The 96,708-nt window shown below is 75.6% G+C and carries 92 protein-coding genes, 1 rRNA gene and 2 riboswitches; of the genes, 45 read left to right on the forward strand and 48 right to left on the reverse strand.

The features are described 5' to 3' along the window. From ACI789_RS19565 to ACI789_RS19605, 9 genes are all read left to right on the forward strand, one after another. Window positions 1-284: HNH endonuclease signature motif containing protein (locus ACI789_RS19565; protein WP_457011028.1), on the forward strand; the 284-nt coding region annotated here is incomplete at its 5' end. A 501-nt stretch (window positions 285-785) separates the two neighbouring features. Next, complete coding sequence (locus tag ACI789_RS19570; RefSeq protein WP_457011029.1) at window positions 786-2,432, forward strand: acyl-CoA dehydrogenase family protein; 1,647 nt, start codon at window positions 786-788, stop codon at window positions 2,430-2,432. Window positions 2,433-2,598: 166 nt separating this feature from the next. Beyond that, window positions 2,599-4,650, forward strand: coding sequence for a putative bifunctional diguanylate cyclase/phosphodiesterase (locus tag ACI789_RS19575; RefSeq protein ID WP_457011030.1), 2,052 nt, complete (start codon window positions 2,599-2,601; stop codon window positions 4,648-4,650). Between the two features lie 127 nt (window positions 4,651-4,777). Continuing rightward, entirely contained in the window at window positions 4,778-5,479 is a 702-nt protein-coding gene (locus ACI789_RS19580; RefSeq protein ID WP_456917929.1) for an NYN domain-containing protein, read from the forward strand. A 3-nt stretch (window positions 5,480-5,482) separates the two neighbouring features. Further along, window positions 5,483-6,979 carry a phospholipase D-like domain-containing protein gene (locus ACI789_RS19585; RefSeq protein ID WP_457011031.1) on the forward strand — a complete coding sequence of 499 codons (1,497 nt, stop codon included), beginning with the start codon at window positions 5,483-5,485 and terminating at the stop codon, window positions 6,977-6,979. A gap of 71 nt (window positions 6,980-7,050) precedes the next feature. Then, a complete protein-coding gene (locus ACI789_RS19590) occupies window positions 7,051-7,287 on the forward strand; it encodes a hypothetical protein (protein ID WP_456917927.1) in 237 nt (78 codons plus the stop codon). Window positions 7,288-7,551: 264 nt separating this feature from the next. Further along, complete coding sequence (locus ACI789_RS19595; RefSeq protein WP_457011032.1) at window positions 7,552-8,193, forward strand: flagellar brake protein; 642 nt, start codon at window positions 7,552-7,554, stop codon at window positions 8,191-8,193. Between the two features lie 30 nt (window positions 8,194-8,223). Continuing rightward, window positions 8,224-9,921: an ABC transporter gene (locus tag ACI789_RS19600; protein ID WP_457011033.1), complete on the forward strand. Its 1,698-nt coding sequence runs from the start codon at window positions 8,224-8,226 to the stop codon at window positions 9,919-9,921. Beyond that, the gene (locus ACI789_RS19605; RefSeq protein ID WP_457011034.1) at window positions 9,918-11,504 is read left to right on the forward strand and encodes a GTPase; all 1,587 of its coding nucleotides are present in this window, start codon (window positions 9,918-9,920) and stop codon (window positions 11,502-11,504) included. Before ACI789_RS19600 ends, ACI789_RS19605 begins: the two co-directional genes overlap by 4 nt. A 171-nt stretch (window positions 11,505-11,675) precedes the next feature. Here ACI789_RS19605 and ACI789_RS19610 read toward each other — a convergent pair whose 3' ends face one another. Further along, window positions 11,676-12,173, reverse strand: coding sequence for an ATP-binding protein (locus ACI789_RS19610; RefSeq protein ID WP_457011035.1), 498 nt, complete (start codon window positions 12,171-12,173; stop codon window positions 11,676-11,678). Window positions 12,174-12,323: 150 nt separating this feature from the next. Here ACI789_RS19610 and ACI789_RS19615 point away from each other — a divergent pair, with 150 nt between their 5' ends. Continuing rightward, a complete protein-coding gene (locus ACI789_RS19615; RefSeq protein ID WP_457011036.1) occupies window positions 12,324-13,052 on the forward strand; it encodes an ANTAR domain-containing protein in 729 nt (242 codons plus the stop codon). On the opposite strand, the gene ACI789_RS19620 is transcribed toward ACI789_RS19615, so the two are convergent. Further along, entirely contained in the window at window positions 13,015-13,968 is a 954-nt protein-coding gene (locus ACI789_RS19620; RefSeq protein WP_457011037.1) for a nucleoside hydrolase, read from the reverse strand. The genes ACI789_RS19615 and ACI789_RS19620 overlap by 38 nt on opposite strands. Before the next feature lie 12 nt (window positions 13,969-13,980). Then, window positions 13,981-15,324 (reverse strand): APC family permease, encoded by a 1,344-nt coding sequence (locus tag ACI789_RS19625; protein WP_457011038.1) that lies wholly within the window; start codon window positions 15,322-15,324, stop codon window positions 13,981-13,983. A gap of 325 nt (window positions 15,325-15,649) precedes the next feature. Between ACI789_RS19625 and ACI789_RS19630 the strand changes: the two genes are divergently transcribed. Together ACI789_RS19630 and ACI789_RS19635 are read left to right on the forward strand one after the other, a co-directional pair. Further along, window positions 15,650-16,375, forward strand: a complete 726-nt coding sequence (locus ACI789_RS19630) for a hypothetical protein (protein WP_457011039.1) — start codon at window positions 15,650-15,652, stop codon at window positions 16,373-16,375. 845 nt (window positions 16,376-17,220) lie between these two features. Next, a complete protein-coding gene (locus ACI789_RS19635; RefSeq protein ID WP_457011040.1) occupies window positions 17,221-19,281 on the forward strand; it encodes a SpoIIE family protein phosphatase in 2,061 nt (686 codons plus the stop codon). A gap of 150 nt (window positions 19,282-19,431) precedes the next feature. Here the strand turns inward: ACI789_RS19635 and ACI789_RS19640 are convergent, their stop codons facing one another. Next, window positions 19,432-19,857: an ATP-binding protein gene (locus ACI789_RS19640; protein ID WP_457011041.1), complete on the reverse strand. Its 426-nt coding sequence runs from the start codon at window positions 19,855-19,857 to the stop codon at window positions 19,432-19,434. Window positions 19,858-19,976: 119 nt separating this feature from the next. Next, window positions 19,977-20,510 carry a DUF1697 domain-containing protein gene (locus ACI789_RS19645; RefSeq protein ID WP_457011042.1) on the reverse strand — a complete coding sequence of 178 codons (534 nt, stop codon included), beginning with the start codon at window positions 20,508-20,510 and terminating at the stop codon, window positions 19,977-19,979. A gap of 117 nt (window positions 20,511-20,627) precedes the next feature. Here ACI789_RS19645 and ACI789_RS19650 point away from each other — a divergent pair, with 117 nt between their 5' ends. Then, complete coding sequence (locus ACI789_RS19650) at window positions 20,628-21,962, forward strand: uracil-xanthine permease family protein (protein WP_457011043.1); 1,335 nt, start codon at window positions 20,628-20,630, stop codon at window positions 21,960-21,962. A gap of 12 nt (window positions 21,963-21,974) precedes the next feature. On the opposite strand, the gene ACI789_RS19655 is transcribed toward ACI789_RS19650, so the two are convergent. The 6 genes from ACI789_RS19655 to ACI789_RS19680 form a co-directional block, all read right to left on the reverse strand. After that, entirely contained in the window at window positions 21,975-22,742 is a 768-nt protein-coding gene (locus tag ACI789_RS19655) for an energy-coupling factor transporter transmembrane component T family protein (RefSeq protein ID WP_457011044.1), read from the reverse strand. Then, window positions 22,739-24,130 carry an ABC transporter ATP-binding protein gene (locus ACI789_RS19660; RefSeq protein ID WP_457011045.1) on the reverse strand — a complete coding sequence of 464 codons (1,392 nt, stop codon included), beginning with the start codon at window positions 24,128-24,130 and terminating at the stop codon, window positions 22,739-22,741. The genes ACI789_RS19655 and ACI789_RS19660 overlap by 4 nt, the downstream gene beginning before the upstream one ends. Before the next feature lie 32 nt (window positions 24,131-24,162). Then, window positions 24,163-24,777, reverse strand: coding sequence for an ECF transporter S component (locus ACI789_RS19665; RefSeq protein ID WP_456917912.1), 615 nt, complete (start codon window positions 24,775-24,777; stop codon window positions 24,163-24,165). Next, window positions 24,775-24,878: riboswitch (TPP riboswitch) on the reverse strand. Its footprint overlaps the gene before it by 3 nt. A gap of 143 nt (window positions 24,879-25,021) precedes the next feature. Continuing rightward, a complete protein-coding gene (locus tag ACI789_RS19670; protein WP_457011046.1) occupies window positions 25,022-26,314 on the reverse strand; it encodes an Nramp family divalent metal transporter in 1,293 nt (430 codons plus the stop codon). 107 nt (window positions 26,315-26,421) lie between these two features. Continuing rightward, window positions 26,422-27,126: a Mut7-C RNAse domain-containing protein gene (locus tag ACI789_RS19675; protein ID WP_457011047.1), complete on the reverse strand. Its 705-nt coding sequence runs from the start codon at window positions 27,124-27,126 to the stop codon at window positions 26,422-26,424. 101 nt (window positions 27,127-27,227) lie between these two features. Then, a complete protein-coding gene (locus ACI789_RS19680; protein WP_457011048.1) occupies window positions 27,228-28,685 on the reverse strand; it encodes an aminotransferase class I/II-fold pyridoxal phosphate-dependent enzyme in 1,458 nt (485 codons plus the stop codon). 93 nt (window positions 28,686-28,778) lie between these two features. Here ACI789_RS19680 and ACI789_RS19685 point away from each other — a divergent pair, with 93 nt between their 5' ends. Further along, window positions 28,779-29,291, forward strand: coding sequence for a VOC family protein (locus ACI789_RS19685; protein WP_457011049.1), 513 nt, complete (start codon window positions 28,779-28,781; stop codon window positions 29,289-29,291). A gap of 78 nt (window positions 29,292-29,369) precedes the next feature. Next, window positions 29,370-29,915, forward strand: a complete 546-nt coding sequence (locus ACI789_RS19690) for a GNAT family N-acetyltransferase (protein WP_457011050.1) — start codon at window positions 29,370-29,372, stop codon at window positions 29,913-29,915. Here ACI789_RS19690 and ACI789_RS19695 read toward each other — a convergent pair whose 3' ends face one another. Continuing rightward, the gene (locus tag ACI789_RS19695; protein WP_457011051.1) at window positions 29,916-30,380 is read right to left on the reverse strand and encodes a rhodanese-like domain-containing protein; all 465 of its coding nucleotides are present in this window, start codon (window positions 30,378-30,380) and stop codon (window positions 29,916-29,918) included. It lies immediately after the preceding gene. Between the two features lie 114 nt (window positions 30,381-30,494). Here ACI789_RS19695 and ACI789_RS19700 point away from each other — a divergent pair, with 114 nt between their 5' ends. Both ACI789_RS19700 and ACI789_RS19705 read left to right on the forward strand, forming a co-directional pair. Then, the gene (locus ACI789_RS19700) at window positions 30,495-31,151 is read left to right on the forward strand and encodes a GntR family transcriptional regulator (RefSeq protein ID WP_457011052.1); all 657 of its coding nucleotides are present in this window, start codon (window positions 30,495-30,497) and stop codon (window positions 31,149-31,151) included. Continuing rightward, window positions 31,138-32,157 carry a 1-aminocyclopropane-1-carboxylate deaminase gene (locus tag ACI789_RS19705; protein ID WP_457011053.1) on the forward strand — a complete coding sequence of 340 codons (1,020 nt, stop codon included), beginning with the start codon at window positions 31,138-31,140 and terminating at the stop codon, window positions 32,155-32,157. Before ACI789_RS19700 ends, ACI789_RS19705 begins: the two co-directional genes overlap by 14 nt. 47 nt (window positions 32,158-32,204) lie before the next feature. On the opposite strand, the gene ACI789_RS19710 is transcribed toward ACI789_RS19705, so the two are convergent. From ACI789_RS19710 to ACI789_RS19720, 3 genes are read right to left on the reverse strand one after another with little or no spacing between them, the layout of a single operon-like run. Beyond that, a complete protein-coding gene (locus ACI789_RS19710) occupies window positions 32,205-32,885 on the reverse strand; it encodes an alpha/beta fold hydrolase (protein WP_457011054.1) in 681 nt (226 codons plus the stop codon). Then, window positions 32,882-33,085, reverse strand: a complete 204-nt coding sequence (locus ACI789_RS19715) for a hypothetical protein (RefSeq protein ID WP_457011055.1) — start codon at window positions 33,083-33,085, stop codon at window positions 32,882-32,884. The genes ACI789_RS19710 and ACI789_RS19715 overlap by 4 nt, the downstream gene beginning before the upstream one ends. Before the next feature lie 28 nt (window positions 33,086-33,113). Then, window positions 33,114-34,136, reverse strand: coding sequence for an NADP-dependent oxidoreductase (locus ACI789_RS19720; RefSeq protein ID WP_457011056.1), 1,023 nt, complete (start codon window positions 34,134-34,136; stop codon window positions 33,114-33,116). Between the two features lie 194 nt (window positions 34,137-34,330). On the opposite strand from ACI789_RS19720, the gene ACI789_RS19725 reads away from it, so the two are divergent. The 3 genes from ACI789_RS19725 to ACI789_RS19735 all read left to right on the forward strand — a co-directional run bounded on the left by ACI789_RS19725 (window position 34,331) and on the right by ACI789_RS19735 (window position 38,314). After that, window positions 34,331-35,455, forward strand: a complete 1,125-nt coding sequence (locus tag ACI789_RS19725; RefSeq protein ID WP_457011057.1) for a class I SAM-dependent methyltransferase — start codon at window positions 34,331-34,333, stop codon at window positions 35,453-35,455. A gap of 55 nt (window positions 35,456-35,510) precedes the next feature. After that, window positions 35,511-36,602, forward strand: coding sequence for a class I SAM-dependent methyltransferase (locus tag ACI789_RS19730; protein ID WP_457011058.1), 1,092 nt, complete (start codon window positions 35,511-35,513; stop codon window positions 36,600-36,602). Between the two features lie 128 nt (window positions 36,603-36,730). After that, complete coding sequence (locus ACI789_RS19735) at window positions 36,731-38,314, forward strand: methyl-accepting chemotaxis protein (protein WP_457011059.1); 1,584 nt, start codon at window positions 36,731-36,733, stop codon at window positions 38,312-38,314. A 33-nt stretch (window positions 38,315-38,347) separates the two neighbouring features. Here ACI789_RS19735 and ACI789_RS19740 read toward each other — a convergent pair whose 3' ends face one another. Beyond that, window positions 38,348-38,839 (reverse strand): phosphoribosyltransferase, encoded by a 492-nt coding sequence (locus ACI789_RS19740; RefSeq protein WP_456917897.1) that lies wholly within the window; start codon window positions 38,837-38,839, stop codon window positions 38,348-38,350. 66 nt (window positions 38,840-38,905) lie between these two features. Between ACI789_RS19740 and ACI789_RS19745 the strand changes: the two genes are divergently transcribed. Next, complete coding sequence (locus tag ACI789_RS19745; protein WP_457011060.1) at window positions 38,906-39,400, forward strand: hypothetical protein; 495 nt, start codon at window positions 38,906-38,908, stop codon at window positions 39,398-39,400. Here the strand turns inward: ACI789_RS19745 and ACI789_RS19750 are convergent. From ACI789_RS19750 to uraD, 4 genes are read right to left on the reverse strand one after another with little or no spacing between them, the layout of a single operon-like run. Then, window positions 39,391-39,993 carry a DUF6461 domain-containing protein gene (locus ACI789_RS19750; protein ID WP_457011061.1) on the reverse strand — a complete coding sequence of 201 codons (603 nt, stop codon included), beginning with the start codon at window positions 39,991-39,993 and terminating at the stop codon, window positions 39,391-39,393. The genes ACI789_RS19745 and ACI789_RS19750 overlap by 10 nt on opposite strands. Continuing rightward, a complete protein-coding gene (gene pucL / locus ACI789_RS19755) occupies window positions 39,993-40,883 on the reverse strand; it encodes a factor-independent urate hydroxylase (protein ID WP_457011062.1) in 891 nt (296 codons plus the stop codon). Before pucL ends, ACI789_RS19750 begins: the two co-directional genes overlap by 1 nt. A gap of 46 nt (window positions 40,884-40,929) precedes the next feature. Next, on the reverse strand, window positions 40,930-41,247 hold the full coding sequence (gene uraH, locus ACI789_RS19760; protein ID WP_457011063.1) for a hydroxyisourate hydrolase: 318 nt from the start codon (window positions 41,245-41,247) through the stop codon (window positions 40,930-40,932). Continuing rightward, window positions 41,244-41,825 (reverse strand): 2-oxo-4-hydroxy-4-carboxy-5-ureidoimidazoline decarboxylase, encoded by a 582-nt coding sequence (gene uraD, locus ACI789_RS19765; RefSeq protein ID WP_457011064.1) that lies wholly within the window; start codon window positions 41,823-41,825, stop codon window positions 41,244-41,246. Before uraD ends, uraH begins: the two co-directional genes overlap by 4 nt. 71 nt (window positions 41,826-41,896) lie before the next feature. Here uraD and ACI789_RS19770 point away from each other — a divergent pair, with 71 nt between their 5' ends. The 5 genes from ACI789_RS19770 (at window position 41,897) to ACI789_RS19790 (ending at window position 50,788) form a co-directional block, all read left to right on the forward strand. Next, a complete protein-coding gene (locus tag ACI789_RS19770) occupies window positions 41,897-43,120 on the forward strand; it encodes a DUF6986 family protein (protein WP_457011065.1) in 1,224 nt (407 codons plus the stop codon). A 44-nt stretch (window positions 43,121-43,164) separates the two neighbouring features. Then, window positions 43,165-48,270: a SpoIIE family protein phosphatase gene (locus ACI789_RS19775; protein ID WP_457011066.1), complete on the forward strand. Its 5,106-nt coding sequence runs from the start codon at window positions 43,165-43,167 to the stop codon at window positions 48,268-48,270. A 131-nt stretch (window positions 48,271-48,401) separates the two neighbouring features. Next, the gene (locus ACI789_RS19780) at window positions 48,402-49,361 is read left to right on the forward strand and encodes an anti-sigma factor RsbA family regulatory protein (RefSeq protein WP_457011067.1); all 960 of its coding nucleotides are present in this window, start codon (window positions 48,402-48,404) and stop codon (window positions 49,359-49,361) included. A gap of 46 nt (window positions 49,362-49,407) precedes the next feature. Continuing rightward, window positions 49,408-50,253 carry an SDR family oxidoreductase gene (locus ACI789_RS19785; protein WP_457011068.1) on the forward strand — a complete coding sequence of 282 codons (846 nt, stop codon included), beginning with the start codon at window positions 49,408-49,410 and terminating at the stop codon, window positions 50,251-50,253. A gap of 7 nt (window positions 50,254-50,260) precedes the next feature. After that, window positions 50,261-50,788, forward strand: coding sequence for a MarR family winged helix-turn-helix transcriptional regulator (locus tag ACI789_RS19790; protein WP_457011069.1), 528 nt, complete (start codon window positions 50,261-50,263; stop codon window positions 50,786-50,788). A gap of 84 nt (window positions 50,789-50,872) precedes the next feature. Here the strand turns inward: ACI789_RS19790 and ACI789_RS19795 are convergent, their stop codons facing one another. The 3 genes from ACI789_RS19795 to ACI789_RS19805 form a co-directional block, all read right to left on the reverse strand. After that, complete coding sequence (locus ACI789_RS19795; RefSeq protein ID WP_457011070.1) at window positions 50,873-51,883, reverse strand: ATP-dependent DNA ligase; 1,011 nt, start codon at window positions 51,881-51,883, stop codon at window positions 50,873-50,875. A gap of 149 nt (window positions 51,884-52,032) precedes the next feature. Further along, entirely contained in the window at window positions 52,033-52,176 is a 144-nt protein-coding gene (locus tag ACI789_RS19800) for a hypothetical protein (protein WP_457011071.1), read from the reverse strand. Further along, window positions 52,176-53,645: a SulP family inorganic anion transporter gene (locus tag ACI789_RS19805; protein WP_457011072.1), complete on the reverse strand. Its 1,470-nt coding sequence runs from the start codon at window positions 53,643-53,645 to the stop codon at window positions 52,176-52,178. Before ACI789_RS19805 ends, ACI789_RS19800 begins: the two co-directional genes overlap by 1 nt. 183 nt (window positions 53,646-53,828) lie before the next feature. On the opposite strand from ACI789_RS19805, the gene ACI789_RS19810 reads away from it, so the two are divergent. The 3 genes from ACI789_RS19810 to ACI789_RS19820 all read left to right on the forward strand — a co-directional run bounded on the left by ACI789_RS19810 (window position 53,829) and on the right by ACI789_RS19820 (window position 55,233). After that, window positions 53,829-54,401, forward strand: coding sequence for an NADPH-dependent FMN reductase (locus ACI789_RS19810; protein ID WP_457011073.1), 573 nt, complete (start codon window positions 53,829-53,831; stop codon window positions 54,399-54,401). A gap of 156 nt (window positions 54,402-54,557) precedes the next feature. After that, window positions 54,558-55,034 (forward strand): DnaJ family domain-containing protein, encoded by a 477-nt coding sequence (locus ACI789_RS19815; RefSeq protein WP_457011074.1) that lies wholly within the window; start codon window positions 54,558-54,560, stop codon window positions 55,032-55,034. A 7-nt stretch (window positions 55,035-55,041) separates the two neighbouring features. Continuing rightward, window positions 55,042-55,233 carry a hypothetical protein gene (locus tag ACI789_RS19820; protein ID WP_457011075.1) on the forward strand — a complete coding sequence of 64 codons (192 nt, stop codon included), beginning with the start codon at window positions 55,042-55,044 and terminating at the stop codon, window positions 55,231-55,233. A gap of 55 nt (window positions 55,234-55,288) precedes the next feature. On the opposite strand, the gene ACI789_RS19825 is transcribed toward ACI789_RS19820, so the two are convergent. Both ACI789_RS19825 and ACI789_RS19830 read right to left on the reverse strand, forming a co-directional pair. Beyond that, window positions 55,289-55,657, reverse strand: a complete 369-nt coding sequence (locus ACI789_RS19825) for a nuclear transport factor 2 family protein (protein ID WP_457011076.1) — start codon at window positions 55,655-55,657, stop codon at window positions 55,289-55,291. A 19-nt stretch (window positions 55,658-55,676) separates the two neighbouring features. Next, the gene (locus ACI789_RS19830) at window positions 55,677-56,066 is read right to left on the reverse strand and encodes a hypothetical protein (protein ID WP_457011077.1); all 390 of its coding nucleotides are present in this window, start codon (window positions 56,064-56,066) and stop codon (window positions 55,677-55,679) included. A gap of 87 nt (window positions 56,067-56,153) precedes the next feature. Between ACI789_RS19830 and ACI789_RS19835 the strand changes: the two genes are divergently transcribed. Next, complete coding sequence (locus tag ACI789_RS19835; protein ID WP_457011078.1) at window positions 56,154-56,936, forward strand: helix-turn-helix domain-containing protein; 783 nt, start codon at window positions 56,154-56,156, stop codon at window positions 56,934-56,936. A gap of 86 nt (window positions 56,937-57,022) precedes the next feature. Here the strand turns inward: ACI789_RS19835 and ACI789_RS19840 are convergent, their stop codons facing one another. The 7 genes from ACI789_RS19840 to ACI789_RS19870 form a co-directional block, all read right to left on the reverse strand. Next, window positions 57,023-58,894 (reverse strand): hydantoinase B/oxoprolinase family protein, encoded by a 1,872-nt coding sequence (locus tag ACI789_RS19840; protein WP_457011079.1) that lies wholly within the window; start codon window positions 58,892-58,894, stop codon window positions 57,023-57,025. Next, complete coding sequence (locus tag ACI789_RS19845) at window positions 58,891-60,969, reverse strand: hydantoinase/oxoprolinase family protein (RefSeq protein ID WP_457011080.1); 2,079 nt, start codon at window positions 60,967-60,969, stop codon at window positions 58,891-58,893. Before ACI789_RS19845 ends, ACI789_RS19840 begins: the two co-directional genes overlap by 4 nt. Before the next feature lie 123 nt (window positions 60,970-61,092). Next, the gene (locus ACI789_RS19850; RefSeq protein WP_457011081.1) at window positions 61,093-61,287 is read right to left on the reverse strand and encodes a hypothetical protein; all 195 of its coding nucleotides are present in this window, start codon (window positions 61,285-61,287) and stop codon (window positions 61,093-61,095) included. Window positions 61,288-61,434: 147 nt separating this feature from the next. Continuing rightward, window positions 61,435-62,535, reverse strand: coding sequence for a winged helix DNA-binding domain-containing protein (locus ACI789_RS19855; RefSeq protein ID WP_457011082.1), 1,101 nt, complete (start codon window positions 62,533-62,535; stop codon window positions 61,435-61,437). Window positions 62,536-62,568: 33 nt separating this feature from the next. After that, window positions 62,569-63,009: a DUF1707 SHOCT-like domain-containing protein gene (locus ACI789_RS19860; protein ID WP_457011083.1), complete on the reverse strand. Its 441-nt coding sequence runs from the start codon at window positions 63,007-63,009 to the stop codon at window positions 62,569-62,571. Window positions 63,010-63,066: 57 nt separating this feature from the next. Then, a complete protein-coding gene (locus tag ACI789_RS19865; protein WP_457011084.1) occupies window positions 63,067-64,272 on the reverse strand; it encodes a globin domain-containing protein in 1,206 nt (401 codons plus the stop codon). Between the two features lie 98 nt (window positions 64,273-64,370). Beyond that, entirely contained in the window at window positions 64,371-64,790 is a 420-nt protein-coding gene (locus ACI789_RS19870; protein WP_457011085.1) for a MarR family winged helix-turn-helix transcriptional regulator, read from the reverse strand. A 59-nt stretch (window positions 64,791-64,849) separates the two neighbouring features. Between ACI789_RS19870 and ACI789_RS19875 the strand changes: the two genes are divergently transcribed. The 3 genes from ACI789_RS19875 to ACI789_RS19885 all read left to right on the forward strand — a co-directional run bounded on the left by ACI789_RS19875 (window position 64,850) and on the right by ACI789_RS19885 (window position 68,479). Continuing rightward, window positions 64,850-66,700, forward strand: coding sequence for an ABC transporter ATP-binding protein (locus ACI789_RS19875; RefSeq protein WP_457011086.1), 1,851 nt, complete (start codon window positions 64,850-64,852; stop codon window positions 66,698-66,700). Window positions 66,701-66,796: 96 nt separating this feature from the next. After that, on the forward strand, window positions 66,797-67,423 hold the full coding sequence (locus ACI789_RS19880; RefSeq protein WP_457011087.1) for a dihydrofolate reductase family protein: 627 nt from the start codon (window positions 66,797-66,799) through the stop codon (window positions 67,421-67,423). A 66-nt stretch (window positions 67,424-67,489) separates the two neighbouring features. Next, the gene (locus ACI789_RS19885; protein ID WP_457011088.1) at window positions 67,490-68,479 is read left to right on the forward strand and encodes an LLM class flavin-dependent oxidoreductase; all 990 of its coding nucleotides are present in this window, start codon (window positions 67,490-67,492) and stop codon (window positions 68,477-68,479) included. A gap of 169 nt (window positions 68,480-68,648) precedes the next feature. On the opposite strand, the gene ACI789_RS19890 is transcribed toward ACI789_RS19885, so the two are convergent. Continuing rightward, on the reverse strand, window positions 68,649-69,089 hold the full coding sequence (locus ACI789_RS19890; RefSeq protein ID WP_457011089.1) for an aggregation-promoting factor C-terminal-like domain-containing protein: 441 nt from the start codon (window positions 69,087-69,089) through the stop codon (window positions 68,649-68,651). Between the two features lie 248 nt (window positions 69,090-69,337). Further along, a riboswitch (cyclic di-AMP (ydaO/yuaA leader) is annotated at window positions 69,338-69,496 on the reverse strand. Between the two features lie 139 nt (window positions 69,497-69,635). Between ACI789_RS19890 and ACI789_RS19895 the strand changes: the two genes are divergently transcribed. Both ACI789_RS19895 and ACI789_RS19900 read left to right on the forward strand, forming a co-directional pair. Then, on the forward strand, window positions 69,636-70,772 hold the full coding sequence (locus tag ACI789_RS19895; protein ID WP_457011090.1) for an alkene reductase: 1,137 nt from the start codon (window positions 69,636-69,638) through the stop codon (window positions 70,770-70,772). An 84-nt stretch (window positions 70,773-70,856) separates the two neighbouring features. Further along, window positions 70,857-71,423, forward strand: coding sequence for a hypothetical protein (locus ACI789_RS19900; RefSeq protein ID WP_457011091.1), 567 nt, complete (start codon window positions 70,857-70,859; stop codon window positions 71,421-71,423). 113 nt (window positions 71,424-71,536) lie between these two features. Here ACI789_RS19900 and ACI789_RS19905 read toward each other — a convergent pair whose 3' ends face one another. From ACI789_RS19905 to ACI789_RS19925, 5 genes are all read right to left on the reverse strand, one after another. After that, window positions 71,537-72,199: an SRPBCC family protein gene (locus ACI789_RS19905; protein ID WP_457011092.1), complete on the reverse strand. Its 663-nt coding sequence runs from the start codon at window positions 72,197-72,199 to the stop codon at window positions 71,537-71,539. Further along, the gene (gene cutA / locus ACI789_RS19910; protein ID WP_457011093.1) at window positions 72,196-74,616 is read right to left on the reverse strand and encodes an aerobic carbon-monoxide dehydrogenase large subunit; all 2,421 of its coding nucleotides are present in this window, start codon (window positions 74,614-74,616) and stop codon (window positions 72,196-72,198) included. The genes ACI789_RS19905 and cutA overlap by 4 nt, the downstream gene beginning before the upstream one ends. 76 nt (window positions 74,617-74,692) lie before the next feature. Then, window positions 74,693-75,211 (reverse strand): (2Fe-2S)-binding protein, encoded by a 519-nt coding sequence (locus tag ACI789_RS19915; RefSeq protein WP_457011094.1) that lies wholly within the window; start codon window positions 75,209-75,211, stop codon window positions 74,693-74,695. Between the two features lie 76 nt (window positions 75,212-75,287). Further along, the gene (locus ACI789_RS19920; protein WP_457011095.1) at window positions 75,288-76,166 is read right to left on the reverse strand and encodes an FAD binding domain-containing protein; all 879 of its coding nucleotides are present in this window, start codon (window positions 76,164-76,166) and stop codon (window positions 75,288-75,290) included. A 334-nt stretch (window positions 76,167-76,500) separates the two neighbouring features. Further along, window positions 76,501-77,976, reverse strand: a complete 1,476-nt coding sequence (locus tag ACI789_RS19925; protein ID WP_457011096.1) for a uracil-xanthine permease family protein — start codon at window positions 77,974-77,976, stop codon at window positions 76,501-76,503. A gap of 163 nt (window positions 77,977-78,139) precedes the next feature. On the opposite strand from ACI789_RS19925, the gene ACI789_RS19930 reads away from it, so the two are divergent. Both ACI789_RS19930 and ACI789_RS19935 read left to right on the forward strand, forming a co-directional pair. Continuing rightward, window positions 78,140-79,639 carry an FdrA family protein gene (locus tag ACI789_RS19930; protein ID WP_457011097.1) on the forward strand — a complete coding sequence of 500 codons (1,500 nt, stop codon included), beginning with the start codon at window positions 78,140-78,142 and terminating at the stop codon, window positions 79,637-79,639. After that, the gene (locus ACI789_RS19935; protein WP_457011098.1) at window positions 79,636-81,045 is read left to right on the forward strand and encodes a DUF1116 domain-containing protein; all 1,410 of its coding nucleotides are present in this window, start codon (window positions 79,636-79,638) and stop codon (window positions 81,043-81,045) included. Before ACI789_RS19930 ends, ACI789_RS19935 begins: the two co-directional genes overlap by 4 nt. 81 nt (window positions 81,046-81,126) lie before the next feature. On the opposite strand, the gene ACI789_RS19940 is transcribed toward ACI789_RS19935, so the two are convergent. After that, window positions 81,127-81,846, reverse strand: coding sequence for a DUF998 domain-containing protein (locus ACI789_RS19940; protein WP_457011099.1), 720 nt, complete (start codon window positions 81,844-81,846; stop codon window positions 81,127-81,129). Window positions 81,847-81,926: 80 nt separating this feature from the next. Here ACI789_RS19940 and ACI789_RS19945 point away from each other — a divergent pair, with 80 nt between their 5' ends. Then, on the forward strand, window positions 81,927-82,589 hold the full coding sequence (locus tag ACI789_RS19945) for a TetR/AcrR family transcriptional regulator (RefSeq protein WP_457011100.1): 663 nt from the start codon (window positions 81,927-81,929) through the stop codon (window positions 82,587-82,589). Between the two features lie 21 nt (window positions 82,590-82,610). Here the strand turns inward: ACI789_RS19945 and ACI789_RS19950 are convergent, their stop codons facing one another. Next, complete coding sequence (locus tag ACI789_RS19950; RefSeq protein ID WP_457011101.1) at window positions 82,611-83,366, reverse strand: DUF2470 domain-containing protein; 756 nt, start codon at window positions 83,364-83,366, stop codon at window positions 82,611-82,613. 70 nt (window positions 83,367-83,436) lie between these two features. Here ACI789_RS19950 and rpsD point away from each other — a divergent pair, with 70 nt between their 5' ends. Continuing rightward, on the forward strand, window positions 83,437-84,039 hold the full coding sequence (gene rpsD / locus ACI789_RS19955) for a 30S ribosomal protein S4 (RefSeq protein ID WP_457011102.1): 603 nt from the start codon (window positions 83,437-83,439) through the stop codon (window positions 84,037-84,039). A 56-nt stretch (window positions 84,040-84,095) separates the two neighbouring features. Here rpsD and pcaD read toward each other — a convergent pair whose 3' ends face one another. Genes pcaD through catC form a run of 3 tightly spaced genes read right to left on the reverse strand, consistent with a single transcriptional unit; the run spans window position 84,096 to window position 85,641 of the window. Further along, entirely contained in the window at window positions 84,096-84,854 is a 759-nt protein-coding gene (pcaD, locus tag ACI789_RS19960; RefSeq protein WP_457011103.1) for a 3-oxoadipate enol-lactonase, read from the reverse strand. Next, the gene (locus ACI789_RS19965) at window positions 84,851-85,357 is read right to left on the reverse strand and encodes a nuclear transport factor 2 family protein (RefSeq protein ID WP_457011104.1); all 507 of its coding nucleotides are present in this window, start codon (window positions 85,355-85,357) and stop codon (window positions 84,851-84,853) included. Before ACI789_RS19965 ends, pcaD begins: the two co-directional genes overlap by 4 nt. Further along, window positions 85,354-85,641, reverse strand: coding sequence for a muconolactone Delta-isomerase (catC, locus tag ACI789_RS19970; protein WP_456917851.1), 288 nt, complete (start codon window positions 85,639-85,641; stop codon window positions 85,354-85,356). The genes ACI789_RS19965 and catC overlap by 4 nt, the downstream gene beginning before the upstream one ends. A gap of 216 nt (window positions 85,642-85,857) precedes the next feature. Here catC and ACI789_RS19975 point away from each other — a divergent pair, with 216 nt between their 5' ends. Beyond that, window positions 85,858-86,451, forward strand: a complete 594-nt coding sequence (locus ACI789_RS19975) for an RNA 2'-phosphotransferase (RefSeq protein ID WP_457011105.1) — start codon at window positions 85,858-85,860, stop codon at window positions 86,449-86,451. Here ACI789_RS19975 and ACI789_RS19980 read toward each other — a convergent pair. Further along, a complete protein-coding gene (locus ACI789_RS19980; protein ID WP_457011106.1) occupies window positions 86,427-87,527 on the reverse strand; it encodes a PP2C family protein-serine/threonine phosphatase in 1,101 nt (366 codons plus the stop codon). The genes ACI789_RS19975 and ACI789_RS19980 overlap by 25 nt on opposite strands. 131 nt (window positions 87,528-87,658) lie before the next feature. Here ACI789_RS19980 and ACI789_RS19985 point away from each other — a divergent pair, with 131 nt between their 5' ends. Continuing rightward, complete coding sequence (locus ACI789_RS19985; RefSeq protein WP_457011107.1) at window positions 87,659-88,450, forward strand: SDR family NAD(P)-dependent oxidoreductase; 792 nt, start codon at window positions 87,659-87,661, stop codon at window positions 88,448-88,450. Between the two features lie 36 nt (window positions 88,451-88,486). Here ACI789_RS19985 and ACI789_RS19990 read toward each other — a convergent pair whose 3' ends face one another. Continuing rightward, complete coding sequence (locus ACI789_RS19990) at window positions 88,487-89,299, reverse strand: mycofactocin-coupled SDR family oxidoreductase (RefSeq protein WP_457011108.1); 813 nt, start codon at window positions 89,297-89,299, stop codon at window positions 88,487-88,489. Between the two features lie 61 nt (window positions 89,300-89,360). Here ACI789_RS19990 and ACI789_RS19995 point away from each other — a divergent pair, with 61 nt between their 5' ends. Continuing rightward, on the forward strand, window positions 89,361-89,933 hold the full coding sequence (locus ACI789_RS19995) for a TetR family transcriptional regulator (RefSeq protein WP_457011109.1): 573 nt from the start codon (window positions 89,361-89,363) through the stop codon (window positions 89,931-89,933). Window positions 89,934-90,091: 158 nt separating this feature from the next. Here ACI789_RS19995 and bar read toward each other — a convergent pair whose 3' ends face one another. The 3 genes from bar to ACI789_RS20010 form a co-directional block, all read right to left on the reverse strand. Further along, on the reverse strand, window positions 90,092-91,195 hold the full coding sequence (gene bar / locus ACI789_RS20000) for a barbiturase (protein WP_457011110.1): 1,104 nt from the start codon (window positions 91,193-91,195) through the stop codon (window positions 90,092-90,094). Window positions 91,196-91,219: 24 nt separating this feature from the next. Next, window positions 91,220-92,191: a carbamate kinase gene (locus tag ACI789_RS20005; protein ID WP_457011111.1), complete on the reverse strand. Its 972-nt coding sequence runs from the start codon at window positions 92,189-92,191 to the stop codon at window positions 91,220-91,222. A 93-nt stretch (window positions 92,192-92,284) separates the two neighbouring features. Continuing rightward, window positions 92,285-93,103, reverse strand: coding sequence for a PHP domain-containing protein (locus ACI789_RS20010; RefSeq protein ID WP_457011112.1), 819 nt, complete (start codon window positions 93,101-93,103; stop codon window positions 92,285-92,287). Between the two features lie 81 nt (window positions 93,104-93,184). Between ACI789_RS20010 and ACI789_RS20015 the strand changes: the two genes are divergently transcribed. The 3 genes from ACI789_RS20015 to ACI789_RS20025 all read left to right on the forward strand — a co-directional run. After that, the gene (locus ACI789_RS20015) at window positions 93,185-95,407 is read left to right on the forward strand and encodes a DEAD/DEAH box helicase (RefSeq protein ID WP_457011113.1); all 2,223 of its coding nucleotides are present in this window, start codon (window positions 93,185-93,187) and stop codon (window positions 95,405-95,407) included. Between the two features lie 106 nt (window positions 95,408-95,513). Beyond that, window positions 95,514-96,137, forward strand: coding sequence for an alpha-ketoglutarate-dependent dioxygenase AlkB (locus tag ACI789_RS20020; protein ID WP_457011114.1), 624 nt, complete (start codon window positions 95,514-95,516; stop codon window positions 96,135-96,137). Between the two features lie 505 nt (window positions 96,138-96,642). Continuing rightward, a 16S ribosomal RNA gene (locus ACI789_RS20025) occupies window positions 96,643-96,708 on the forward strand; the annotation flags it as partial.

Consider the following 96,708-nt stretch of genomic DNA (forward strand, 5'->3'; position numbering starts at 1 on the left):
GCCTGGTCCCACCGCACATCCGCCGCGCCGCGGAGGTCCGCGACGGCGGCTGCGTGTTCGCCGGCTGCGGCGCTCCCACCTGGTGGTGCGACGTGCACCACGTGCTGGAGTGGATCAACGGCGGCCAGACCAGCCTCGAGAACTCCGCGCTGCTGTGCGAGCGGCACCACACCAAGGTCCACCACGGCTTCCGCGTCGAGCGACAACCCGACGGCCGATGGCGCACCTGGCGCCCCGACGGCACCCCGATCCACACCGGCCCGCTGCTCCCCGCCGCCGCCTGACCCCACCCGACCCGATCCGCTGTGGCGTCGGACGGGTCGGCGCGCGGCCGCACGGCGTGGCCACGCGGCGGGCCCGCTACTGCCCGCCGCCGCCTGACCCCTCCGACCCGCGTGGCGTCGGAAGGGTCGGCGTGCGGCCGCACGACGTGGCCCCCGAGCCGTGGACTGCAGGCGAACAGCGCCGGTCAGAGCTGGACGCCGGCCACCTCACTGCGCGGCGTCCAGCCCTTGGCCAGACGTTTTCCCCGCCGGGCGCATCGAGGTGCCCAGCGCGACGAACCACTCCTCGGACGAACAGCTCCGCACCCCGGTCCGCGACCGCGCGCATCGTCCGCACCCCGGTCCGCGACCGCGCGCATCGTCCGCTGGGACGCCAACCGAGGACCCCGCACCCGCGCTTCCTCCCCGGTGGCGGTCGCCGGCGCGGCCCGCGGGGACCGGCGGCCGAGCAGCCCCGTCGAGCGCGTTCCACGTGGAACCGCACGGTCGTACCGTGCCGCCATGGGCGCCACTCACGAGGTCACGAACCAGGTCCCGCCGCTGGCCGGGCACGACCCGATCGCCGGGGACGCCGCCCTCGCCGAGGCCTGCGTACGGCACGCCGACTCCGCGGCCCTGGACTCGCTCAAGGCGCTCGGCGCCCTCGCCGGCAGCGAGCAGGCGCAGGAGTGGGGGCGGCTGGCCAACGAGAACCCGCCCCGCCTGCGGACCCACGACCGCTACGGGCACCGGGTCGACGAGGTGGAGTTCCACCCCGCGTGGCACGACCTCATGCGCACCGCGGTCGAGCACGGGCTGGCCGGGGCGCCGTGGGCGCCCGTGTCGTCCGCCCACCCCACCACCCCGGCGGACCCCCACGCGCACGTGCGCCGAGCCGTCGGCTACCTCGGCTGGACCCAGGTCGAGATGGGCCACGCCTGCCCGGTGACCATGACCTACGCCGTCGTCCCCGCGCTGCGCGCCGCCCCCGACCTGGCCGCCCGCTACGAGCCCGGCCTCACCGCCACCGCCTACGAGTTCGGCCTCGCCGAGCCGACGGGCAAGCGCGGCCTGGTCGCCGGCATGGGCATGACCGAGAAGCAGGGCGGCTCCGACGTCCGCGCCAACACCACCCGCGCCGTCCCGGAAGCTGACGGCAGCTACGCCCTGACCGGCCACAAGTGGTTCACCAGCGCCCCGATGAGCGACCTCTTCCTCGTCCTCGCGCAGCTCCCCGAGGGTGTCTCCTGCTTCCTCGTCCCCCGGGTGCTGCCCGACGGCAGCCGCAACGTCTTCCGGCTGCAGCGGCTCAAGGACAAGCTCGGCGACCGCTCCAACGCCTCCAGCGAGGTCGAGTTCGAGGGGACGACGGGCTGGCTGGTGGGCGAGCCCGGCCGCGGGGTCCCCACGATCATCGAGATGGTCAACGCGACCCGGCTGGACTGCGTCCTCGGCTCCGCGGCCACCGTCCGCGCCGCGCTCACCCAGGCCGTCCACCACGCCCGGCACCGGCGGGCGTTCGGCGCGCTGCTCGCCGACCAGCCGCTCATGCAGAACGTCCTCGCCGACCTCGCGGTGGAGAGCGAGGCGGCCACCGCGCTGGCCGTCCGGCTGGCGGCGGCCGTCGACGCGGGGGAGTCGGCCTTCCTCCGCCTGGCCGGCGCCGCCGCCAAGTTCTGGGTCTGCAAGCGCACCCCCACCGCGGTCGCCGAGGCCATGGAGGTGCTGGGCGGCAACGGCTACGTCGAGGAGTCCGGGCTCCCGCGGCTCTACCGGCAGGCCCCGCTCAACTCCATCTGGGAGGGCTCGGGCAACGTCATCGCCCTCGACGTGCTGCGGGCCATGAGCCGCTCCTCGGACTCGCTGGCCGCCGTCCGCGCCGAGATCGACCTCGCCCGCGGAGCCGACCCGAGGCTGGACGCCGCGGTCGCCCGGCTGGCCGCCGAGCTCGCCGACCCCGACCAGCTGCCGATGCGCGCCCGCCGCGTCGCCGCCCTGCTCGCGTTGTGCCTGCAGGGGTCGCTGCTGCTGCGGTTCGCCCCGGACGCGGTCGCCGACGCGTTCTGCGCGACCCGCCTGGCCGGCGACTGGAGCCCGGCGCTGGGGTCCCTCCCGGCCGGGTCGGCCGTGCGCCGCATCATGGACCGGGCGACAGTGGAGGCTGCCTGAATTACACGCGTGCCGTTACCCTCGGTACTGCGTCGGACGCCGGATCCGTGGGGGGACGGGCCGTGGCGTCGTCCCACCGACGGGGGTCGACGAACGCTGCAGGGGGAGAGTGAGCTGGCTGGTGCACGGACACGTCCGGGGTGAGCACGTCGCCACAGCCGACCCCTTGTCCTCGGTTGCCGACGCCGTCTACCGCCTCGACCGCGACTGGCGGTTCACGTACGTCAACGCCGCCGCGGAGGACCTGTTCGGCGACGACGCCGACGAGATGGTCGGGCGGTACGCCTTCGAGCTCTTCCCCGAGGTCCGCGGCACCGTCATCGAGGACGAGTACCGGGCGGTGCTCGCCGACGGGCGACCCCGGACCTTCGAGTACTTCTACGTCCCCTTCGGCCGCTGGTTCGAGATCCGCGCCTTCGCCGACGCCGACGGGCTCACCGCGTTCCTGCGCGACATCGACGAGGAGCGCCGCAGCGAGCGGCGGACCGCGGCCGAGCTGCACCAGGTCTCCGCCGTGCTCGAGGCGCTGCCCCAGGCCACCGCGCTGATCGACCCGGACGGCCGGATCGCCTCGGTGAACCGCCGGTGGCACGCCGCGAGCGAGCTCGTCCGCGCCGCCGGGTTGCGGCCCGGCGCGGTCGGGGACGACTACCTGGAGGTCCTGGCGCAGAACCTGTCCCTCGCGGACCTGCGCACCATCTCCACCGGCATCGGGGAGCTCCTCACCGGCGGCCCGGGGACGGCCGACCGCGCGTTCGTCCACGACTACGCGCACGCCTTCGGCGCCGACCCCCAGTGGTTCCGGCTGCAGGCCGCGCGGGTCGAGCACTCCGGGCAGGTGGTCGTCACCCACACCGACATCACCGAGCGGGTCCGCGTCCAGGAGCAGCTGGCCTGGCAGGCCAGTCACGACGACCTGACCGGGCTGCCCAACCGCTCGCGGTTGCTGCAGCTGATCGGCGAGGCCCTCGCCGATCCCCGGGCCCGGGCGTCGCTGCTCTTCCTGGACCTCGACGGGTTCAAGACGGTCAACGACTCCCTGGGCCACGAGGTCGGCGACGAGCTGCTGCGCCAGGTGGGCGCGCGGCTGGCCGACCAGGTGCGGCCCACCGACGCCGTCGGCCGGCTCGGCGGCGACCAGTTCCTCGTCCTGGCCCGCGGGTGCGACACCTCCGAGGCCGCGGCGCTGGCGTTCCGGCTGCAGACGTCGTTCACCCGCCCCTTCGTCGCCAACGGCATCTCCGTCCCGCTGTCGGCCAGCATCGGCGTCGCCTCCGCGCAGCCCGGCGCCCAGCAGGCGCACCAGCTGCTCAGCGACGCCGACGCCGCGGCCTACGCGGCCAAGGGGTCCGGCCGCGACCGCATCCACCTGTTCTCCCCGGGGCTGCGCGAGGCCGCGCGCTGGCGGCTGGAGGTGGCCAACCGGCTGCGGGACGGCGCGGTCGACGAGTTCGTCGTCCACTACCAGCCGGTCGTGCGCGTCGACACCGGCGAGATCGACGGTGTGGAGGCGCTGCTGCGCTGGAACCACCCCGAGCGCGGGCTGCTCTCGCCCGACGCCTTCCTCTCCGTGGCCGAGGAGACCGGCCAGCTCATCCCGATCACCCGCTGGCTGCTGGGTGAGACCACCCGCCAGGCCGCGGAGTGGGCCGCCCAGGGCCTGCCGCTGCGCATGTCGGTCAACATCAGCGCCCGGCACTTCTCCGCCGAGACGCTGGTCCGCGACGTCCGGGTGGCCCTGCACGACTCCGGGCTGCCCCCGGAGCGGCTCGTGCTCGAGCTGACCGAGACCAGCGTCGCCGAGGACCCCACCCGCGCCGAGGACCAGCTGTCGGTGCTGCGCAACTTCGGCGTCCGCGTGGCGATCGACGACTTCGGGACCGGCTGGTCCTCCCTCGCCCAGCTCCTCGCGCTGCCCATCGGCACGCTGAAGATCGACCGCTCGCTGCTGACCGCGGCGGCGCGGCTGGCCGCCGGCGGCACCGGCGCGGTGCTGGCCGCGATCGTCTCGCTGGCCCGGACCCTGGGCATCCGGTCGGTCGCCGAGGGCGTGGAGACCGCCGAGCACCTGCAGATGGTCCGGGAGGCCGGGTGCGACCTGGCCCAGGGCTACCTGGTGGCCCGCCCCATGCCCGCCGGGGACGTCACCCGCTGGGCGTCCCGGGTCCGCGCCGCCGGCGGCGACTCCTGCGCCCTGGCCCTGCAGAGCCGACGGTGACGGCCGGCCGGTGAGCGCGTCCCGCCTCCGGCGGAGGGTGTCCCGTCGGGCCACCGCACCCGCCGGTCCGCCGCGCCCGGCCGGTCCGGCGTCCCCCGCGCCGGCGGCGACCCGGCAGACTGCCCCCGTGAGCGATCTCGACCTGGACCTGGCCGGCGAGCCGGACGCCGACACCGCCGACGGTGCGCCCGAGGGGCGGGCCCGCCCGGCGCTGGACCTGCTCATCTGGGACGCGCCCAACATCGACATGACCTTGTCGACGGTGATCGGGGCCCGCCCGACGGCCGCCTCCCGGCCGCGGTTCGACGCCATCGCCGCGTGGTTCGTCGACGGCGCGGGCGACCCCGGGGCGCCGGACGCCCCCGAGGTCGAGGCGTGCGTGTTCGCCAACATCCCGCCGGTCGTCGGCTCGCTGCAGCGGTGGGTGGAGGCGCTGCGCAGCTTCGGGTTCGCCGTCTTCGCCCGGCCCAAGACCCAGCCGGACGACGACATCGACCAGGACATGCTCGACCACATCGCCGTCCGGCAGCACAGCCACCGGCTGCGCCGGCTGGTCGTCTTCTCCGGGGACGGCCGCAACTTCGCCGAGCCGCTGGAGCAGCTGGCCCGCTCCGGCACGCAGGTCGTCGTCGTCGCGTTCAGCGAGGTCGCCGGCTACGCCATCGGGTCGGACCTGCTGGAGTTCATCGACATCGAGGACGTGCCCGGCGCCTTCGTCGAGCCGCTGGACCGCGTGCGGCTGGACGCCCTGCCGCCGGACGGCGCGTGGCTGCGGCCCACGCGGAGCCTGCGCGACTTCGTGTCCGGCTTCCTGCGCCGCAACGGCTGACGGGTGGCAGGCGGGGGATCCGGGCCGGTCGCCAGCGAGGACCTCCTGGTCCCGGGTGAGACCTGCTGGCGGGTGGAGCGGGCCGAGCAGCACGCGGTGTTCGTCGACGCCGCGGACTACTTCGCGGCGCTCAAGGGCGCGGTGCTGCGGGCCCGGCGGCGGGTGCTGTTCATCGGCTGGGACTTCGACCCGCGCATCCGGCTGGACCCGCGCGGCTCCGGACGGCGGCGCACGGGCGCCCGGCGCGCGGACAAGCTCGGCCGGGTGCTCGAGGACGCCGTCAAGGCCAACCCGCAGCTGGAGATCGGCGTCCTGCAGTGGGACTACGGGATGCTGCTGGCCCTCGGCCGCGGGCTGGCCCCGATCGTGCTGCTCAACCGGCGCACCCCGTCCCGCCTGACGATGACCGTCGACACCCACCACCCGGTCGGCGGCGCGCACCACCAGAAGATCGTGGTGATCGACGACTGCCTGGCCTTCGCCGGCGGCATCGACGTCACCGCCGACCGCTGGGACACCGCCGAGCACCTCGACCGGCACCCGCTGCGCCGTCGTCCCTCGACCCACCGGCCCACCGGCCCGTGGCACGACGTGACCAGCCTGGTGTCCGGCCCTGCCGCGCGGGCGCTCGGGGACCTGGCCCGCGAGCGCTGGGCGAGCGGCACCGGCCGTCCCCTCGAGCCGGTCCCCGACGTCGAGGCGTGCTGGCCGCCCGAGGTGGAGCCGCTGCTCACCGACGTCGACGTCGCCATCTCCCGCACCCGCCCCGAGCACGGCGGCGACGAGCTGGTGCACGAGGTGGAGCTGCTGTGGCTGGCCGCGATCGCCGGCGCCCGGCACAGCGTGTACATCGAGAGCCAGTACTTCGCCAACCGCCGGATCGCCGAGGCCATCGCCGAGCGCCTGCGCGAGGACGACGGTCCGGAGGTCGTCGTCGTCAACCCGGAGAGCGCCGACGGCTGGCTGGAGGAGAAGGCGATGGGCACCGCCCGCGCCAAGCTGCTGACCCTGGTGCGCGACGCCGACGTCCACGACCGGTTCCGGCTGTACGTGCCGGTCACGGCCGGACGGCGGCCGGTCTACGTGCACGCCAAGGTCACCGTGGTCGACGACCGGCTGCTGCGGATCGGCTCGTCCAACCTCAACAACCGCTCGATGGGCCTGGACACCGAGTGCGACCTGTCCATCGAGGCCCGCAGCGGGGACCCGCGGCGCGACGAGCTGGCCGCCACGATCACCGGCTTCCGGGACCGGCTGCTCGGCGAGCACCTCGGGGTCCGCCCGAAGGACGTCGCCGCGGCCGTCGCGGCCTGCGGCGGCTCGCTGGTGCGCGCCGTGGAGAGCCTGCGCCGGCCGGTCGGCCGCTCGCTGGTGCCCTTCCGGGCGCCCGACCTCGGCCCACTGGACCGGGTGCTCGCCGACACCGAGCTGCTGGACGCCGAGCGGACGCCGAACCGGTGGCGGCGCATCCGGCGCAGCTTCCGCCCCCGGGGGCGCTGACCAGGCGGCTGCACGGGTGTCCGCGGCCCCGTCCGGGGGAACTCCCGGAGCCCGGACGACGAGGAGGGGCCATGGCGGTCTGCGAGGTCTGCGGCAACGACTACGAGATGGCCTTCGAGGTGGTGGCCCAGGGAGCGCGGCACACCTTCGACAGCTTCGAGTGCGCGATCCACCGGATGGCGCCGGTGTGCGAGCACTGCGGGTGCAAGGTCATCGGCCACGGCGTCGTCGTGCAGGGGTCCTTCTACTGCTGCGCGCACTGCGCCCGGCACGTGCACGGCGACGCGGCCGTCAGCGACCACGCCTGAGAAAGGACCCCGTCCTCCTCACCGTGGAAGGACCCCGTCCTCCCCGCCCTTCGCCAGCTCAGGGCGGTGCCCGGGACGGGGCCGGCGGCGAGCCTCTGGACGGGGCCGGGCGCGGAGTCGGGCCGATGGGCATCGCCCAGCCGTCTCACCCGCCGGGGTGGGCTCCGCGGCACGGCACGGTTGCCCGCCGCAACGGCGGTTACCGTTCCAGTCGGCGCGACAACTGCAGGGCTGCGGTGTCGCGGAACGGAACGGAGATCGCGCATGGACGTCGTGGCGGGGGCCGTCCGCCCGGAGGTGGACGCGGAGGCCGAGGTGACCGTCGCCGGTCACCGGGTCTCCGTGAGCACCCGGGTCGAGGCCTCCGGCGACACGACGCTCGTCGTCCGGCCCTCGAGCAGCGAGTTCGTCGACCAGCAGGTGGTCCGCGTCGGCGACTCGGTGCGGGTCTTCTGGCGGGACGGCGCCAGCGGCTGGAGCGTGCCCGCGGACGTCGACACCGTCGCGCGCGGCGCCGTGCCCCGCTGGCACCTGACCGTCACCGGCCCCGCCGAACGGACCCAGCGGCGGGAGGCCGTCCGGGCGCGGGTCGCCCTGCCCGTCGTCCTCACCGTCAACGGCGTCGACCTCGAGGGCCAGTGCCTGGACCTCAGCGAGGCCGGCTCCCGCTGCGTCGCCGAGGCCTACGGCAACCCGCCGCTGCCGGGGGCCACGCTCGGCGTGACGCTCGACCTCGGCGACGGCGCGCTCGTGACCCGCGCCGAGGTCGCCCGCCAGCAGACCCGGGGCGCCCGGTGGCAGCTGTCCCTGCGCTTCCTCGACGTCCCCGAGCGGGAGCAGGACCGGCTGCGCCGCCGCGTCTTCCAGGCGCTGCGCGAGGAACGCGCGGGCCGCAGCGAGGACTGAGCACGGCGACGGCGGGGCAGTCCCCCTGACGTGACGCTCCCCGCCCGCCTGCCCGAGGCCCTGGTCGCCCTCCGGGACGCCGTCTCGACCGCTCCGCTCGGGCTGGCCACCCCCGGGAGCGAGGCCGCCCGCCGGACCGCCCGCGGCGTGGTCGAGCAGGTCGACGACTACCTGCTGCCGCGCCTGCGCGACCTCGACGCCCCGCTGCTCACCGTGGTGGGCGGCTCCACCGGCGCGGGCAAGTCCACCCTGGTCAACAGCCTGGTCGGCGCGCCGGTGACCACCGCCGGCGTGCTGCGGCCCACCACGCGCGCGCCGGTGCTGGTCTGCGCCCGCGCCGACCGGCCCTCCTTCGAGAGCGACCGCGTGCTCCCCGGCATGGCCCGGGTCACCGGCGGGGCCGGGGGTCCCGGGACGCTGCAGGTCGTCGCGCGGGACGACGTCCCGCCCGGGCTGGCCCTGCTCGACGCGCCGGACGTCGACTCGGTGGTGGAGTCCAACCGCGACCTGGCCGCCCAGCTGCTGGCCGCCGCCGACCTGTGGGTGTTCGTCACCACCGCCGCCCGCTACGCCGACGCCGTCCCCTGGGACCTGCTCCGGACCGCGCAGGAGCGCGGCACCGCGCTGGCGGTGGTGCTCGACCGGGTGCCGGTCGGCGCCGCGGGCGAGATCGCCCCCGACCTGGCGGGGATGCTCGACCGCGCGGGCCTGTCGGGCGCGCGGCTGTTCGTGGTGGAGGAGCGCCCGCTGGTCGACGGCCGGCTGCCCGAGGACCAGGTCGCCCCGCTGCGGGACTGGCTGCACGCGCTCGCCGCCGACCAGGAGCAGCGGGCCGCCGTCGTCCGGCAGACCCTCACCGGCGCGCTGGCCAGCCTCGAGGACCGGGTGGCCGGCATCGCCGCGGCCGTCGACGAGCAGGCCGGGGCCGCCGCGGCGCTGCGCGAGGCCGCCGCGGCCTCCTACGCCGCCGCGCGGGACGGCGTGGAGGAGGGCGTGCGCAGCGGCAGCCTGCTGCGCGGGGAGGTGCTCGCCCGCTGGCAGGAGTTCGTCGGCACCGGGGAGTGGATGCGCTCGCTGCAGAGCTCGATCGGCCGGCTGCGCGACCGGGTCACCGCCGCGCTCACCGGGCGCCCCACCCCGGCCGAGGACCTCACCGGCGCGCTGGAGTCCAGCGTGGAGACGCTGCTGCGGGCCGAGGCCGACCGCGCCGCCGAGCGGACGGTCACCGCGTGGCGGGCGCTGCCCGGCGGGCCGGCGCTCCTGGCCGCGAGCGACGACGACCTGGAGCGTGTCTCCGAGGACTTCCCCGAGGCCGCCGCCGCGCAGGTGCGGGACTGGCAGGGCTACGTGCTCGACCTGGTCCGCGAGGAGGGCGCCGACAAGCGGACCCGTGCCCGCGTCCTCTCCTGGGGCGTCAACGGCGCGGGGGCGGTCGTGATGGTCGCCGTCTTCGCGCAGACCGGCGGGCTGACCGGCGGCGAGGTGGCCGTCGCCGGCGGGACGACGGCCCTGGGGCAGCGGCTGCTGGAGGCGGTGTTCGGCGACGCCGCCGTGCGGTCGCTGGCCGCGCGGGCGCGGGAGGACCTGCAGGCCCGCGCCGACTCGCTGCTCGACTACGAGCAGGGTCGGTTCGACGACCTGCTGGACACCGCCGGTCCCGCGCCGGACGACGCCGCCCGGCTGCGGGCCGCCGCCTCCGCCCTCGGCGCCGCCCGGACCGGCCGGTGAGGCGCGGGACCCCGCCGCTGGCCGACCGGCTGGCGGCGCTGCGCGAGGCCGTCGAGGTGGCCGAGGGCCGGCTGGAGGTGCCGGACGTCGGCCGGGCGCGGGCCCTGCTGGCCAAGGCCGGCGCCCGCGAGGCGCTCGGCGACGCGACCGTCGTGGCCCTGGCCGGGGCGACGGGCAGCGGCAAGTCCACCCTGTTCAACGCGCTCTCCGGCGCGGAGGTGAGCACCCCGGGCATCCGCCGGCCGACGACGGGCGTCGCGCACGCCACCGTGTGGGGGTCCGACGGCCGTGCCGACGACTCCACCGACCGGCTGCTGGACTGGCTGGAGGTGCCCCGCCGGCACCGGCACGCGTCCGAGCCCGCGCTCGACGGCCTGGTGCTGCTCGACCTGCCCGACCACGACAGCATCCGGCTCGAGCACCGGCTGGAGGTCGACCGGCTGGTGCAGCTGGTCGACGTGCTGGTGTGGGTGCTCGACCCGGAGAAGTACGCCGACGCCGCCGTCCACGAGCGCTACCTCGTGCCGCTGGCCGGGCACGCCGGCGTGCTGCTCGTCGTGCTCAACCAGGTCGACCGGCTCGACCCCGAGGCCGCGCGGGCCTGCCTGGCCGACCTGCGCGCGCTGCTGGACCGGGAGGGGTTGGCGGCGACCCCGCTGCTGGCCGTCTCGGCGCGCACCGGCACCGGCGTCGGCGAGCTGCGGGCCGACCTGGCCCGGCGGGTGTCGGCCCGGCGCGCGGCCACCGACCGGCTCACCGCCGACGTCCGCGACGTGGCCGGGGCGCTGGCCGAGCAGTGCGGGCAGACCGGCCCCGGGGTCGGGCGCCGGGAGCGGGAGCAGCTGACCGACGCGCTGGCCGAGGCCGCCGGGGTGCCCACCGTCGCCGCCGCCGTCGAGCGGTCCGTGCGTCGCAGCGGGACGGCGGCCACCGGGTGGCCCGTCGTCCGGTGGACCCGCAAGCTGCGCTCCGACCCGCTGGAGCGGCTGCACCTCGGGGACGAGGGCAGCCGGACGTCGCTGCCGGCGGCCGGCGCCGTGCAGCAGGCCGGCGTGAGCCGGGCCGTGCGGGCGGCGCGCGAGGCCGCCGGCGAGGGGCTGCCGCAGGCCTGGCGGGACGACCTGCGGCGCACCGTCGAGGTCTCCGAGCAGTCGCTGGCCGACCGGCTCGACCGCGCCGTCGCCGGCACCGACCTGGGCCCGCAGCGCACGCCGCTGTGGCAGCGCGGGGTGGGCGGGCTGCAGTGGCTGCTCACCCTCGTGGCGCTGGCCGGGGCGCTGTGGCTGCTGGCCCTGGTCGTCCTGGGCCTGTTCCAGCTCGACGACGTCGTCCCGCTGCCCCGGGTGGAGGGGCTGCCCCTCCCGACGCTGCTGCTGGTGGGGGGTCTGCTCGCCGGGGCGCTGCTGGCACTGGTGGCGCGGCCGTTCGTGGGGATGCGGGCGCGGCGGCGGGCGCGGCGGGCCGAGCAGCGGCTGGAGGCCGCGGTCGACGTCGTGGCGCAGGAGGAGGTGCTGGCCCCCATGGCCGACGTGCGCGAGGACCACGACCGCTTCTGCGCCGCCGTCAGCCGCGCGAGCAGATAGGCGGGTGCAGGCCGGGACGATCCACGCCCGCTGGGGACGGCGCGGAGCCGGGGTGGACCGGTCGCGGGGCCCGGAGGGTCCCCGACCGGGACACGGGCAGCGGCTCAGCGCAGGCGGGGGACGGCACCTGGCCGCGGTGTCGGCCGGAGGCCGACGGTGTCATCGCAGCGCCTATTCGCGCGGGATCTCCGGCGCCCGGGGCTCGGGCACCCACTCCTGGGCGGCCTCCAGCGGCTCGCGGCCGTTGGGCAGGCGGGCCCACACGTGCTTGCGCCCGGGCCGCTTCTCCCAGCCGTACTCGGTGGACAGCTGGGCGACCAGGTGCAGCCCCATGCCGCCCAGCGCGGGGTCGCGGTCGACGGCGGGGACCGGCGGCCGGTCGGGGGCCTCGTCGCTGAGGTCGAGCAGCCAGCCGTCCGTCCCGGCGATCACCAGGGCGCGGACGGCGCCGCCCCCGTGCCGCAGGGCGTTGGAGGCCAGCTCCTCGAACACCAGCAGCAGGCCGTCGCGGGCGTCGTCGGTGGACGACGAGCACACCGAGGGGTGCGCGATGCGAGCCCGCAGGTCGGCCCGGACCCGCGACACGACGTGCATCGCGTCCAGCGCCCAGTGCCAGACGTCGCCGGGCACGGAGGGGACCGGAGCGTGCGGCCACGTCTCCTGCCCCATCGCGACCTCCTCGCCGGTGCTGAGCGGACGAGGGCGTCGGCGCCCAGCCCGGCTCCATCCTGACCGAAAGGGCCGAGTCCTGCAGCGGCGGGTGCAGGTGTGTACGGGAGGCGACTCCTCAAGGACGGGCGCGCACGGCACACTGGCGCCGTGGAGGAGTTGCTGCGCGACCTGAGCCGGGTGGCGCTGGCCGACCGGAGCCTCGCCGACGTCCTGGGCGAGATCACCGAAGTGGCCGCCCGGGCCATCCCGGGCGCGGAGTCGACCTCCATCACCCTCGTCCGCGGGGACACGGCGTTCACCGCCGCGCACCACGGCGAGATGGCGCTGGCCGCCGACGAGCTCCAGTACGAGCGCGGATACGGCCCGTGCATGGACGCCGGCCGCGGCGGCGTCGTGCTGCGGATCGACGACATGCGCACCGAGCAGCGCTGGCCGGACTACACGGTCCGCGTCGTCGACGTCGGCGTCCGCAGCTCGCTGTCGGTGCCGCTGCCCTACCAGGGCAGCGCCATCGGCGCGCTCAACGTCTACTCGTCGCAGCCGGCCGCGTTCGCCACGCCGGAGTCGGAGGAGGTCGGCACGTCGGTGGCCGAGGCCATCGCCGTCGCCGTGGCCAACGCCGACGCCCACGACCGGCTCGCCGACCACGCCCGCAACATGCGGCTGGCGATGGAGTCGCGGGCGGTGATCGAGCAGGCCAAGGGCGTGCTCATGGCCCAGCGCCGGGTCGACGCCGACGGGGCCTTCGAGATCCTCCGCGAGGCCTCACAGCGCTACAACCGCAAGCTGCGGGAGATCGCCGCGGGCGTCGTCGCCTCGACGCACGACGGCGACCAGGTCACCGGGCTCCGCGGCTCAGCGCCTCCAGCCGGCTGACCAGGAACTCCACCGCGGCCGGGCTGTCGACGGTCTCGGCCACCTCGACGGCGGTGGGGGAGGCCGACACGCGACGCCGGTCGACCAGCGTCTGACCGCGGCCGGCACCCAGGGTCGTGTCGACGACGACGTCCCGCCGGACCGTGCCCAGGGTGCCCGGCACGATCGCCTCGGTCAGCGCCAGCGCGTCGTGCACGACGACGCCGGTCGTCCCGTACTGGGTGCGGGCGTGGTCCACGTACTGCTGGAGGATCCCCGCCGCCGTCGCCCCGATCGGCCCCGCCGCGGCGAACCGGGCGATGCCGTCGTCGTCGAGGACCGTCGGCAGCGTGACGTCGAGCCCGACGAGCACGGTCGGCACCGCCGAGCCCAGCACCCGCTGGGCGGCCTCGGGGTCGGCCCAGACGTTGAACTCCGCCGCCGCGGTGACGTTGCCGCCGCGGCCGGCCGAGCCGCCCATGAGCACCAGCCGGCCGATCCGGTCGGCGGCCTCGGGATAGGTGGCCAGCAGCAGGGCGATGTTCGTCCACGGCCCGATCGCGGCCACCGTCACCGGCTGCTCCGCGGCGAGCAGCAGCTCGGCGAGGGCCACCACCGCCGGTCGCGGGTCGACCGCCGCCGGCGACGCCGGCAGCTCCACCCCGCCCAGCCCGGTGCCGCCGTGCACGTGCCCGGCCCGTTCCGGCTGCCGGTAGACCAGCGAGTCCCGGGCCCCGGCGGCGACCGGGACGTCGGCCCGGCCCGCCAGGTGCAGCACCCGCAGCGCGTTCTGCGTGGTCTGCGCCAGCTCCACGTTGCCGTGCACCGTGGTGACCAGGCGCAGGTCCACCTCGGGGCTGGCCAGGGCCAGCAGGATCGCCAGCGCGTCGTCGATGCCCGGGTCGGTGTCGATCACCAGCGGGGTGCGGTCGGCCACCGCGCCATCCTGTCAGCCGGCGACCGGGGACTCCCGGGGCTCGGTCCGGTCCCGTCGCCGGCGCGCGATCTGCGTCCCGGCGTGCAGCAGCACCCCCAGCGCCAGCAGCACCCCGGCGCGCACCCACGTCCCCGCCTCCTGCCGCGCCAGCAGGAGCAGGCAGGAGGCGATGCCCAGGACCGGCAGCACCGTCGGCGCCCGCCAGTGGTCGGCCGCCACCCGGTCGCGGCGCAGCACCAGCACCGCGGTGTTCGTGGAGAGGAACACCAGCAGGAGCAGGAGGACGACGGTGTTGGCCAGCGCGGCCAGCGAGCCGGTCGCGGTCACTACCATCGCCACCGCCGTCGTCACGGCGATCGCCACCCACGGGGTGCGGCGTCCCGGCAGCACCCGGCCCAGGGCCCGCGGCAGCAGCCCCTGCTCGGCCATGCCGAACGCCATCCGGCTGGCCATGATCATCGTCAGCAGCGCGCCGTTGGCGACCGCGATGAGGGCGACGACGCTGAACAGCTGGTCGGGGATGCCGGCGTCCGCGGCCCGGACGACGTCCAGCAGCGGGCCGCTGGAGCCGGCCAGCTCCTCCGGTGGCAGCACCACCGCGGCGGTGAGGCCGACGAGCACGTAGACCACGCCCGCGGTGACCAGCGCGCCGAACAGCGCCCGCGGGTACACCCGGCGTACGTCGCGCACCTCCTCGGCGACGTTGGCCGAGGTCTCGAAGCCGACGAAGGAGTAGTAGGCGAGCAGCGCCGCGCCGAGGACCGCCGAGCCCGCCGAGACCCCGGGCGGGAACTCCACGGTGCGGCCCAGGTCGCCGTCCCCCCGACCGAGGACCACGGCCCCGAGGACGACGACGAGCACCAGGCCGGAGGCCTCCACCAGCGTCATCGCCGTGTTGGCCCGCAGGGACTCCTCGATCCCCCGGGCGTTGAGCAGCGCCACCAGGAGCAGGAACACCAGGGCTGCCGGCGCGGCGGGCACGTCGAGGAACACGCCCAGGTAGTCGCCGGCGAAGGCCAGGGCCAGACCGGCCGCGCTGGTCACCCCGGCGGCGAGCATGCAGAAGCCGACGAGGAAGGCGACCACCGGACGCCGGAACGCCCGCTCGGCGAACACCGCCGACCCGCCCGCCCTCGGGTACTTGGTGACCAGCTCGGCGTACGAGGTGGCCGTCAGCAGGGCCAGCAGGAGCGCGAGCACCAGCGGCACCCAGATGGCGCCACCCACCTCCGCGGCCACCTCGCCCACGAGGGCGTAGACGCCCGCGCCGAGGACGTCCCCGAGGACGAAGAGGTAGAGGAGCCTGCCGCTGACGGCGCGGCGCAGCTTGGTCTCGGGTTCGGCCGGTCCGGTCACCGGTCGAGTCTCGGCACGCGGGACCGACCCGGCAAACCGGGACCGACCCGGCGGACGGGGCCCCGACACGCGGGCGCGCCGGGGTGTGTCCCGGGATGAGCGAGCCCCTGACCAGCGGCTTCCACGCTCAGGAGGGGACGGCTTGTCGACAAGGCAGCGGTGCGGGCGAGGGGTCACCGACCCGTCGGGGAGGCCGCTGCAACGGTTCGGTCACGCGCCCTCCAGGAGGTGTCGGGAACGGCCGTCCGCGCGGCCCGCCGTCCCTACCTTTCTCCTTGTCCGCGGCACCTTCCCCGGTCGCGGCGACTACCTGCAGGAGGACGTCATGGCGTTGGACCGGGCACCGGTGTCCCGCACGTCGCGCATGACCGACGACCTGACCCTGAGCGGCCTGCTGGACGTGCTGGAGCGCGCCGAGGACCTGCCCCTGCGCCGGCCGCGGCCGGTGCGGGCGGCGGCGCTGCGCCCGGGCGGCGTCCGGCGGCCGGTCCGCTCCCTCCCGGCCGCCCGGCCGGTGCCGGTGCCGCGCGCCCGCCCGGTCGCACCGGCGCCCCCGGCGGTGGCGCCCGCGCCGCCGGCGCCGTCGGCCAGGTCCGCTGCCCGCCCCGCGCCGGCCGAGGCGCCGCGGCCGACCCTGCGCGCGCGGCTGCGGGCGCTCGTCCGCCGCCTCGCCCTGTGGGGCGCCGGGCCCGACGGCGCCCACCTCGCGTGGGGACGCCCGGTGCCCCCGGCGCCCCGCCCCGACGGCCCGGTGGTGCTCACCGAGCTGCCGAGCACGCCCACGATCCAGCCCGCGGCGCCTTCCCCCGCCGCGGCGCTCCGTCCGGCCGGGACCCCCCGGCCGGCCCCGGCCCGGGCTCTCCGGCCGGTCGCCCCGCCCCGCGTCCCGGTGGTCCCCCCGCTCGCCCGGCAGGTGCCGGCACCGCGGCCCACCCCCTCCCCGGGATCCGCGCCGGCCGGGCACCGCCGAGGTGCTCCCCGGGCCTCCGCCCCGGCCCGGGCGCGCGGCGACCCGCGCCCTCCACCCGCCCGGGGATCGCCGTCCGGCTGATCCCAGCGCGACCACGGCCCTCGCCGCGGACGCCGTCCACCGCACCCCCGCCAGCCCGCCGGCTGCCGGTCACCGCCTTCCCCCTCCGGTGACCGCGACCGTCGCCACGGCACCGTCTCGCTCCTCTGGCCGACCTCGCACCGCCCAGGCCGTCCCTCTCCGACGGTGGCTCCCGCCGCCCCAGTCGTCCCGCACCACCGGTTCTCGCCTCGACCTCCCGCCGACTGCGCCCCGACGCAGCGCGCGGACCCTCCAGGGAGGCGCAGACCGCGGGTGCGGCCGGCTGCCGGCACCGGGCCGCCGTCCTCCGAGAGGGGCCAGGTCACCGCCGGCACCCGCGCCCCCGGGTCCGACCGGCACGACCTCGCCTGGCCGTCGCGGGTCCACGCCGCCGGGTCGCCCCCCGGCGCGGCCGGAGTCGACCCGCAGAGACCGTCCGGGCCACGGAGCCGCCGCGCTCGCAGGGACGCTGGACGCCCGCACGCAGGACGTGACCCTCGTGCCGGCGGACGTCGACCCGTCCGCCTCCCCGCCCGAACGGCGGGCGCCCCACCGGACCGGGGCGCCCGCCGTTCGGCATTTTCGCCCTCAGGCCGTAACCGCTGGGTGATCCGCTCGTTGCCCAGCGTGGAGGAACGCTCCAGACGACGCGGTCCCCCGCGACCGCTTAGGCCCCGCCCTCCCTGCCCCCGGGGGCGGGGCCCGTCCGGGATGTCGATCCCGCCACACCGGGTGGCCCCGGGGCTGGGGACGTGGGAGAAAGGAGCGTCGGCCGTCTGCCCGCAGGTGCCGCCACGTCGCGGCGCTGCCGCGTCCGTCCCCGCCGCCCGGCCCCTGGAATGCGAGTGAGTCGAGAGAAGAGCGTGGACCGGCCGCACCCGGAGGTCGGGTTCCCCGACCCCGAGCTGGCCCGTCTCCGCTTCGACCTCGCGATCGACGCGGCCGGGATCGGCAGCTTCGACTGGGACCTGGTCAGCGGCCGCCTGACCTGGGACGACCGGCTGCTGGCCATCTTCGGCTACGACCGCGCGTCCTTCGACGAGACCATCGACGCCTTCGCCGCGCGCGTCCACCCGGACGACCGCGACCGGACCATGGCGGCCCTGCAGGGCGCCATCGACGCGTGCGGCGAGTACGACGCCGAGTTCCGGGTCGTCCTGCCGTCGGGGGAGACCCGCTGGGTGCAGGGCCGGGGCCGCGCGCTCGCCGACGCCCACGGGGTCGCCGTCCGCCTGCTGGGCGCCGGCTACGACACCACCGACCACCGGCAGGCCGACGCCCGCGTCGCCCGGGTCCTCGAGTCGATGAACGCGGCCTTCTTCGCCCTCGACCGGGAGTGGCGGTTCTCCTACGTCAACGCCGAGGCCGAGCGCGTCCTCGGCCGCTCCCGCGGCGAGCTGATCGGCGGCGACATCTGGGAGCTCTACCCGCACGCCGTGGGCAGCGACTTCGAGGTGCACTACCGCGGGGCGGCGGCTGCCGAGGAGGAACGGGTCTTCGAGGCCTACTACCCCGCGCCGCTGGACGCCTGGTACGAGGTGCGCGCGTGGGGCGGCCCCGACGGGGTGTCGGTGTACTTCCTCGACGTCACCGAGCGCCGGGCGGCCGAGGAGCGTGCCCGCGCCGGTGCCGCCCGCCTCGCGCTGATCGCCGAGGTCAGCGAGGTGACCGCCGAGACGCTGACCGCCGGGAAGGGCGTGGAGGCCGCGCTGCAACGGCTGGCCGAGGCGGTCGTGCCGGTGCTGGGCGACTGGGCGCTGGTCAGCCTCACCGGCGAGGACGGGCGGATGCGGGACGTCGGCTCCTGGCACCGCGACCCCGCCGTCCGGCCCACGGTGGAGCGCTACGCGGGCCTCCGGCTGGCCGCCATCCGCCCCGACGCCCCGGTCATGCGCGCGCTGGCCTCGGGCCGGACGCTGACCGTCGAGGACGTCGGCGCCACCGTCGGCAGCACCCTGGACGGCGAGGCGGCCGACGTCTTCTGGGAGCTGGCGCCCCGCACGGCGCTGACCCTGCCGTTGTCGGCCCGCGGGCGGACGCTGGGCGCGCTGAGCATCTACCGGTCGGCGGACCGGCCGCTGGCCGACGCCGACGACGTCGCCGCCGCCCAGGAGGTCGCCTCCCGGATGGCGCTGGCGGTGGACAACGCCCGCCTGTACGCGCAGGAGCGCAACCTGGCCGAGGGGCTGCAGCGCAGCCTGCTCACCGAGCCGCCCGCGCCGGACTCGGCGGAGATCGTGGTGCGGTACCTGCCCGCGGTCGAGGTCGCCCAGGTGGGCGGGGACTGGTACGACGCCTTCCTGCAGCCGGGCGGCTCCGCGGTGCTGGTGATCGGTGACGTGGTCGGCCACGACACCGCCGCCGCGGCCGCCATGGGGCAGCTGCGCGGGATGCTGCGCGGCATCGCCCACCGGCCCGAGGTCGGGCCCGCCCAGGTGCTCACCGACCTCGACTCGGCGATCCAGGGCCTGGGCCTGCGCACGATGGCGACCGCCGCCGTCGCGCGGGTCGAGCAGACTCCTGAGCAGCGCGCCGCGGGGCTGACCACCCTGCGCTGGTCCAACGCCGGTCACCCGCCGCCGCTGCTGCTGCACGCCGACGGCCGGGTGGCGGAGCTGGCCGGCCACCGCCCGGAGCTCATGCTGGGGGTCGACCCGGGCACCCGGCGCAGCGAGCACACGGTGACCTTCCGCCGCGGGGCCACGGTGCTGCTCTACACCGACGGCCTGGTGGAGGGACGCGACCTGCCGCTGGACGACGGCATCGCCCGGCTGCGCGGCGCTCTCGCCGAGCTGGGCAGCCTGCCCCTCGAGCAGTTCTGCGACGCGGTGATCGAGCGGCTGCGCCCGGAGGGCCTGCAGGACGACATCGCCCTGGTCGCCATCCGCCTGCACCCCCAGCAGTAGCCCGCCGGGGACGGCACGTGGCCGCGGTGGTCGGGAGGAGTGGGGCCCGGAGGGTCCCCGACGAGCGGCCGGATGGGCTCAGCGTGGGCGGGGACGGCACGTGGCCGTGGTGGTCGGGAGGAGTGGTGCGGTCCGGAGGACCGCGATGTCTCAACCCAGGACGGCCCAGACGTGCTTGGCGCCGGCGGACACGTACCACCCGTGGTCGGCGGCCAGCTCGGCGATGAGGTAGAGACCCAGGCCGCCCTCGCTCGGGTCGCGGCCCACCGCGGGCGTCGGCGGGGTGGCCGGTGCGGCGTCGGAGACCTCGATCAGCCAGCCCGTCCCGGTCGTGCGGACCGCTGCCGCCACGTGCCCGCCGCCGTGCCGCAGCGCGTTGGACGCCATCTCGTCGAGGGCCAGCACCAGCCGGTCCCGCAGGTCGGCCGCGGCCGGGTCGGAGGCGGTGAGGTGCCGGCGCAGGGCGGCCCGCACCTGCGGCAGCTCGGCGACGTCGGTGAGTTCCCACTCGAGTCCGCCGCGGGCCGCCGGCGGTGTGGCCGACGGCCAGACCGGCCCGGCCGTCTCGCGTGTCACGCCGCTGGTTCCCCTCACGTGCTCGTCGCCCGCAGGCGCACCTCGCTGCGGCCCGCGGGCGAGCCGAACACCTGCGTATGGCTCCAGGAGAGCCCCGCTAAACCTCTCTGTCACACACGTCACACGGCGCCCAGCTCGGCCAGCTTCCGGACGGTGTTCCAGTTCCGGGAGGTCCCCGGCACGCCGAGGAGGGTGTCCCACCGCCACGACGCCAGTGGCGTGTCGGCGACCCCGTCGGGCAGCCAGAGGAACAGTTCGCGGCCGGCGACCCGGTACTCGCCGCGGTCGGCCGGGGGCAGCGCGGCCACCCGCTCGGGGTCCGGCGCCCGGGACAGGAAGGTGACCAGGTAGCGCGCCGGGTCGGTGGCGACGGCGCCGAGCGGGTCGGCGGCCACCACCGCGGCGACCTCCGTCCCGGTCCGGACCACGACGGGGGCCGCGAACCCGAACCGCTCCTGCACCGCGGCCTCGACGTCCGCGGCGAGCTCCTCGGCCGTCAGCGGGCTGTCGAGGACGACGTTGCCGCTGCGCAGGTGGGTGCGGACGGCGTCGTGCCCGCGTGCGGTCAGGGTCTCCCGCAGCTCGGGCATCCCCATCTGCCGCGCCCGACCCAGGTTGATGCCGCGCAGCAGCACCACGTAGCGCGTCGACACGGGCGGCACCGTAACGCGCCGACCTGCGGGTGCCGGGAACGCAATGGGGACGACACCGGTCCGGAACACGCTCCGGCGACCCTGCTGGCGGACCGCCGCCGAGCCCCAGGAGCCCCGATGGCCACGACCCAGCCGACGACCGCCCCGCCCTACGACCGCGCCGACCCCGACGCCCGACCGCCGTGGGGCGTCGCGGTGCCGCTGGGCCTGCAGCACGTCCTGGCCATGTTCACGTCCAACCTGACCCCGGCGATCCTGCTGGCCGGCGTCATCGGGGCGACCACGGGCGAGGCGGTGCTGCTGGTCCAGGCCGCCCTGCTGTGCGCCGGGCTGGCCACCCTGCTGCAGACGGTCGGCCTCGGTCCGGTGGGCAGCCGGCTGCCGCTGATGATGGGGTCGGGCTTCGCGTTCATCGCCGTCGCCGTCCCGCTGGCCGAGGAGTACGGGCTGTCCGCCGTCCTCGGCGGGGTGCTGGTGACCGCCGCCGTCCAGGTGGCGATCGCCCTGGGCATCCACCGGATCGCGTTCCTCTTCCCGCCCGTGGTGACCGGCACGATCATCCTGGTCATCGGCCTGGGGCTGCTGCCCAGCGGCGTCAACCTGGCCGCCGGCGGCGTCGGGTCCCCGGACTTCGGCTCGCCGGTCAACCTGGGCGTGGCCGCGCTCGTGCTCGTGCTGACCGTGCTGCTCAACCAGTTCGGCCGCGGCCTGCTGTGCACCGCCTCGGTGCTGGTCGCGGTCGTGGTCGGCTACCTGGTGGCGATCCCGCTGGGCCTGCTCGACCTCTCCGGCGTCGGCGACCGGCCGCTGGTCGCCGTCCCTGCCCCGTTCGAGTTCGGGCTGTCGTTCCCGGTCGTCGCGGTGCTCTCGATGGCGGTGGTCGGCGTGGTCAACATGGTCGACTCGGTGGGCACCGTGCACGCGGTCACCGAGGGCGGGGCGGGGCGTCCGGCCACCGCCCGCGAGCTGCGCGGCGGCATCCTGGCCGAGGGCGGCAGCGCCGTCCTCGGCGGGGCCTTCGGCGCGCTGCCGACGACGATGTTCAGCCAGAACATCGGGCTGGTGGCCCTCACCAGGCAGATGAGCCGGCACGTGGTGACCATCGGCGCGCTCGTCCTCGTGGGGCTGTCCCTGCTCCCGCAGGTCGCCGCGGTGCTGGCCGCGATCCCGCCGGCGGTGCTCGGCGGCGGCGTGCTGGTGCTGTTCGGCATGGTGTGCGCGATCGGCGTCCAGCTGCTCAGCAAGGACGGCCTGGACACCCGGGGGCTGCTCATCGTGGCGCTGTCGGTCGGCCTGGGCCGGGGGATCGCCTCCGCGCCGGACGCCGTGGACCGGGTGACCGGCGAGTGGGGGGCGCTGTTCGACTCGGGGATCGTCGTCGCGGCCGGGGTCGCCGTCGTCCTCAACCTGGTGCTGCCCGGCCGGCCGCGCCGTCCGCACCTGGGAGCCTGACCCGCGGCGACCTCAGCCGAGCAGCGGGTCCCAGGCGCCGCTGGCCACGCTCGCCGCCACGGCCGCCGCGCAGACCGCGACGGTCCCGGCGACGAACCAGCCGTCGCGGGGGCGCAGGACCGAGCCGCGGGCGTTGGTCCGGGGGACGCCGGAGTCGAACCCGCGGGCGTCCATCGCCGTCGCCAGCCGGGTGCCGCGCCGGATGGCGGCCACCAGCAGGGCGAAGGCGGTGCCGGCGAGCAGCCGGGCCGCGGCGACGGGGTTCGCCCCGGCGTCGACGCCCCGCGCCCGCCGGGCCAGCCGGATCGTCTCCCACTCGGCGGCCAGCAGCGGCACCAGGCGCAGCGCGGCCAGGGCGCCGTAGGCGAAGCGCGGCGGCACGCGCCAGTGCAGGGTGAGCGCGTCGGCCAGCCGGACCGGGTCGGTGGAGGCGACCAGCAGGACCCCGGGCAGCGCCAGGGCGACGACCCGCAGGCCCCAGGTGGCGCCGCTGAGCCAGGCATCCGCGCCGTCCAGCGCGCCGAAGGCCACGTTGACCCAGGCGACGCCGGCCGCGCTCAGCAGCAGCGGCCAGGTCCGGCGCGCGACCTCCCGCGGGGCGGTCAGCCCCGCGGCCGGCAGCAACGCCAGCTCGGCGGCGAGCACCACCGCCGGGGTGACCGGGTCGCCGCTGACCAGCAGCACGACGGTGAGGACGGCGATGGCGGCCAGCTGGGCGACCGGGTTCACCGCCGACAGCGGGACCGGGCGCACCGGCCCCAGGGCGAGCGGCGGGGTCACGGCACCGCCACCCGGGCGCCCAGGCTCAGCACGTCGTCGGCCAGCGCGGCGACCACGTGGACGTCGTGGGTGACCAGGCACAGGGCGCGGTCGCCGTCCTGCTGCTCGGCCAGCAGCGCGACCAGCTCCGACCAGGTGTCCCGGTCCTGGCCGAAGGTGGGCTCGTCGAGCACCAGGACCGGCGGCCGGGTGGCCAGCGCGGTGGCGACCGACAGCCGCCGCTGCTGCCCGCCGGAGAGGGTGAACGGGTTGGCCTCGGCCAGCGGCGCCAGGCCGAGCCGCTCGAGCAGCTCGTCGGCACGCCGGTGGGCCGCGCCCTCGCCCGCGCCGGCGCGCAGCGGACCCAGGGACAGCTCGTCGCGCACCCGTCCGGTGAGGAACTGGTGCTCGGGGTGCTGGAAGACGGTGCCGACCCGCTCCACCAGCTCGGCGGCCCGCCAGCGGGACGGCGGCCGGTCCGGGCGGCGCAGCCCCGCCGTGAGCGCCGGCCCGGCGGTGACCCGGCCGGTGGTCGGCGCCCGCAGGCCGGCCAGCAGCAGCGCCAGCGTGGACTTGCCGGTGCCGTTGGGGCCGGTGACCGCCAGGGTCCGCCCGGCCCGCAGGACGGCGTCGGTCGGCGGCAGGGCCGGGGCGGTCGAGCCGCGGTGGGTGAACCCGGCCGCGTCGGCGGCCAGCAGCACCGCCCCCGCGGGGGAGCTGCGCCGCACGGGCAGGCGCAGCGGAGCCGGTGCCCACCCGGGGCCGTGCTCGGCCACACCACCCCCCGGCAGCAGCTCCACCACGCGGTCGACCAGGGGCAGCCAGGCCGCGGCGTCGTGGTCGACGACGACGAGCGTGGCGCCGCGGTCGGCGACCGCCCGGGCCACCGCGCCGCGGACCAGCTCGGCGCCGGCCGGGTCCAGCTGCGCGGTGGGCTCGTCGAGCAGCAGCAGGCCGGGGCGCGGGGCGAGCGCGCCGGCCAGCACCAGCCGCTGCTTCTGCCCGCCGGACAGCGCGCCGGTGGACCGGTCCCGGCCCAGGTCGAAGCCGACCGCGGCGAGGGCGGCGTCCACGGCCGGCCCGATCGCCGCGGGCGGGGTGCCGACGTTCTCCAGCCCGAAGGCGACGTCGTCCCCGGCGCGGGTCATCACCAGCTGCGAGTCGGGGTCCTGGAAGACCATGCCGACGCGCTGCCGCCGGCGGTCGGGCGGCTCGCCGTCGACGGTCAGCACGCCGACGACGTCCCCGCTCTCCGGGTCCAGCAGGCCGCCCAGCGCCCGCAGCAGCGTGGACTTGCCCGAGCCGGAGGCCCCGGTGAGCAGCAGCCGCTCACCGGGGGCCACCGTCAGGTCGACGTCCCGGACCGCCCAGGCCCGCCGGGTGGCGTGCCGGAAGCCCCACCCGGCCACCCGGACGGCGGCCGGGGACCCCCCGGTCAGCGTCAGACCCGGGTGCGGCCGGAGGCGAACGCCGACAGCGCACCGCTGCCGGCCAGCGCGCGGGTCAGCGCCATGCTGCCCGCGCCCGCGACGACGACGGTGCCGGCCACGACGAGCGCCACGTACGTCGTCTTCCAGCCCGCGGTCCAGTCCGGGTAGTAGTAGAGGAGGTCCAGGACGGCGGCCATCGCGCCGGCCAGCGCCGCGGACAGCAGTGCCTGCGGCCACCCGAAGCGGCGGTACCGGAAGGCGGCGAAGCCGGCCTCCCCGGCCAGCCCCTGCAGCAGGCCGTAGACGATCGTCGTCGTCCCCCAGGCCGAGCCGAGCAGCGCCGAGACGATCGCGGCGACCAGCTCGGCGAACAGGCCCGCTCCGGGCTTGCGCACCACCAGCGGGGCGAGCACCGCGGGGACCAGCCAGACGCCGTACATGAACGCCTGCCCGGGCGGGAAGGCGGCGAAGGCCGTTCCGGTACCCGCCCACAGCAGGCCCCAGGCCCAGAAGACGACGCCGAAGGCGACGCCCAGGACGGCGGTGACGACGATGTCGACGGTGCGCCAGCGCGAGCGCCCCCCGGTGGGCGCAGCCGACGACGGACGGACGGCCTGGTCGGCCATGACTTTCCTCCAGACTCCCTGCGCCGGCATGACCCGGATCAGGTTCGAGGGTCTGCGGGAACCCGCACTCTCAGCGCCGAAGCGCTCCCCTGCTGTGTGTTCGGTTGTGCGACCAGCCTAGACCGTTCCGCCGCTGCCGCCGTCCGCCGGTGCCCGCTGCCGCTGCCCGGACACGATCATGGCGCCGTGACCACCGGAGGGGGCTCCGGAGTGGTCACCGCGCCATGATCGCGGGGGAGGTCCTTCAGCCGAGGACGAAGCCCAGCAGCAGGTGGGCGTTGAGGCCGATGATCAGCGCGGCGACGACCGCCCCGGCGATGGTGGTGACCGGCCGGTTGACCCAGTTGCCCATGACCGAGCGGCGGGCGGTCAGCCACAGCAGCGGCACCAGCGCGAAGGGGATGCCGAAGGAGAGCACCACCTGCGACCAGACCAGCGCGGTGGTCGGGTCGCCGCCGAGCAGCAGCACCGCCAGGGCCGGCGCCAGGGTGACCAGCCGGCGGGCGAGCACCGGGATGTGCCGGCGCAGGAAGCCGGCCATGACCACCTGCCCGGCGTGGGTGCCGACCGAGGAGGAGGCGAACCCGGAGGCGAGCAGCGCGACGGCGAAGGCCAGCGCGGCGCCGGTGCCCAGCTGGTCGCCCAGCCCGGCGTGCACGCTCTCCAGCGACTCGATGCCGTCGTCGGCGGTGAACAGCTGCGCGGCGATCACCAGCATCGCGGCGTTGACCAGCCCGGCCAGGCCCATCGCGACCAGGACGTCGACCCGCTGGGCCCGCAGCAGCCGGCGCCGGCCGGCCTCGCTGCGCCCGGCGGTGACCACGTCGCCGTACCGGCCCGGGGTCAGCGCGGAGTGCACGTAGATGACGTGCGGCATGACGGTCGCGCCCAGGATCCCGGTGGCCAGCAGCAGGCTCTCCGAGCCGGCGAACGAGGGCACGAGGCCGCCGGCGACCCCGCCGACGTCGACGCCGGAGCTGACCAGCGTGTAGCCGAAGCCCAGGCCGATCACCAGCAGCAGCCCGGCGATCACCCGCTCGAACGGCCGGTGCCCTCGGGACTGCGCGGCCAGCAGCACGAACGCGACCACGGCGGTGATCACCCCACCGATCGGCAGCGGCACGCCGAACAGCAGGTTCAGCGCCACCGCGCCGCCGACGATCTCGGCCAGGTCGGTGGCGATCGCGACCGCCTCGGCCTGCAGCCACAGCCCGCGGGTGACCGGCCGGGGCAGCTGCTCTCGGCAGAGGGTGGCCAGGTCCCGGCCGGTGGCCAGCCCGAGCTTGGCGGTCAGCGACTGGATGAGCATCGCCATGAGGTTGGCCGCCACGATGACCCACAGCAGCGTGTAGCCGAACGAGGCGCCGCCGGCGAAGTTGGTCGCGAAGTTGCCCGGGTCGACGTAGGCCACCGCCGCGACGAACGCCGGACCCAGCAGCGGCCACAGCCGCCGCCGTCCGGACCCGGAGGGTGCCGGTCTCGGCGCGCCGACCAGCGTGGTCGGCAGGACGGCGGCCTCGGTCTTCGACAGGTACACGGCGGCCTCGCAGGAGCGGCGCAGGTGGATGGGCGCTCCTTCCTGTGCCCGCCGCGGGTGACACGTGCGGGCCAGCCCGTGGCCCCCGGGGGCCGACCTGGCGGGCCCTACCGGCTCGCCGTCCGGACCAGCGCGTCGATCCGGCGGGCGTGCGCGCCGCGCCAGTAGACCCGGTCGCAGGCCGGGCAGCGGGAGAACTCCTCGTAGGTCCGCCTGGTACCGGCGGGCAGCCGGTCGGCGACGTCGGCCTTGGCCACCGGCAGCAGCCGGGCGCCGCAGGCGGTGCAGCGGGTCAGCGGCGCCAGCGGGGGAGCGAACCGGTCGAGGACGTCGGCGAGCTGGTCGTCGGGCCGGGCGCCGCGGACCAGCGCCCCCGACGGCAGGGCCCGGCGCATGAGCAGGCCGCGGTCCTGGGTGAGCAGGGCGCGCTCCTCGGCGGTCGCGCGGACCACGAGGTCGGCGTCGTCGGCGTCGTTGGACCACGCCGCGTCCAGGCCGAGCAGCCGCAGCCGGCGGGCCAGCGCCCCCAGCCCGACGTCGAGCAGGAAGCCGCCGGCCGGCACCGGCTGCGGCCGCGGGACCTCGGCGACCTCCACGGTGCTGCCCGGCCGCGTCCGGTCGGCGACGCCGGCGGGGGCGCCGTCGACCCGGAGGCCGCCGACCTCGGTCAGCGGCACCCCGGCCGCCTGGACGACGTGGCCGAGCGTGGCGTCGGGGTCGAACCGCATCCGCCGGACGCCGCGGTGCCGGTCCCGTCCCGGCAGGAGGAAGCGCAGCGGCGGCGGGACGAGGACGTCCACCGAGCCGGTCACCGCTGGCCTCCTGAGGGGCTATGAGACGTCCATGGCCTGATTCCGCGCCGCGGTCCGCTCCTCGCTCGCTGGCGCTCGCTGCGATGCTCCCGCGGCTGTCATCAGGCGACGACCCGGAAGGTCTCCATCGACGGGTCCGCGGCGTCGGGGATCAGCATCCCGGCCTGCACCCCGCTGGTCAGGTAGTCGACGGCGTCCTGGCTGATCCGCTCGCCGGGCGCCAGCACCGGGACGCCGGGCGGGTAGGGGCTGACCAGCTCGGCGGCCACCCGGCCCACCGCCTCGGCGGCCGGCACCTGCTCGACACGGGCGAAGAACGCATCGCGCGGCGTCATCGCCTGCTCCAGCTCGAGGCCCTGCGGCGAGGGGAGGTCCACCCGCGGCGGGCGCTCCATCGACGCGGCACCCTCCACGAGGGCACGCAGCGCGTCCAGCAGCGCCTTCTCCGTCTCGTCGTCGTCGGCGTGGGTGATGCGGGCGTTGACGCGGAGGGTGTCAGCCGCGCCGAGGTCCACGTGGCAGGCGGCGCGCAGCCAGTCCCCGGCCTGGAAGCCGGTGATGCCCAGGCCCCGGACGTCGACGGTGATCGCCAGCGGGTCGAGGTCGAAGGCGCCGCCGGTGCCGATGACCTCACGGCCCATGACCGCCAGGCCCGGCAGCGCGTCGATCTCCGCCCGGAGGCGCGCGGCGCGCTCGATCGCCCTGCCCAGCAGTTCCTCGCCCTGCTCGACCATGTGCCGTCGCCACCCGTCGAGGGTCAGGTACACCAGCGACGAGGAGCTCGTGGTGCCCAGCAGGTCCTCCCGCTGCTTGAGCACCTGCGGGTCCACGCGGGAGCCCTTGAGGTGGAACACCGAGCTCTGCTCGATCGCCCCGCCCATCTTGTGCACGCTGGTGACGACGACGTCCGCGCCGGCGTCCATCCCCCAGGCCGGCAGGTCGGGGTGGAAGGGCAGGTGGGCCCCCCAGGCCTCGTCGACGATCAGCGGGAGGTCGCGCTCGTGGCACACCTCGGCGACGCCGGCGATGTCGGCGCAGGTGCCCCAGTCGGTCGGGGTGATCAGCAGCATCCCCTTGACCTGCGGGTGCCGGTCGAGCGCGCGGCGGACGTCCTCGGGCTCCGGCGGATGGGCCAGGTGCCGCTCGGCGTCGAAGTGCGGGTGCACCCACACCGGGCGGATGCCGCTGATGATCAGCCCGGCCACCACCGACTTGTGCGCGTTGCGGCTGACCAGCAGTTCCTCGTCCGGGCCGGCGACCGAGATCATCGCGCTCTTCACCGACAGCGAGCTGCCGCAGGTGGAGAAGAAGGCCCTGTCGGCGTCCACGGCGTCGGCCATGAGGTCCTCGGCCTGGGTGGTGACCGCCTGCGACTCGCGCCGGTCGTCGAGGCCGTTGAGCGAGAGGACGTCGGAGGCGAACACGCCCTCCCCGACGACCTCGACCACCCGCGGGTCGGCACCGCGGCCCTGCTTGTGGCCGGGCGGGCCGAAGACGACGTCCCCCCGGCGGCGGAACTCCTGCAGGGCCTCGAGGACGGGGGCGCGCGAGTGGTCCATGCCCGGCACCTACCCGATCGGGCGCGACCGATACTTGAAGTCTCAAGCAGATGGGCGCACACTGGCGTCCTGCCGACCGTCAGGAGTCCGACCATGCCCGTCCAGCGCCTCAACCACGCCGTCCTCTACGTGCGCGACGTCGCCCGCAGCCACGCCTTCTACCGCGACGTGCTCGGATTCCGCGCGAAGATGGAGATCCCCGGTGCCGCGGTGTTCCTGCAGGCCGAGGGGTCGAGCAACGACCACGACCTCGGCCTGTTCCAGATCGGCGCGGGCGCCGGCGCCTCGGAGGCCGGCCGGCGCACGGTCGGCCTCTACCACCTGGCCTGGGAGGTCGACACCCTCGCCGAGCTCGCCCGCATCCGCGACGCGCTGCTGCAGGTCGGCGCGCTGGTCGGGATGAGCGACCACGTGACCACCAAGGCCCTCTACGCGCACGACCCGGACGGCCTGGAGTTCGAGGTGTCCTGGCTGCTGCCGGCCGAGTTCATCACCCCGGAGCTCACGGCGGGCGCGGCCATGACGTCGCCGCTGGACCTCGACCAGGAGATCGCCCGCTACGGCGCGCACACCCGTGGCGGCGTCGGGGTCTCCGTCCCCGCCTGAGGGAGGACCCCCTGCCCCCCACCACTCGCGAGCTCGCGGTGGGGCCCTGCAGGGGGCCATGGGGCACGATGCCCTCCCGTGATCCCCGATGAGCTGGCCGCCGGTGCGCTGCGCCTGCGGCCCTGGCGGACCGACGACGTCCCCGACGTCTTCGCCGCCCTGCAGGACCCCGCCAGCCGGATGTGGAGCGGGGCGGGCGTGGTCTCGCGGGAGGACGCCGCGCTGATCGTGCGGGTCCGGATGGACCCGGCGCTCGAGGACCGCGCCGCCTGGGCCGTCGTCGACGCCGCGGGCACGCTGCTGGCCTCGGTGTCCCTGCACTCCATCGACCGCGCGCAGGCCGACGCCGAGATCGGGTACTGGACGGTGCCCGCGGCCCGGGGGCGCGGCGTCGCCCCGGTCGCGGTCGACGCCGCCTGCCGCTGGGCCTTCGCGCGGCTGGACGTCGACCGGGTGGAGCTGTGCCACGCGGTGGAGAACACCGCCTCCGCGCGGGTGGCCGAGAAGGCGGGCTTCTCGTTCGAGGGCCGGCTGCGCCGCTCGTACCGCTACGGCGACGGGCTCAAGCACGACGAGCTGCTCTGGGCCCGGCTGTCCGACGACCCGGCGCCGGCGTTCGGCTGATCAGCAGCCGCAGCGGACGCCGGCGGGGGCCCTGAGCGGGTCGACGGCGGTGAGCGGGTCGACCGCGGGCCGGGCGGGGCCGGTCGCTGTCTCCACCGGCAGCCCCTCCCGCGCCCAGTACTCGAAGCCGCCGATCATCTCCCGCACCCGGTAGCCCAGCAGAGCCAGCGCCAGCGCGGCCCGGGTGGCGCCGTTGCAGCCCGGGCCCCAGCAGTAGGTGACCACCGGGGTCGAGGGGTCCAGCTCGGCCGCGGCGCGCCGGGCGACCTCCCGGCCCGGTAGGTGCACCGCCCCCGGGACGTGTCCCTGCTCCCAGGCCTCGCGGCTGCGGCTGTCGAGCAGCACGAACCCGGGCGCCCCGGACTCCATCGCGGCGTGCACGTCGCTCACATCGGTCTCGACGGCGAGGCGGCGGGCGAAGTGCGCGGCGGCCTCGGCGGGCGGCGTGCTCCAGTCGTCGATCACACCGTCGATCGTGAGGTGCACGGCGGCCGGCGACGACGCCCCCGGCTGCCAACGACCGCAGCGGTTGCGCCAGCTCACTTGACGCGGTGGCGCCTGACATCTGAGATGTCAGTTGTGTCCCTCGCTCCGATCGGCCGCGTGCTGCTGCGCGACGTCGCCCTGGTGCGCATCCGGCAGGCGATCGTCTCCGGCGAGCTGGCGCCCGGCGCGGTGGTGAAGGACGCCGAGCTGGCCGCCCGCCTCGGGCTCTCGGCCGCCCCGGTGCGCGCGGCGCTGGCCCGGCTGGCCGACGAGGGGTTGGTCGAGGCCAAGCCGCAGAGCCACACCCGGGTCACCCCGCTGCGGGTGCGCGACGTCCACGACGCCGGCGTCGTCGTCCGGGCGATGCACGAGCTCGCCGTCCGCGAGGCGGTGCCGCTGGTGACCCCGGACGACGTCGCCCGCATGCGCGCGGCCAACGAGCGATTCGCCGCCGCGGTCGCGACCGGGGACGTCGACGCCGCGCTGGCCGCCGACGACGAGCTGCACGCCGTCCTGGTCGAGCGATGCGGGAACGCCGCCGTGGCCGCGACGATCGACCGCTTCACCCCCGCCGTCCGCCGGCTGGAGCGGGCCCGCTTCGCCGCGGCGCACGGGCGGGAGTCCGTCGTCCTGCACGACCGCCTGATCACCGCCTGCGCGGAATCCGACGTCGACGCCGCCGTCGCCACCACCACCGAGATCTGGACGGCGCTGCTGTCCGAACTGGAGATGCCCGATGGCCCTGTCTGACTATCCCCGCTACCCGCTGCTGTTCGGCCCGTCGCCGGTGCACCGGCTCGACCGGCTCACCGAGCACCTCGGGGGTGCTGCCGTGTGGGCCAAGCGCGAGGACGTGAACTCCGGCATCGCGTTCGGCGGGAACAAGACCCGCAAGCTCGAGTACCTCGTCGCCGACGCGCTGGACCAGGGCTGCGACACGCTGGTGTCGATCGGCGGCGTGCAGAGCAACCACACCCGGCAGGTCGCCGCGGTGGCGGCGCGGGTGGGGCTCAAGTGCGTGCTGGTGCAGGAGAGCTGGGTCGACTGGCCCGACGCGGTCTACGACAAGGTCGGCAACATCCTGGTCAGCCGGCTGGCCGGGGCCGACGTGCGGCTGGTCAAGGCCGGGTTCGGCATCGGCTTCAAGGAGAGCTGGGAGGCCGCGCTCGCCGAGATCGAGGAGCGCGGCGGCAAGCCCTACGCGATCCCGGCCGGCGCCTCGGACCACCCGCTCGGCGGGCTCGGGTTCGCCGGGTGGGCGGAGGAGGTCGCCGCGCAGGAGGCCGAGCTCGGCGTCTTCTTCGACACCGTCGTGGTCTGCTCGGTCACCGGCTCGACCCAGGCGGGCATGGTGGCCGGCTTCGCCAAGCTGGAGGAGGAGGGCGCCCGGCCGCGGCGGGTGCTCGGCATCGACGCGTCGGCCAAGCCCGCCGAGACCCGCGAGCAGGTGCTGCGCATCGCCCAGCGCACGGGCTCGCGGATCGGCCTGCGGCGCGAGCTCACCCGCGACGACGTCGAGCTCGACGAGCGCTACCACGCCGGCGTCTACGGGATCCCCGACGAGACGACGATCCGCGCGATGGAGCTGGCCGCGCGCACCGAGGGCATGGTCACCGACCCGGTGTACGAGGGGAAGTCGATGGCCGCGACCATCGACCTGGTCGGCCGCGGCGAGATCGACCCGTCGTCCACCGTGCTCTACGCCCACCTCGGCGGGCAGCCCGCGCTCAACGGCTACAGCGCCCTCTTCTCCTGACGCACCGGAGGAGATCCGTGCGGGTCACCCGCACGGATCTCCTCCGCTCACAGGGGGACGGCGAGCTCCGTGTGCTCCAGGGCCGCGGCGAGGTCGGCCCGCCACGGGGCCAGCCCCGCCCCGCCCAGGACGACGTCCCGGACGAACGCGTGCCACACCGGCGCCCGCCGCACCATGCTGTGCCCGCCGGCGATCGTGAACCGGGCGATCCGGGCGCCGGCCTCCCGCGCGCGGACGGCGAAGTCGGCCGACAGCGCCGCCGGCACCCAGCGGTCGCCCCGCCCGTGCAGCACCGCCACGGTCTGCTCGCGCAGGTGCTCCACCGGCTCGCCGGGCGGGGTCCACGGGGCCAGCGCGCAGACCGCCCGCACCGACGGGTCCCCGCCGGCGCGCAGCACCGCGCGGCCGCCCATCGAGTGGCCGACCAGCACCACCGGGACCTCGCCGTGGCGGGCCCGCAGCTGGGCGAGGGTCCAGCGCACGTCGGCGTAGGCGTCGGCGGACACGCCGTTCCAGCCGGCGACCCGGTAGCGGACCAGGTACGTGCCGACGCCCTGCTCGGCCGTCGAGGCGCGGACGAACTGCTCGATGGCCCGCATGCGCAACAGCGACAGGGCCCGCTCGCGCGGCGGCTCGACGCTGGCCACCGTGCCGCCGTGGCAGAACACCGCCAGCGCCCGCAGCGGGCCGCTCGGCGGGACGTGCTCGAGCGCGGGGTCGACCGTCACCGGCGGCGGCGCCCGCCACGGAGCGTCGTCCGCGCCCGGTCGCCCAGGTCGCCGGCGCGGTGGAGCCCGCGGGTGAGCGGGGTGGAGCCGGTGCGCCGCTCCAGGGCACGGCCGGCGCGGCGCAGCAGGCCGGAGGTCAGCGGGACGACGACGGTGAGCACCAGCCACATGCGGAAACGGCGGGTCAGCAACAGCCACATGCCCCCAGACTGCCCCGGACCCGGCGGTTCAGTCGGGGTCGGGGGCCAGGCGGACGACCATCTTGCCGGTGTTGGCCCCGCGCAGGAGGTCGAGGAAGGCCGGCACGGCGTTCTCGATCCCCTCGTACACGGTCTCCCGGACCACGAGCTCCCCCGACCGCAGCCACCCCGACACCGTCTCGGTGAACTCCTCCCGCAGGTCGGCGTGGTCCCCGACCAGGAAGCCGCGCAGCGTCAGCCGCTTGCCGACCATCTGGCCCATGTTCCGCGGCCCGGGCGGCGGCTCGACGGCGTTGTAGCCGGAGATCGACCCGCACAGCGCGGCCCGCCCGTGCACCCGCAGCACGTTCAGCGCGGCCTCGAGGTGCGCGCCGCCGACGTTGTCGAAGACCACGTCGACGCCGTCGGGGGCGGCCTCGGCCAGCGAGAGCGCCAGCGGGCCGTCGTGGTGGTCGAACGCGGCGGTGAAGCCGAGGTCGCCGGTGAGCCAGGCGACCTTGGCCGGGCTGCCGGCACTGCCCACGACCCGACCGGCACCGCGCAGCCGGGCGAACTGCCCGACCAGGCTGCCCACGGCGCCCGCGGCGGCGGAGACGTAGAGGTCCTCGCCGGCGGTGAACCCGGCGATCCGGAACAACCCGGTGTACGCGGTGAGCCCGGGCATGCCGAGCACACCGAGGAACCAGGACGGCGGGACGTCGGTCAGCGAGGGCAGCCGGGTCACCGCGGCGGCGTCCAGGACGGCGACCTCCCGCCACGCCGCGTCGGTGAGCACCAGCGCGCCCTCGGGCAGGTCCGGGGCCCGCGAGGAGACCACCCGGCCCACGGCGCCGCCCTTCATCACCTCGCCGAGCTCCCACGGTGCGGCGTAGGAGGGGGCGTCCCGCATCCGGCCGCGCATGTACGGGTCGACCGACATCGCGACCAGGCGGACGGCGACCTGCCCCTCGGCCGGGTCGGGCACCGGGACCTCGACCAGCCGGAAGTCCTCCGGTGTCGGCTCCCCGTGCGGGCGGGCGGCCAGGTGCCACTCGCGCGTCGTCCCGGCCATGGCGGCTCCTCCCGGCGGGGTGCGGTCCCTCGACCTGGTGCACGGCCGATCCTGCCGCCGGGTCGCCGTCCCCGCCGTCCGGGCCCGGATGGCACACGACCGGGTGGCCGGGCACGCCTACGCTCGGCGATCTCGTACGGTTCCCGGGCCGTACACCGCCGAGACCGCCGATCTCGCCGGAGGGGGGAGAGTCCGTGTCGGTGACCGAGGAGCTGCTCGCGCAGCTGCGGCGGGAGCCGGACGTCGAGGCGCCGGACCTGGTCGCCGTCGACGCCACCGACCGGCTGCTGCTCGACGAGGCGGCCGGTGCGCTCGCGGCGGCCGGCCCGGGCGAGGTGGTCGTCGTCGACGACTCGTACGGCGCGCTGACCCTCGGCGCGGTGGGCGCCGGGGCCCGCGACGTCCGCGTGCACCAGGACCTGCTGGTCGGCGAGCTGGCCCTGGCCCGCAACGCCGAGCGCACCGGGCTGACCGGCACGTACCGCTCGCTCCCGCTCGCCCCCGGGCTGGTGGACGGCGCCCGCGTGGTGCTGGCCAAGGCGCCGAAGTCGCTCGACGCGCTGCGGGAGCTCACCGAGCTGGCGGCCGGCGCGGGCCCCGGGGTCACCCTCGTCGTCGGCGGCCGGGTCAAGCACATGACCCTGGCGATGAACGACGTCCTGCGGATCGGCTTCACCGAGGTCTCGGCCACGCTGGCCCGGCAGAAGTCGCGGGTGCTGGTCGCCCGGGGGCCGCGGCCGGGCGTCCCGACGTCCTTCCCGCACCGCCAGGTGCACGCCGACCTCGGCCTCACCGTCTGCGCGCACGGCGCCGCCTTCGCCGGCACGCGGGTCGACGTCGGCACCCGGGCCCTGCTCGCCGCCCTGCCGGGTGCCGTCCCCGACGCCGCCACCGCCCTCGACCTCGGCTGCGGCACCGGCGTGCTCGCCACGGCGCTCGCGCTGGCCCGGCCGGGGCTCGTCGTCGACGCCAGCGACCAGTCCGCGGCCGCGGTCGCCTCGGCCGTGGCGACGGCGGCGGCCAACGGGGTGGCCGACCGGGTGCGCGTGACCCGGGACGACGCGGCGTCCACCGTCCGCGACGGGAGCGTGGACCTGGTGGTCTGCAACCCGCCGTTCCACGTCGGCGCCGCCGTGGTGACCGGCGCCGCCGACCGGCTGTTCGCCGCGGCGCACCGGGTGCTGCGGCCCGGCGGGGAGCTGTGGTGCGTCTACAACAACCGGCTGCCGCACCGGGCGGCGCTGCGCCGGCTGGTGGGGCCGACCCGGGTCGCGGCGTCCGACCGCCGGTTCACCGTCACCGTCTCCACCCGACGCTGACGCGGGGCCAAGGGCTCTGGCCGGGGGTGTGCGCCACGGGCCACGGTGCGGGGGCATGACGACGACCGAGACACCGCCCGCGGGCACCGCCGCCGACCTCGCCGAACGCATCCTCGGCGGGGTGATCGCCACCCTCGAGCTCGCCGCCCTCCAGCTGGGCGTCGAGCTGGGCTGGTACCGGGCGCTGGCCGGCGCGCCGGCCACGGCGCCCGAGCTCGCCGACCGGACCGGCACCGACGCCCGCTACGCCCGCGAGTGGCTCGAGCAGCAGGCGGTGGCCGGCATCCTCACCGTCGACGACGTCCGGGCCGAGCCCGACGCGCGGCGCTACACCCTGCCGGCGGAGTACCGCGGCGTGCTGCTCGACGAGCTGGACCTCTCCTACATGCCGCCGTTCGCCCGCGTGGCCCTGGCCTTCGCGCGCAACGTGCCCCGGCTGCGCGAGGCCTACCGCACCGGGACGGGGCTGAGCTGGGCGGAGATGGGTCCCGACGCCCGGGAGGCCCAGGGCGATGCCAACCGCCCGTACTTCCTGGGGCCGATGGCCCGGGAGGACCTGCGCTCGCTGCCCGACGTCGACGCGGTGCTGCGGGCCGGCGGCCGGGTGGCCGACGTCGGCTGCGGCATGGGCTGGTCGGCCATCGGCATCGCGCGGGCCTACCCCGAGGCGCGGGTCGAGGGCTTCGACATCGACGAGCCCTCCGTCGCGCAGGCGCGGCGCCACGCCGAGCAGGCCGGGGTCGCCGACCGGGTGCGGTTCACCACCGTCGACGCGGGGTCGGGCGGCGGCGAGCCGGGCGCGTACGACCTGGTGACGGCGTTCGAGTGCGTGCACGACCTGCCCGACCCGGTCGCCGTCCTCGGCGCGATGCGGCGCATGGCCCGGCCCGACGGCGTCGTGCTGGTCGTCGACGAGAAGGTGGCCGAGCAGTTCACCGCGCCGGGGGACGACGTCGAGCGGCTGATGTACGGCTACAGCCTCACCTGTTGCCTGCCCGACGGCCGCTCGGCCCAGCCGTCGGTCGGGACCGGCACCGTCATGCGGCCGGCGACCCTGGAGCGCTACGCCCGGGAGGCCGGCTTCTCCGGCGTGGAGGTGCTACCGGTCGACAACGACTTCTTCCGCTTCTACCGGCTGCGAGTGTGAGGCAGGTCACGGTTCGGGCACGTCCATGAAGCCTGGAGCAGTTCCGCTGTAGTCACTCCACTCTCCGACCGAACCACCGTGGCAACGGCGCGCACCTCCGCGCCGATCCCGGTTCGCAGGAGTGCCCGATGGCGCGCAGTCTCTGGTCCGACCGTCCCCTCGGCGTCAAGCTCGCCGCCCTCGTCGCCGCCGGCGGCGTCGTCCTCGCCGTCTTCGCGGTCGTCGCGGTGCAGGCGCTGTCGGCGACCGGCGAGCGCGCCGACGAGCTGCTCGCCACCACGTCGGCCACCGGCGCGGCGCTGGAGGCGGACATGATGCACGACGCCGTCCGCGGCGACGTGCTCTCGTCGCTGCTCGCCGCGGGCGGCCCCGAGCACCGCGCGGCCGTCACCGACTTGGCCGACCACGCCGCCACCTTCCGCGAGGTCCTCGCGGCGGTGGCGGGCGCCGGGCTGGACCCGGTGGTCGCCGCGGCCGTCGAGGAGGTGACCCCCGCGGTCGAGGCCTACCTGGCCTCCGCCGACCGGATCGTCACGCTGTCCGGCACCGACCCGGTCGCGGCCCGGGCCGCGTACCCGCAGTTCGCCGAGGCGTTCGCCGTCCTGGAGCAGGACCTGCCCGCCGTGGGAGAGGCCGTCGGCGGGGAGGCGGCGGAGGCCGCCGCGGAGAGCGCCGACCAGCGGACGACGGCCATCGCCCTCTCCGTCGTGGTCGCCGTCGCCGGCGTCCTCGTGCTGGCCGCCCTGGGGTGGGTCGTGACCCGGTCGGTCGTCGGGCCGCTGCGCCGTGTCGAGGCCGTCGTCCTCGGCCTCGCGGACGGCGACCTGCGCGGCTCGGCGGGGGTGACCAGTCGCGACGAGGTGGGTCGGATGGCGGCCGCGCTGGAGGCCTCGATGGGGAACGTGCGCGCCGTCCTGGCCACGATCGGGGACACCTCGACGACGCTGGCCTCGGCGACCGAGGAGCTGTCCGCGACCGCGCAGGACATGACCCGCCTGGCCGACGAGTCCTCGGCGCAGAGCGGGGTGGTGGCCGAGGCGGCCGGGCAGGTGTCGGTCAACGTGCAGACCGTGGCCGCGGGCTCCGAGCAGATGGGCGCCTCGATCCGGGACATCGCGCGCAACGCCGGCGAGGTGGCCCGGGTGGCGGGGCAGGCGGTGCAGGTCGCCGACGCCACCACCGCGACGGTGAGCAAGCTGGGGGAGTCCTCGGCGGAGATCGCCGGGGTCGTGCAGGTGATCACCGCGATCGCTGAACAGACCAACCTGCTGGCCCTCAACGCGACCATCGAGGCCGCCCGGGCCGGGGAGGCCGGCAAGGGCTTCGCCGTCGTGGCCAACGAGGTCAAGGAGCTCGCCCAGGAGACGGCCAGGGCGACCCAGGACATCACCGCCCGGGTGGAGGCCATCCAGGGCGACACCTCCGGCGCCGTCCGCGCGATCGGGGAGATCTCCCGGATCATCGGCCTGATCAACGACTCGCAGGGCACCATCGCCGCCGCGGTCGAGGAGCAGACGGCGACCACCGCGGAGATGAACCGCAACGTCGCCGGGGCGGCGACCTCGGCCGGTCAGATCGCCGAGAACATCGCCTCGGTGGCCGGCGCCGCTGGGGCCACGACACGCGCGATGACCGACGCGCGGACCGCGATGGACGAGGTGGCCCGCATGGCCGCCGCGCTCAGCGCCTCGGTGGGCCGCTTCCGCTACTGAGAGGCCCGTCCTCCGCCCCTGCAGGGGCCGTGCTCAGCGGCCGGGAGAGCTGCTGCGGCGGCGGACCGGGGGGAGCGTCGACCAGGGGAAGTCGATCCACCGGTCGGTGCGGCGCCACACGTAGTCGCAGCGCACGATCGACTGCGGCTTCTCGTAGACGACCGCCGTCCGGACCTCGGCGACGTAGCCGGCGCAGAAGTCGCGGACCAGCTCCAGCGTCTTGCCGGTGTCGGCGACGTCGTCGGCCACCAGCACGTTCGCGCCGGTCAGGTCGACGACGTCCAACGTCGGCGGCAGCACGACCGGCAGCTCCAGCCGCTCGTCGACCCCGGTGTAGAACTCGACGTTCATCACGAACAGGTTCTTGACGTCGAGGGCGTAGCCCAGCGCGCCGCCGAGGAAGAGCCCGCCACGGGCGATGGAGAGGATCAGGTCGGGCTCGTAGCCGTCCGCGGCGACCTGCTCGGCCAGCTCGCGCGCCGCGGTGCCGAACGTCTCGTAGGTCAGCGTCTCGCGCTCGCTCACCGGCCGATGGTCGCAGTCCCGGTGTCGCCCCTGGGCAGCGGCCCGGGATACCGGCAGGCTGGGGACATGACGACGTCGCGCCGCCTGCCCCCCGCCGTCCGCAGGGTCCTGCCGTGGCTCCTGGGCTGGTGGGCGTTCCAGGCGGCGGTGGCCGTGACCGGCCGGCTGGTCGCCCGCCGCAAGGACGAGGGCGACGAGGGCACGGCCGGCATCCGGCGGGTCGTCGCGGTCGGCGGCGTGCAGCTGCGGCCCACCAACCCCGAGCTGTCCCGGGTGCGGCTCGACCTGGTGATGGGCGGCGGCGAGCTGGACCTCACCGGCGTGCCGCGGGTCCCGGGCGGCGTCGACCTCACCGTCCGCGCGCTCATGGGCGGCCTGGGCGTGCGGGTCCCGGCCGACTGGCGGGTGTGGTGGGCCTTCCGCGGCGTCGGCGGGATCGGCGTGGAGCAGGGCGCCGGCCTGACCCGCACCGACGACGAGCGCGGCGCCGACCTGCGCATCCACGCCCAGATGCTGTTCGGCGGCATCGGGGTCGAGGCGGCGGCGACGGCTCAGTCGTAGAGCGTCGCGCAGGGCAGCCGGCCGTCGAGCGCCTCGCGGGGGACGGTCAGGCCGAAGCGGCGCGCGACGAGCTCCGCGCACGCCGCCGCCGGTCGCGGCCCGCCCCCACCCAGCGGCCCGCCTGGGCGCAGCGCCCCGCCTCCGCCCAGCGACCCACCTGCGGACAGCAGCCCGACCTCGGTCAGCTCGGCGTCCAGCGCGTGCGGCTCCCGGCCCCAGCGGAACTCCGGGACGGCCGCGTCGAACCCGGTCACGTACACGCCGTCGCGCGCGTGCAGGCAGGAGCCGGTCGTCGGGGTGAAGCAGAGGACCACGGCCTCCCCGCCCTCCACGGTCAGCCGCTCGAGCAGCGGGGGGTCGGCGCCGCGCACCGTCGTGGACTCCACGGCGTAGACCCAACCCTGGGTCGTCCCGACCCGGACGGCCGGCAGGGCGGCGTCCCTCGCCTCGCGCAGCGTGCACCCGCCCCGGTCGACCTCGCCCGCGTCGAGCTCGCCCAGCAGGTCCTCGACCCCCGGACCGCGCACCGCCGTCAGCGTGAGCAGCCCGTGCTCGGCGACCCGGTCGGCGAACCAGTCGAAGCGGGAGCCCATCAGCAGAAGCCGGGCGTCCCCCACCAGGCCGCCTCGGCGGGCGGGACGTCGTCGCGCAGCACGGTGCCCTCGATGAGCCCGTACGGCCGGTCCGCGGCGGCGTAGACGACGTCGGGGTTGTCCGACCCGAAGGCGGAGAGGTCGCTGAGGAAGTGGTGCCTGTTCGGCATCGACATCCGCACCTCGGCCACGCACGGGTACCGCTCCAGCACCGCCTCGCCCATCGCGTAGAGCGTCTGCTGCAGGGCCAGGGAGTGGGTCGCGGCGAAGGTCTCCAGCAGCGCCGTCCGGACCCCCGCGAACACCTCGTCGAAGTCGATGTCGGCGCTCGTGTAGCGCCACCGGGCGGTCACCGCCGTGGCCAGGATCCGCTCCCGGGTCTCGGCCAGCGTCGTGTACCGGTCGCGCGGGAAGCCCCAGAACTCCGAGCCGGTGGTCTTGAGGACGACGAGGTCGCGCAGCCCGGCGAGCACGTGCACGTCGTCCCCGTCGGTCGTGACCACCGCCGTCCGCACCTCGCCGCCGTCCCGCCGAAAGGCGGAGTCGTGCGGCTGCCCGGCGACGGTGATCCGGTCCCAGCCGAACGAGTCGATGGCGACGCGGGCGCCGGTGATCCACGGGTACGCGCCGGTGAAGTGGCGGGCCAGCCGCAGCCCGAAGGACTCGACCGCGCCGACGCCGTCGCGGGCGAAGGCGAACACGGTGTTCTTCTGCGTGTCGGTCGGCAGCACGTGGGAGTTGTCGCCGGCGGTGTGCGCGGCGGCGAAGTCCCCGCGCAGGCTGGTGCTGACGTTGAGGTCGACGAGGGCGTGCCGGGGCCCGCTGCGGTCGACCGCGACCACCCGGACCTCCGCCTTGCCGTACTGGTTCGGGCCGAGCCGGATCGCCATGCGGCACTGTTGCACGTGGAACGTTGCGTGCGGATGACGCGCGTCTTCAGCTCCCGCGGTAGGTGGAGTAGGCGAACGGGGCCAGCAACAGCGGCACGTGGTGGGCGTCGGCGGGCTCGGCGACGGCGAAGGTGAGCACCACCTGCGGGTAGAAGGTGTCCCGCCCCTGCTCGGCGAACCACGGGCCGGTGGCGAACTCCAGCCGGTGGGTGCCCGGGCCGGTCGCGCCCTCCACCAGCCGGCAGCGGCCGTCGGCGTCGGTGACCCCCTCGGCGAGCAGTTCGGTCCCGGCGTACAGCCGGACGGCCATCCCCATCGCCGGACGTCCCAGCACCGAGTCGAGGACGTGCGTGCTCACGCTCATGACACCGGCTCCGCTCCGGGCTCGTTCCGCTCCTCGCTCGCTGGCGCTCGCTGCGATGCTCGCTCGCCCGTCGCCGTCGCGTTCGACACGAGCCCCCGCACCCGCAGCGCCGTGATCTGCGCGAGCTGCTCGGTGACCTCGGCGCGCTCGGCCTGCTCGTCGTTGCCCAGCCGGCGGCGGAGCTCGGCCAGCATCTCCCCGGGGCTGCGGCCGGCGGCGCGGACGAGGAACACGTGGCCGAAGCGCTCCTCGTACTCCCGGTTGCCGTCGACCAGGGCGGTCCGGGTGGCGTCGTCCGCCCCGGCCATCGAGCTCTGCTCGCGGCGGGAGGCCTCGGCGCCGGGGGAGGAGCCCTCCGGCCGGTCGCCGATCCGCGGGTGCACGGCGAGCGCGAGCTCGACCTCCTCCCACGGCAGTCCGCGGGCCACCTCCTCCGCGCGGGACACCAGCGTCTCGACGTCCGGGTACGGCCGGCCGGCGGCGACCTCGGCGGCGAAGCGCGGCGCGTCGTTGCAGGCCCGCAGCCGCTGGACGGCGCGGTCGGCGGGCTCGGCGTTGAAGTCGTCGAGGGCTCCCATGCGCCGAGGATGCCAGCTCACAGCCGTCGGTCCCCGGGGAGACCGGCGCGCCGACGTGGCAGGGTCGACGGGTGCTCCCCGAGGACGTCTACGCCGAGCTGGACCGCCGGTTGGGGCCGGTGGACGCCGCCCGCGCGGCGGGCTACCCCGGTGAACGGACCGGCCGACAGCCGGTGCACACCTGCTACGTGCCCGCCGACGCCGTCGTCCCCGGCCTGGCCGCCGCCTGGGGCACGGCCGCGCTGGCCGCGCTCGACGAGCACGGCCTGCCCGACCTGGGGCTCGACGGCGGCCTGCTCGAGCAGGTGCTGCCGCGGGTGCGCGCCAAGCTGGCCGCGCAGCCGGTCGAGGACCTGCGCGTGGACGCCGAGGACGGCTACCGCGGCGCGCCGGGTGCCGAGGACGGCGACGTGCGCCGGGCGGCCGAGGCGGTGGCGGCCGACGTGGTCGCGGGGACGGCCCCGCCGTCGATCGGCATCCGGGCCAGGTCGCTGGAGGAGCCCACCCGGCGCCGCGGCGTCCGCAGCCTGGACCTCTTCCTCGGCGGCCTCGCGGGGACGGCGCCGCGGTGCACCGTCACGCTGCCCAAGGTCACCGACGTCGAGCAGGTGCGCGCCTTCCTGCCGGTCCTCGACGCGCTGGAGGCCGCGCACGGCGTCCCCCTCGACCTGGAGCTGCAGATCGAGACGCCGCAGGCGGTGCTCGGCGCGGACGGGACGGCGACCGCCGCGCGGCTGGTGCACGCGGCCGGTCCCCGGCTGACCGGCCTGCACTACGGCACCTACGACTACAGCGCGGCCCTCGGCATCCCCGCGGCGCACCAGGCCTCGGACCACCCCGCCGCCGACTTCGCCAAGCAGGTGCTGCAGGTCGCCGTGGCCGGCACCGGGGCGCGCGCCGTCGACGGGTCGACCAACGTGCTGCCGGTGGGTCCGCGCGACCGGGTGCACGCCGCCTGGCGGCTGCACGCCGGGCTGGTGCGGCGCGCGCTGGAGCGCGGCTTCGCCCAGGGCTGGGACCTGCACCCCGCCCAGCTGGTGACCCGCTACGTGGCCACGTACGCCTCCTACCGGGCGGCGCTGCCCGCGGCCGCGGAGCGGCTGGCCGCCTACCGGGAGCGCGGAGACGGCGGCGTCCTCGACGAACCGGCCACCGCGCGGGCGCTGGCCGGCGTGCTGCTGCGGGGCCTGGACTGCGGCGCGGTGGACGACGCCGAGGTGCGCGCCGCCGCCGGGGTCGACCGCGCCGTCCTCGACGAGCTGGCCGGTCGGCCGCCCGCGACCCGCACGGTGTGAGCCATCCGGCCCCGCACGACCTACCATCCCTGCGTGATGCCGCGGTGAACGAGGGAGGCCTCGAGCGGTCGCTGTTCGCCGACGGCGGCGAGGTCGGCCGGGCGATGGCCCAGCGCGACTGGGCCGAGACCCCGCTCGGCCCACCCGAGAGCTGGCCCGCGGAGCTGCGCAACGTCGTCCGGATCCTGCTGACGTCCCGGTTCTCCATGTGGGCCGCCTGGGGCCCCGAACTGACGTTCTTCTACAACGACGCCTACATGCACGACACCCTGCAGGCCAAGCACCCCCTGGCGCTCGGCCGACCGGCCCGGGAGGTGTGGGCGGAGATCTGGGGGGACATCGGGCCCCGGATCGAGTCGGTGCTCCACACCGGCGTCGCGACCTGGGACGAGGACCTGCTGCTGTTCCTCGAGCGCAACGGCTACCCCGAGGAGAGCTACCACACGTTCTCCTACAGCCCGCTCGACGACGCCGACGGCCGCACGCAGGGGATGCTCTGCGTGGTCACCGAGACCACCGGGCGTGTCGTCGGCGAGCGTCGGATGGCCACCCTGCGCGACCTCGCCGCGGCGGTCGCGGCCACCCGCACGCAGGCCGGCGTCCTGGACGCCGTGCGCGAGCAGCTCGGGCGGAACCTCGCCGACCTGCCGTTCAGCCTCGCCTACGTGGCCGAGGCGGACGGGACCGCCCGGCTGGGCTGCGCGGCCGGGATCGCCCCCGGCTCCACCGCCGCGCCGCACGTCCTCCGGCCGGGAGACGGCGTCTGGCCGCTGGCGCGGGCGCTGGCCGGGGAGCACGTGCTGGTCGAGGAGCTCCCCGACCGCTTCCCCGGCCTGCCGACGGGGGACTGGCTGCGGCCCCCGCGGGAGGCGGTGCTGGTGCCGATCGGGGCGACCCCCGAGGGCGTCACCGGCTTCCTCGTCGCCGGCATCAACCCGCACCGCCGCTACGACGACCGCTACCGCGGCTTCCTCGAGCTGGTCGCCAACCAGATCGCGGCGGGCCTGCAGGCGGCCGGCAGCTACGAGGCCGAGCGCAGCCGCGCGGAGGCGCTGGCCGAGCTGGACCGGGCGAAGACCGACTTCTTCAGCAACGTGAGCCACGAGTTCCGCACCCCGCTGACCCTCATCGCCGGTCCCGTGGCCGAGCTGCGCCACTCCCCGGCGGCCGACGCCGACCCGCGGATCAGCCAGGAGCTGGAGGTCATCGAGCGGAACACGCTGCGGCTCCAGAAGCTGGTCAACACGCTGCTGGACTTCTCCCGCATCCAGGCCGGGCGCATCGACGCGCGGTTCGAGCCGGTCGACCTGGCCGCCACCACCAGCGAGCTGGCCAGCGTCTTCCGCTCGGCGGTCACCCGCGCCGGCCTGGACTTCACCGTCGACTGCACGCCGCTCGGGGAACCGGTGCACGTCGACCGGGACATGTGGGAGAAGGTCGTCCTCAACCTGCTCTCCAACGCGCTGAAGTTCACCTTCACCGGCGGGATCACCGTCCGCCTGCGCCCCGTGGACGGCGGCGCCGAGCTCACCGTCAGCGACACCGGGACGGGCATCCCCGCCGAGGAGCTGCCGCGCCTGTTCGAGCGCTTCTCCCGGGTGCGCAACGCCCGCGGCCGCTCCGGTGAGGGCAGCGGCATCGGCCTGGCGATGGCGCGCGAGCTGGTGGTCCTGCACGGCGGCACCATCGGCGTCGACAGCGCCCTCGGGCAGGGCACGACGTTCACCGTCACGCTCCCGTACGGCACCGAGCACCTGCCGTCCGACCGGCTGGCCGAGGGCGCGTCGGACGCCTCCGCCGTCTCGCCGGCGGCCACCCCGTACCTCACCGAGGCGTTGCGCTGGCTCCCCGGCGGGGACGACGGCGCGACGGCCCCCGTTCCGCTGCCGGGGGCCGGCGCCCGGGCCGGCCGCGTCCTGGTGGCCGACGACAACGCCGACATGCGGGAGTACGTCCGGCGGCTGCTGGCCCCCCGGTACGACGTCCGGGTGGTGGCCGACGGGCGCCTGGCGCTCGAGGCCGCCCTCGCCGACCCGCCGGACCTCGTCGTCAGCGACGTGATGATGCCGGGGCTGGACGGCGTGCAGCTGCTGGCCGCGCTGCGCGCCGACCCGCGGACGGCGCGGGTCCCGGTGGTGCTGCTGTCGGCCCGGGCCGGGGAGGAGGCGGCGGTCGAGGGCCTGGCCGCCGGGGCCGACGACTACCTGGTCAAGCCGTTCTCCGCGCAGGAGCTCATCGCCCGGGTCGGCGCGCACCTCGGCCTCGGCCGGGCCCGCCGGGCCGCGGAGGAGCGGTTCACCGCCATGGCCGACCTCGCGCCGGCGCTCATCTGGGTGTCCGACCCCGAGGGCCGCCGGGTGTTCGTCAACCGCGGCTGGCCGCAGTACACCGGCCGCTCGGCGCGGGAGGAGCTCGGCCGCGGCTGGGTCGACGGGCTGCACCCGGAGGACCGGGACCGCTACGCGGCGACGGTGGACGCAGCCGTGTCCCGGCGCGAGGGCTGGGAGGTCGAGTTCCGGCTGCGCCGCAGCGACGGGGCCTACCACTGGCTGCTGGAGCGGGCCGTCCCGATCGGCTCGGAGGAGACCTTCGCCGGGCACGTCGGCAGCTGCACCGACGTCAACGCCCGCATCCGCGAGACCGAGCGGCAGACGCTGCTGGCCGACGTCGGGGCCGCGCTGGACCAGGAGACGACCCTCGACGGGCAGCTGGGCGCGCTGGCCCGGCTGCTGGTGGACCGGCGGCTGGCCGACCTGTGCACGGTCCGGCTGGTCACCGAGGACGGCCGGCTCCGCTGGGCGGGCATCGCCGGCCTGGACGGGGACACCGAGACCGCGCTCGCCGGCCTGGACCCCGACGTCGGCGTGGGACCGGGCGTGGCGCGGACCGGCCGGTCGGTCGTGCACTCGGCGCTGTCCGGGGCCACCGACCTCGGCGCCGACCACCCCGCCGTCGCGCCACCGCTGGCCGTCGCCTCGGTGCTCGCCCTCCCGCTGACCGTGCGCGGGCGGGTGCTCGCCGTGCTCGTCCTGGGCCGCCGGGCGGACGCCCCCGCCTACACCGAGGACGACCGGACGCTGGCCGAGGAGATCGCCGCCCGGTCCGCGCTGGCCGTGGACAACGCGGTGCTCCTGACCGAGGAGCGCGCCGCCGCCCACCGGCTGGCCCTGCTGCACCGGGCCACCGCGGAGCTGTCGGCCGCCACCACCCCCGTCGAGGTGGCCGCCGCGGCCGCCGGTCACGTCCGCGCGCTCACCGGGCCGGACAGCCGGGTCGCCGTCTACGAGCTCGACCCGTCGCACCGCTCGCTGAGCGCGCTGACCATCAGCGGCGGGTCCGAGGAGGGGCAGCGGCTGTGGCAGAGCCTGCCGCTGTCGGCGCCGCTGGTCGCCACGACGGCGGTCAGCCAGCGCCGTCCGCTGTGGGTCGAGGACGTCGGCACCCTGTCGATCGGGGACCGGCACCTGCCCCCCGAGCTGGAGACGTCCCTCCGGGAGTACGGGCTGGCCGCCAACGTCGGCCTCCCGCTCGTCGTCGCCGGCCGGGTCGTCGGCGTCCTGGCCGTCGCCTGGCCGACGGTGCAGCGGTTCTCCGCCACCGACCGGGCGATGCTGCTGGCCGTCGCCGAGCAGTGCGCCCAGGCCCTCGACCGCGCCCGCCTGTACCGGTCCGAGCGGCGGATCGCCGAGACCCTGCAGCTGAGCCTGCTGCCGGCCCAGCTGCCGCGGCTGGAGCGGCTGGCGCTGGCGGCCCACTACCTCCCCGGCGCCGAGGGCAGCCAGGCCGGTGGTGACTGGTACGACGTGGTCGAGCTCGACGACGGCCGGGTTGCGATCGCCGTCGGGGACGTCGTCGGGCAGGGGCCGGCCGCCGCGGCGGTCATGGGCCAGCTGCGCAGCGCCCTGTCCGCGGCCCTGCTGCAGGGCTGCAGCCCGGCCGAGGCGCTGGAGCTGCTGGACCGCTTCGCCGCCCGGCTGCCCGGCGCGCTCGCCTCCACCGCGGCCTGTCTGGTCGTGGACCCCGCGGCCGGGTCGGTGTGCTGGGCCCGGGCGGGACACCCGCCGGCGCTGCTGGTGACCACCGGCGGTGCCCGGCTGCTCGACGGCGCCGGCGCGGGGACCGTCCTCGGCGCACCGGGGCGCCCCGACTACACCGAGGCGGCCACGGACGTCCCCGTGGGCGCCACCCTGCTGCTCTACACCGACGGGCTGGTGGAGCGCCGCGGCGAGGTGCTCGACGAGGGACTGGGCCGGGTCTGCGCCGCGGCCGCGCGGCACGGCGCCGCCGACCCGGCCCGGCTCACCGCCCGGCTGCTGACCGAGGTCCTCGCCGACACCGACCAGCCCGACGACGTCGCGGTGATCGCCGCCCGGCTGCTGCCCGGCCCGCTCGCCGAGACCCTGCCGGCCGACCCGGGCCGGCTGTCGGCCGTCCGCCGGCGGCTCACCGCCTGGACGACGGCGGCCGGACTGCCCGAGGAGACCGCCGAGGACCTCCAGCTGGCGCTCGGCGAGGCCCTGGCCAACGCGGTGGAGCACGCCTACGCCGGCGGCGGGCAGGGCGAGTGCTCCTACCGGGTGGCCCGGGACGCCGACGGGGGGGTGCGGGTGGAGGTCCAGGACTCCGGGGTCTGGCGACCGCCGCCGGAGGACCGGGGCTACCGCGGGCGCGGGCTGGAGCTGATCAGCGCGCTCGCCGCCGACGTCGAGGTCCGGCACGGCGAGGGGCCCGGCACGACCGTGCGCTTCCGGGTGCCGCCCCCGGCCGCGACGGCCGGCGCCGCGCGGGTGCCCGTCGCGATCGCGGAGGACGGCGGCGTGCCGGCGCGGCTGCTGACCTCCGACGGGCCGGAGGGGCTGCGGCTGGAGCTGGTGGGGGAGCTGGACCTCGCCAGCACGGGGCCGCTGCGCGAGGACGTGCTCGGCCGCCTGGCGCGGCTGCCGGTCGGCGCGCGGGCCACCCTCGACCTGCGCCGGACCACGTACGTGGCCAGCGCCGGCGTCGGGATGCTGCTGGAGGCCCTCGCCCGTGCGGGTGAAGCCGGGCTGGAGCTCCGCGTCCGGACGGAGCGGGGCACACCGCCGGCGCGCATACTCGCACTTGCCGGTCTGGACGAGCCCGGCGGGGGAGCCGCGCGTCCGTCGCCGTGACGACGCGCACAGCCCTCCCCGGTGACCTCCACCGGGTCGGGATGACCCAGAATGTCGCTTCGGCCGGCTGGAGCGACCCGGCCAGGAAGAGGACGAGCGCGGTGCACCACAGGGCAGACGAGCGTGCCGACGTGCGCGCGCGCCCCGTCCTGCCCGGTGCCCGGCCGCACGCCGCCGCCCTCGTCGGCTCGGACGACGAGCTGCTGGCCGCCGCGGTCCCGTTCGTGGAGGAGGGCCTGCGGGCCGGCGACCTCACCGTGCTCTCCTGCGGGCCGGAGACCGCCGCGCTGGTCGCGGGCGCGCTCGGCGAGCAGTTCCCCCGGGTGGAGACCGACGCCCGCATCGCACTGGTCGACACCCGGGCGCCCGACGCGCTCACCTCCACCCGGCGGCTGCTCGACCGCGCGGCGTCCGCTCCATCGGGCTGGCTGCGGGTGCTCGGCCAGATCGAGTTCGGCCGGGAGCCGACCACCTGGCACGAGGGCCAGCGCTACGAGGCCGCGGTCAACGCGCTGCTCGACGGCTGCCCCCTGACCGCGATGTGCCTCTACGACCGCCGGGAGCTGCCGCCGGAGGTGCTGGAGAGCGCCGCCCGGACGCACCCCGAGCTCGTGTCCGACGGCACGCGCACGGTCAGCGCCGACTATCGCTACCCCACCGAGTACCTGGCCGCGCTCCCCGTCCCCCGCGAGCCGGTGGAGGACACCCCGCCGGTGCTGGCCGTCGACGACGCGCCCACGCTGGCCGGGTTGCGGCACGCGATGGGCGCGGCCCTCGCCGCCCACGTGCCCGACCGGGAGCAGCGCGAGGACCTCCACCTGGCCACCAGCGAGATCGCGGCCAACGCGTTCCGGCACGGCCGCCGACCGGTGTCGGCCCGCATCTGGACCGACGGCAAGCGGGTGGTCTGCGCCATCACCGACTCCGGCACCGGCTTCGGCGACCCGCTCGCCGGCTTCCAGCCCGCGCACGGCGACGACCTCAGCCGCGGCGGCATGGGGCTGTGGCTGGCCCGCAAGCTCTGGGACTCCGTGGACCTGCTGCCCGGCCCCCAGGGCCTGACCGTGCGACTGAGCGCCCGCCTGCGCTGAGCCCCGGGTCCTTGACGCAGCGGTACCTCACTGCTGAGGTACCTGGGTGATCGTGGTGACGGCGGCGGGCGGGCAGACCGGCACCGCCGTCGTCCGGGCGCTGCGGGCGCGGGGGCTGCCGGTGCGGGCGGTCGTCTCCCGCCCGGGCCCGCGGCCGGAGCTCGCCGCGCTGGGCGCCGAGGTGGTGGTCGCGGAGCTGACCGAGCCGCGGCCGTGGGCCGACGTCCTGGCCGGCGCGGCCGCGCTGTACCTGATCTGGCCGAACTTCGACCCCCGCGAAGCCGAGGGCGCCGCCGCGCTGTTCGGGGCGGCCCGGCAGGCCGGCGTCCCGCGGGTCGTCTACCACTCCGTGCTGCGCCCGCAGGCCCGGGCGATGCCGCACCACGCCGCCAAGGACCGCGCCGAGGAGGCCCTGGACGCCACCGGCCTCGCCTGGCGGGTGCTGCAGCCCTGCGCCTACGCGCAGAACCTCGACGACGCGCTGGCCGAGGCGGCGCGCACCGGCCGGCTGCCCAGCCCGTGGGGCCTGCGCACCGGGCAGTCGCTGGTCGACCTGGCCGACGTGGCCGAGGCCGCCGCGGTGCTGCTCACCGAGGACGGCCTGGACGGCGGGACCTTCGAGGCGGCCGGGCCCGAGCCGCTGACCGCGCCGCGGCTGGCCGAGCTGGTGGCCGCGCACCTGGGTCGGGAGGTGACCGCCGAGGACGCCGTCCCGCCGGACGAGGTGCCGGCCGCCTACGCCGAACGCTGCCTGCGGCTGATGTTCGACCACTACCGGGCGCACGGCTTCGCCGGCAGCCCGCGGGTGCTCACCGCCCTGCTCGGCCGCCCGCCCCGCACCTACGCCGAGCGCCTCGCGTCCCTCCCCGTCCCCGGCGGCGCGGAAGGGTGACCGAGCGGTGACGGAGCGCACTAGCGTGGTCGGGATGGGGGACGCGGTCGACCTGATCCTGCAGCAGTGGGCCCGGGAGCGCCCCGACCTCGACTGCAGCCCGATGGGCGTCATCGGCCGGATCTCCCAGCTCCAGCGCGAGGTCTTCCTCGCCCAGCGGGCCACCTTCGCCCGGCACGGCCTCGACGCGCCGTCCTTCGACGTGCTGGCCGCGCTGCGCCGGGCGGGCGAGCCCTACCAGCTCACCCCGACCGCGCTGATGCGCACCGCGCTGGTGACCTCCGGCGCCATCACCCAGCGGCTGGACCGGCTGGAGGAGAAGGGGCTGATCACCCGCGAGCGCAGCGAGGCCGACGGGCGGGCCGTCGTCGTCACGCTGACCGCCGCCGGCCGCGCCGCCCTGGACGCCGCCCTGCCCGACCACCTGGAGACCGAGCGCCGGCTGCTCGCCGGGCTGTCCGACGACGACCGCGAGCAGCTGGCCGGCCTGCTGCGCCGGCTGCTGGTCGCCCTGGGCCGGGTGCCCCAGCTGTGACAGCGCGATCATGAGGTGCGGGAGGAACACGCCGGTTCTCGTGGGCGTGCCGCCTTCTGCACCCCATGATCGCAGGCCGGCAGGTCAGAGCCCGGGGACGTCGCCGGGTTCCAGGTCGGTGCGCACCCGCACGAACCGCAGCGGGTGGCGGAAGACGCCGGCCTGCAGCGCGGCGTCCGCGCTGACCTCCACGACGACGTCGGGCTGCACGCGGGTGAGCGGCACCGACAGCCGGCCGCCGCCGAAGCGGCCGGTGCCGATCCGGTCCGGCCACGGGTGCCCGGGCCCGGCGGGGCGGAGGACGGCGGCCAGCTCGGCGGCCTGCTCGCGGCCGAGCGGGCTGGTGCGGCCGACCACGACCAGCTCGCCGTCCCGGTAGCGGCCGGCCACGAGCTGGCTGGGCCGCTCCAGCGGACCGATGACCCCGCCGGCGACGACCTCGGTGGTCTCCCAGGACTTGACCTTCACCCACTCCCGCCGCCCCGGTGCGTAGCGGCTGCCCGCGCCCTTGGCGACCAGGCCCTCCACGCCGGCGGCCCGCCACTCGGTGGACCACTGCTCGGCCTCGGCCGGGTCGGTGGTGGCGGGGGAGAGCTGCATCGGCGGCGCCCAGCGGGCGGCCAGCTCCTCCAGCGCGGCCCGGCGCTCGCGCAGCCGGCGACCGCGCAGGTCCGCTCCGCCGAGCGCGAGCAGGTCGAAGGCGACGTAGGAGGCCGGGGCGGCGGCGACGATGGCGGCCATCCGGCCGGGTGCGGTCACCATCCGCCGCTGCAGCAGCCCGAAGTCCAGCCGGGACCCGTTCCAGACGACGACCTCGCCGTCCACCACCGTGCCGGCCGGCACCTGGGCGACCGCCGCGGCGGCGACGTCGGGGAACCGGGCGGTCAGGTCGCGGCCCTGCTTGGACCACAGCCGGGTGGTGCCTCCGGTGCGGACGACGACGAGGCGGTAGCCGTCCCACTTGGGCTCGTAGAGGACGCCGCCGGGCAGCGCGTCGGCCCGCGGGATCTCGCGGACGGGCTTGGCCAGCTCCACCGCGACCGGCCCGGCCAGCTCCGGCGGCACGTCGGGCAGACCGGGGACGGACAGCGGCACGTCGGCCAGCCTGGGGGCTGCGCGCCCCGCGCGCAGGGCGCTGAGCTGGCTGTTCACCCCTTCGTGGCAGGTCGCCACCCTGCGCGAGGGACCCGGCGGGACGCACGTTCCCGCCGGCCGGGTCAAGTCACGTTCGGGTGACGGGCGGGTCAGCTGCCCTCGGTGACGAGGCGGTCGGCGAGGGTGCCCGCGACGTCCTCGGCGACGGCGCGCTCCTCGTCGGAGCGGATCGTCCGCAGGCTCAGCCCGGTGCGCTCGGCCGGCTGGCCGATCCGCACCAGGCGGGCGGCCATCAGTGCGCCCCGGCGAGCCGGCCGGTGTGCCGCTCGTACCGGTCGGCCGAGTGCCCGGTCAGGCCGACGACCTCGACGGTCTTCCCGCGGGTCGCGTACTTGTGCGTGATCGCGTCCAGCGCGGCGACGGTGGAGGCGTCCCAGACGGAGGCCGCCGACAGGTCGATCACGACGTGGTCGGGGTCGCCGGCGTAGTCGAACTGCGTGTAGAGGTCGTTGCTGGAGGCGAAGAACAGCGCGCCGGTCACCGAGTACACGCGGGTGCCGCCGTCCGGGACGGGAACGCTGGTGACCTCGGCCAGGTGCGCGACCCGGCGCGCGAACAGGACGCAGGCGACCAGGACGCCCGCGCCGACGCCGACGGCGAGGTTGTGCGTGAGCAGCGTCCCGGCGACGGTCGTGAGCATCACCGCGGTCTCGCTCCGGGGCATCCGGTGGAGCGTCCGCAGGCTGTGCCAGTCGAAGGTGGCGATCGACACGAACACCATGACCGCGACCAGGGCGGCCATCGGGATGACGGCGACGACGTCCCCCAGGGCGACGACCAGGACCAGGAGGAAGGCGCCGGCGAGGAAGGTCGACAGCCGGGTGCGGGCGCCGGACCTCACGTTGATCATGGTCTGGCCGATCATGGCGCAGCCGCCCATGCCGCCGAAGAAGCCGGTCACGATGTTGGCCACGCCCTGGCCCCAGGACTCGCGGGTCTTGTCCGAGGAGGTGTCGGTGAGGTCGTCGACCAGCTTCGCCGTCATCAGGGACTCCATCAGCCCGACGAGGGCGATGCCCAGCGCGTACGGCGCGACGATCCGCAGCGTCTCCAGCGTGAACGGGACGTCGGGCAGCGCCAGGAACGGCAGGCTGTCGGGCAGCGCGCCCTGGTCGCCGACGGTCGGCAGGGTGAACCCGGCGACCACGGTGAGGCCGGTGAGCACGACGATCGAGACCAGCGGCGCCGGGACGACGGTGGTCAGCCGCGGCAGCAGGAAGATGATCGCCAGGCCCGCCGCCACCATCGGGTAGACCGGCCACGGCACGTCGACCAGGTGCGGCAGTTGCGCGGTGAAGATCAGGATCGCCAGTGCGTTGACGAAGCCGACCATCACGCTGCGCGGCACGAACCGCATCAGCCGGGCCACGCCGGCCGCCGCCAGCAGGACCTGGCAGGCGCCGCCGAGGACGACGGCGGCGAGCAGGTACTCGAGCCCGTGCTCGCGGGCGAGCGGGCCCACCACCAGGGCGACCGCGCCGGTGGCGGCGCTGATCATCGCCGGTCGGCCGCCGGTGAACGCGATGACGACGGCCATCGTGAACGAGGCGAACAGCCCCACCCGCGGGTCGACGCCGGCGAGGATCGAGAAGCTGATCGCCTCGGGGATGAGCGCCAGCGCGACGACCAGGCCGGCCAGCACCTCGGTGCGGGCCACGGTGGGGGACAGCCAGGCCGGGCGGCTCGGGCGGGAGGAGGGCACGGGAGGGCTCCGGTTCGACGGCAGCGGGTGGGGGCACCCGCGGGGCGTCGGCGCAGCCGGGGTGGATCGAGCACCGACCCTAACCTCACGTGAGGGTCGGATCGGTGAGGTCTCGGGCACAGCGGGGAATCGGACGGCCACCCTGCGGTTGAGAGCTCAACGAAGCGATCGAGAGGAGCTCCCGTGTCCCGTCCCGTCCTGCAGGTCGTCGCCGCCAGCACCCGCCCCGGCCGCCGCGGTCTCGCCGTCGCCCGCTGGGTGACCCGCCTGGCCGAGGCGCACGGCGGTTTCGACGTCGAGCTGGTCGACCTCGCCGAGGTGGGCCTGCCGGTCTTCGACGAGCCCAACCACCCGCGGCTGCAGCAGTACGTCCACCAGCACACCAAGGACTGGAGTGCGACGGTCTCCCGCGCCGACGCGTTCGTCTTCGTGACCCCGGAGTACAACCACTCCTTCCCCGGCGCCCTGAAGAACGCCCTGGACTTCCTCTCGGTCGAGTGGGCCGACAAGGCGGCCGGCCTGGTGACCTACGGCGGCGTCTCGGCGGGTCTGCGCGCGTCGTCCGCGCTCAAGCCGGTGCTGGCCGCCCTGCGCGTGCTGCCGGTGGTGGAGGCGGTGTCGGTGCCGTTCTTCGCCCAGTTCCTGGACGAGGACGACGAGTTCGTGCCCAACGCCGAACTGGAGGCCGGCGGCAAGGCGATGCTCGACGAGCTGCAGCGGGTCACCGCCGCGCTGCGCCCGCTCCGGGCCGCCTGACGGAACCCCTGCTCGCACCGTTGACGGGCGCTCGACGTCCGCCGCCTCCGACGATCATGGAGTTGCGGCGTCGGCACGCCGGGAACGAGCGGCGTGTCCTCTCCCGAGGTTCGTGATCGTCGAGCGGTGGACGCCCCGGGTGTCACCCTGGAGGGGATGACGGAGCGCAAGCCGCCCGGGATGTCGTTCGAGACCTGGGTCGACCAGCAGATCACGCAGGCGCAGGCCCGCGGGGCCTTCGACGGCCTCGGTGGAGCCGGCCGGCCGCTGCCCCGGCGGGAGCGGCCGCAGAGCAGCTACGAGTGGGCGCTGGAGTGGGCCCGGCGGCAGTCGACCGACCCGCGGGACCTCCTGCCACCGGGCATGGCGCTGCGGAGGGAGCGCGACGAGCTGCCGGATCGGGTGGCCGGGCTGCCCTCGGAGGCCGCCGTCCGGGCGGTGGGCGAGGACTTCAACGCCCGCGTCGAGGCCTTCTGGCGCCGTCCGCAGGAGAGCCGGTGGGCGCCGGTCCCCGGTCTCGCCGACGTCGAGGCGCTCGTCGCGCACTGGCGGGCCACCCGGCCGCCGCCCCCGCCGGCCGAGGTCCCGGCTCCGCCGCCGCGCCGTCGCCGGTGGTGGCGCCGGCGGCGATGATCGGCCGATGCGCTTCGTGCTCGAGGTGGACCTGGACGCCGGCGCCCTGGCCGGGGACGACCGCGCCGCGGAGCTCGGCCGGATCCTGCGCTACTGGGGCGGCAGCATGGAGCAGGTGCCCCTGGAGCCGGGCACCCGGCAGGACCTCTACGACAGCGGCTACGCCGCCGTCGGCTCCTGGCGGGTCGAGCCGGACTGACCGCACGCCGAGGCCGGTGGTCCCTCGGGGGGACCACCGGCCTCGGTCGCGTGGGTCAGGCGGCCGTGGGCACCCGGTCCAGGAAGCCCAGGACGGCGCGGATGCGACCGTCGCCGTCGGTCACCGCGACGTCGAAGCCCGCGATCGGCGCCTCCTCGCCCTCGGGGCCGAGGTGCCACGTGAAACGCACCTGCTCGTGGTGGGCGTCGACGGGGCCGGCGAGGCGGAACACGAAGCCGGGGAACTGCGTCTGGACGGCGGCGATGGTCGCCTCGATCGCGTCCCGCCCCGCGACGTCGGCGAGCGGGTCGGTGTAGCGGGCGTCCTCGGTGAACAGCTCCGCGACGGCGGCGCGGCGCGCGGCCGGGTCGGTCTGGTTCCAGGCCGCCAGGTAGCGGGCGGCGAGGTCGGGCGATGCGGTCATGGTCGTTCTCCTCTCGGTCTCAGCTGCGACGCAGGCCGGTGGCCTGCAGGACGGCGAAGGCGGCGACGACGAGCGCCTGCAGGACGAGCCAGGCGGCGCCGAGGGTCGTGGGGGAGCCCAGGCCGGCCAGCACGACGGCGACGCTGCCCGCGGCCCAGAGGGCGTTGGCGGCGACCACCGTGCGGACGGCGGGCGGGGTCGGGCGGGTGCCGACCAGCCACACGGCGGCGGCGAAGGCCAGCAGGAAGACGCCGGTGCCGCGCAGCCAGCCGGCGGGCAGGCCGAGCAGGTCGGCGAGGGCGGGCGCGGCCAGCAGGTACGCCGCGCCGTTGAGCCCGGTGACGGCGGCGTCGAGCCGCAGCGCCAGCCGGAGCAGAGCGGTGGGGGCGGGAGCGGTGGTCGTGGTCATGGCGACCACGGTGGCCGCGCTGCGGAGGCGGGTCGATTACCTCCGAGGTAAGCGACGCGGTCGCGGTCGGTCACTAGCGTCGCGGCCATGACCGCCGTGGGGACGCGACCGTCCGTGGGGGAGCTGCTGCGCGACTGGCGGCAGCGCCGCCGGCTGTCCCAGCTGGACCTCGCCAGCGACGCCGGCGTCTCCACCCGGCACCTGAGCTTCGTGGAGACCGGCCGGGCGCGGCCGAGCCGGGAGATGGTGCTGCACCTCGCCGAGCAGCTGGAGGTCCCGCTGCGCGAGCGCAACGAGCTGCTGCTGGCGGCCGGCTACGCCCCGGTCTACGGACGCCGCCGGCTGGAGGACCCGGACATGGCCGCCGTCCGGACGGCGCTGGACCTCGTGCTGGCCGCCTACGAGCCCTTCCCCGCCCTGGCCGTCGACCGCGGCTGGCACCTGGTCGCGGCCAACCGCAGCGTCGCGCTGCTCACGGCCGGGGCCGACCCGCAGCTGCTGGAGCCGCCGGTCAACGTGCTGCGGCTGGGGCTGCACCCGCGCGGGCTGGCACCGCGGATCCTCAACCTGCCGCAGTGGCGCACCCACCTGCTCGCCCGCCTGGCCCGGGAGGCGCACCTGACCGCCGACCCGGCCCTGGCCGCGCTGCACCGGGAGCTCGCCGCGCTGCCCGGCGGCTTCGACCGGCGCCCACCCGACGGGATCGCCGTCCCGCTGCGGGTGCGGTCCGGGGACGACGTCCTGAGCTTCCTGAGCACGGTGACCACGTTCGGCACCGCCGTCGACCTCACCGCCGCCGAGCTGTCGGTGGAGGCCTTCCTGCCCGCCGACGCGTCCACCGCGGAGCTCCTCCGCTCGCGGACCCCCTGACCGCGACGATCATGAAGTCGCGGGAGCGACGCCCCGTCGCAGGACGGCGTGTCGCTTCCCGCACTTCACGATCGCGCCGCAGGCTCCTACAGGACGTCGAACTCGTTGAACTCCGCGCCGCCGGAGAGCATCGCGTAGCCGGGGCCGCGGTCGAAGAACGGCTCCTCGCCGGTGCGGGCCGCGCGCATCTCCGCGCGCAGCGCCGACGTCGCCGCCTCGTCGGCGGTGCCGTCCTCGCGCACCACCACCCCGTAGTCGGTGCGGGCCCCGTCCACCGAGACCTTGCGCCAGGCGATGTCCCGCAGGACCTCGTCCACCGGCCGGTCCAGCGGGTCGCCCCAGCCGCCGCCGCCCGTCGTCCGGATGCGGACCACGGTGCCGGCCGTCAGCGGCTCGGCGTCGGCGAGCGCGTCGACGTCGTGCTCCTCCGGGCCGCCCGGGTCGACGGTGATCTGGAACGGCCGCCCGGCCTTGCCCCCCTTGACGCCCCAGCAGGACAGGATCGAGCGGTCGGCGATGGACATGAAGTGCGCGTCGCGCAGCACCCGGATGTGCTTCTCGTAGCCGCAGCCACCCCGGTACCGCCCCGGCCCGCCGGAGTCGATGGCCAGCCCCAGCCGCTCCACCCGCAGCGGGAAGCGGCCCTCGGTGAACTCGGTGGGCAGGTTCCGCGAGTCCGGGACGACGTGGATGGTGTCCTCCCCGTCGGCGTAGTACCGCCCGCCCGAGCCGCCGCCGAGCACCTCGCGCATGAGGTAGGGCTGCCCGTCGACGTCGGTGCCGTAGACGCCGGTGTAGCGGATCGTCTCCTGGTCGGCGGGCATCCGGCCGCCGGTGGCCTTGGCCAGCACCCCGGCGAGGACCCCGAGCAGCCGCAGGATGACGAAGGTCCGGGCGTTGGTCGGCGCCGGGAAGACCGGGGTGAGCAGCGTGCCCTTCTCCGGGAAGCGCATCTCGATCAGCGGGACGACGCCCTCGTTGACGTCGAGCTCGGCCATCCGCTCCGGCGTCTCGGCCAGGTTGCGCAGGATCGGCGCGAGCCACTTCTTGAGGAAGTTGCCGTCGGCGTAGTCGCCGCAGTGGTTGATCGGCCCCTTGGCCTGCGGGCCGGTGCCGGTGAAGTCGATGACCAGCGGGGTCTCCCTGGAGGAGTCCATGGTCAGCGTGATCCGCTGCCGGTGCAGCTGGGGCTCCTCGACGCCGTCGTGCTCGGCGTAGTCCTCCCAGACGTAGGTGCCGTCGGGGATCTGCGACAGGATCTCCCGCCGGTAGACCTCGGTGGAGTTGGCCAGGATCGCGTCGAAGGCCGCTTCCACCGCCTCGACCCCGTACCGGTCGAACAGCTCCCCGAGCCGCCGGGCGCCGGCGAGGCAGGCCGAGCACTCCGCGTCGAGGTCGGCGGCCAGCGAGTCGGGCATCCGGGAGTTGCGGGTCATGATCTTCAGCGCGCTCTCGTTGGGCACGCCGCGGTCCCACAGCTTGATCGGGGGGACCATCAGGCCCTCCTCGTACACGCTCGTCGCCGCCGACGGCATCGAGCCGGGCACCGCGCCGCCGATGTCGTCGTGGTGGCCGAACGCCTGGATGAAGGCGACCACCTTCTCCGCCCCGTCGACGTGCGCGAAGACCGGCACGGTGACGCACAGGTCGGGCAGGTGGCCGATCCCGCCCTCGGAGAGGTAGACGTCGTTGTGGAAGAAGACGTCCCCGACGTTCATCGTCTCGATCGGGTAGTCGCGCACCACCGGGTGCACCAGCGCCGAGTAGGAGCGGCCGGTGAGCTTGCGCAGCAACCGGTCGTGGATGCCGGCGCGGAAGTCGTGCGCGTCGCGGATCATCGGCGACCGGGAGGTGCGCCCGATGGAGGTCTCGACCTCCTTCTCGATCGCGGCCAGCGTGCCGGCGACGATCTCGACGAGGACCGGGTCGGCGGCGACCTTGCCGTCGGTGAGGCTCATCGCGCGGTCTCCTTCGTGAGCAGCAGGTTCCCGTGGGGATCGACGGTGGCGGCGAAGCCGGGGTGCACCGGCACGGTGGAGCCGAACTCCTCGATGATCGCCGGGCCGGGGACGACGTCCCCGGGGCCGAGGTCGGGCCGGTTGTACGTCGGGGTGTCGACCCAGTCGTCGAAGAACACCCGCCGGGTGCCCGTGACGGCCCGGTCCGGCCCGCCGTGCTTCGGGGCCAGCTCCACCACGTCGGGACGGCGGATCGGGCCGATCCCGCTCACCCGCAGGTTGACCCACTCCACGGCCTGGCGCGGGTCGTCGGCGAAGTCGTAGCCGTAGAGCTGGCGGTGCGCGGCGTGGAACTCCTGAGCCACCTGCTCGGCGGCCGCGGCGTCCAGCTCCCCGTCGGGGACCGGCACCCGGACCTCGAACGCCTGGCCCACGTAGCGCAGGTCGGCGGTGCGCTGCATCCGCTGCGAGTCGCGCGCGAAGCCCTCGCCGTCGAGGGCGACCCGGGCCTGGTCCTCCAGGTCGGCGAACACCCCGCGCACCCGGTCGAGGTCGAGGTCGGCGTGCCGGTGGATCGCCGTCTGGACGTGGTCGTTGCGGACGTCGACGGTGAGCAGGCCGAAGGCGCTCACGTTGCCCGGGTTCGGCGGCACGAGGGTGCGGGGCAGGCCCAGGATGTCCATCAGCCGGCAGGCCAGCAGCGAGCCGGAGCCGCCGAACGTGGTGAGCGTGAAGTCCCGGACGTCGAGGCCGCGGGCGACGGTGACCTGGCGCAGCGCGTTGGCCTGGTTCCACGCGGAGATCTCCAGGATGCCGGTGGCGGTGCGCTCGAGCTCCATGTCGAGCTCCGCGCCGAGGTCGGCCAGGCCCTTGCGCGCCGCGTCGACGCTCAGCGGGATCTCCCCGCCCAGCAGGTGCGGGGGGATGCGGCCGAGGACGACGTGCGCGTCGGTGACCGTGGGCTGGTCGCCGCCGGAGGGGTAGCACATCGGGCCGGGGTCGGCGCCGGCCGACTTGGGGCCGACCTTGAGCGTGCCCTCGGGGGACAGCCAGGCGATCGAGCCGCCGCCCGCGCCGACGGTGACGACGTCGATCATCGGGATCTTCGACGGGTAGTCGCCGACCGAGCCCTCGGTGGTGAGCGTCGGCTCGCCGTCGATGACCACGGTGACGTCGGTGGAGGTGCCGCCGCCGTCGCAGGTCAGCACCCGGTCGAAGCCGGCGGTGCCCGCGATGAGCGCGGCACCCAGCGCACCGGCCGCCGGGCCGGACAGCATCGTGGTGATCGGCTGGTGCACGACCTCCTGGGCCGACAGCACGCCGCCGTTGCTCTTCATCACGTAGAACGGCACGCCGGGCGCGATCTCGTCCAGCCGGGTGCGGATGTTGGTGACGTAGGCGCCGACCTTGGGCTTGACCGCGGCGTCGACAAGCGTGGTCACCGAGCGCTCGTACTCGCGGTACTCCCGCAGCACCTGGCTGGACAGCGAGACGACCGCCCCCGGGTGCTCCTCGCGGATCACCTCGAGCATGCGGCGCTCGTGCGCGTCGTTGGCGTAGGCGTGCAGGAAGCAGACGCCGATCGTGCCGATGCCGGCGTCGGCGAAGAAGCGGGCCGCGGCGCGGGCGTCGTCCTCGTCGAACGGGCGCACCTCCTCGCCGCGGTGGTCCAGCCGGCCCCGCACGGTGCGCACCAGGTCGGCCGGGACGATCCGCGGCGGCTTGACCCAGAAGTAGCTGTTGCCGTAGCCGTCGGGCACCGACTGGCGGGCGATCTCCAGCACCGACTCGTAGCCCTCGGTGGTGATGAACCCGATCCGGTCGAGCTTGCCCTCGAGCAGCTGGTTGGTCGCGACCGTCGTGCCGTGGCTCACCGCGGTGACCGCCTCGCCCGGCAGGCCCAGCAGGTCGAGCACCTTGCGGACGCCGGTGAGGAAGCCCTCGGCGGGGTCGGCCGGCGTGGACGGCGTCTTGGTGGTGGTGGTCTGCCCGGTCTCCTCGTCCACCGCGACGACGTCGGTGAACGTCCCCCCGGTGTCGATGCCGATGCGGACCCGGCGGGGTGGCGCGCTCATGGGCGATTACCTTAGCGCTGAGATACCGCCGGGCGGAAGGCGGCGCCCGGGATCCGCGCGGCGGCGCTCACCCGGGCACGGTGGCCGCCGCCTGGCGGATCTCCATCCCCCGGAGCCGGGTCCTCACCCGTGCTCGGGGTCGCCCCCGGTCTCGCGCTCGACCGAGCCGCCCCCGCGGCCCGCTTCCTCGACCCCGTCCTCGCGGGGGGCGACGGCGTGGGCCGGGCGCTCGACGTCGTCGGTGCCGGGGCGGACGTCCTCGTCGAAGTCCTGCAGCGCGTCGTCGGGCGCCAGGAAGGCGTCGTCGGGACCGGTCATGGCTGTTCCCTCCGTCGTACTCGGCGCCCTCCAGGGTCACCCCGGGGACGGCCGCCCGCTCCTCGACCGGCCCCGCGCGTTCTGTGCACGCATCGTGGTCCCGCGGCAGCCGTGACCACGATGCGTGCACAGAACGGGGCCTCGCCCTCAGGAGAACTCGACGTCCTCGAGCGTGACACCGCGGAAGGCGGCCAGCCGCTCGGCCTCGGCGGTGACCGCCTCCCGCAGCGCCGCCGTCGGCGACCGCCACGGCTCGACGGCGACGGTGAGCGAGGAGCCGGACTTCCGGGGCCGCCAGGTGCCCGCGACCTCCCCGTCGACGAGCACCGCCCCGGGCCGGCCGAGCACCGGCCACAGCGCCTTGGCCCGGGCCGGGTCCGGCACCACCAGGTCGCGGTCGCGGCCCTGCAGGAACAGGTCGAAGGGGCCCAGCAGCCGCGGGCCGTGTGCCGCGGGGACCTCGCCCAGCCGGTCGGCGTCCTCGGCGAGCAGCCAGCGCCGCTCGCCGTCCACGGAGACCTCGACGGCGTCCTCCGGCCAGCGGGCCTGCACGTCCTTGACCGGGGCGTCGAGGTACCCGGCGACCAGCTTCGGCGTCGCCGGGCCCAGCAGCCGCAGGTACCCCCGGACGACGTCGAACCGGGGCGGGACGGTCTCGCTCGGCACCAGCCCCGGCACCGGGCGGAGGACCGGCGGCGAGGTGCCGGGCTCCAGCTCGAGCCCGGCGCGCAGGGCCGCCAGGCGGAACGGCTGCTCGTACAGGTGCGTGGCGTCGCAGGGCCGGCAGTACCGCAGGTAGGGCTCGGGCATCAGCTCGGCCAGCCGCCCCGACATCTCGCCCTTGACCATGGGGACGGTCACCAGCGAGCGCATCGCCGCGGCGACGGCGTCGAGGGCCTCCAGGGTGCCGATGCCGGCGGCCCGGAGCGGCTTGGCCGCGTCGAAGACCCGCTTGCCGGCGTCGGCCTCGGAGAACGGGGCGGTGGCCGCGGCGACCGCCGGGAGGTCCTCCCGCCGGTACAGGTGCGGAGCGCCGCGGAGGGTCCAGACGGTCGCCAGCGCGCCCTCCGGCAGGCCCGCCACGTCGACGCCGCGCAGCAGCAGCGCCCACAGCCCACCGTCCGGGCCGGTGTCCTGCACACCGAGGTCGAGCACCGCGGTGTCGGCGAGGCCGCCGGCCGCGCGGTCCAGCTGCTGGGCGGACACCCGCAGGTCCAGGACCTGCCGGCGGGTCAGCGAGGGAGGCACGCCGGGGACGCTAGCGGCGGGGGACGACGGTCGTCAGCGTCTCGGCCGCCCGATGCCCACCGCGTAGAGCACCGCGAGGACGGCGCCCGGCGGAGCGGCGACCCAGATCCACCAGGGGTACACGAACTCGCCGGCGGTCACCGACACCAGGCCCCAGACGACCAGGTTCACCGCCGCGATGCTGGCGAAGACGATGGTCAGCACCCGCATCGCCATGCCGCCGGCGTCGTGGGAGAACGCGTCCCCCAACGGCAGCCGCCGGGGCGCCGGCGGGGCCGGTGGGGGCTCGGGCAGGTCCCGGGTGACGCGGGCGAGCTCGCCGCGGGTGCGGGCGGCCCACACCGACTGCACCCGCGCGTCGAACTCGTGCAGGTCGAGCTGCCCGGCCGCGACGGCTCGGCGCAGCTGCTCCTGCACGGCGGCCCGCTCGGGGTCCGAGACGCGCAGCTCGTCGGGGCGCACGGGATCGTTCACGCCGCCGATCGTGGCACCTCACCGGGCGCGACCGGGGCTGGTTCCGCCGGGCCGCGGTCAATCGGCGTCGGCCTGCCACAGGTCGGGGCCGAACACCTCGTACTGGATGTCGCGGGGGGACACGCCACGGTCGAGCAGCGCCTGGCGGACGGCCTTCATGAACGGCAGCGGGCCGCACAGGTAGTAGACGGCCTCGTCGGGCAGGTCCACCTCGGACACGTCCAGCACGCCCTCGTGCACGCCGTCCACCGGCAGGCTGCACTCCGCCCCGCGCTCGAACCAGACGTGCAGCTCTCCGTCCTGCAGCGCGCGGACGTCGTCCACCACCTGCCGGCGCAGCGCCCACGAGGACTCGTCGACGTCGGCGTGCAGCAGCGTGACGCCGAGGTGCGAGCCGGCTCCGACCAGGTGCGAGATCATCCCGGCCATCGGGGTGATGCCGATGCCGGCGCTGGCGAACACCGCCGGGCGGGAGTCGTCGAGGACGACGTCCCCGAACGGCAGCGACATCGTGACCGTGTCGCCCACGTCGATCCGGTCGTGCAGCAGGGTGGACACCTCGCCGTCGGGCTTCCCGCCGCCCTGCACGCGCTTGACCGCGAACGACCGGTGCTCGCCGTCGTCGGCCCGGGTCAGGCTGTACTGCCGCGGCTGGAGGACGCCGTCGGGCATCGGCAGCCGCACGGTGACGTACTGGCCGGGCAGGGAGGTCTTCACCAGCCGGTCGTCGATGCGCTTGCAGGTGAACCGGACGACGTCGTCGGTCTCGCGGACCTTCTCGATGACCTCCCAGTCGCGCCACACCGTCTCCGGGCGGACGCCACGGGCGCTGTAGAGGCCGCGCTCCTGGTTGATGAGCGCCCAGGCCATCAGCCAGTAGACCTCGTCCCACGCGGCGGCGACCTCGGGCGTGACGGCGTCCCCGAGCACGTCGACGATCGCCCAGAACAGGTTGTCGTGCACCACCTGGTACTGCGCGGGCTGGATGCCGAGCGAGGCGTGCTTGTGCGCGACCCGGTTGAGCAGGTGCTCCGGCAGCTGGTCGGGGTGGTTGACCAGCGCGCTGGCGAACATCGCCACCGAGCCGGCCAGCGCCTGCTGCTGGGTCCCCTCGGCCTGGTTGCCGCGGTTGAACGTGCCGTCCAGCAGCTCCGGGTGCTCGCCGAAGAGGTGCTGGTAGAAGCGCTCGGCGATCTTGCCGATGTTCTCGCCGACCACGGGCAGGGTGGCCTCGATGACGGGCCTGGCCTTCTCGGAGAGCACGGCGGAGTCCTTCCCCCTCGGGTGGTGTGACGGGTCCGTCACCCGCAACCCCCCGTAGCCCGGATGCCCGGGATGTACGCATGCGCGGAGCGGTCGGGTCAGTCCGCGGCGAGGGTCCGCAGGATCCGGCCGAGGGCGGCCCGGTCGGCCGGGTCGAGGCGGGCGAAGAGGTCACGGGTGTCGGCCGCCCGCGCCGCGGCGACCTCCTGGGCGACCCGGCGCCCGGCCGCGGTCGGCGCGAGGACGACGGCCCGCCGGTCGGTGGGGTCGGGGGAGCGGGTGGCCAGCCCGCGGGCCTCCAGCGCGTCGGCGACCTCCGTGGCCGAGCGCGGCGCGATGTGCAGCGCCTCGGCCAGGTCCGACAGCCGGGTGCCCTCCCGCGTGCAGACGGCGCGCAGCGCACGGGCCTGGTGCGGGGAGAGGTCCCAGGGCGCCAGGGCATCGCTCCACCGATGGCGTTGCGCGCGGGCCACCCGCATGAGCAACTCGCCCAGCGCCTCGGCGTCGTCGTCGGCCACGGCGGGAATCGTACCGACGCTGCTACGGTTACCTCATCGTGAGGTTACCTCAGTAAACCGTGGAGGTGGTCGTCGTCGACGGACTGACCAGAGGCGGCGGGGGCGGGCGCTCGGGGCGCACCGTCGACCCGGCCGACCGTGCCCAGCTCGAGCGCTCACCCGTCCCGCTGCGCCGGGTGGGTGCCCTCTTCTCGCCCTACCGCTGGCAGGTGGCCGTGGTGGTGGTGCTCATCGTCTGCGCCTCGGTCGTGGCGCTGGCCTCGCCGTTCCTCGTCCGGCTCGTGATCGACGAGGCGCTCCCGCGGCAGGACGTCGTCCTGCTCGCCTGGGCGGTCGCCGGGATGGTCGCGGTGGCCGGCACCACCGCCGTCCTCGGGGTGGTGCAGACCTGGCTGTCCACGACGGTCGGCCAGCGCGTGATGCACGGCCTGCGGACGGCGGTCTTCAGCCACCTGCAGCGCCAGTCGCTGGGCTTCTTCACCCGCACCCGCGGGGGAGACGTGCAGTCGCGGCTCACCAACGACATCGCCGGCATGCAGTCGGTGGTCACCTCGACGGCGACGTCGCTGGCGTCCAACGCGACCACCGTCGTCGGCACCGTGCTCGCCATGGTGGCGCTGTCGTGGCGGCTGTCGCTGCTGTCCCTCGTCGTCCTGCCGCCGGCGGTGCTGCTGACCCGCAGGGTCGCCAGGATGCGGTACGCCGTCACCACGCAGCGGCAGCGTGCCCTCGCCGACCTGCACGCCCAGGTCGAGGAGGGGCTGTCGATCAGCGGCGTGCTGCTGGGCAAGACCCTGGGCGCCGGGCCCACGCAGTCGCGGCGGTTCGCCGACACCTCCGAGGGCCTGGTCGACCTGGAGGTGCGCTCCCAGCTGGCCGGCCGGTGGCGGATGGCCACGATGAGCATCGTCTTCGCCGCCATCCCGGCGGCGATCTACCTGGCCGCGGGCCTGCCGGCGACCTCCGGCGGCATGACCATCGGCACCCTGGTCGCGTTCACCACGCTGCAGACCACGCTGTTCCGCCCGCTCATGCAGCTGCTCGACGTCGGCGTCTCGGTGACCAGCTCGATGGCCCTGTTCAGCCGGGTGTTCGAGTACCTCGACCTGCCGGTGGAGATCGACGACCCGGCCGACCCCGTGCCGCTCGACCCGGCGGCCGTGCGCGGCGAGGTCCGGTTCGAGGGCGTCTCGTTCACCTACCCCGGCGGGCACCGGCCCGCGCTGGCCGACGTCGACCTCGCGGTGCCGGCCGGCACGACGCTGGCGCTGGTGGGGGAGACCGGCTCGGGCAAGAGCACGCTGGCCTCGCTGGTCGCGCGGCTGGCCGACCCGACCGCCGGCCGGGTGACGATCGACGGCGTCGACGTCCGCGACCTGACCCTGGCCACGCTGGCGCAGGTGGTGGGCGTCGTCGCGCAGGAGACCTACCTGCTGCACACGACGGTGCGGGAGAACCTGCGGCACGCCCGGCCCGACGCCACGGACGCCGAGATCGAGGAGGCCGCCCGCCGCGCCCAGGTGCACGACGTCATCGCCGCGCTGCCCGACGGCTACGACACCGTGGTGGGCGCCCGCGGGCACCGGTTCTCCGGCGGGGAGAAGCAGCGGCTGGCGATCGCCCGCACGCTGCTGCGCGACCCGCGGGTGCTGGTGCTCGACGAGGCGACCAGCGCGCTGGACACCGCCACCGAGCGGGCCGTGCAGGCCGCCCTCGACGAGGCCAGCCGCGGCCGGACGACGATCACGATCGCGCACCGGCTGTCCACGGTGCGCGACGCCGACCGGATCGCGGTGCTCGCGGCGGGCCGGGTCGTGGAGAGCGGCACGCACGAGGAGCTGCTCGGCGCGGGCGGCCGCTACGCCGAGCTGGTGGCCGCCGCCGACCGGGACGTCGCCCTGGCCGCGTGAGCGGAGGTCGACCTCGTCGATGAGAAGGCGGCGCGGACGCCGTCCTACCGGGGAGACCGGTCACCCGAGGCCGGGCCGCACCCGAGGAGGACCCCGATGCGACCGCTCGTCGTCACCACGTTCGTCACCCTGGACGGCGTCATGCAGGCCCCCGGCGGGCCGGGCGAGGACCCGGAGGGCGGGTTCTCCTACGAGGGCTGGCTGGTGCCGCACTTCGACGAGGACCTCGGCGCGCAGATGGAGGAGTGGTTCGGCCCCGCACAGGACTTCCTGCTCGGCCGGCGGACCTACGACATCTTCTACGCGTCCTGGCCGAAGATGCGGGACGAGAGCAGCGCGGTCTCGACCGGCCTGAACGACAAGACCAAGTACGTCGCCTCGCGGACCCTCACCGAGGTGGAGTGGGAGACCGCGCGGCTGCTGGAGGGTCCCGTGCCCGACGCCGTCCGGGCGCTCAAGGCCGAGGACGGCGGGGAGCTGCAGGTGCACGGCTCGGCCGGGCTGGTGCAGACGCTGCTGCACGAGGACCTGGTCGACGAGCTGCGGCTGGTCGTCTTCCCGGTGACCCTCGGGCAGGGCAAGCGGCTGTTCGGCGAGGGGGCGATCCCGCGCACCTGGCGGCTGACCGCGTCGAAGGTGACCGGCTCGGGCGTGCTGATCGCCACCTACCAGCGGGTCGGTGAGGTGGAGACCGGTTCGGTGGGGCCCGAGTACGAGGAGTGACACACCCGGGAAGGACGGCGGCCCCCGACCCGTTGCTCGTGACAACACCACGGAAGAGGCACCGTCATGAGCATCCCGCTGTCCATCCTCGACCTGGCGCCGATCGCCAAGGGGTCGACCGCAGCCGACAGCATCGCCGCGAGCGTCGCGCTCGCGCAGCGGGCCGAGGAGACCGGCTACCGCCGGGTCTGGTACGCCGAGCACCACAACATGCCGCACATCGCGTCGTCGGCCACGAGCGTGCTGATCGCGCACGTCGGCGCGCACACGTCGTCCATCCGGCTCGGCGCCGGCGGCGTCATGCTGCCCAACCACGCGCCGCTGACCATCGCCGAGCAGTTCGGCACCCTCGACGCCATGTACCCGGGCCGGATCGACCTGGGCCTGGGCCGGGCCCCGGGCTCGGACCAGAACACGATGTACGCCCTGCGCCGGGACCCCCGCTCGGCCGACCGCTTCCCGCAGGACGTCCTCGAGCTGCAGGCCTACCTGGCCGGGGAGTCGCGGGTGCCCGGGGTCGACGCGATCCCGGGCAAGGGCTCGCGCGTGCCGCTCTACGTCCTGGGCTCGTCGATGTTCGGGGCGACGCTGGCCGCCGCGCTCGGCCTGCCCTACGCGTTCGCGTCGCACTTCGCCCCGGCGATGCTCCAGCCCGCGGTCGAGGCCTACCGGCGCGAGTTCAAGCCGTCCGAGCAGCTCGCCGAGCCGTACGTGGTCGCCGGCGTGAACGTGGTCGCGGCCGACACCCGCTCGGCGGCCGAGGAGGCCTACGCCGCCGTCCGTCGGACGCTGGCCGTCGGGCTGTTCGGCCGCGGGCGGTCGCTGTCGGACGACGAGGCGCAGCTGCTGCTCGACGGCGGCGCGGGCCTGCACGTCGACACGATGCTCACCCACACCGCCATCGGGACCCCGGACGAGGTGCGCGAGTACCTCCAGGGCTTCGCGAAGCACGCCGACGCCGACGAGCTGATCGTGGCGCACCAGTTCCCCGGCACGGAGGGCCGGCTGCGCTCGGTCGAGCTGACCGCCGAGGCGATGGCGGGCGCCGGGGCCTGACACCCCTGAGAGCCGTGGCCCGACCGCCCGCGAGTCCCGCCTGACGGGTCCGGGACCTGGTGCCCGGGGAGTCGTGCTCTGCCCACGAGGGTGGGCAGAGCACGACTCCCCGCCGGACCACCTGTCCGGGCGGGCGCGGTCCGTCCGGACAGGCGATCGTCGTCGCGGGTCAGTACCAGCCGGTGTTCTGGGAGTGCCGCCACGCCCCGCAGGGGCTGCCGTACCGCTTCCCGATGTAGATCAGCCCCGCCTTGATCTGCCGGTACGGGTCCGAGGTCTTGCGGATGCCGGTCATGGCCCAGGTGGAGTCGAGGAACTGCGGGATGCCGTAGGCGCTGCTCGTCGGGTTCTGCGCGTGGGGGTTCCACCCGCTCTCCCGCTCCCACAGTTGGTCGAGGCAGCCGAACTGGGTGCGGTTGCCCCCGACCTGGCCCAGGGCGTGGTTCTTGTAGGCCTGCTTCTGCGAGGCCCCGATCGAGGCCAGGGAGTGGTCCCCCTCCGCCCGGGCGACCGAACCCCCGGTGGGGGCGAGGGCGAGGGCCAGGCTCAGACCGGCTGCGGCGGCGAGCCGGTGCAGGGAGCGAGGGCGCTGGTTGTGCTGGTTGTGCATGTGTGTTCCTCGTGCTGTGCGGTCGCCCGGCACCGACGGCGCCGGGACGGTGCTGCGGGACCGGCCGCGGCCGTCGGCGTGTCGTCAGCTGGGCGCGCGGCACCGGCCGGACACGGACGCCCGGCGAGGAGCCGTCGGCCGACGGTGCGTGCCGTGCGGCTGGTCCTGGTGGGTGGACAGGCGGGAGCGCGACGGTCCCGGACCTGTGGGCGCGCGGGGGCTCCGGCCCCAGGCGCGCGGTGGTTCTCCGTTTCTCCCCGGGCCGCCTACCGGGTCAGCTGACGGGTTCGGGCTGGGAGTGCCCTACCCGCTCCCGGTGCTCCCGGGAGCGGGACTCACCCCGGGTGGTGCGGGTGGGTCCCCGGCTCGCGCCCACCACGGTGGGTGCGACTCGGCGGCGTCCGGCGCGGGCTCCCCGGGCTCGGGAGGCGTCGAGGGCCGGACACGGTCACCGTACGAACGCGACGTACATCGCGCCACTCGACGGCCGCCGATCCGCTGTTGCGACGTGTCCGTTGCGGCGGGACGCGCGTCACTGTGAGCGCCGTGACGGTCGCGGCCCGGAATGGCGGCTCCGGTCCGGGCGTCGAACTCCTCGTGGACCTGTTCTCCCCCGTGACCCTGGGCGGCCTCGAGCTCGCCAACCGCGTCGTGATGGCCCCGCTCACCCGCATGCGCTCCGGCGCCTCCGGCGTCCCCGGCGACCTCGTCGTCGAGCACTACCGGCAGCGCGCCGGGGTCGGCCTGATCATCACCGAGGGCACCTACCCGAACCACGAGTCGCAGGCGTTCGTCGGCCAGCCCGGCATCGTCACCGACGAGCAGGTCGAGGGCTGGCGCCGCGTCGCCGAGGCGGTGCACGCCCGTGGCGGCACGATCGTGATGCAGGTGATGCACGGCGGCCGGGTCACCCACCCCGACGTCAACGGCGGCCGCCGCGTGGTCGCGCCCAGCGCCGTCGCCATCAACGGCGAGGGGCACACGGAGAAGGGCAAGCAGCCGTACCCGGTGCCGCACGCGCTGACCGTCGCCGAGGCCCGGGCGACCGTGCAGGACTTCGTCACCGCCGCCCGCCGCGCGATCGAGGCCGGTCTGGACGGCGTGGAGATCCACGGCGCCAACGGCTACCTGCTGCACGAGTTCCTCTCCCCGACGTCCAACCTGCGGACCGACGAGTACGGCGGCTCCCCGGAGAACCGGGCGCGCTTCGTCGTCCAGGTGGTGACGGCGGTGGCCGCGGCGATCGGCGCCGGCCGCGTCGGCCTGCGCATCTCGCCCGAGCACGGCATCCAGGACGCCCTGGAGCCCGACCGGGACGACGTCCTCGCCACCTACGGCGCGCTGCTCGACCAGCTCGCCCCGCTGGGCCTCGCCTACCTGTCGGTGCTGCACCGCGAGCCGGCCGGCGACCTGGTGCAGGAGCTGCGCCGGCGCTTCGGCGGCCCGCTGATCGCCAACAGCGGGTTCGGCACGGTGACCACGCGCGAGGAGGCGGTGGCGCTCATCGAGGCCGCGCACGCCGACGCCGTCGCCGTGGGCCGCCCGGTCATCGCCAACCCCGACCTGGTGGAGCGGTGGGCCGGCGAGCACCCGGAGAACGAGATCCGGGCGCACCTGTTCTACGCGTCCGGCGCCGAGGGCTACACCGACTACCCGACCCTCACCGACCGCCGGGCCAGCTGACGCCCTGTGCACTCGGCGTGGTCTCGCGCTGTCCGGGACCACGCTGGGTGCACACGGCGCGCTCCGGCCGGGTACGGGAGCCGTGTGGACCTCGACGACGTCGTGCCGGCAGCCGACCACGTCACCCGCCAGGCGCAGTGGATCGACGCCCCGCCGGCGGCGGTGTGGGACGAGCTGCACCGGGTGCGGATGTCCCGGCTGCCGGTGACGGCGGTGCTCAGCGCCGCCCGCTTCCTGCCGGTCGTGCTCGCCGGTCGCGGGCTGGGGCACCTGCGCGACCGGCCGTTCCTCGATGCCGTGCCGGTGCCGCTGCTGTGCTCGCAGCCCCCGGAGTCGGCCGTGTTCGGCGGCGTGCTCCAGGCGTGGCGGCTGTCCGGCGGGGACCGGCCACCGGCGCTCGACGCCGACGGCGTGCGTCGGTTCGCGGAGCCGGGCTGGGTGAAGGCGGCCATGGACCTCCGCCTGGCGCCGTCCCGCGGCGGCACGGTGCTGAGCTCGGAGACCCGCGTGGTGTCGACCGACCCGGCCACCCGGCGGCGCTTCGACCGCTACTGGTGGGTGATCGGCCCGGGCAGCTCCGCGATCCGGTGGGAGCTGCTCACCGCGGTGCAGGTCCGCGCGGAGGCCCGCGCAGTGGCCCGCGCCGCCTGACACGCCGTCAGCTCAGCCGTCGAGCAGGCCGCGCTCCCGATTTGTGCACTCAGCGCGGTCCGGCGTCGTCCGGGACCACGCTGAGTGCACACAGCGCCCGTCGGGGGAGCGGGTCAGCCCCGGCGGCGGCCCAGGAGCCAGCCGACGAGGACGCCGAGCAGGGTGAGCCCGGCACCACCGACCGCGCCGGTCACCAGCGTCCGGACGTCGGACGCAGCGGCGGGCGCGGCCGCGGCCCGGCCGGCGAACACCGTCGGGGCAGCGGCCGCCGGAGCGACCTCGGCGGCGACGGGAGCCTCAGCAGCGGGAGCAGCCACGGCAGGCGCCGGGGCCGCCGCACCGGTCAGCTCGTCGTCGATCGCCTTGAAGAACTGCCCGGCCATCCGCTTCGCGACGCCGGTGATCATCCGCTGGCCCACGCCCGCGACCGGGCCGCCGATCACGGCGTCGGCCGAGTAGGTCAGCGTCGTCGTCCCGGCGTCGGTCGGCTCCAGGTTGATCGTCACCTGCGCCCGCGCGTTCCCGGGCGCACCGGCCCCCGACGCGTGCATCACGTAGGACTTCGGCCGCTGCTGGTCGGTCAGCCGCACCTCGCCGGCGTAGGTCCCCTTGATCGCCCCGACCCCGACGGACACGTTCATCCGGTACTCGTCGTCCCCGGTGCGTTCCAGCGACTCGCAGCCGGGGATCGTGCGGGCCAGCACCGCCGGGTCGGTGATGACCGACCACACCTTCTCCGGGTCGGCGTGCAGCACCGCAGAGCCGTCGAGGTTCACGCACTTGCTCCTGTCCTGCGGGCGGACGCCGCCGTCCGCTCCGAATCGGGGGATCGCACCAGGTCGTACAGCTGGGTGGGGGAGATGGGCATCGCCGTGATCCGGCGTCCGGTGGCGTCCTCGATGGCCGAGGCGATCGCCGCCGTCCCGGGGATGACGCCGGCCTCACCGGCGCCCTTGATGCCCAGCGGGTTCAGCGGCGACGGGGTCTGCTGGTGGTCGATCACCACGTCCGGGACCTCCGACGCGTACGGCATGAGGAAGTCCATGAACGACGCGTTCTGCAGCTGCCCGTCGGCGTCGTAGGCCATCCGCTCGTACAGCGCGCCGCCCACGCCCTGCGCGACGCCGCCCTGCACCTGGCCCTCGACGATCATCGGGTTGACCACGTTGCCGCAGTCGTGCACGACCGCGTACTTGACGACGTCGATCTCCCACGTCGCCGGGTCGATCTCCACGACCGCGGCGTGCGCGCCCGAGGCGAAGGTCGACCGGATCGGCGAGTAGTAGTCGCGGTGCTCCAGGCCCGGCGCGTCGCCCGCGGCCACCGGCGGCTTGCTGTCGTCGCCCGGGCCGGCGAACTGGGTGGCCTGCTTGGCCGCCTCGTCGAACGCGTAGCGCAGCGGGTTGGACAGGACGGCGACCGTCCGCAGCGGGATCGACGCCCCGGGGGTGCCCTTCACCTGCACCACGCCGTCGTCGATCTCCAGGTCGCCGGCGTCCACCTCGAGGACGTCGGCGGCGATCCGCAGCGCCTTCTCCCGGACCCCGCGGGCGGCCAGCGCGATCGCGTTGCCGCTCATCACCGCCGCCCGGGAGGCGAACGTGCCCACCGCGTACCCGAACCGACGGGTGTCGCCGGTGGTGACCTCGACGTCCTCGATCGGCACCCCGAGCTCGGAGGCGACGATCTGCGCGAACACCGTCTCGTGGCCCTGCCCCTGCGAGGTCAGCCCGGTCGAGACCAGCACCTTGCCGCTGCCGAGCACCTGCACGTGGCCGCCCTCGTACGGGCCGGGGCCGGTGCCCTCCACGTACAGCGCCATCCCGACGCCGAGCAGCTTGCCGCGGGCCTCGGCGTCCGCCCGCAGCTCCTCGGCCTGCTCCCAGCCGACGAGGTCGCGCAGCTTGTCCAGCAGCCCCGGGTAGTCGCCGGAGTCGTAGATCACCGGCCGGCCGTCCTGGAAGGTCAGCCGGTGGTCGTAGGGGAACTGGTCGGGCCGGATCAGGTTCCGCTCCCGGACGACCGCCCGGTCCAGGCCGAGGGCGTCGGCGATGCGGTCCATGGTCCGCTCCATCGCGTAGCAGCCCTGCGGGCGGCCGGCGCCGCGGTACGGCGTCACGATGACGGTGTTGGTGAAGACGCTCTCGACGATCACCCGGTAGGCCGGGATGACGTAGGGCCCGACCAGCTGGGTCGCGGTCACGATCGGCACGATGATCCCGTAGGGCGTGTACGCGCCGTTGTCGTGCCAGATGTGGACGTCCAGCGCGGTGATCTTCCCGTCGTCGTCGTACCCGACGGTGACCTCCTGCCGCTGCTGCCGCTCGTGGGCGCTGGAGATGAAGTGCTCGCGGCGGTCCTCGGTCCACTTGACCTCGGCCTGCAGCGCGATCGCGGCCATCGGCACCAGCAGCTCCTCGGGCCACGGGTGCACGATCTTCACGCCGAAGCCGCCGCCGACGTCGGGCGCGATCACCTCGACCTTGTCCAGGGACAGCTGCAGCTTGGCCGCGATCGCCGCGCGCACCGACGTCGAGGCCTGGGTGCTGGTGTAGACGCGCAGGCTCCGGTCGGCGGCGTCCCAGCGCGCGTGCACGCCCTTGCCCTCCATCGGCATGCAGGCGCTGCGCTCGATGTACTGGGTGAACGACAGCGTGTGCGGGCTGGCGGCCAGCGCGGGCTCGACGTCCCCGGTCTCCTGGTGGTGCCGGGCGGCGACGTTGTCGGGGATCTCCTCGTGGACGGCGTGCTCGGCGGCGCGGGCGGCGTCCACGCCCACGACGGGCGGGAGCTCCTCGTAGGTGACGACGATCCGCTCGGCGGCGTCCTCGGCGAGGTACCGGTCGGTGGCCACGACCATGACGATCGGCTCGCCGACGTGGTTGACCTCGCCGTTGGCCAGCGGGTAGCCGGTGCGCGGCGCGTGCAGCTGCGGGTGCGGGATGAGGACGGGCAGCGGCTCGGCGAGCGGGCCGGTGAGGTCCTCGTAGGTGTAGATCGCCACCAGGCCCTCGACGTCCAGCGCCGCCTCGACGTCGATGTCGACGATGCGGGCGTGCGCGTGCGGACTGCGCACGAAGGCGGCGGCCAGGGTCGCGGTCGAGCCGATGTCGTCGAGGTAGCGGCCCCGGCCGGTGATGAGCCGGGCGTCCTCGCGCCGGCGGACCGGCTCCCCGAACAGCTTGGTCGTCACCGCCGTCCCCCCTCTCCGCCGGTCTCCGCGGTGGGGACCGGCGCCCGGCCCGCGTCGGTTTTCGCGGAAACCGACGTCATCGGGCGTCCCGCATCGCCGCGGCCGCGTGGCGCACGGCCTTCTTGATGTTGGCGTAGCCCGTGCACCGGCAGAGGTTGCCGCCGACCAGGTCGTCGACCTCCTCCTCGGTGAGCTCGGCCGCCGCGTCGCGGTTCTCCAGCCCGGCCTTGATCGTCATGAGGAAGCCCGGCGTGCAGAACCCGCACTGCAGCGCGTGGCACTCGCGGAAGGCCTCCTGGACCGGGTGCAGCACCTGCCCGCCCCGGCCGTCGTCGCGGGCGAGGCCCTCGACGGTCTCCACCGAGGCCCCGTCCACCTGGACGGCCAGCACCAGGCAGGACCGCACCGGCGCGCCGTCCACGACCACGGTGCAGGCGCCGCAGACGCCGTGCTCGCAGCCGACGTGCGTGCCGGTCAGGCCCAGGTCGTGGCGCAGCGCGTCCGACAGCAGCCGCCGCACCGGCACGGTGGCTTCACGTGGAACACCGTTCACGGTCACGGTGATCGTGCGCTCGGCGTCGACGGAGACGGTCATGCGGCGGTCCTCTCGGTGCTCATGGCTCGGTTCCGGCCTCGCTCCGCTCCTCGGTCGCCAGCGCTCCCTGCGATGCTCACTCGCCCGTCACCTTCGCGACTGCCTCGGTGGCGGCCTCTGCGAGCGTGCGTTCGGTCAGCACGCCGACCAGCAGGCGGCGGTAGTCCGCGCTGGCGTGCAGGTCGCCGTCGGGGTCGACCAGGGTGCGGGCCAGCGCGCCGGCGGCGGCCCAGTCGGCCTTCTCGACCGGCGCGCCGGCGACGGCCTCGGTGAGGTCGTGCACCTCCGGCACCAGCCCGACGGAGATGTAGGCGGCGCGCGCGGCGGTCACCCGGCGGGACGCGTCGAGCTCGACCACCACCCCGGCGCCGCAGACGGCGTAGTCGCCCTTGCGGCGGGCGACCTCGGCGAACGCGGTGCCCGCGCGCTCGGGCAGGGCCGGGAAGAACGCGGAGGTGACGATGGCCGGGCCGGACAGCGAGGTCTCCAGCGGGCCGACGAAGAGGTCCGGCCAGGCCACGTCGCGGGTGCCCGACGGCGTGGCGACGGAGACCGAGCCGCCGGTCAGGGCGAGGACGGAGGTCATCTCGCCGGAGGGGTCGGCGTGCGCGATCGACCCGACGGTGGTCCCGCGGTTGCGGATCGCGGGGTGCGCCACGTTCGCCGTCGCCCGGCCCAGCAGCGGCTGCACGCGCGCGGCCGCGGTGTCGGAGAGCAGGGAGGCGTGGCGCACGAGGGCGCCCACCCGGACGCCGTCCCCGGTCGCCTCGACGGTGTCCAGGCCGGGCACCCGGTTGATGTCGACCAGCGCGGCCGGCGCGGCGAGCCGCATGGACAGCAGCGGCAGCAGCGACTGGCCGCCGGCCAGGACCTTCGCACCCTCCTCCGCGGCGAGGACCGCGAGGGCCTCGTCCAGCGAGCGGGGGTCGGCGTAGCGGAACGCGGCGGGCTTCACCGGCCGACGGCTCCCCGGCTTCCCGGCCGGGTGCCGGCCCGGCGGGGCTTCCGACGCAACGCCACGAGTGCCTCCTTGCCGCGCTCATCGCCGACTCCCGGGGGCCCTGACGGCCGGCCGGGGGTGCTGGGCCGACGAGCGTCGCCCGCACCGGCGAGGTGTCAGCCTGTCACGGGGCCCGGAGCGGCGGAAGTACCTCAGTGCTAAATATTCGTGTCCGGACGACGGCCGTCCCCCGGCTGCCTCCGCTGGGCCCTGAACAGCGGAAAGGGCCCCGTCACCGAGGTGACGGGGCCCTTGCCGGCAGCGCGGGACCGACGCGGTCCCGCGGGGATCACGACGTGCGCGTGCCCTTCCCCGGCGTCCGGGCGCTCGGGACACCCGGCCGGCCGACCTCGTCGACCGACGACGGGTCGGAGATGACCTCCTCGCCGTGGACGTGCCCGAACGACGAGCCCGCGGCCGGGTGGACGCCCTCCCGGGTGAGCGCTTCCTTCATCTCGGCCGGGGCCAGCACGCGGGCCACGTGCCAGAAGACGACGGCGACGATCGCACCGAAGGCGATGCCCGACAGCGAGAAGGTGTCGGTGATCTGCAGCGTCACGTTGCCGATGGCGATGATGATCCCGGCGGCGAGCGGCACCAGGTTGATCGGGTTGGCGAAGTCGACGCGGTTCTCCTTCCAGATCTTCGCGCCGAGCAGGCCGATCATCCCGTAGAGGACGACGGTGATCCCGCCGAGCACCCCGCCGGGCACGATGTTGATCAGCGCCCCGAACTTCGGGCACAGGCCCAGCAGGATCGCCACGACCGCCGCCACGTAGTAGGCGGCGGTCGAGTAGACCCGCGTCGCGGCCATGACGCCGATGTTCTCGGCGTACGTCGTGGTGGGGGACCCGCCGACCGACGTCGCGACGACGGTGGCGATGCCGTCGGCGGCGATCGCGCGGCCCATGACCGGGTCGAGGTCGCGCTTGGTCATGGCGGCGACGGCCTTGACGTGGCCGGCGTTCTCGGCGATGAGCGCGATGACGGCGGGCAGCACCAGCAGCGAGAAGTTGAACGAGAAGCTGGGTGCGATGAAGTCCGGCAGGCCGAACCAGTCGGCCTGGCCCACGGCGTCGAAGTTGATCCGCTCGTGGGTGGAGACCGTCCCGGTCCCGTCCGGGGCGGTGATCGGCCCGGCGGTGACGTCGAGCAGCACCGAGAGCAGGTAGCCGAAGACGAGGCCCAGCAGGATCGAGATGCGGGCCCAGAAGCCGCGCAGCAGCAGCGACGCGACGATGACGAAGACCATCGTCGCCAGGCCGACCCACTGGTCCTGCGGCCAGTACACCCCGGCGACGACGGGCGCGAGGTTGAACCCGATCAGCATGACCACCGCGCCGGTCACGGCCGGCGGCAGCACGGCGTTGACCACGCGCGCGCCCATGAAGTGGATGACCACGCCGACGATCGCGAGGACGACGCCGGAGACCAGGATCGCGCCGACGACGTCGGAGGAGTCCCCGCCCTGCGCCCGGACGGCGACCACGCCGCCCACGAAGGAGGCGCTGGTGCCGAGGTAGCTCGGCACCTTCCCGTTGACGATGAGCAGGAAGATGATCGTCGCGATCCCGCTCATCATGATCGCCAGGTTGGGGTCGAGCCCCATGACGATCGGGAAGACGAAGGTGGCGCCGAACATGGCGACCACGTGCTGGGCGCCGATGCCGATGGTGCGGGGCCACGACAAGCGCTCATCGGGCGCGACGGCCTCGCCCAACGGCGGGGTCTTGCCGTCCCCGTAGAGCTTCCAACCGAACGCCATGAGTGCCTCCTCGACGTGCACCACAGACCAGGTCCGGGCCGGTCGACGCGCGTTGCCGGCTCCGGGGACGGGTCAATCTGTCACGCTGCGGGAGGCGCGCGGAAGTACCTCAGTGCTAAATCGTTATTGCCTGGATGTCTCAGCACTGAGATAAATTGTGAGGGTGAGCGCCCCTCCCTCCGCCACCGGAGTCCGGCACGTCTCCCTCCGCAGCGGCGTCTACGCCGACTCGGTCAAGCTCATGCAGGTCAGCCGGGACATCGGCGCCCTCGACGGGGTCTCCGCCGTCGTCGTCGCGATGGCCACGCCGCTGAACCTGGAGCTGGCCGCCAACATGGGGCTGGCCCCCGACGGGGAGGCCTCCCCCGACCAGTTGCTCATCGCGATCTCGGCCGCGGACGACGAGGTCCTGGCCGCCGCGGTGGCCGCGGTCGACGCCGCGCTGGCCGCCCGCGAGCGCGCCGGCGGCACCGCCGAGGCCGTCCCGGCGCGCACCATCGGCGGCGGCCTCGACGCCCTGCCGACGGAGCGCTCCGCGCTGGCCATCGTGAGCGTGCCCGGCCAGTACGCCGTCGCGGAGGCCGCCGACGCGATCGCCGCCGGCCGCAGCGTGCTGGTGTTCTCCGACGGGGTGCCGGTCGAGCACGAGGTCGCGCTCAAGCGCGCCGCGCACGACGCCGGCGTCCTCGTCATGGGGCCCGACTGCGGGACGGCGATCGTCTCCGGGGTCGCCCTCGGCTTCGCCAACGTGGTGCGCAGCGGCCCGGTCGGCCTGGTCGCCGCCTCCGGCACCGGCGCGCAGCAGGTGTCCTGCCTGCTGGACATGGCCGGCGTCGGCGTGAGCCACGTCCTCGGCGTCGGCGGCCGCGACCTGTCGGAGGCCGTCGGCGGGCTGGCGACCCTCGACGCGCTCGCCGCGCTGGACGCCGACCCCGCCACCGAGCGGGTGCTGCTGGTCTCCAAGCCGCCGGCGCCGTCGGTGGCCGCCGCGGTCGAGGAGGTCGCCGCGCGGCTGTCGGTCCCGGTGCGGTCCGCGGCGCTCTCCCCCGACACCCCCGACCTCACCGCCGCCGTGGAGGCGCTGCTCGCCGACATGGGCGCGGAGGTGCCGCAGTGGCCGTCGCGCCCCGGGCCGCAGGAGACGCCGCTGCCCGGTGCGGTGCTCAAGGGCCTGTACTCGGGGGGCACCCTCGCCGACGAGGCGATGCTCATCGCCGCGCCGGTGCTCGGTGACATCCGGTCCAACACCCCGCTGCGGCCCGACCTGGACCTCGGGACGGACCTGTCCGCCCGCGGGCACGTCGTCGTCGACTTCGGCGACGACGCGCTCACCGTCGGGCGGGCGCACCCGATGATCGACCCGACGCTGCGGCTCGAGGCGATCGCCGCGCTGGCCGCCGAGGGGGAGCCGGCTGTGCTGCTGCTCGACGTCGTCCTCGGGTACGGCGCCGACGCCGACCCCGCCGCCACCCTCGCCCCGGCGCTGCGGGCCGCCCGCGCGACCCGGACGCTGCCCGTGGTGGTCGCCCTGGTCGGCACCGAGGGCGACCCACAGAGGTGGAGCCGCCAGGCCGACGCCCTCGCCGCCGCCGGTGCCGCCGTCTTCGCGTCCAACGCCGCGGCCACGCGGTACGCCCTCGACCTGCTGGGAGCCGTGCGATGAGCCTCGGGAACCTGCTGTCCGCCCCGCCGACCATCGTCGCCGCCGGCGTCGACGTCTTCTCCGACGCGCTGCGCGCCCAGGGCGCCGAGGTGCACGACGTCGACTGGCGCCCGCCGGGCTTCGGCGACCCCGCCCAGCTCGCGGCGCTGGCGCTCGACCCGCGCCGCGCCGCGGCCAACCGCACCGCGGTCGAGCGGGTGATGGCCGCCGGGTCGCAGCTGGTCGACGTCCGGCCGGCCCGCGACGTGCTCGGGCTGCCCGACCGCACGCTGCTGCACGCCGGCCCGCCGATCGCCTGGGCCGACGCCAGCGGCCCGCTGCGCGGCGCGCTGATCGGCGCCTGCCTGTTCGAGGGCTGGGCCGACTCGGTCGAGGAGGCCGAGCGGGTCCTCGCCGCGGGGGAGATCACCCTCGACCCCTGCCACCACCACCGGGCGGTCGGCCCGATGGCCGGCGTCACCAGCCCGTCGATGTGGATGTGGTGCCTGTCGGACCCGGTCCACGGCGGGCAGGCGTTCTGCAACCTCAACGAGGGCCTGGGCAAGGTCCTGCGGATGGGCGCCTACAACGACGAGGTGCTCACCCGGCTGCGGTGGATGCGCGACGTCCTCGGGCCGGTGCTGCAGACGGCGGTCCGCTCCATGGCCGAGCCGCTGGACGCCAAGGCAGTCCTCGCGCAGATGCTGCAGATGGGCGACGAGGGGCACAACCGCAACCGCGCCGGCTCGCTGATGACCCTCCGCGAGCTCTCCCCGGCGATCGTCGAGGTCGACGCCCCGGCGTCCGACGTCGCGGCGGTGCTGCGGTTCATCGGCGGCAACGAGCACTTCTTCCTCAACCTCGGCATGCCGACGGCGAAGCTGGCCATGGACGCGGCGCGGGACGTCCCGGGCTCGACGATGGTCACGGTGATGGCGCGCAACGGCACCGAGTTCGGCATCCAGACCGCCGGCACCGGCGACCGCTGGTTCACCGGCCCGGCGCAGACGCCGGTCGGCCTGTTCCTCGGCGACTACGGCCCCGAGGACGCCAACCCCGACATCGGCGACTCAGCGATCATGGAGACCTACGGCGTCGGCGGGTTCACGATGGCCGCGGCCCCGGCGATCGTCCGGTTCGTCGGCGGCACCGTGCCCGACGCGCTGGCCACCACCGAGCGGATGTACTCCCTGACCCTCGCGGAGAACCCGGCGATGCAGGTGCCGATCCTCGGCTTCCGCGGGTCGCCGACCGGCATCGACGTCCTCGCGGTGGCCCGGACCGGCTGGCTGCCGCAGATCAACACCGGCATGGCCGGTCGGGTGGCCGGCACCGGCCAGGTCGGCGCCGGCCTGGTGCAGCCGCCGCAGGAGTGCTTCGAGAAGGCGCTGGCCGCCCTCGCCGGGGAGCTCCGCCCCGCGGCCTGACGCACGCCGAGATCCGCGGGGCGGCGGCCACCCCGGCCGGGGAACCGCCGCCCCGCGGATCTCGCCGGGCTCCGGCGCGGGTCAGCCGCGGGCGCGGGTCGGGTGTGGCGTCCGCCGGTAGAGGTGCACCGACACCGCCGCGACCCAGCCCCAGCCGACGACGACCCCGACCCAGAGGACGAGCACCGCCCACGACGACGTGGCACCGGAGGCGACGCCCAGGAAGCCGGTCAGCACCACGACGGCGGTGGTCAGGGACGCGCGGGCCCAGCTGCGCCGTCCCTCGCCGGCGAACCGCCGGGCCATGACCGAGGCCGCGGCGACCAGGCAGACGAAGCCGATGCCGCCGGCGGCCAGGTGCAGCAGCCCGGAGGCGGTGACCTCGACCGGGGCTCCGGCGGGCGTGCCGACGGGGAAGCCGTCCATCGGGTCGGCGACGAAGACCGCGGCCGCCACCAGCGACAGCCCGTAGCCGGCGAGCAGGCCGGCGGCCCAGGAACCGAGGCGCCCGGCGCCCAGGGCGCGGTGCACGCCGAGGGCGGCGGCGACGGTCATCAGCCCGGAGACGGCGAGGGTGGTGACGTGGATCCAGCCCAGCGGGCCGTTGGCCAGCAGGCTCAGCGAGTGGCGGGTGATGTCGAACCCGTCCCGGGTCAGCGCCTGCACGAGGCCGGAGGCGAGGTAGACGGCGCCGGCCAGCGGCCCGTAACCGAGCAGGGAGCGGGTCACCGCCGCGGTCCGGTCGCAGCCACGGGGCGCGGACGCGGGGACGGCGGGGTGCGGGGCTGCGCTGGTGGTCATCGGTCTGCCTCCCGGGAGTTCTTACACTGGTCAGTGCAAGAGACGCCGCGGCCGGGCGGAACTCATCGGAGGTGCCGGGGATGAGCGCTCGGGACGGAGCCTCGGCGCCCGGTGGAGGCCGCCCCGCGCCCGACCCGCGCGTGGTGCGCAGCCGGGCCGCCGTCCTGGAGGCGGCCACCGCACTCTTCCTCGAGCGGGGGTTCGTCGACACGAGCATCGACGACGTCGCCGAGCGGGCGGGGGTGTCGAAGAAGACCGTCTACAACCACTTCGTCGACAAGGAGCGGCTCTTCACCGAGATCGTCCTCGGGGTCACCGCGACCGCCGAGCAGTTCGCCGACGCGCTGGTCGCCTCCCTCGACGAGGTGGCCGACGTGCGCGCGGCCCTGCACGACCTGGCCGCCCACCACCTGGCCTCGGTGACCCGCCCCCAGGTCGTCCGGCTGCGCCGGCTGGCCAGCGCGGAGTCCCGACGCTTCCCCGAACTGGCGCGGGAGTACCACGCGCGTGCGCCCGGCCGCGTGATCGGCGCGCTGGCCCGGGCGTTCGCCGACCTGGACCGGCGCGGGCTCCTGCGCGTCCCCGACGGGCGGCTCGCGGCCGAGCACTTCGCCTTCCTCGTGGTCGGCGCGACCCTCGACCGCGTCATGTTCGAGGGGGAGGGTGCGGTGCCGGAGGGCGCCGAGCTCGACCGGCGGGCCCGGGCCGGCGTCGAGGCGTTCCTGGCGGCCTACGGCACCTGACCCGGGCCCTCCGCGCGGCGGTCAGTCCCGCGCGCAGGCCAGCAGCGTCGTGACCGCCGACGCGAACTCGCCGGGGCCGGTCAGCGGCGCGGGGAACGGCGTCCGCAGGTCGTAGCAGCCGCGCCGGTGCTCGACGCGGAACAGGACGCCGAACCGGTCGACGCCGAGCAGGTGCACCGCGTCGTCCCCGGTCCACGCCCGGACCCGGACGCACAGCTCCGCGAGCGGGCCGGCGCAGTCGGCCATCAGGTCGTCCTCGGCGGCGCCGAGCGGATCGGGCCGGGCCGCCGCGTAGTCCTCGGGCGTGATCTCGCTGCAGCCGCCGCCCTCGTGCAGGAGGACCTCCGCGAGGTCCAGGCGCAGCAGCGTGGCCGAGAGCCCGACGTCGAGCAGGACGTCGGCCGCACAGGCCTCGGCGAAGGCGAGCACCAGGTCGGGTTCCTCGCGGGCCGGCACCGGGGTGAGCCACCCGGCCAGCTCGAGCCGGGCCCGCAGTGGGTTGCGCAGCGGCAGGGGCGAGCGCGCGGTCACCGTGACCCGCGCGGGCAGGTCGCCCTCGGGCGCGCAGGCCACCGCCTCGGCCAGGCCGCCGGCGCGCGGCACCACCACGAGCACCTCGCCGTCGGCGGTGGTGGTCGCGGCCAGCAGCCGGCTGGTGCCGAGCCCGAGGGCCGCGATCGAGGCGGCGGGCCGGGTGGCGACGGTGCGGGCCCGCTCGGCGGCGGCGGGCACGGCGGCCCGGTCGGTGTGCGGCGGGGTCGGGTGGCCGGCGGTCATGGCGTCCCTCGGGGTCGACGACGGGAAGCTCCAAAGGAGTAAGGTGAGCCTAACCAAACCAGGAGGTCCCGTGAACACCCCGCGCCCCAAGATCCGGCTCAGCCGCGCGCTGGGCATCCCGCTGACGCCGAAGGCGGTGGCCTACTTCGAGCGCCGTCCGTACCCGCCGGGCGAGCACGGCCGCAAGCGCAAGAGCAGCAGCGACTACAAGACCCGGCTGCTCGAGAAGCAGCGGCTGCGGGCGCAGTACGACATCAGCGAGACCCAGCTGCGGGCGGCCTTCGACCGGGCCAAGCGCGCCGGCGGCAAGACCGGTGAGGCGCTGATCCAGGACCTCGAGTCGCGGCTGGACGCCACCGTCCTGCGCGCCGGCTTCGCCCGCACCATCCACCAGGCCCGCCAGTTCGTCACCCACCGGCACGTGCTGGTCAACGGCAAGCGGGTGGACCGGCCCTCCTACCGGCTCAAGCCGGGTGACTTCGTGCAGATCGCTGCCAAGTCGCGCACCAAGGAGCCGTTCGTCGTCGCCGCCTCCGGCGCGCACGCCGACGCCCCGGCCTACCTCTCGGTCGGGCTGGCCGACCTGGTCGCCCGGGTCGAGCGGACGCCGGCCCGCGAGGAGGTCCCGGTGGTCTGCGAGGAGCAGCTCGTCGTCGAGTACTACTCCCGCTGACCGGGGCGTGAGATCTGCACGGTGGCGACCACTGTGCAGATCTCGCCGCGGAGGGCTCAGCCCAGGTGGCGGGCCAGCGCCGCGTTGACCGTCTCGGGGTCGGTGGCGTTGGGCAGGTGTGCCGCCCCGGGGACGACGACGAACTCGGCGCCGATGCCGTCGGCGACGACCTGCACCATCTCCGGCGGGGTGGCCGGGTCCTCGGCGCCGGCCAGCACGATCGTCGGCGTCGTGATCTCGCCCAGCCGGCTGCGGACGTCGAACGCGCCGATCGCCTCGCAGCAGGCGGCATAGCCCTCGCGCGGGGTGTCGCGCAGCATCTTCAGCAGCCGCAGGGCCTCGTCCGGGTGCTGCTCCGCCCAGGCCGCCGTGAACCAGGTGCCGGTGCGGGAGCCGACGAGCACCTCCGTACCGTGCTCGCGCACCTGCTGCGCGCGCACCGTCCACGACGGCGGGTCGGCGAACTGCGCCGCCGAGGCGAGGACCGCCAACTTCTCCAGCCGGTCGGGCACGGTGAGGGCCAGCTGCTGGCCGATGGCCCCGCCGATCGAGACCCCGGCGTAGGAGAACCGCTGCACGCCGAGCCGGTCGAGCATGGAGACGACGTCGCCGGCCAGGTCGGCCATCGCGCACGGCCCGGGGACCACCTCCGAGCCGCCGTGCCCGCGCAGGTCGTAGCGCACCACGCGGAACCGGCCGGCGAACTCGGCGGCCTGGGCGTCGAACAGCCCGGTGTCGGTGCCCAGCGACGGGCCGAACACCAGGACGGGGGCGTCGTCCGGGCCGTCGACGACGGCGGACAGGCGTGCGGTCATGCGGTTCCTCCTCCGGTGGCGGCACTGCGGGCGGGGGCGAAACCGAAGCGGTGCTGGTCCCAGCCGTCGCGCAGCGGTCCCCAGTAGTCGAAGCGCACCTGCTTGACCGCGTACCGCCATCCCTCGGCGGTGCGGACCAGCCGGTCGGAGTAGCGGCCCGCGGCGACGTGCGGGACGCCGTCGACCACGCAGGGCTGCCACAGCATCGAGCGCACCGTAGCGGTGTCGCCGTCCACCTCGATCTCGTGGTTGCCGACGTGGTGCCAGAACCGCATCCCGCCATCGGCGAGCCCGCTGAAGAAGGCGAGCAGGTCGGCGGAGCCGGTGACCACGGCCAGCCCGTCGAAGGTGCCGTCCGGCGTGAACAGCCCGGCCAGCCCGGGCCAGTCGCCGGTGTCGATCAGCCGGCAGTAGGTGGCGTCGAGGGTCCGGATCGCCTCGATGTCGCTGTGGAGGAGGACCGCGTCCTCCAGCCGCCGCAGCCGCTCCTCGACCGTGGTCACGGGTTGGCCGACAGCGCCGAGGGGTGCTCGGTCAGCGGGGTCACCGCGATGGTCATGAACGGGAACAGCGGCAGGTTCCACAGGATCTCGTGCAGCTCGTCGGAGCTGTCGACGTCGAAGACGCTGATGTTGCTGTACTGGCCGACCACCCGCCACAGGTGCACCCAGGTGCCCTTCCGCTGCAACTCCAGCGCGCGGGCCTTCTCGCGGGCGAGCAGGTCGGTGCGCTCGGCGGGGTCGAGGTCGCGGGGGACGGCGACGTCCATGCGGACGTGGAACAGCATGCTGGTGCTCCTCTGCTGGTCGGGTGCGCGCGGAGCGGGCGACGGGTCGAGGTCCACGCCGGCCTCGGGCCCTCGGGCAGGTGCGGGGACCGTCGGTGTAGCACAGCGGTCGGGACGGTGACGAGGTGCTCCACGGCGCCCGGGTGCCGGTCCGCCGGACCACGAGCACCCCTCGGCGCTGCGGGCGGAACCCGCACGGGTGCGGGACCATCGATCGTGGCCGAGGAACCGGAGGTGGGGGTGCTGTCCGCCTCGGCGCCCGTGCGCGACCGGTCCGGGCAGGTGGCGGACGTCCGGCTGGGCAAGCGGCTGTCCTACCTGCTTCGGCACGCGCCGGAGAGCGCCGGGCTGGTCCTGGACGCGGCCGGCTGGGCCGACGTGGACCGGGTGCTCACCGCGCTGCGCATCGATCGCGCGACCCTCGACCACCTGGTCGCGACCGACGGCAAGCGACGGTTCGCCGTCGACGGGACGGGACGGCGGATCCGCGCCAGCCAGGGCCACAGCGTCGCGGTCGACCTCGGCTACGCCCCGGAGGACCCGCCGCCGGTGTTGTTCCACGGCACCGTCGAGCGCTTCCTGCCGGCGATCCTCGCCGAGGGGCTGCGGCCCGGTCGGCGGCACGCGGTGCACCTCAGCGCCGACGTCGCGACCGCCCGGCAGGTGGGCGGACGGCGCGGCGTGCCGGTGGTGCTGCGGGTCGACGCGGCCGGACTCGCCGCGGCGGGCGCGCGCTTCACCCGCTCGGCGAACGGCGTCTGGCTGGTCGACGCCGTCCCGCCCGCCTACCTGGCGGTGGCGGCCGGCTGAGGCGGGAGGCGGACGGCGAGCAGCGCGACGTCGTCGTCCCCCCGGCCGCCCACGCCGCTGAGCACCCCGTCGCACACCTGCTCGATCGGGTCCCGGCCGACCCGCTCCAGCGTCATCACCAGCAGCGCGAACCCGTCGTCCAGCGGCGCGTCCCGCCGCTCCACGAGGCCGTCGGTGTAGAGGACGAGGGTGTCCCCGGGGTCGAGGGCGACCTCGTGGTCGGCGCGCCGGGCACTGCGGGCGACGCCGAGCAACGGGTCGACCGGGCGCTCGAGCAGCAGCGCCCGGCCGTCGCCGCGGACCAGGACCGGCGGCGGGTGTCCGGCGTTGGACCAGCGCAGCAGTGCGCCGCCGCCGGGCCGCGGGTCCAGGGTCGCCACGGTCACCGTCGCCAGCGTCCGGACGCGCAGGGCCGCGAACACCTCGTCCAGGGCGGTGAGGACGGCGGCGGGGGAGCCCGGCCCGGTCACCGCCAGGCCCCGCAGCATCCCGCGGGTCTGCGCCATGAGCGCCGCGGCCGGGGCGTCGTGGCCGGCGACGTCGCCGATGACGAGCACCGTCGTCCCGTCCTCGAGCCGGAACGCGTCGTACCAGTCCCCGCCGACCCGGGCGTGCCGGCCGGCCGGCCGGTAGCGCACGGCCAGCTCGAGAGGCGCCACGTCCGGCGGGTCCCCGAGCAGGTGACGCTGCAGGGTCTCCGCCGTCTCCACGACCGCCCGGGCGGCGGCGACCTCGGCGCTGACCCGCGCCAGCTGGGCCTCCCGCCGCAGCCGCAGCGTGCAGGCGCCGACCGCCACCAGCGTGCCCAGCACGATCAGCAGCAGCCGCGCTGCCTGCGTCTGCACCGTCGCGGCCGTGAACTGCCGGTCGTAGACGCCGAGGGCCGCCGCGGCCGCGACCGCGAGCACGCCGTAGGCGACGGTCGCCCGCCGGCCCAGCACCGTCGCCGCCACCAGGGGCGCGATGACCGTCACGCCGGAGATGGCCTGGTCGCGGCCGCCGGCGACGTCCAGGACGACGACCAGGGCGAGGAAGACCGCGGGCAGGGCGCGCTGCACGCGGGTGGACCCGTTCACTCGGTGTGCTCCCGTCCGGCCCGACCCCCGGGTCGCACTGTTCGGCCGACACGGTAGAGGAGCCGGCCTGCCGAGCCCCGGAACCGGGCCGTCTGCGGAACAGCCCGCGTCGCCCGCGCCTTGCTCTGCTCGTGCAGATCGACCTGAGCAGCCGCCGCGCCGTCGTCACCGGGTCCTCGCAGGGCATCGGCCTGGCCATCGCCACCGGACTGGCCCGGGCCGGGGCGGCGGTCGTCCTGACCGGGCGCGACGCCGGGAAGCTCACCGGGGCGGCCGACCGCCTGCGGGCCGACGTCCAGGGCGCCGAGGTCGCCACCGTGGCCGGGGACGTCACCACCGACGAGGGCACCGCCGCGCTGCTCGACGCCGTCCCGGCCGCCGACGTGCTCGTCAACAACCTCGGCGTCTTCGGCGCGCAGCCGGTCCTGGAGATCCCGGACGACGAGTGGCGCCGCTACTTCGAGACCAACGTGCTGACCGCCGTCCGGCTGACCCGCGCGTACCTGCCCGGCATGCGCGAGCGCGGCTGGGGGCGGGTGCAGTACATCGCCAGCGACTCGGCGGTGGTGATCCCGGCGGAGATGGTGCACTACGGGGTCACCAAGACCGCGCTGCTCGCCGTGGCCCGCGGGTTCGCCAAGGAGGCCGCGGGCTCCGGCGTGACGGTCAACTCGGTGATCGCCGGGCCGACGCACACCGGCGGCGTCGAGGAGTTCGTGCACTCGCTGGTCGGCGACCTGCCCTGGGAGGAGGCGCAGCGGGAGTTCATGCGCCGGCACCGGCCGAACTCGCTGCTCCAGCGGCTGATCGAGCCCGAGGAGATCGCGAACATGTGCGTCTACCTGGCCTCGCCGCTGGCCTCGGCGACCACCGGCGGCGCGCTGCGGGTCGACGGCGGCTACGTGGACGCGATCCTGCCCTGACCGCGGGCCCGGTCGCCGCCGGGCCCGCGGCCGGTCTCAGCGGGCGAGCGTGCCGAGGTCGACCGGCAGCGCGATGCCGGTGACGTGCCGCGCCTCGTCGGACGCCAGCCACGCGACGGCGGCGGCGATGTCCTCCGGCTGCGACACCTGGTCGGGCAGCGTCTGCATGAAGATCGGCCCGAGCGTGCTCGCGTACTGGGCCAGCAGCGGCTGCATGTCGTCGACGGTCATCCCGGTCGCGACGCCGTGCGGGTGGACGGTGTTGACCCGGATGCCGTACTGGCCGAGTTCGTTGGCCATCGTGCGGGCCAGCCCCACGACGCCGTGCTTGCTGGCCGCGTAGTGGCCCAGGAACGGCAGCCCGCGCAGGCCGGCCACCGAGCTGGTGATGACGATCGAGCCGCCGGTGCCCTGCTCGATCAGGACCGGGACGGTCGCCTTCGCGGTGAAGAAGACGCCGGTCAGGTTGGTGTCGATCATCTCCTGCCACTGCTCGATCGAGATGTCCCAGGAGAGGTTCGCCGAGCAGATGCCGGCGTTGGCGACGACGACGTCGAGCCGGCCGAGCTCGGCCACGCCCTCGGCGACGACGGCGGACACGGCGTCGAAGTCCCGGACGTCGGCCTCGCGGGCGACGATCCGCCGGTCCTGCGCCTCCACCAGCCGGACCGTCTCGGCGAGGTCCTCGGCCGTCGGGCCGGGGTAGGCCGTCGTCTTCGCGTCGGCGTTGACGTCCAGGGCGATGACGTCGGCGCCCTCGCTCGCCAGCCGGACCGCGTGCGCCCGGCCCTGGCCGCGCGCGGCGCCGGTGACGAGGGCGACCTTGCCCTCGAGTCGACGGTTGCTCATCCCGTGCTCCTCCCACTCGTTGCACTCAGTGCAGCGGACTCTAGGGGCTAACGTGCACGGAGTGCAGCCACTCGGCGCCCGGGAGGCGCAGCGCCGGGAGAGTTGGCGGGCCCTGCAGGCCGCCGCGGTCGACCTGGTGGGACGACGCGGCTTCGCCGCGGTCACGGTCGACGACATCGCCGCGGCGGCCGGTGTCTCCCGGCGGACGTTCTTCAACCACTTCCCGACCAAGGCCGCCGCGCTCTTCGACCCCGACCCCGGCGACGCCGACCGGCTGGCCGGGCTGCTGGCCGCGGCCGACGGTGCGGCCGACCCGTGGACGGCGCTGGGCGCGGTGTGCCGTGAGTACCTGACCACCCACACCGGCACCCTCGCGGTGCGGCGCCGGCTGGCCGACGACCCCGAGCTCGCCGCCTACCAGCGCACCGCCTACCGGCACATCGAGGGCGCGCTGGAGGGCTGGGCGCACCGCCAGCTCCCCGGCGACCCCCTCGCCGCCGCGCTGGTGGTGCAGGCGGCGGCCGCGGTGCTGGGCGCGGCGTTCACCGCCTGGCACCCGGACGAGGACCCCGCGCGCTTCCTCGACCTGGTCGCGCGCGGGTTCGCGCTGGTCGCGGTGACCCTGGACCGCTGACCCGCCGCGCCCCCTCCGCGTTGATCATGGGGTCGTTGCCGTCGGACACGCCGGTGGCGGCGCGTCGTCCTGCGACAACCCCATGAGCAACCGCGGGTCAGGCGGGTCAGGCGGGTCAGGCGGGTCAGGCGGGTCAGGCGGGCCTCACCCGGCTGTCGTCAGGCCTTGACGATCGCGGCCACCGGGCCGCCGCCCGATGGGCCCTGGTGCACCGCGGCGACGGAGACGAACACCGCCGGGTCGCCGGTCACCGACGCCGTCACGCCACCGACGGTGGCCTTGATCTGCCGGTGCCAGTGGACGTCGGAGTCGTCGAGCATCGCGTTGCGCCGGCCGCGCACCTTGCCGGTCGGGTCGGCCTCGCACTTGAGGAAGACGTTGACCAGCCGGTCGCCGAGGTCGGTGTGGTGCGGGCGCTCGGGCAGGTCGAGGCCGGCGTTGCGGATCGCCTCCCAGATGCCGTCCTGGTCCAGGGCGTCCTTCATGACCGAGTGCCCGATCCGGTAGTTGCCGCCGTGCCCGCGGGCGTTGCCGACGACGACGATCTGCGCCTGGTCGAGCTCCACGCCCGACGAGCAGGAGGCCACCGACGAGAACAGCGACAGGTCGCGCATGACCTGCTCCTGCGTCGGCATCTCGATCTCGCCGAGGGCGACGGCGATGCCCAGCGCGGTGGTGCCGTTGGACAGGTCCATCGACCCGTGCGGCTCGTCGTAGTAGGTGGTCTGCCCGCGCTCGTGGGCGTCGCGGATCGTCTCGATGGTCAGCAGCGGCGTCTTGGTCTGCACGTAGTGGACGTCGGCCGGGTCCTCGATGCCGGCCTCCTTCATCGCCCGGCGCACGCCGTCGGCGACCTTCTCGACCATGGAGATGCGGCCGATGTCCTCGGGCAGCAGCCGCTCACTCATCGCGAAGCCCACGGTCAGCCGCGGCTCGTCGGTCTTCTCGACGGCGTCCTGGGGCAGGGTCGCGAAGATCGTGGCGTGCGGGCTGATGACGCCGTCGGTGCCGCCGGACCACACGATCGGGATCTGCTTGACCTCCTCGGCCGAGCGCGTCCCCTTTTCCTGCAGCACCTCGCGGAAGGCGCGGTCGGCGATGATGCGCGTGTAGTCGTTGACGCCGCCGTTGCCCTCGGTCTTGCCGATGACGGCGACCACCCGGTCGGCCTCGAAGACGCCCTCGTCGATGAGCTTGGCCAGCTCGGAGGCGTCACTCACGTTGTGCAGCGGGACCTTGCGGACCTCGATCGGTGCGGGCACGGCGTTCCTCTCGGTTGTCGGTGCTCAGGCGGTCAGGGTGGTGCCGGCGTCGTCACTGCGGACGGCGTCGGAGATGTGCTCGAGGCTGGTGATGACGGCGCGGCGGACCTGTCCGGCGCCGGCCGCCGCGCCACGCTCGACGAACCGCAGCGCGGCGTCGACCTTCGGACCCATGGAGCCGCGGGCGAACTGCCCGGCCGCGGCGTGCGCGCGCAGCTCGGCAGCGGTGACCCGGCCCAGCGGGCGCGCGTCCGGCGTGCCGAAGTCGACCATCACGTTCGGGACGTCGGTGGCGATGACCAGGGTGTCGGCGCCCAGCTCGGCGGCGAGCAGGGCGGCGGTGAGGTCCTTGTCGATGACCGCCTCGACGCCGTGGAGGGCGCCGCCGTCGCCGCCCTCCGCCACCGGGATGCCACCCCCGCCGGCGCAGGCCACGACGAAGCCGGCCGCGGCCAGCGCGGAGATGGCGGGGACGTCGATCACCGACCGCGGCTCGGGGGAGGCGACCACCCGCCGCCAGCCGCGCTCGCCGCGGTCCTCCCAGATCTGCCCGTGTGCGATGAACTGCTCGGCCTGCTCGCGGGGGAGGAACCGGCCGACCGGCTTGGAGGGCTCGCGGAAGTGGGGGTCGTCGGGGTCGACGAGCGTGCGGGTGACCAGGCTGGCGGTGCGCTGGGGGAGGCCGCGGGCGGCCAGTGCGGCGTCGAGCTCGTCGGCGAGGGTGAAGCCGATCGTCGCCTGGGTCTGCGCGACGCACCAGTCCAGCGGCACCGGGGGGACCTCGTGCGCCGCCAGCTCGTTCTTGACCAGCAGGTTCCCCACCTGGGGGCCGTTGCCGTGGGTCAGCACGACCTCGACACCGGTGGCCACGACCTCCGCGATGTGCACCGACGCCGAGGCGATCGCCACCTGCTGGGCGGCCGGCGTGGCCGAGCCGTCCGGCCCGGTCATCGCGTTGCCCCCGAGGGCGATCACGACGCGGCGGGGTGAGGTCACCCCCCCGACCCTAGCGGCAGTTCTCTTAGCGGTGAAGTAGTTCTTCGCGGTGCCCAGCGGTGCCGAGCGGTGCCCAGCGGTGCCCAGCGGGGCTCAGCGCCGCCAGAAGTCGAACGCGTCCCGTCCGGGGCGGAACCCGGCGGATTCCACGACGTCCACCGCGAGGTCGAAGTGCTGGCCGACGACGGCCGGCTGGTGGGCGTCGCTGCCGAAGCTGACCGCATCCCCGCCCTCCTCGAAGAACCAGCGCACCTGGTCCACCGAGGCCAGCGGGCTGGTGGTGTTGACCTCCAGCGCCCGGCCGGTGTGCGCCAGCGCCCGGAAGACGGCCCGGTACTCCTCCTCGAAGTCCTTCTCCGAGTACCGGTCGCTGCCGCCGGGCCAGTACCGGCGCGGGAAGTCGACGTGGGCCAGCACCTGGAAGACGTCGCTGTTCTCGACCATGTCGACGACCTCGGCCAGGTAGCGGCGCATCGTGGTGTCGGGGTCGGGGTAGAGCAGCCGCCCGACGCCGTACAGCCGGCCGTCCTCGCTCAGCGAGTGCAGCGATCCGAGCACGCGGTCGACCGGAGCGTCGCGCAGGTGGTCGGCGACGCTGGCGGCGAACAGGTGTGGCTCACCGGTCTCCACGCCGGACCAGATCCGCAGCTCGGGGAAGCGCTCGCGGCACTCCTCCAGCTCGGCGAAGTACCCCTCGACGTCGATCGGCAGGTGCCGCGAGGCGTGCCGGTCGACCAGGCCCTCGGCGGTGGCGCGGTCCTCGGGGGACCAGGTGGTGAAGTCCAGGTGCTCGGTGAAGGCGATGGCCGGCAGACCCCGGGCGACCGCCCGCTCGCAGGCGCGCACCATCGTCGCCGAGTCGGGGGTGTCCCAGGACCAGTGGGTGTGCACGTGGTTGTCCGGCGGTCGCATCGCCTGTGGATCCTCCTCCATCGTCCCCAGGATCCGCGCGGCAGCCGGTCCTGTCGCCTCGGGTACCTACTGTCGGGAGCCATGAGCTCCGTCGCGCCCCCGACGTCCGACCTCGCCGCCGAGGCCCTCGAGGTCCTGCGCGAGCTGACCGGCCGGCCCGACGCCGAGTTCCGCGAGGGGCAGGACGCCGCCGTCGCCGCGCTGGTGGAGCGATCGGAGCGCGCCCTGGTCGTGCAGCGCACCGGGTGGGGCAAGTCGGCGGTCTACTTCGTCTCGACCGCGCTGCTCCGCCGCCGCGGCGCCGGGCCCACGCTGCTGGTCAGCCCCCTGCTGGCGCTGATGCGCGACCAGGTGACGGCGGCCGCGCGGGCCGGCATCCGGGCCGTGGAGATCTCCAGCGCCAACGCCACCGAGTGGGACGACGTCGCCGCGCGGCTGGCCGCCGACGACGTCGACGTGCTGCTGGTCTCGCCCGAACGCCTGACCAACCCGCGGTTCCGCGAGGAGCAGCTGCCCGACCTGGTCGAGCGCTGCGGCCTGCTGGTCGTCGACGAGGCGCACTGCGTCTCCGACTGGGGGCACGACTTCCGCCCCGACTACCGCCGCATCCGCGACCTGCTGGGCACGCTGCCCGCGGGCACGCCGGTGCTGGCGACCACGGCGACCGCCAACGAGCGGGTCGTGGCCGACGTCGCCGAGCAACTGGGCGCCGGCGGGGTCTCGGTGACCACCGTGCGGGGTGCGCTGGCGCGGGACTCGCTGCGCCTGGGCGTGCTCCGGCTGCCCACCGACCGCGCGCGCCTGGCGTGGCTGGCCGCCCACCTCGGCGACCTGCCGGGCAGCGGCATCGTCTACACGCTCACCGTCGCCGCCGCGGAGGAGACCGCCACCCTGCTCCGGGACGCCGGCCACGAGGTGCGCGCCTACACCGGGCGGCTGGACGACGCCGACCGCCGCGAGGCCGAGGAGGCGCTGCGGGAGAACCGGGTGAAGGCCCTGGTCGCGACGTCCGCGCTCGGCATGGGCTTCGACAAGCCCGACCTGGGGTTCGTCGTCCACCTGGGCGCGCCGTCCTCCCCGGTCAGCTACTACCAGCAGGTCGGCCGGGCCGGCCGCGCCGTCGAGCACGCCGACGTGCTGCTGCTCCCCGGCCCGGAGGACCTCGCGATCTGGCAGTGGTTCGCCACCTCCTCCATGCCGCGGGAGGACCACGCCGCGGCCGTGCTGTCCGCGATGGCCGACGGCGCGGCCTGGTCGGTGGCCCGGCTGGAGACGGTGGCCGACGTCCGCCGGTCCCGGCTGGAGCTGCTGCTCAAAGTGCTGGCCGTCGACGGGGCGGTCGAGCGGGTGCAGGGCGGCTGGCGGGCCACCGGCCGGCCGTGGGTGTACGACGCCGACCGCTACGCCCGCGTGACCCGCACCCGCGAGGCCGAGCAGCGCGCGATGATCGCCTACGCCCGGCCCGTCGACGAGGCGCAGTGCCGGATGGCCTTCCTCCAGGAGGCGCTGGACGACCCGACCGCCGCGCCCTGCGGCCGGTGCGACGTCTGCGCCGGCCCCTGGTACACGACCGACCTGCCCGAGGCCGCGACCCGGGCCGCCTCCGAGGCGCTCGACCGGCCCGGCGTGGAGCTCGCGCCCCGCGCGATGTGGCCCACCGGCGCCGACCGGCTCGGCGTGGGGGTGAAGGGCAAGATCCCGCCCGGCGAGCAGATGGACCCCGGCCGGGCCGTCGCCCGGCTCACCGACCTCGGCTGGGGGCAGCGGTTGCGTTCCCTCCTGGGCGACGACGGCGTGGGTGGCGTCGTCGACCTCGAGGCGCCCGGCCTCGAGGAGGACCCGGACGCCGCCTTCGACGTCCCGGTCCGGCGTGCGGTCTCCGACACCCCGCCGGACGACGAGCTCATCCGCGCCTGTGCCCGCGTGCTCGGCGCCTGGGACTGGGCCGAGCGGCCGGCCGCGGTCGTCGCGGTGCCGTCGCGGCGGCGCCCCCGGTTGGTGACCGGCCTGGCGCAGGGGCTGGCCGGTCTCGGTCGGCTCCCCTACCTCGGTGAGCTCTCCCTCGCGCACGGCGGCCCGACCGGACAGCCCGGCGGGAACAGCGCCTTCCGACTGGCGGGGGTGTGGCAGCGGATCGTGGTGGGCCCCCAGCTGCGCGAGCAGCTCGCGGCGATGGGTCCCGTCCCGGTCCTGCTCGTCGACGACCTGGCCGACTCGCGCTGGACCCTCACCGTCGCCGGCCGGGAGCTGCGGCTGGCGGGTGCCTCCCGTGTCCTGCCCTTCGCGCTGGCGCTCACCGCCTGAGCGAGGCACCGGTCGTCCTCACCGTGAGCGAGCTCGCGGTGAGCCCCCGGACGGGGCCGCGGGCGCCCCACTCGTACAGACGTTCGATCGCGCGTAGCCTGCGCCCATGTCGCTCGCGCACCAGCCGTCGATGTGGGACCTGGCGGAGGAACCGACCCTCGGGCCGCTCGCCGTCACCCGGCACCAGCTCGGCCGCGGAGCGTGGGTCGACCACCTGCCGGGGTGGGTCGCCGGGTCCGACGCCGTCCTCGAGGTCCTGCTCGGCGACATCGGATGGCGCGCCGACCGTCGGCAGATGTACGAGCGCGAGGTCGCCGTCCCCCGGCTGCTCCGGTGGTACGACGGAGGCGAGGTGCTGCCGCACCCGCTGCTGACCGAGGCGCGCGACGCGCTGAACGCCCACTACTCCCCGGAGCTCGGTGAGCCGTTCGTCACCGCCGGCATGTGTCTCTACCGCGACGGGCGGGACAGCGTCGCCTGGCACGGGGACCGCATCGGGCGCGGCCGCAGCGCGGACACGATGGTGGCGATCGTCTCCTTCGGCTCGCCGCGGCCGCTGCTGTTGAGGCCGGTCGGAGGCGGCGAGAGCCTGCGCTTTCCCCTGGGGCACGGCGACCTCGTCGTCATGGGCGGCTCCTGCCAACGGACGTGGGAGCACTGCATCCCCAAGACGGTCAAGCCCGTCGGGCCCCGGGTCAGCGTGCAGTTCCGCCCCCGCGGCGTGCTCTGACCGCCGCCGGCCCGAGCCCTGGGCGCCCTGTACGACGGGCTCGACGCTCCTGTGACGCAGCGCTCCGACGCTCGGGAAGAGCGGACCCCGTGGCTGCCGTTCCACCCAGCGCCCACGGACGACGGCTCCCGAGCCGCCCGCCCGGACGCCGAAAGCCCTGGTGAACCGGGCGATCGAGGGAGGACGTACCCCCTCCTGGACCCCCCCTGCAGAGGGCCCTGGAGGTCGTGTAGTGTTCTCTCTGCACCGAGCGAGAACGGACCGGGCCGCCAGCCTGGTCAACCGCCAGACGAACCCCCGCGGTTTGAACTGATGCGGAGCACGGTGTAAAGTGGAGACACCGCCTCGAACGAAGGCCGAAAAGGCTGGAGTTGGAGCGCGTCCGCTCCTTGAGAACTCAACAGCGTGCCGAAAGTCAGTGCCAAGTAACAACCCCTTTGTGGGTTCTTTGGGTTGATGGATGTCGAGAGTGCCAACTCTTGGTTCTCGCCCGGATGCAAATTCATCTACGGAGAGTTTGATCCTGGCTCAGGACGAACGCTGGCGGCGTGCTTAACACATGCAAGTCGAA

The organism is Geodermatophilus sp. SYSU D00965 (assembly GCF_054050075.1).

Bases quoted from the DNA above. Each gene is read 5' to 3' on its own strand.
- ACI789_RS19715 (WP_457011055.1), bottom strand. From the start codon at position 33,085: ATGTGGCTGTTGCTGACCCGCCGTTTCCGCATGTGGCTGGTGCTCACC.
- ACI789_RS19630 (WP_457011039.1), top strand. From the start codon at position 15,650: ATGGCGTTGGACCGGGCACCGGTGTCCCGCACGTCGCGCATGACCGAC.
- ACI789_RS19830 (WP_457011077.1), bottom strand. From the start codon at position 56,066: ATGACCACGACCACCGCTCCCGCCCCCACCGCTCTGCTCCGGCTGGCG.
- ACI789_RS19940 (WP_457011099.1), bottom strand. From the start codon at position 81,846: ATGACCACCAGCGCAGCCCCGCACCCCGCCGTCCCCGCGTCCGCGCCC.
- ACI789_RS19850 (WP_457011081.1), bottom strand. From the start codon at position 61,287: ATGACCGGTCCCGACGACGCCTTCCTGGCGCCCGACGACGCGCTGCAG.
- ACI789_RS19680 (WP_457011048.1), bottom strand. From the start codon at position 28,685: ATGGACCACTCGCGCGCCCCCGTCCTCGAGGCCCTGCAGGAGTTCCGC.
- ACI789_RS19925 (WP_457011096.1), bottom strand. From the start codon at position 77,976: ATGGCGTTCGGTTGGAAGCTCTACGGGGACGGCAAGACCCCGCCGTTG.
- uraD (WP_457011064.1), bottom strand. From the start codon at position 41,825: ATGGGAGCCCTCGACGACTTCAACGCCGAGCCCGCCGACCGCGCCGTC.
- ACI789_RS19815 (WP_457011074.1), top strand. From the start codon at position 54,558: ATGACGGAGCGCAAGCCGCCCGGGATGTCGTTCGAGACCTGGGTCGAC.
- ACI789_RS19720 (WP_457011056.1), bottom strand. From the start codon at position 34,136: ATGGCCGGGACGACGCGCGAGTGGCACCTGGCCGCCCGCCCGCACGGG.
- ACI789_RS19705 (WP_457011053.1), top strand. From the start codon at position 31,138: ATGGCCCTGTCTGACTATCCCCGCTACCCGCTGCTGTTCGGCCCGTCG.
- ACI789_RS19990 (WP_457011108.1), bottom strand. From the start codon at position 89,299: ATGAGCAACCGTCGACTCGAGGGCAAGGTCGCCCTCGTCACCGGCGCC.
- ACI789_RS19945 (WP_457011100.1), top strand. From the start codon at position 81,927: ATGAGCGCTCGGGACGGAGCCTCGGCGCCCGGTGGAGGCCGCCCCGCG.
- ACI789_RS19650 (WP_457011043.1), top strand. From the start codon at position 20,628: ATGGCCACGACCCAGCCGACGACCGCCCCGCCCTACGACCGCGCCGAC.
- ACI789_RS19845 (WP_457011080.1), bottom strand. From the start codon at position 60,969: ATGAGCGCGCCACCCCGCCGGGTCCGCATCGGCATCGACACCGGGGGG.
- ACI789_RS19820 (WP_457011075.1), top strand. From the start codon at position 55,042: ATGCGCTTCGTGCTCGAGGTGGACCTGGACGCCGGCGCCCTGGCCGGG.
- ACI789_RS19885 (WP_457011088.1), top strand. From the start codon at position 67,490: ATGAGCATCCCGCTGTCCATCCTCGACCTGGCGCCGATCGCCAAGGGG.
- ACI789_RS19840 (WP_457011079.1), bottom strand. From the start codon at position 58,894: ATGAGCCTCACCGACGGCAAGGTCGCCGCCGACCCGGTCCTCGTCGAG.
- ACI789_RS19750 (WP_457011061.1), bottom strand. From the start codon at position 39,993: ATGGGCTCCCGCTTCGACTGGTTCGCCGACCGGGTCGCCGAGCACGGG.
- ACI789_RS19935 (WP_457011098.1), top strand. From the start codon at position 79,636: ATGAGCCTCGGGAACCTGCTGTCCGCCCCGCCGACCATCGTCGCCGCC.
- ACI789_RS20020 (WP_457011114.1), top strand. From the start codon at position 95,514: ATGTCGCTCGCGCACCAGCCGTCGATGTGGGACCTGGCGGAGGAACCG.
- catC (WP_456917851.1), bottom strand. From the start codon at position 85,641: ATGCTGTTCCACGTCCGCATGGACGTCGCCGTCCCCCGCGACCTCGAC.
- ACI789_RS19745 (WP_457011060.1), top strand. From the start codon at position 38,906: ATGACGACGTCGCGCCGCCTGCCCCCCGCCGTCCGCAGGGTCCTGCCG.
- ACI789_RS20010 (WP_457011112.1), bottom strand. From the start codon at position 93,103: ATGCGACCGCCGGACAACCACGTGCACACCCACTGGTCCTGGGACACC.
- pucL (WP_457011062.1), bottom strand. From the start codon at position 40,883: ATGGCGATCCGGCTCGGCCCGAACCAGTACGGCAAGGCGGAGGTCCGG.
- ACI789_RS19590 (WP_456917927.1), top strand. From the start codon at position 7,051: ATGGCGGTCTGCGAGGTCTGCGGCAACGACTACGAGATGGCCTTCGAG.
- pcaD (WP_457011103.1), bottom strand. From the start codon at position 84,854: ATGACCGCACGCCTGTCCGCCGTCGTCGACGGCCCGGACGACGCCCCC.
- ACI789_RS19880 (WP_457011087.1), top strand. From the start codon at position 66,797: ATGCGACCGCTCGTCGTCACCACGTTCGTCACCCTGGACGGCGTCATG.
- ACI789_RS19890 (WP_457011089.1), bottom strand. From the start codon at position 69,089: ATGCACAACCAGCACAACCAGCGCCCTCGCTCCCTGCACCGGCTCGCC.
- ACI789_RS20015 (WP_457011113.1), top strand. From the start codon at position 93,185: ATGAGCTCCGTCGCGCCCCCGACGTCCGACCTCGCCGCCGAGGCCCTC.
- ACI789_RS19835 (WP_457011078.1), top strand. From the start codon at position 56,154: ATGACCGCCGTGGGGACGCGACCGTCCGTGGGGGAGCTGCTGCGCGAC.
- ACI789_RS19735 (WP_457011059.1), top strand. From the start codon at position 36,731: ATGGCGCGCAGTCTCTGGTCCGACCGTCCCCTCGGCGTCAAGCTCGCC.
- ACI789_RS19915 (WP_457011094.1), bottom strand. From the start codon at position 75,211: ATGACCGTCTCCGTCGACGCCGAGCGCACGATCACCGTGACCGTGAAC.
- ACI789_RS19595 (WP_457011032.1), top strand. From the start codon at position 7,552: ATGGACGTCGTGGCGGGGGCCGTCCGCCCGGAGGTGGACGCGGAGGCC.
- uraH (WP_457011063.1), bottom strand. From the start codon at position 41,247: ATGAGCGTGAGCACGCACGTCCTCGACTCGGTGCTGGGACGTCCGGCG.
- ACI789_RS19570 (WP_457011029.1), top strand. From the start codon at position 786: ATGGGCGCCACTCACGAGGTCACGAACCAGGTCCCGCCGCTGGCCGGG.
- ACI789_RS19825 (WP_457011076.1), bottom strand. From the start codon at position 55,657: ATGACCGCATCGCCCGACCTCGCCGCCCGCTACCTGGCGGCCTGGAAC.
- ACI789_RS19665 (WP_456917912.1), bottom strand. From the start codon at position 24,777: ATGGCCGACCAGGCCGTCCGTCCGTCGTCGGCTGCGCCCACCGGGGGG.
- ACI789_RS19685 (WP_457011049.1), top strand. From the start codon at position 28,779: ATGCCCGTCCAGCGCCTCAACCACGCCGTCCTCTACGTGCGCGACGTC.
- ACI789_RS19950 (WP_457011101.1), bottom strand. From the start codon at position 83,366: ATGACCGCCGGCCACCCGACCCCGCCGCACACCGACCGGGCCGCCGTG.
- ACI789_RS19730 (WP_457011058.1), top strand. From the start codon at position 35,511: ATGACGACGACCGAGACACCGCCCGCGGGCACCGCCGCCGACCTCGCC.
- ACI789_RS19610 (WP_457011035.1), bottom strand. From the start codon at position 12,173: ATGGGGCAGGAGACGTGGCCGCACGCTCCGGTCCCCTCCGTGCCCGGC.
- ACI789_RS19800 (WP_457011071.1), bottom strand. From the start codon at position 52,176: ATGGCCGCCCGCCTGGTGCGGATCGGCCAGCCGGCCGAGCGCACCGGG.